The 81,057-nt window shown below is 49.6% G+C and carries 89 protein-coding genes and 1 tRNA gene; 20 read left to right on the top strand and 70 right to left on the bottom strand.

Annotated elements, in window-relative coordinates; all coding sequences use genetic code 11:
- The first annotated feature begins 658 nt into the window (after positions 1-658).
- A complete protein-coding gene (ychF, locus tag OFAG_RS02855; protein ID WP_005878870.1) occupies positions 659-1,750 on the top strand; it encodes a redox-regulated ATPase YchF in 1,092 nt (363 codons plus the stop codon).
- Positions 1,751-1,804: 54 nt separating this feature from the next.
- Here ychF and OFAG_RS13210 read toward each other — a convergent pair whose 3' ends face one another.
- The 5 genes from OFAG_RS13210 to OFAG_RS02835 form a co-directional block, all read right to left on the bottom strand.
- Positions 1,805-2,059, bottom strand: coding sequence for a YfhL family 4Fe-4S dicluster ferredoxin (locus tag OFAG_RS13210; protein ID WP_005878867.1), 255 nt, complete (start codon positions 2,057-2,059; stop codon positions 1,805-1,807).
- 42 nt (positions 2,060-2,101) lie between these two features.
- The gene (coaD, locus tag OFAG_RS02850; RefSeq protein ID WP_005878865.1) at positions 2,102-2,599 is read right to left on the bottom strand and encodes a pantetheine-phosphate adenylyltransferase; all 498 of its coding nucleotides are present in this window, start codon (positions 2,597-2,599) and stop codon (positions 2,102-2,104) included.
- Between the two features lie 50 nt (positions 2,600-2,649).
- A complete protein-coding gene (gene rsmD / locus OFAG_RS02845; protein ID WP_005878863.1) occupies positions 2,650-3,285 on the bottom strand; it encodes a 16S rRNA (guanine(966)-N(2))-methyltransferase RsmD in 636 nt (211 codons plus the stop codon).
- Positions 3,286-3,325: 40 nt separating this feature from the next.
- Positions 3,326-4,594: a M16 family metallopeptidase gene (locus tag OFAG_RS02840; protein ID WP_005878862.1), complete on the bottom strand. Its 1,269-nt coding sequence runs from the start codon at positions 4,592-4,594 to the stop codon at positions 3,326-3,328.
- Positions 4,595-4,716: 122 nt separating this feature from the next.
- Positions 4,717-6,063: a M16 family metallopeptidase gene (locus tag OFAG_RS02835; protein ID WP_005878861.1), complete on the bottom strand. Its 1,347-nt coding sequence runs from the start codon at positions 6,061-6,063 to the stop codon at positions 4,717-4,719.
- Between the two features lie 76 nt (positions 6,064-6,139).
- On the opposite strand from OFAG_RS02835, the gene ftsY reads away from it, so the two are divergent.
- The 4 genes from ftsY (at position 6,140) to rpoH (ending at position 9,930) form a co-directional block, all read left to right on the top strand.
- Positions 6,140-7,204, top strand: coding sequence for a signal recognition particle-docking protein FtsY (ftsY, locus tag OFAG_RS02830; RefSeq protein ID WP_005878860.1), 1,065 nt, complete (start codon positions 6,140-6,142; stop codon positions 7,202-7,204).
- 11 nt (positions 7,205-7,215) lie between these two features.
- Complete coding sequence (locus OFAG_RS02825; RefSeq protein WP_005878859.1) at positions 7,216-7,896, top strand: cell division ATP-binding protein FtsE; 681 nt, start codon at positions 7,216-7,218, stop codon at positions 7,894-7,896.
- On the top strand, positions 7,893-8,822 hold the full coding sequence (locus tag OFAG_RS02820) for a cell division protein FtsX (RefSeq protein ID WP_005878858.1): 930 nt from the start codon (positions 7,893-7,895) through the stop codon (positions 8,820-8,822). The genes OFAG_RS02825 and OFAG_RS02820 overlap by 4 nt, the downstream gene beginning before the upstream one ends.
- Positions 8,823-9,030: 208 nt before the next feature.
- A complete protein-coding gene (gene rpoH, locus OFAG_RS02815; protein WP_005878857.1) occupies positions 9,031-9,930 on the top strand; it encodes an RNA polymerase sigma factor RpoH in 900 nt (299 codons plus the stop codon).
- A 31-nt stretch (positions 9,931-9,961) separates the two neighbouring features.
- On the opposite strand, the gene OFAG_RS02810 is transcribed toward rpoH, so the two are convergent.
- Complete coding sequence (locus OFAG_RS02810) at positions 9,962-10,783, bottom strand: methyltransferase domain-containing protein (RefSeq protein WP_040719341.1); 822 nt, start codon at positions 10,781-10,783, stop codon at positions 9,962-9,964.
- Between the two features lie 270 nt (positions 10,784-11,053).
- On the opposite strand from OFAG_RS02810, the gene OFAG_RS02805 reads away from it, so the two are divergent.
- Together OFAG_RS02805 and trmL are read left to right on the top strand one after the other, a co-directional pair.
- Positions 11,054-11,653 (top strand): ComF family protein, encoded by a 600-nt coding sequence (locus tag OFAG_RS02805; protein ID WP_005878855.1) that lies wholly within the window; start codon positions 11,054-11,056, stop codon positions 11,651-11,653.
- A gap of 1 nt (position 11,654) precedes the next feature.
- Positions 11,655-12,125, top strand: a complete 471-nt coding sequence (trmL, locus tag OFAG_RS02800; protein ID WP_005878854.1) for a tRNA (uridine(34)/cytosine(34)/5-carboxymethylaminomethyluridine(34)-2'-O)-methyltransferase TrmL — start codon at positions 11,655-11,657, stop codon at positions 12,123-12,125.
- 54 nt (positions 12,126-12,179) lie between these two features.
- Here the strand turns inward: trmL and dnaJ are convergent, their stop codons facing one another.
- The 5 genes from dnaJ to OFAG_RS02775 form a co-directional block, all read right to left on the bottom strand.
- Positions 12,180-13,319 carry a molecular chaperone DnaJ gene (gene dnaJ / locus OFAG_RS02795; protein WP_005878853.1) on the bottom strand — a complete coding sequence of 380 codons (1,140 nt, stop codon included), beginning with the start codon at positions 13,317-13,319 and terminating at the stop codon, positions 12,180-12,182.
- A gap of 181 nt (positions 13,320-13,500) precedes the next feature.
- The gene (gene dnaK / locus OFAG_RS02790; protein WP_005878852.1) at positions 13,501-15,459 is read right to left on the bottom strand and encodes a molecular chaperone DnaK; all 1,959 of its coding nucleotides are present in this window, start codon (positions 15,457-15,459) and stop codon (positions 13,501-13,503) included.
- A gap of 132 nt (positions 15,460-15,591) precedes the next feature.
- Positions 15,592-16,152, bottom strand: coding sequence for a nucleotide exchange factor GrpE (gene grpE / locus OFAG_RS02785; protein WP_005878851.1), 561 nt, complete (start codon positions 16,150-16,152; stop codon positions 15,592-15,594).
- 119 nt (positions 16,153-16,271) lie between these two features.
- A complete protein-coding gene (gene recN / locus OFAG_RS02780; protein ID WP_005878849.1) occupies positions 16,272-17,924 on the bottom strand; it encodes a DNA repair protein RecN in 1,653 nt (550 codons plus the stop codon).
- Positions 17,925-17,997: 73 nt separating this feature from the next.
- Positions 17,998-18,888, bottom strand: a complete 891-nt coding sequence (locus OFAG_RS02775; RefSeq protein ID WP_005878848.1) for an NAD kinase — start codon at positions 18,886-18,888, stop codon at positions 17,998-18,000.
- Between the two features lie 344 nt (positions 18,889-19,232).
- Between OFAG_RS02775 and hrcA the strand changes: the two genes are divergently transcribed.
- Complete coding sequence (gene hrcA / locus OFAG_RS02770) at positions 19,233-20,276, top strand: heat-inducible transcriptional repressor HrcA (RefSeq protein ID WP_005878847.1); 1,044 nt, start codon at positions 19,233-19,235, stop codon at positions 20,274-20,276.
- Here the strand turns inward: hrcA and pyrF are convergent.
- On the bottom strand, positions 20,260-21,090 hold the full coding sequence (gene pyrF / locus OFAG_RS02765) for an orotidine-5'-phosphate decarboxylase (protein ID WP_020994774.1): 831 nt from the start codon (positions 21,088-21,090) through the stop codon (positions 20,260-20,262). The two genes, hrcA and pyrF, sit on opposite strands and share 17 nt — an antisense overlap.
- A gap of 58 nt (positions 21,091-21,148) precedes the next feature.
- Here pyrF and OFAG_RS02760 point away from each other — a divergent pair, with 58 nt between their 5' ends.
- From OFAG_RS02760 to OFAG_RS02745, 4 genes are all read left to right on the top strand, one after another.
- Positions 21,149-22,042 carry a DMT family transporter gene (locus tag OFAG_RS02760; RefSeq protein WP_005878844.1) on the top strand — a complete coding sequence of 298 codons (894 nt, stop codon included), beginning with the start codon at positions 21,149-21,151 and terminating at the stop codon, positions 22,040-22,042.
- A gap of 67 nt (positions 22,043-22,109) precedes the next feature.
- The gene (locus OFAG_RS02755; protein WP_005878843.1) at positions 22,110-22,703 is read left to right on the top strand and encodes a LemA family protein; all 594 of its coding nucleotides are present in this window, start codon (positions 22,110-22,112) and stop codon (positions 22,701-22,703) included.
- Between the two features lie 9 nt (positions 22,704-22,712).
- Positions 22,713-23,510, top strand: coding sequence for a TPM domain-containing protein (locus OFAG_RS02750; RefSeq protein ID WP_005878842.1), 798 nt, complete (start codon positions 22,713-22,715; stop codon positions 23,508-23,510).
- Positions 23,511-24,011: a TPM domain-containing protein gene (locus OFAG_RS02745; protein ID WP_005878841.1), complete on the top strand. Its 501-nt coding sequence runs from the start codon at positions 23,511-23,513 to the stop codon at positions 24,009-24,011.
- Positions 24,012-24,071: 60 nt separating this feature from the next.
- On the opposite strand, the gene OFAG_RS02740 is transcribed toward OFAG_RS02745, so the two are convergent.
- The 10 genes from OFAG_RS02740 to ilvD form a co-directional block, all read right to left on the bottom strand.
- Positions 24,072-25,682: a sensor domain-containing diguanylate cyclase gene (locus tag OFAG_RS02740; RefSeq protein WP_005878840.1), complete on the bottom strand. Its 1,611-nt coding sequence runs from the start codon at positions 25,680-25,682 to the stop codon at positions 24,072-24,074.
- Positions 25,683-25,966: 284 nt separating this feature from the next.
- Positions 25,967-28,141: a sodium-translocating pyrophosphatase gene (locus OFAG_RS02735; protein ID WP_005878839.1), complete on the bottom strand. Its 2,175-nt coding sequence runs from the start codon at positions 28,139-28,141 to the stop codon at positions 25,967-25,969.
- Between the two features lie 71 nt (positions 28,142-28,212).
- Positions 28,213-28,869 carry an adenylate kinase gene (gene adk / locus OFAG_RS02730; RefSeq protein WP_005878838.1) on the bottom strand — a complete coding sequence of 219 codons (657 nt, stop codon included), beginning with the start codon at positions 28,867-28,869 and terminating at the stop codon, positions 28,213-28,215.
- 143 nt (positions 28,870-29,012) lie between these two features.
- Complete coding sequence (gene kdsB, locus OFAG_RS02725; protein WP_005878837.1) at positions 29,013-29,777, bottom strand: 3-deoxy-manno-octulosonate cytidylyltransferase; 765 nt, start codon at positions 29,775-29,777, stop codon at positions 29,013-29,015.
- A 28-nt stretch (positions 29,778-29,805) separates the two neighbouring features.
- The gene (locus OFAG_RS02720) at positions 29,806-29,991 is read right to left on the bottom strand and encodes a Trm112 family protein (protein ID WP_005878836.1); all 186 of its coding nucleotides are present in this window, start codon (positions 29,989-29,991) and stop codon (positions 29,806-29,808) included.
- Entirely contained in the window at positions 29,972-30,973 is a 1,002-nt protein-coding gene (gene lpxK, locus OFAG_RS02715) for a tetraacyldisaccharide 4'-kinase (RefSeq protein ID WP_051346990.1), read from the bottom strand. Before lpxK ends, OFAG_RS02720 begins: the two co-directional genes overlap by 20 nt.
- 79 nt (positions 30,974-31,052) lie before the next feature.
- Positions 31,053-31,478 carry an ExbD/TolR family protein gene (locus tag OFAG_RS02710; protein WP_020994772.1) on the bottom strand — a complete coding sequence of 142 codons (426 nt, stop codon included), beginning with the start codon at positions 31,476-31,478 and terminating at the stop codon, positions 31,053-31,055.
- A 15-nt stretch (positions 31,479-31,493) separates the two neighbouring features.
- Positions 31,494-32,102, bottom strand: a complete 609-nt coding sequence (locus OFAG_RS02705; protein ID WP_005878831.1) for a MotA/TolQ/ExbB proton channel family protein — start codon at positions 32,100-32,102, stop codon at positions 31,494-31,496.
- Between the two features lie 80 nt (positions 32,103-32,182).
- Positions 32,183-33,580, bottom strand: a complete 1,398-nt coding sequence (argH, locus tag OFAG_RS02700; RefSeq protein WP_005878830.1) for an argininosuccinate lyase — start codon at positions 33,578-33,580, stop codon at positions 32,183-32,185.
- A 135-nt stretch (positions 33,581-33,715) separates the two neighbouring features.
- Positions 33,716-35,563: a dihydroxy-acid dehydratase gene (ilvD, locus tag OFAG_RS02695; protein WP_020994771.1), complete on the bottom strand. Its 1,848-nt coding sequence runs from the start codon at positions 35,561-35,563 to the stop codon at positions 33,716-33,718.
- A 204-nt stretch (positions 35,564-35,767) separates the two neighbouring features.
- On the opposite strand from ilvD, the gene lgt reads away from it, so the two are divergent.
- Entirely contained in the window at positions 35,768-36,580 is an 813-nt protein-coding gene (gene lgt, locus OFAG_RS02690; RefSeq protein ID WP_005878828.1) for a prolipoprotein diacylglyceryl transferase, read from the top strand.
- 14 nt (positions 36,581-36,594) lie between these two features.
- Here lgt and recX read toward each other — a convergent pair whose 3' ends face one another.
- Both recX and recA read right to left on the bottom strand, forming a co-directional pair.
- Positions 36,595-37,041: a recombination regulator RecX gene (gene recX / locus OFAG_RS02685; protein ID WP_005878827.1), complete on the bottom strand. Its 447-nt coding sequence runs from the start codon at positions 37,039-37,041 to the stop codon at positions 36,595-36,597.
- Between the two features lie 49 nt (positions 37,042-37,090).
- Positions 37,091-38,152 carry a recombinase RecA gene (gene recA, locus OFAG_RS02680; RefSeq protein ID WP_005878826.1) on the bottom strand — a complete coding sequence of 354 codons (1,062 nt, stop codon included), beginning with the start codon at positions 38,150-38,152 and terminating at the stop codon, positions 37,091-37,093.
- A 244-nt stretch (positions 38,153-38,396) separates the two neighbouring features.
- On the opposite strand from recA, the gene OFAG_RS02675 reads away from it, so the two are divergent.
- Both OFAG_RS02675 and xseA read left to right on the top strand, forming a co-directional pair.
- Positions 38,397-38,978, top strand: coding sequence for a DUF2889 domain-containing protein (locus OFAG_RS02675; RefSeq protein WP_005878825.1), 582 nt, complete (start codon positions 38,397-38,399; stop codon positions 38,976-38,978).
- Between the two features lie 177 nt (positions 38,979-39,155).
- Entirely contained in the window at positions 39,156-40,535 is a 1,380-nt protein-coding gene (gene xseA, locus OFAG_RS02670; protein ID WP_005878824.1) for an exodeoxyribonuclease VII large subunit, read from the top strand.
- A 4-nt stretch (positions 40,536-40,539) separates the two neighbouring features.
- On the opposite strand, the gene OFAG_RS02665 is transcribed toward xseA, so the two are convergent.
- Together OFAG_RS02665 and aroKB are read right to left on the bottom strand one after the other, a co-directional pair.
- A complete protein-coding gene (locus tag OFAG_RS02665) occupies positions 40,540-41,688 on the bottom strand; it encodes a deoxyguanosinetriphosphate triphosphohydrolase (protein WP_040719337.1) in 1,149 nt (382 codons plus the stop codon).
- Between the two features lie 25 nt (positions 41,689-41,713).
- Complete coding sequence (gene aroKB / locus OFAG_RS02660; RefSeq protein WP_005878822.1) at positions 41,714-43,393, bottom strand: bifunctional shikimate kinase/3-dehydroquinate synthase AroKB; 1,680 nt, start codon at positions 43,391-43,393, stop codon at positions 41,714-41,716.
- A gap of 183 nt (positions 43,394-43,576) precedes the next feature.
- Here aroKB and OFAG_RS02655 point away from each other — a divergent pair, with 183 nt between their 5' ends.
- From OFAG_RS02655 to OFAG_RS02640, 5 genes are all read left to right on the top strand, one after another.
- Positions 43,577-45,931 carry a penicillin-binding protein 1A gene (locus OFAG_RS02655; RefSeq protein ID WP_020994769.1) on the top strand — a complete coding sequence of 785 codons (2,355 nt, stop codon included), beginning with the start codon at positions 43,577-43,579 and terminating at the stop codon, positions 45,929-45,931.
- Between the two features lie 123 nt (positions 45,932-46,054).
- Positions 46,055-46,288: an LPS translocon maturation chaperone LptM gene (gene lptM, locus OFAG_RS14515; protein ID WP_390621831.1), complete on the top strand. Its 234-nt coding sequence runs from the start codon at positions 46,055-46,057 to the stop codon at positions 46,286-46,288.
- Positions 46,289-46,293: 5 nt separating this feature from the next.
- Positions 46,294-47,589, top strand: coding sequence for a diaminopimelate decarboxylase (gene lysA / locus OFAG_RS02650; RefSeq protein WP_005878818.1), 1,296 nt, complete (start codon positions 46,294-46,296; stop codon positions 47,587-47,589).
- A gap of 60 nt (positions 47,590-47,649) precedes the next feature.
- Positions 47,650-48,330, top strand: a complete 681-nt coding sequence (gene yihA, locus OFAG_RS02645) for a ribosome biogenesis GTP-binding protein YihA/YsxC (protein WP_020994767.1) — start codon at positions 47,650-47,652, stop codon at positions 48,328-48,330.
- 45 nt (positions 48,331-48,375) lie between these two features.
- On the top strand, positions 48,376-49,002 hold the full coding sequence (locus OFAG_RS02640; protein ID WP_005878816.1) for a diacylglycerol/polyprenol kinase family protein: 627 nt from the start codon (positions 48,376-48,378) through the stop codon (positions 49,000-49,002).
- 6 nt (positions 49,003-49,008) lie between these two features.
- Here OFAG_RS02640 and cutA read toward each other — a convergent pair whose 3' ends face one another.
- The 44 genes from cutA to OFAG_RS02425 all read right to left on the bottom strand — a co-directional run.
- Complete coding sequence (gene cutA / locus OFAG_RS02635) at positions 49,009-49,326, bottom strand: divalent-cation tolerance protein CutA (protein WP_005878815.1); 318 nt, start codon at positions 49,324-49,326, stop codon at positions 49,009-49,011.
- Positions 49,327-49,440: 114 nt separating this feature from the next.
- Positions 49,441-49,830: a 50S ribosomal protein L17 gene (rplQ, locus tag OFAG_RS02630; protein ID WP_005878814.1), complete on the bottom strand. Its 390-nt coding sequence runs from the start codon at positions 49,828-49,830 to the stop codon at positions 49,441-49,443.
- A 76-nt stretch (positions 49,831-49,906) separates the two neighbouring features.
- Positions 49,907-50,884, bottom strand: coding sequence for a DNA-directed RNA polymerase subunit alpha (locus OFAG_RS02625; protein WP_005878813.1), 978 nt, complete (start codon positions 50,882-50,884; stop codon positions 49,907-49,909).
- Positions 50,885-50,950: 66 nt separating this feature from the next.
- On the bottom strand, positions 50,951-51,574 hold the full coding sequence (rpsD, locus tag OFAG_RS02620) for a 30S ribosomal protein S4 (RefSeq protein ID WP_005878812.1): 624 nt from the start codon (positions 51,572-51,574) through the stop codon (positions 50,951-50,953).
- Positions 51,575-51,663: 89 nt separating this feature from the next.
- Complete coding sequence (rpsK, locus tag OFAG_RS02615; protein WP_005878811.1) at positions 51,664-52,065, bottom strand: 30S ribosomal protein S11; 402 nt, start codon at positions 52,063-52,065, stop codon at positions 51,664-51,666.
- A gap of 45 nt (positions 52,066-52,110) precedes the next feature.
- Positions 52,111-52,476, bottom strand: coding sequence for a 30S ribosomal protein S13 (rpsM, locus tag OFAG_RS02610; protein ID WP_005878810.1), 366 nt, complete (start codon positions 52,474-52,476; stop codon positions 52,111-52,113).
- Between the two features lie 25 nt (positions 52,477-52,501).
- Complete coding sequence (gene rpmJ / locus OFAG_RS13205) at positions 52,502-52,615, bottom strand: 50S ribosomal protein L36 (protein WP_081442209.1); 114 nt, start codon at positions 52,613-52,615, stop codon at positions 52,502-52,504.
- Between the two features lie 34 nt (positions 52,616-52,649).
- Positions 52,650-52,868 (bottom strand): translation initiation factor IF-1, encoded by a 219-nt coding sequence (gene infA, locus OFAG_RS02605; protein ID WP_005878809.1) that lies wholly within the window; start codon positions 52,866-52,868, stop codon positions 52,650-52,652.
- Between the two features lie 24 nt (positions 52,869-52,892).
- Complete coding sequence (gene secY, locus OFAG_RS02600; protein ID WP_005878808.1) at positions 52,893-54,227, bottom strand: preprotein translocase subunit SecY; 1,335 nt, start codon at positions 54,225-54,227, stop codon at positions 52,893-52,895.
- A gap of 26 nt (positions 54,228-54,253) precedes the next feature.
- Positions 54,254-54,685, bottom strand: a complete 432-nt coding sequence (gene rplO, locus OFAG_RS02595; protein WP_005878807.1) for a 50S ribosomal protein L15 — start codon at positions 54,683-54,685, stop codon at positions 54,254-54,256.
- A 24-nt stretch (positions 54,686-54,709) separates the two neighbouring features.
- The gene (rpmD, locus tag OFAG_RS13200; RefSeq protein WP_005878806.1) at positions 54,710-54,889 is read right to left on the bottom strand and encodes a 50S ribosomal protein L30; all 180 of its coding nucleotides are present in this window, start codon (positions 54,887-54,889) and stop codon (positions 54,710-54,712) included.
- Positions 54,890-54,900: 11 nt separating this feature from the next.
- Positions 54,901-55,419 (bottom strand): 30S ribosomal protein S5, encoded by a 519-nt coding sequence (rpsE, locus tag OFAG_RS02590; protein WP_005878805.1) that lies wholly within the window; start codon positions 55,417-55,419, stop codon positions 54,901-54,903.
- A 10-nt stretch (positions 55,420-55,429) separates the two neighbouring features.
- On the bottom strand, positions 55,430-55,786 hold the full coding sequence (gene rplR / locus OFAG_RS02585; RefSeq protein ID WP_005878804.1) for a 50S ribosomal protein L18: 357 nt from the start codon (positions 55,784-55,786) through the stop codon (positions 55,430-55,432).
- Positions 55,787-55,798: 12 nt separating this feature from the next.
- Complete coding sequence (rplF, locus tag OFAG_RS02580) at positions 55,799-56,332, bottom strand: 50S ribosomal protein L6 (RefSeq protein ID WP_005878803.1); 534 nt, start codon at positions 56,330-56,332, stop codon at positions 55,799-55,801.
- Positions 56,333-56,342: 10 nt separating this feature from the next.
- The gene (gene rpsH / locus OFAG_RS02575) at positions 56,343-56,738 is read right to left on the bottom strand and encodes a 30S ribosomal protein S8 (protein WP_005878802.1); all 396 of its coding nucleotides are present in this window, start codon (positions 56,736-56,738) and stop codon (positions 56,343-56,345) included.
- 14 nt (positions 56,739-56,752) lie between these two features.
- The gene (gene rpsN / locus OFAG_RS02570; RefSeq protein WP_005878801.1) at positions 56,753-57,058 is read right to left on the bottom strand and encodes a 30S ribosomal protein S14; all 306 of its coding nucleotides are present in this window, start codon (positions 57,056-57,058) and stop codon (positions 56,753-56,755) included.
- A 7-nt stretch (positions 57,059-57,065) separates the two neighbouring features.
- The gene (gene rplE, locus OFAG_RS02565) at positions 57,066-57,605 is read right to left on the bottom strand and encodes a 50S ribosomal protein L5 (RefSeq protein ID WP_005878800.1); all 540 of its coding nucleotides are present in this window, start codon (positions 57,603-57,605) and stop codon (positions 57,066-57,068) included.
- Positions 57,606-57,607: 2 nt separating this feature from the next.
- Positions 57,608-57,922: a 50S ribosomal protein L24 gene (gene rplX / locus OFAG_RS02560; RefSeq protein ID WP_005878799.1), complete on the bottom strand. Its 315-nt coding sequence runs from the start codon at positions 57,920-57,922 to the stop codon at positions 57,608-57,610.
- 11 nt (positions 57,923-57,933) lie between these two features.
- Positions 57,934-58,302 (bottom strand): 50S ribosomal protein L14, encoded by a 369-nt coding sequence (gene rplN, locus OFAG_RS02555; protein WP_005878798.1) that lies wholly within the window; start codon positions 58,300-58,302, stop codon positions 57,934-57,936.
- Positions 58,303-58,481: 179 nt separating this feature from the next.
- On the bottom strand, positions 58,482-58,754 hold the full coding sequence (gene rpsQ / locus OFAG_RS02550) for a 30S ribosomal protein S17 (RefSeq protein ID WP_005878797.1): 273 nt from the start codon (positions 58,752-58,754) through the stop codon (positions 58,482-58,484).
- A complete protein-coding gene (rpmC, locus tag OFAG_RS02545; protein ID WP_005878796.1) occupies positions 58,754-58,945 on the bottom strand; it encodes a 50S ribosomal protein L29 in 192 nt (63 codons plus the stop codon). The genes rpsQ and rpmC overlap by 1 nt, the downstream gene beginning before the upstream one ends.
- Before the next feature lie 11 nt (positions 58,946-58,956).
- The gene (gene rplP / locus OFAG_RS02540) at positions 58,957-59,376 is read right to left on the bottom strand and encodes a 50S ribosomal protein L16 (RefSeq protein WP_005878795.1); all 420 of its coding nucleotides are present in this window, start codon (positions 59,374-59,376) and stop codon (positions 58,957-58,959) included.
- Positions 59,377-59,378: 2 nt separating this feature from the next.
- Entirely contained in the window at positions 59,379-60,227 is an 849-nt protein-coding gene (gene rpsC, locus OFAG_RS02535; protein ID WP_005878794.1) for a 30S ribosomal protein S3, read from the bottom strand.
- Positions 60,228-60,237: 10 nt separating this feature from the next.
- Positions 60,238-60,570, bottom strand: a complete 333-nt coding sequence (rplV, locus tag OFAG_RS02530; RefSeq protein WP_005878793.1) for a 50S ribosomal protein L22 — start codon at positions 60,568-60,570, stop codon at positions 60,238-60,240.
- Between the two features lie 5 nt (positions 60,571-60,575).
- The gene (rpsS, locus tag OFAG_RS02525; RefSeq protein WP_005878792.1) at positions 60,576-60,851 is read right to left on the bottom strand and encodes a 30S ribosomal protein S19; all 276 of its coding nucleotides are present in this window, start codon (positions 60,849-60,851) and stop codon (positions 60,576-60,578) included.
- Between the two features lie 10 nt (positions 60,852-60,861).
- Positions 60,862-61,689 carry a 50S ribosomal protein L2 gene (gene rplB / locus OFAG_RS02520; protein ID WP_005878791.1) on the bottom strand — a complete coding sequence of 276 codons (828 nt, stop codon included), beginning with the start codon at positions 61,687-61,689 and terminating at the stop codon, positions 60,862-60,864.
- The gene (gene rplW / locus OFAG_RS02515) at positions 61,689-62,006 is read right to left on the bottom strand and encodes a 50S ribosomal protein L23 (protein WP_005878790.1); all 318 of its coding nucleotides are present in this window, start codon (positions 62,004-62,006) and stop codon (positions 61,689-61,691) included. The genes rplB and rplW overlap by 1 nt, the downstream gene beginning before the upstream one ends.
- Positions 62,003-62,623, bottom strand: coding sequence for a 50S ribosomal protein L4 (gene rplD / locus OFAG_RS02510; protein ID WP_005878789.1), 621 nt, complete (start codon positions 62,621-62,623; stop codon positions 62,003-62,005). Before rplD ends, rplW begins: the two co-directional genes overlap by 4 nt.
- Before the next feature lie 3 nt (positions 62,624-62,626).
- Positions 62,627-63,295, bottom strand: coding sequence for a 50S ribosomal protein L3 (gene rplC, locus OFAG_RS02505; protein WP_005878788.1), 669 nt, complete (start codon positions 63,293-63,295; stop codon positions 62,627-62,629).
- Between the two features lie 134 nt (positions 63,296-63,429).
- On the bottom strand, positions 63,430-63,741 hold the full coding sequence (rpsJ, locus tag OFAG_RS02500; protein WP_005878787.1) for a 30S ribosomal protein S10: 312 nt from the start codon (positions 63,739-63,741) through the stop codon (positions 63,430-63,432).
- A gap of 76 nt (positions 63,742-63,817) precedes the next feature.
- Entirely contained in the window at positions 63,818-65,008 is a 1,191-nt protein-coding gene (gene tuf, locus OFAG_RS02495; RefSeq protein ID WP_005879073.1) for an elongation factor Tu, read from the bottom strand.
- A 58-nt stretch (positions 65,009-65,066) separates the two neighbouring features.
- Positions 65,067-67,172 carry an elongation factor G gene (gene fusA / locus OFAG_RS02490; protein WP_005878786.1) on the bottom strand — a complete coding sequence of 702 codons (2,106 nt, stop codon included), beginning with the start codon at positions 67,170-67,172 and terminating at the stop codon, positions 65,067-65,069.
- A 133-nt stretch (positions 67,173-67,305) separates the two neighbouring features.
- Entirely contained in the window at positions 67,306-67,776 is a 471-nt protein-coding gene (rpsG, locus tag OFAG_RS02485; RefSeq protein WP_005878785.1) for a 30S ribosomal protein S7, read from the bottom strand.
- An 88-nt stretch (positions 67,777-67,864) separates the two neighbouring features.
- Entirely contained in the window at positions 67,865-68,248 is a 384-nt protein-coding gene (gene rpsL / locus OFAG_RS02480; protein ID WP_005878784.1) for a 30S ribosomal protein S12, read from the bottom strand.
- A gap of 292 nt (positions 68,249-68,540) precedes the next feature.
- Positions 68,541-72,764, bottom strand: coding sequence for a DNA-directed RNA polymerase subunit beta' (gene rpoC / locus OFAG_RS02470; RefSeq protein ID WP_005878783.1), 4,224 nt, complete (start codon positions 72,762-72,764; stop codon positions 68,541-68,543).
- 91 nt (positions 72,765-72,855) lie between these two features.
- Complete coding sequence (rpoB, locus tag OFAG_RS02465) at positions 72,856-76,962, bottom strand: DNA-directed RNA polymerase subunit beta (protein ID WP_005878782.1); 4,107 nt, start codon at positions 76,960-76,962, stop codon at positions 72,856-72,858.
- A 207-nt stretch (positions 76,963-77,169) separates the two neighbouring features.
- Positions 77,170-77,550 (bottom strand): 50S ribosomal protein L7/L12, encoded by a 381-nt coding sequence (gene rplL / locus OFAG_RS02460; protein WP_005878781.1) that lies wholly within the window; start codon positions 77,548-77,550, stop codon positions 77,170-77,172.
- 87 nt (positions 77,551-77,637) lie between these two features.
- Entirely contained in the window at positions 77,638-78,141 is a 504-nt protein-coding gene (gene rplJ / locus OFAG_RS02455) for a 50S ribosomal protein L10 (protein WP_187138767.1), read from the bottom strand.
- A gap of 260 nt (positions 78,142-78,401) precedes the next feature.
- Positions 78,402-79,097 carry a 50S ribosomal protein L1 gene (rplA, locus tag OFAG_RS02450; protein ID WP_005878779.1) on the bottom strand — a complete coding sequence of 232 codons (696 nt, stop codon included), beginning with the start codon at positions 79,095-79,097 and terminating at the stop codon, positions 78,402-78,404.
- The gene (gene rplK, locus OFAG_RS02445) at positions 79,098-79,529 is read right to left on the bottom strand and encodes a 50S ribosomal protein L11 (RefSeq protein ID WP_005878778.1); all 432 of its coding nucleotides are present in this window, start codon (positions 79,527-79,529) and stop codon (positions 79,098-79,100) included. It abuts the gene before it with no gap.
- Between the two features lie 95 nt (positions 79,530-79,624).
- Positions 79,625-80,212: a transcription termination/antitermination protein NusG gene (gene nusG / locus OFAG_RS02440; RefSeq protein WP_005878776.1), complete on the bottom strand. Its 588-nt coding sequence runs from the start codon at positions 80,210-80,212 to the stop codon at positions 79,625-79,627.
- Complete coding sequence (gene secE / locus OFAG_RS02435) at positions 80,212-80,595, bottom strand: preprotein translocase subunit SecE (protein ID WP_005878775.1); 384 nt, start codon at positions 80,593-80,595, stop codon at positions 80,212-80,214. The genes nusG and secE overlap by 1 nt, the downstream gene beginning before the upstream one ends.
- 28 nt (positions 80,596-80,623) lie before the next feature.
- Positions 80,624-80,699 (bottom strand) — tRNA-Trp (locus OFAG_RS02430).
- Between the two features lie 77 nt (positions 80,700-80,776).
- A partial coding sequence (locus OFAG_RS02425; RefSeq protein ID WP_020994762.1) for an EF-Tu C-terminal domain-related protein occupies positions 80,777-81,057 on the bottom strand: 281 nt, incomplete at its 5' end.

Below are 81,057 nucleotides of genomic sequence, written 5' to 3'. Positions count from 1 at the left end.
CTGACAAGGTTCTTCTTTCGAAGTCCTTACTTTCTCTTGCGAACGTTTGTTTCTTTTTTACCTCTCAACAAACGTCCACACTTATCATCTGTTCTTTTTTAAAGATCGCTTCGTCTTACCACCCCTCCACTCTCCGATAAAGCGTTTTGTTTATCATCAGCAGAGAAACGAAATTATGTACCTCTTTTTATCACCTGTCAAGCCTTTTTTTGATTTATTTTACAAAACCTCCAAAAAACCTGACCTCTCCTCTCCTCTAACAGCTACCTACAAACCACCGTAAAGCAGAGAAACAAAATTATCTACCCCTATCACTCAACATGTCAAGACCCCTCCCCTCACATCCTATCCCCTCCCGTTGCTTTCTCGCACGCCCCCCCTATTTCCCCTACCCTTTAAACTTTCCACATCCCCTACACTACCATGTTCTCTATCCCGTCGGAGGCTACTACACTCCTGCTTCAGCATCCCCGGTGAATAGGCCTCTTTTCCACGTTAAACGGGTATTGGGATTTCCAGCGTAACTGCCCGTATCGGTATATCGTTACAGAAAATATGCAGACATTGACATCAAATGGAAAATTGATAAAGTGTTCGCCAGGCCTTTATTCATCGTGAAAGTCCTCTATTTTTCCAGACATTTTCAGAAAGTATCTTCATGAGTTTGAAATGCGGCATCGTCGGTTTGCCAAACGTCGGCAAATCTACTCTTTTCAATGCACTAACCAAAGCGGGCATCCCCGCCGAGAATTATCCATTCTGTACTATTGAACCCAACGTCGGGATCGTCGAAGTTCCCGATCCCAGACTGAACGAACTGGCCGCTATTGTAAAACCGGAAAGAATCCTGCCGGCCGTTGTCGAGTTCGTGGATATTGCCGGTCTTGTTGCGGGTGCCTCTAAAGGAGAAGGACTGGGCAACCAGTTTCTGGCACACATTCGGGAAACGGATGCTATCGTACAGGTCGTTCGCTGTTTTCAGAACGATAACGTCGTCCATGTGGCCGGCAAGGTTGATCCGTTAAGCGACATAGCCGTTATTCAGACTGAACTGGCACTGGCGGACCTGAATACAGTAGAAAAAGTCATTCAGCGTGAAATCAAAAAGGCCGGCTCGGGCAATAAGGAATCGGCCCGTCTGTGCGATTTGCTGGAAAAAGTAGCCGCCCATTTGAACAAGGCCGAACCTGTCCGCTCTATGGGGCTGGATAAAGAGCAAATGGAACTGCTCCGTCCCCTTTGCCTGATAACAGCCAAACCGACGATGTACGTCGCCAATGTGTCCGATGACGGGTTTACCAACAATCCTCTTCTTGATCAGCTGAAACACTACGCCGTCTCGCAAAACGCCCCTATTGTAACGATCTGTGCCGCTATTGAATCCGAAATCGTTGAATTGCCTGAAGAAGATCGTGCAGAGTTTCTTTCGGATATGGGCATGGAAGAACCCGGACTTAACCGTCTTATTCGCGCGGCTTTCAAGCTCTTAGGATTGCAGACTTATTTTACCGCAGGGGTCAAGGAAGTCCGCGCCTGGACAATTCATGCCGGCGATACGGCACCCAAGGCGGCCGGTGTTATTCATACCGATTTCGAACGCGGTTTTATTCGCGCCCAAACCATATCGTTCGAAGATTACATTGCATACAAGGGAGAAACAGGTGCCAAGGAAGCCGGCAAAATGCGTGCCGAGGGAAAAGACTACATCGTAAAAGACGGAGACGTGCTGAATTTCCTCTTCAATGTATAAAACAATCAGAAATCACAGCTATGTGAAAAACGGCTGTCTAAGACAGCCGTTTTTTTATGCCTTGCTTTCGCTCAGACGAATAAACTTTTCCATTAACTGAAGCGATGTTTCGACAAAATCGGGGTGATTGACGATGCAGTCCATCGGGCATACCTGCTTGCATTGGGGTTCCTCATAATGACCAACACATTCAGTGCATTTATTGACATCTATTTCGCATACTTTCCTTCCCAAAGTAATAGCTTCATTGGGACATTCCGGAACGCATATATCGCAGCAAATACAGTCTTTCGTAATTAATAACGCCATCTGTTCCTCAAACGACCTCCAGCCACATTCCGATCGGCCGGTTTATTCTTTTTTTTCCCTGATTTCAGTGACTTTTTTTCTGAGCCATTTTTCGACTGAAGGAAAAACGAATTTTGAAACGTCACCGCCAAGGAAAGCGATTTCGCGAACGATTGAACCCGAAATAAACTGGTACTGGTCTGAAGGCGTCATGAAAAGCGTTTCAGCTTCCGGCATCAGATAACGGTTCATTCCTGCCATTTGAAATTCATACTCGAAATCGGAAACGGCCCGCAAACCGCGAATAATAACGCTGGCATTGTGTTCCCTGACAAAATCTTTCAGCAATCCCGTAAAACTTTCCACTCTGACATTCGGGTAATGCTCCAGCACCTCTTTTGCAATGGCCATCCGCTCTTCCATAGAAAAAAAAGGCTTTTTCGTCCGGCTATCCGCTACACCGACAATCAGCTCATCAAACAGGCCTGAGGCACGACGAACCAGATCTTCATGCCCCCGCGTCAACGGATCAAATGTTCCAGGATAAACAGCAATAACCATTTTTTACTCTTTCAGAATTGCAACACCCGTATATTACCTCAAGATATGCATCATGCCTTCATTTCAAGCAGATGATAACAGACCTGTCCGGCCTTGCCGGCGCGGATGATTTGTAAATTCAACACATCGCCAGGCACCCACAAGCGCAGTGTTTCAGGAGTCACTTTCTTATCTGCTTCAATGTAAATCAGCCCGCTTTTTGTTAATAAATTGATACATTGGGGTAAAACAAGCGACAGAAAATCTTTCTGAAAGGGAGGATCAAGAAATATCAGATCAAACCGCTTGCCCGCACGAGCGAACTCCCCTGCGATCTTAACGGCATCTGCAGGAAGAACCGTGATCTGCCCGGCGCCCAGTTTTTCCTTGACAAGCTGTAAGCGGGAACAGGCTTTTTTGTCTTCCTCAACCATTGTCACTTTGGAAATGCCTCTGCTGGCAGCCTCAAAACCGAGAGCCCCTGTTCCCGCAAACAGATCCAGACAACTCATTTGTCCGAAAGCGCTTCCGCGCAAATGCGTTAACCAGTTAAACAATGTCTCCCGAACGCGGTCAGGAGTCGGGCGCAAACCGGCTACATCAGGAACGGCAAGTGGAGTCCGTTTCCACAAACCGCCTGTAATACGGATTTTATGGCTTGCTGACCCGGCAGAAGAAAGTTTTCGTTCGTTTTTATCGCGGATCATCGTAACAAAACTCCAGAATCATTTTAACCAGGCAGATGTGTCAATTCCCAACAATGACTGTAACCATTTTCTCTGTCGAGAGTTTCCGGTTCATGGCCGCTTTTACATCCTCCGCCGTTACCCGTTTGACATTTGCTGTCCATGTATCGAGATAATTGAGCGGCAACCGATAGTAACCGATCAGGGAAATCAATTCCAGAACCTTGCGATTGTTATCCATTTGCATGGCAAAGCTGTTTACCAGATGGTCTTTCGCCGACTGCAGTTCTGCCGCTGTCGGTCCTTCTTTCAAAAACGTATCCAGCGTTGAATGGGTCACTTTCAAGGCGTCATCGGCCTGTTTTTTTTCCGTTTGCAAACCGACGATAAAAGGCCCTTCCTGCAACATAGGCTGAAACTTGCTGTACACACTGTAGGACAATCCTCTTTTTTCCCGGATTTCCTGCATGAGGCGGGAAGAAAAACCGCCACCTCCCAAAATGTAATTGCCGACAGTCAAAGCGAAAAAATCGGTGTCACCCCGTCTGACGGCAGGCATACCGAGCAAAACGTGCGCCTGTGTCGCGGGATGGGAAACAGCTTCAGTTTTCCCGAAAGTTGTTTTAACGATAGGAAGCGCCGGCAATTCCTGATGTGATATGGGCAAATCCCGGCTGATTTCCGCCGCGATTTCTCTGGCGCGTTCTTTGTCAATATCACCGACAATACTGATAACGGCACGATTGGCAACATAATGCGTTTTATGAAAACTGACCAGATCATCACGCGTAATTGAAACAACCGATTCCGGTGAGGGGCTTTTTCCATATGGATGATCGTGGTAAATATCCTGTTTGAAAGTTTTCACGGCAATCGCTTCAGGACGCGTCATTTCCTCCTTGATAGAGGCGACAAGCCGCATCTTGTCACGTTCGAGCAGTTCCTCTGGAAAAGATGGCGTCGCCAGAAGCCGCGACATCAATTCTATGGCTTTTTTGGATTCAGCCTGATCCGACAATACCCGCAATGTATAACCTGCCCGATCCATGGTGATTTTACTGCTGCGCAAAGCGCCTGTATCAGCAAAGGTATCGAGTATTTTCGATTCGCTGACGCCATCGCCGTATATCGGTAAAATCCCCTTGTCCAGCGATCCGTTTGTCAAGACGGCGAGACCGTTTTTTCCTTCAGGATCACGCCGTGATCCGGCATCAAATTCAACACTGATATCCAGGACAGGAATGGCATGCGTTTCGACAAACAGCACTTTTGAACCGTTTTCCGTCATCCATTGCTGAATCGGCAAAGCTGCCAGAGCAGGACTGCCCATGCACAAACTGAAGAACACGCCGAGAAAAAGGAAACAGCTGGACTTTCTTACTCCGACTCTCTGAAGAATTCTTCTTTTTATCCCAAGCGATAACATATTCATCATCCATTCCACGCGAAAATTCATTCAACCGCTTTATCCGGCAAAGCGACCGGAACCAGAGTAGCGACCGTCAAGGAATCGTCCGAAAAATATTTCCGGGCTACCTGTTGAACCTGTTCGGGCGTAACCGCTTTCAGTTTTTCAATAATCCGGTCAATCTGTTTTTGTCCAATGCCGTTCATCTCGAAAACCCCGATTTCCATCGCCTGTCCGAACATGGAGTCTCTCTTGTAAATCTGGGAAGAAATCAGTTGCATTTTCACCCTTTCCAATTCCTGCGGCGAAATACCGTTTTTCGCAATCTCTGAAATTTCCCGCTTCAAACGTTTTTCCAACTCCTCGACAGAAATGCCGCGCGTCGGTGTTCCTTCCAGCACGAAAAGAGCTGGGCCGCGTGAAAGAGCGGAATAATCCGCTCCGACCGATACTGCCATCTGTTCCTGGCGTACCAGCGAAGCAGAAAGACGTGCATTGTCATAACCATCCAGCACAGTTGCCAGCACATCGAGGGCGTAAACATCCTCATCCTTTTCCACATCCCTCAATGCCGGAACCTTGTATGCCAAAACGACCAGCGGATTTTCTGCAGGCGCTGAAACCGCTACACGCTTTACACCCCGCTGCACGGGTTCCACCTGAGGCTTGGCAGAAGCGATTTTCTTCGGTCTGATTTTCCCAAAATATTTCTCGGCCATTTTCCTGACATTGCGGGCGTCTACATCCCCCACAACAACCATTGTCGCGTTATTCGGCGCATACCATTTTTCATACCAGTTTCTGGCATCGTCAACCGTCATATTCTGCAAATCGTTCATCCAGCCTATGACCGGCCAGTGATATGGATGAGCGACGAATGCTGCGGCGCGCAAAGCCTCATCGACTCGCCCTTCCGGCTGATCATCTGTTCGCCAGCGCCGCTCTTCCATTACGACCCTGATTTCTTTCTGGAAGTCCTTTTCCTTGAATTGCAGATTGCTCATGCGATCGGCTTCCATTTCCATCACTTTTTCAAGACTGTCTCGTGGAATCTGCTGAAAATAAGCCGTGTAATCCGTGTTGGTAAAAGCATTGTCTTTGCCACCCAGTTTGGCTACTGTTTTACTCAGGCTGCCTTCCGGGTATTTCGGTGTTCCCTTGAACATCATGTGTTCAAGAACATGCGCGACGCCAGTCGTTCCATTCGTTTCATCCATTGATCCCGCGCGATACCAGACCATATGCACCGCAACCGGTGCACGATGATCTTCCTTGACGACGACTTTCATTCCATTTTCAAGATAGAACTCTTTCGCCGGTTCGGCATGCAGTCCGTTTTGTACCCAGAACAGGACAAACATCAGACCAAAGAGGATTTTTCGAATTTTCATATTTCCAGCTCTGCTAAAATGATAACTTCAATAGGCTTTTGAATTTGCTCCCGACTTCAGCTTACTATGGATTCCCATGTTTAGTTTTTTCAAAAAGAAAACCGGTACCCTAAAGACAGAAGAAGAAATCAGCAAACCGGTTTTGCCGGACGAATCCGCTGATATAGCCGACTCTCCGGAACTTTCCGAACAGGTTGCTGCCAATATAGAGACTTCCCCTACACTTGCCAAGCCGGAAGAGGAAAAAAAACAGTCGTGGCTGAGTCGCCTCAAAGCAGGACTGGCCAAAACATCGGCCAATCTGAACATATTCGGTGGAACCACGATTGATGAAGAACTGTTTGAAGAACTTGAAACGGCATTGATCGTTTCAGATGTCGGGCTTCCGGCTACCGAATATCTTCTCGATTCGCTTAGAAAAAAAGTAAAAGAAGAACGATTGACGCACCCGGCGGAAATTAAAACCGAACTGGCAAAACTTTTGACCGATTTGTTGATTCCGCTGCAAAAAAGCCTTGAAATTGGTCGCCATACCCCATTAATCGTCATGATGGCAGGCGTAAACGGCGCCGGAAAAACAACCACTATCGGCAAACTGGCAAAGCACCTGCAAAACAACGATCAAACCGTTTTGCTGGCGGCTGGCGACACTTTTCGTGCCGCGGCAAGGGAACAGCTTGCCGTCTGGGGCGACCGTAACAAAATTACCGTTATCGCGCAGGAATCCGGCGATCCGGCCGCTGTCGCTTTCGATGCCGTTCAATCCGCCAAGGCGAAAGGCATCAATGTTGTCATGGTCGATACAGCCGGCCGTTTGCCTACCCAGTTACATCTGATGGAAGAACTCAGGAAAGTGAAACGGGTCATCGGCAAAGGCATGGAAGAAGCACCTCACGAAATAATACTGGTCATAGATGGCAACACTGGCCAGAATGCTCTGGCGCAAGTCAAGGCATTCGATGAAGCATTGGGTCTCACAGGACTCATTGTTACCAAACTTGATGGAACACCCAAGGGGGGCATTCTGGCAGCGATTGCAAAAAACCATCCGGTACCTGTTTATTTTATCGGTGTGGGAGAAAAGATCGACGATTTGCAGCCGTTTGTCGCTGAAGAATTTTCCAATGCATTGCTGAGCTAGAAATGAATGCCATGATTCAGTTTCAAAACGTGTCCAAGTGTTATCCCGACAATATTGTCGCTGTACAGGACATCAATTTGACTATTGAACAAGGCGAATTCGTTTTTCTAGCCGGCCCTTCCGGAGCCGGAAAATCGACTTTGCTGAAAATGATTGCCGCCATCGAACGGCCGGATACAGGAACATTGCAGGTCAACGGACAGGAAATCGGACAGATCAAATCTGCCGGGATTCCTTTTTTGAGGCGTAATCTCGGACTGATCCTCCAGCAGCAAAGCCTGTTGCGCGACAGGACTATCCTGGAAAACGTTATGTTGCCTCTGTTCGTAACGGGAACGCCAAAATCTGAAGCAGAATCCCGTGCGCTGGCCGCACTGGAAAAAGTCGGTTTGCCGGATCGTGCCTTTTCGCTACCTCCTTCCCTGTCAGAAGGTGAACAGCAACGGGTTGCTGTGGCACGCGCCATTGTCAACAGACCTCAAATCATTCTTGCCGATGAACCGACCGCCAATCTTGACCGTGCCAATGCAAGCAGAGTGCTTGAAGCGCTCACTTTTTTCCAGTCAGCTGGCGTAACATGTATTATCGCTACCCACGACGAACAGCTTTTCACAAAAGCCGACCGTATCGTTTTTCTTGATCGCGGCAGGCTAAGGCATACTGCTTCCTCTGCGAAGGGTAAACAAGCATGAATATCTGGTTCAGACACCACATCACGGCAATCCGTCATGCCCTTGCCCAGTTTCTCCGCTCTCCCGGACACTTTTTTTTCAATATTCTTGTCTTGTCCATGACACTGGCACTGCCATTTGGAGGCCTTACCCTTCTCGATAATGTCCAGTCTGTCACCGAGCAGTTGTCCGTTTCTCCGGAAATCAGCCTCTTCATAAAACAGGATACCAGTCGTGAAAATGCCGTGGCGCTGGAAACATCAATCGACAAAATATTGCATGATGCCGGTCAGAAAGCCGAAATCGTTTTCATCTCCCGGGAAACTGCGCTTGATTCGCTTCAGAAAAAAACGGGACTGAATGACATCGTGGATTCGCTCGGGCGAAATCCGCTGCCCGACTCCTATGTTGTCCGTCTTTCCGAGAATACATCCAATACGGTGCTTTCGGCGCAAATGGAAGCGGTTGCCGCCCAGTTACAAAAACTTCCTGTCGTGGACAAGGTCCAGATCGATTCCGCCTGGACAAAACGGCTGGCCGCACTTCTTGGTGTCCTGAGAATGGGACTCCTTTTCCTGGCCGTCGTTTTAAGTGTCGTGGTCATCGTCGTTACTTTCAACACTATCCGTTTGCAAGTTCTGATGCACCTGGATGAAATCACCCTTGCCTGGCATGTTGGAGCGAGCAGGGCTTACATTCGCCGTCCTTTTTATTACATGGGAATATTCCTGGGGCTTTTTTCAGGCTGTTTTGCCCTCCTGTTGATTGATTTGAGCCTTTATCCATTCAATTCAGCCATCCATGAATTGACCCGACTTTACGGTTCGGATTTTCAGTTGACACCCCTGGATCCTCTTCTATCGGTTATTTTGCTACTTGCAAGCGCAACTCTGGGTTGGTTGGGCGCGCTTCTGTCGGTAAACAGACAACTGAGAAAAATTTATTGACTGTTCCATAAAAGCCGCTCCCTCTTCACGCACGCGCGAATCCAGTGATATTAAACAAATATCTATTTTTTATTTGTCCTAGTATAAAAGCCTTCCACTGAATTCTGCTTTTTGCTGTAAACCGAACATTATTAGCACTCTCTTCAGAAGAGTGCTAAAATAATACCTATTAATAAATTCCACATTAAGTGAATACCAAGGAGAAAGAATGAACGCAAAGTCCGCACAAACATCGTTTATGCCGGTCAGCAGTCATGCTTTGGCTCCAGCTTTTACCGGTTCGCTTGGCAATATCGAAGCATATATCGCTGAAGTCAACCGCTTGCCGATACTGACACTGGAACAGGAAACTGATCTTGCCTTGCGTTACCGCGAACGCAACGATCTTTCCGCAGCACAGGAACTTGTCTTGTCCCATTTGCGTCTGGTTGTATCCATTGCGCGCAATTATCTTGGGTACGGTCTTCCTCATGCCGACCTGATACAGGAAGGCAATATCGGTCTGATGAAGGCAGTAAAACGCTTTGATCCGGGCATGGGCGTGCGCCTGGTATCATATGCCATCCACTGGATCAAGGCTGAAATCCATGAATACATTCTCAGAAACTGGAGAATGGTAAAAATAGCGACGACCAAAGCACAACGCAAGCTGTTTTTCAATTTGCGCAGCCATAAAAACGGACTGGACTCCATGACAAGAGCACAAATCCGTTCTCTTGCAGAAAAGCTGAATGTCAAGGACGAAGAAGTCGCCGAAATGGAAACGCGACTGAACGGTCACGATATTGCGCTGGAAACACAGCACGACGACGATGACGATAATTTCGCACCGATCGCTTATTTGTCTTCTGAACAAACGGAACCGGCTTCTATTCTGGAAGCCAGACAAAACGACCGTATGCAGTCAGAAGGATTAGCCGAAGCGCTCGCAAAACTCGACCCGCGTTCCCGTCGTATTGTCGAAGCGCGATGGTTGAACAGCGACGACGGCAACAGCGCAACACTGCATGCTCTCGCAGCGGAATTCGGTGTTTCGGCCGAAAGAATCCGCCAAATCGAAGCGGCCGCTCTGAAAAAAATGAAAAATACGTTGACCGCTTACAGTTAAAAGGTGCTTCACGCACCTTTTAACTTTCCCTTCACCTGAAAATGCTGACGATTTTTTCTTCGCCCATCCACTGCGCTTCCTTGAACGCATGCGCGTAGATTACTTCGAACCGGAGCACCAGAGCACCATTATGTGTGCGTCGGGCATTCAGATTTTCCAGCAATTTTTCATGCTGGCGCTTGCCAGATAAACCCTTTGGACGGTCAGCAAGAGGATTACCCCCCAGGGCACGCACATCGGCCAGCAATTTTTCGGCACTTGTATAGGTGACATCAATCCATTCCCGTTCAAGAACAGGCGCGGAAAAACCGGCGGCAACCAGCCGATTTCCGATATCGTGCATACTGTTGAACGGAAGCACATGCGAATAGCGATCGATCCCGGCAAAAGATTTCCGTAAATCCTCAAGGGTCTGTGAACCGAAACAGGAAAAAATCAGCAAGCCATCCGGACCCAACGCCCGTTCCCATTCGCCGAAAACCCCTGTAATGTCTTCATGCCAGTGCAAAGCCAGATTGGACCAGATCATATCGAAAGTGGAACGTCCAAAAGGAAGCAAACCGAAATCTCCGCAAACATTATCCACTTTGCCATTCGTCTGTTTGCCAGCGTAAACCAGCATTTCCAGGGAAGCGTCTATTCCCACAACCTGCGCTACAGGAAAACGGTCGGAAAGAAATACCAGATCGCAGCCATCGCCGCATCCCCCGTCCAGTATCCGGATCGGGTTGATCTTCATGACAGCCAGCCGTTCCCGCATTCGATTGGCTACCTCGCGCGTCAAAAAACGGGAATTTTCCGCTTTGGCATGATTTTCAAACAAAGACCGGACTCTCCGCAATTCAATAGGCATACAATTCTCTTGTTTGGAAAACAATGAAATTGCCAGTGTAACGAAATGACGCTGAATTGCATTGACGTAAAAACAGATTCGACAAACAGAACAAAACCAAGTATGAATTTCAATCTTTCCCACTGTTTTGCCGTTTTAACCGGTCTCCTTGGAAAAACCGCTCATCCCTGCGCATTATGTTATTCGCCCGGTTCAAATGGAATTTGTGATCGGTGTCGCCAACACTATTTGCACGATCAATCGCTACGCTGTCATTGTTGTGGGAACAGCTTGCCTCATTCTGCGCCTGATCCAAACTTTCTCCTTTGTGGAGAGTGTCTCGAGCATACTCCCTCCTTTGACGAGACCGTTGTCGCCGTCAATTACGAGCCTCCGCTTGATCAACTGGTGCACTTGCTTAAATTCCAATACCGGCTGGCATTGGCTCCTTTAATGGGAAAACTGATCTATCAGGCTACTGTAAAATCCGGCAGATCCTCCGGTTTGCGCCCTGACTTCATTATTGCGGTACCCCTCGGTAAAACCCGTCTCATTGAACGCGGTTTTAACCAATCCCATGAAATTGCGAAAAAACTTGCCAAACTGATGAAAATCCCGCTTCTGTCTGATCTGGTCTATCGAAACCGGGAAACAGAAAAACAATCGACCGTTTCGTTTCAGGAAAGAAAAAAGAACGTCCATAACGCTTTCGACCTTGCTGAAACTGGCCGCTTTTCCATAAAGGAAAAACATATCGGAATCGTTGATGATGTCATGACGACCGGACACACACTTGAAGAAATTGCCCGTTTGCTGAAAAAATCGGGAGCGAAGCGGGTCACCAATTTCGTTTTCGCACGAACGCTCCCGAAAACATTACAGGAGAATTGAAGTGTTCCATGTTGTACTGGTTGAACCGGAAATACCGCCGAATACCGGCAACATCATCCGTCTGTGCGCCAATACAGGCGCACAACTGCACCTGATCGAACCACTGGGTTTTCCTCTGGACGATGCAAAAATGCGCCGGGCCGGCCTCGACTATCACGAGTTCGCGAAGATAAAAGTCTATTCCAGCTGGTCTGACTTCCTTCAGAAAATGTCGCCAGACCCTTCCCGTATGTTTGCCCTGACCACGCATGGGAGCCCCTGTTTTTCAAAAACATCTTTCCACGCAGGAGACCTGTTTGTTTTCGGGTCGGAAACCAAGGGCTTGTCGTTAGAAATACATCGTTTTTTTCCGGAAGGCCACCAGATCCGGCTTCCGATGCGGCCTCATAACCGAAGCCTGAATCTGTCCAACAGCGTTGCCATCGTCGTCTATGAAGCTTGGCGGCAGAACGGATTTGCCGGTGGCATATAAATTAAAAGCCCGGTTTTGGCGAGCAACCAAAACCGGGCCTTGAAAAAAAGCCACTTAACGGAACAAACCTTTCACCTTATCCATCCAGGCTTTTGCCTGAGGAGTGTGTCTGGCGCCGCCGTCAACGATCAGTTTGTCGAATTCGCGCATCAATTCTTTTTCCCGGTCAGTCAAATTGACAGGCGTTTCGATTTTCACGTGGCAAAACAGATCGCCGGGCTGTGCAGACCGAACGCCCTTGATTCCTTTTCCTCTCAGCCGGAATGTCTTGCCGGTTTGCGTGCCCGCAGGAACGTTGAAAGCGACACGATTGTTCAACGTCGGCACTTCGATTTCCCCGCCCAGTGCGGCAATGCCGAAAGAGATGGGAATTTCACAATGCAAATCGTCGCCTTCCCGTCTGAAAACCGGATTCGGCAAAATGCGAATCTCGACATACAAATCGCCAGGGGGCCCCCCGTTCTGACCTGGTTCACCGTTTCCGGCAGAGCGTATCCGCATGCCATCGTCGATACCGGCTGGTATCTTGACTTCAAGCGTTTTGTTACGCCTGATTTTTCCTGCCCCATGACATGTCGGACACGGTTCCTTGATCATCTTGCCAGTGCCGTGACAGGTCGGACAGGGTTGCTGAAGACTGAAAAATCCCTGCTGCATTCTGACCTGCCCCTGACCGTTACAGGTTGTACAAGTCATTGGCGAAGTTCCCGGTTTCGCCCCTGAACCATGGCAGGTTTCACAATTATCCCACGAGGGAACCCGAATGGTTTTGGTACTGCCTTTAGCCGCTTCTTCAAGCGTGATATCCAGATTGTAACGAAGATCTGCTCCCCGATACATCTGTGGGCCAGCGCTTCTCTGCCCTCTTCCGCCACCCCCAAAAATGTCGCCAAAAATATCACCGAAAGCATCAGCGAAATCGGCGCCGCCGGGAGCGCCACCCGGGTGCCCTCCCATATTCATGTTGGGATCAACACCGGCATGACCGAACCTGTCATACGCTTCGCGCTTGTGTTCGTCCGACAGAACTTCGTACGCTTCCTTGACTTCCTTGAACTTGTCTTCAGCTGTTTTGCTATCGGGATTGCGATCAGGATGATACTTCATCGCCAGCTTGCGATAAGCCTTCTTGATTTCATCATCCGAGGCGTTTTTGGCAACCCCTAAAACATCGTAAAAATCTCGCTTTGCCATCTTGTCCACGTTATAAAAAGCGATTCAGCATAATCAGAATGTGCTAAATACCATTATCGTTACCCAAAAGGATCAGGCTGGCATCCGTTGAACATGTCTGAAACGGTCAAACAGAACGCCGAGCAGAAGATCCGTCTGGAACCGATCATTTCTGCCCGGCGAACAAAGACCCGAAAACCAATCAGTCTTTGTCTTTGACTTCCTTGAAGTCTGCATCGACGACATCGTCACCCAGTTCCGGTTCCGGATCCGCACCAGCGCCAGCACCGGCCGCTCCTGCTCCGGACGCACCGGCAGCGGCTCCTGCCTGCGCCTGCTGATCGGCATAAATTGCCTCGCCCAGTTTCTGCGCCACAGTCGTCAAGGCGCCCATCTTCGAATCGATTGCGGCCTTGTCGTCACCTTTCAGGACTTCTTCAAGATCCTTGATGGCATTTTCAATCGTTTCCTTGGTTGCCGAATCCACTTTGTCGCCGTGCTCTTCAAGCGATTTGCGCGTTGTATGAACCAGTGCATCGCCCTGATTGCGCGCTTCGGTCAGTTCGCGGATCTTGTGATCTTCCGCCGCATTCAATTCCGCGTCTTTGATCATACGCTGAATTTCGTCTTCCGAAAGACCTGAATTGGCCTTGATGGTAATCGTGTTTTCCTTGCCGGTTGCCTTGTCTTTGGCGCTGACATGCAAAATACCATTGGCATCGATGTCGAAGGTCACTTCGATTTGCGGCATACCGCGCGGTGCTGCCGGAATACCTTCCAGATTGAACTCGCCAAGAGCCTTGTTGCCGGCAGCCATTTCGCGTTCACCCTGATAAACCTTGATGGTAACCGCAGGCTGATTGTCTTCAGCTGTCGAGAATATCTGGCTGAACTTGGTTGGAATCGTCGTGTTCTTCTGGATCATTTTGGTCATGACCCCACCCAGTGTTTCAATACCCAGCGACAAGGGAGTCACATCCAGAAGCAACAGATCCTTGCGATCGCCAGAAAGAACCGAACCCTGCAATGCAGCACCCACCGCTACAGCCTCATCAGGATTGATATCCTTGCGGGGTTCCTTGCCGAAAAACGCCTTCACTTTTTCCTGAACAGCTGGCATACGGGTCATACCGCCAACCAGAATGACATCGTCGATATCCGAAACGCTCAAGCCCGCATCCTTCAGCGCGATACGACAAGGCTCAATCGTCTTGTCAATCAGACCTTCAGCAAGCGATTCCAGTTTTGCACGAGTCAGTTTCATATTCAGATGAACCGGAGCGCCGTTGGCCATTGCAATATACGGTTCATTGATTTCAGTCTGTTGTGAAGAAGAGAGTTCGATTTTGGCTCTTTCCGCCGACGCCTTGATCCGTTGCAATGCAATAGGATCTTTTTTCAGATCGATACCATTGATCTTTTTAAATTCGTCAATAATGAAATCGATAATGCGCTGATCGAAATCTTCACCGCCCAGGAAAGTATCGCCATTGGTGGACAACACTTCGAATTGCTTGTCGCCATCCAGATCGGCAATTTCAATAATCGAAATATCGAAAGTACCGCCACCCAGATCGTAAACGGCAATTTTCTTGTCTCCCTTGCCGGCCTTGTCCAGACCGAAAGCCAGTGCAGCTGCCGTCGGTTCGTTAATGATCCGTTTGACATCCAATCCGGCAATACGGCCCGCATCCTTGGTTGCCTGACGCTGTGCATCGTTAAAATAGGCTGGAACGGTAATAACGGCCTCGGTGACTTCTTCGCCAAGATAATCTTCGGCCGTTTTCTTCATCTTGCGCAATACTTCGGCGGAAACCTGCGGCGGCGCCAGTTTTTTGTCGTTAAGAACGGAAACCCATGCATCGCCATTGTCAGCCTTGATAATGGAAAAAGGCATAATAGGGATATCCCGCTGAACCTCAGGATCGTCGAATTTCCGGCCGATCAGGCGCTTGATGGCATAAAGCGTATTTTTCGGATTGGTGACGGCCTGGCGCTTGGCCGGAGCGCCCACCAGAATTTCGCCATCATCGAGATAAGCGATGATGGACGGAGTTGTACGGGCACCTTCCGAATTTTCAACCACTCTGGGCTGTCCGCCTTCGATAACGGCAACACAGGAATTCGTCGTTCCCAGGTCAATACCGATGATTTTTGACATATTGTTATCCTTTCAATACCTTAATTTTTTTGGAATCGGAAATGAAACATCCAAGCGACTGTCCGTTTCAATACTTTTGTTTGATCATTCCAATCCGTTACTGTTCCTCAGATAGGGATATTTTTTGAAATTTCAAGACTTCTTTGGAGCGGCCACGATAACCACAGCAGGTCTTAACAAACGGTCTGCAAGGGTATAGCCTTTTTGCAAAACGGAGACGACCGTATTGGGTTCCTGATCCGCCTCGACCATGGAAATAGCCTGATGTTTCATGGGATCGAGTTTTTCTCCCGGTTCGGGAACGATCTCGAAAATCCTGTTCTGTTCAAAAACCTGATTCAACTGCCGAAGTGTCGCATCAACCCCTTCCTTGATGGAATCCACTGACGGAACATCGGTTTTCATGGCCATTTCAAGACTGTCCTTGACAGCGACCATTGACTGGGCAAAATTTTCGATGGCAAATTTATGAGCCTTTGCAATGTCTTCCTGAGCACGTCTCCGGATATTTTCACCTTCAGCCTTGGCACGCAAAAAAGCATCCTGCATTTCAGCAGCCTGTTTTTCAGCCTTCGCCAGTTTCGTTTCCAGCGAATCTTCTCTCCCTTCTTGAGTCTCGACAGGTTCATCAGACATCTTTTGTTCATCTGGCGTCGTTTCCAGATTTTCGTTTTCCGGGTTCTGGTTTTGCACAGTTTCCTCCACGTGGATAATTCTCGATCAATACAGGATGGGGATGATCCATATAATTTCAAGCCTCGGAAATAAAATATTTCCCTTTACTGAGAATCATCAAGGAACAGCGAAAAGCTTTACCGCTTCAGCATTTCGCGGGCATGATTCAATGTCGCTTCCGTTATTTCAACCCCACCCAGCATTCGTGCAATTTCAACGACCCGTTCCCTGTCATCAAGTGCTTTAATACGGGAAACCGGATGGCTGATATGATCGACACGGGTTTTACTGACGTGAAAATGCTGCGTCGCCTGACTGGCGACCTGCGGCAAATGAGTGACACACAAAACCTGATGTTCTTTCCCAAGCCGTTTCAGCAATTGGCCGACAACTTCCGCCACTGCCCCGCCTACACCGGAATCGACTTCGTCGAATATCAAAGTCGGCGTAGCAGTCGCTCGCGATGCAATGACAGAAATGGCAAGAGAAATACGGGCAAGTTCGCCTCCCGATGCGACTTTCGCCAAAGGCCGCAAATTTGTCCCTGCATGCCCTGCAACCAGAAACTCCACCTGATCCGTACCATAAGCACGCGCGTCCCCGGCATTGATCTCGACGGCAAAACGCCCTCCGGACATATGCAGGTCTTCCATAACAGCGGTAACAGCGTCGCCCAGTTCTTTTCCAGCCTGCCGGCGTTTTGAAGAAATACTTTTTGCCAGACTGAAATACTCATCCCTTGCGTGAATTTCCTGTTTCCGCAATTCCGCAAGACTGGACGATTTTTCATATCGCAACAACAGATTTTTCCTGTTTTCCAGTTCTTCAGGCAGTGATTCCGGCTGAATCTTGAATTGACGCGCTGCCGAATGAAGCGCTTCAAGACGTTTCTCAACCGTTTGAAGCAGCGCCGGATCGAGATCGGTACGCGACAGGTAATCCCTGAGCCCGTAAGCCGCTTCCTGAAGCTGGATTCGTGCCGATTCGAGCAACTCGACAATCGGCGCCAGTTTGTCGTCGATATCGGCCAGTCTGGACAACTTTTGCACCAGAACGCCCAGTCTGGACAACACAGGAGAATCGGATTCGGACAGCTCGTTCAGTGTTTCGCCCGCCCCTTCGATCAGACTGGCAGCATGTGAAAGCCGGTCATAATCGTTATTGACCAATTCCCACTCTCCTGCTTTCGGCCCCAGTCTTTCGAGTTCGCCGACCTGCCATTCGAGACGTTCTTTTTCCGCCTGCCTCTTTTCCGAATCCGTTTCGGCTTCATGAATTTTCACAAGCAGTGACTGCCAAACCTTGTAAAGTGCGGCGAGTTTCTCCACATCTTGCTCCAGGCCGGCATGCCTGTCCAGCAGATTGCGCTGTTCATCCGCCTTCAGTAACGACTGATGCGCGTTTTGTCCATGAATATCGATCAGCAATGCAGCCAGCTCACGCATCTGCGAAGTCGTCACGGAAACGCCATTGACAAATCCTCTCGACCGTCCCGAACAGTCTATCGTTCTGCGCATGAGCACGCTGTCTTCCTCGCATTCGATGTCATTGGTTCGCAGCCATTCGACAATGGCATCGCTAACGGAAAATTCGGCGCATATATCTGCCTTGCCGGCACCTTCGCGGATCATACCCGAATCACCGCGCCCGCCCAGTGTCAAATGCAGGGCATCAATCAGAATGGATTTGCCAGCTCCGGTTTCACCTGTCAATGCCGAGAATCCGGACGCGAAATCCAGCTCAAGCGAATCGACAATGACAAAATCGTGTACCGTCAGAGTACGAAGCATGGCAATCTCGTGAAGAAATTCAGATCAGGTTCAAAAGCATACATCGATTATCAGAACGCTTTCCCGAAAAAACTCAATCGACTTTTTCGCGCCGTGAAATCTCGTTCCAGTGCAATTTGTTACGGAGCGTATCGTAGTAACTCCATCCCATCGGATGAAGGAAAGTGATCGTATCGGCCGAACGCTTGATAAAAATCCTGTCTGAAATTCTCAGGCTTGCAAAAGATTGCGAATCGAAATTGATACTGGGCTGGTTCGCTTCAACCACCTCAACAACAATTTCACTGGTATCGGGAATTACAATCGGTCTGTTGGACAAGGTATGAGGCGCAATCGAAACAAGAACGATCCCACCCAGATTCGGATGCAGCATGGGACCGCCCGCAGACAGGGAATAAGCGGTCGATCCCGTAGGTGTTGAAATAATCAGCCCATCGGAACGTTGCTGATACATGAAGTGGCCATCCACATGCACCCGCAAATCGATCATCCCCGATCCGCCGCCACGCGAAATAACGATATCGTTGAACGCGATCGAATGATGAATCGTTTCCCCGGATCGGATAATAGACCCCTCAATGAGGAAACGCTGTTCGGAAACATATTTGCCCTTCAGCATCTTGTCCAGAACCAGAAGCATCCGGTTCAGTGGAATATCCGCCATAAAGCCGAGATGGCCATGATTGATCCCGATCAGTGGAACACTGTAAGGCGCCAATTGCCGTGCAATGCCCAACATAGTTCCGTCACCGCCAATGACAATGGCGGCTTCAGCCTGCGCACCGATCTCTTCCAGATTCATCGAGGTAATACCCGGAAGCGAGATATTGGACGCTGTTTCGGATTCATATACTACAGTGTGGCCAGCTTCAACCAGAAAGCTGGCGACCTTTTCCATCGACTGGATAATACTGCTGATATACACCCTGGAGACGAGTGCGAAAATTTTCTTTTTAGTCTGCATTTTTATCTGAGGATGAGCTGCTAACGTTTTCAGATTACACCAAAAAATCCGATCTGAAACACAAAATTATTGTCAAACCAACAGTCCGGGCCATGAAACTGTCATTTTCATCCCGTATCAGCATACAGGAAGGCTGAAAGTAGAGGCTTTCCCACCTGATTTTACACTGTAATAAAAGCGGAATTGAAAATGCTGCGCCATTATTTACAAACAAAACGGAATGGAAAATATGTTCTATCCTATATAGTTCAATTTAAATCCGGTTATATTCCTTTCAAAGGGCGGACAAGACCAATATTGCTTTAAAATATCCGGATTAATTCGAAGAATTGCCAATCTGAAAAATGCCACTGGAACCGCGTGCCCAAACTCTTTTGAAAACCCTGGTTGAACGGTACATTGCCGAAGGTCAACCTGTCGGTTCGCGTGTTTTATCCAAACTGTCGAAGCTGGACTTGTCGCCTGCCACGATCCGCAATATTATGGCCGATTTGGAGGAAATGGGCTTTGTCGCCAGCCCCCATACTTCTGCCGGGAGAATACCGACACCGCGGGGATTCAGGGTCTTCGTCGATACCCTGCTGACCGTCCAGCCCGTCAGTGAAAATTCCATCGAATCCAGTCTGCAGTTAAGCACGCAAGTGGGACAACCTCAGAAAATTATCTCCAATGCGGCGCAAATGCTGTCTTCGCTAACCCAGTTCGCCGGCGTCGTGCTCGCTCCCCAACATGAATCCGCCTTTTCTCAAATCGAGTTTCTGCGTTTGTCCGAAAAGCGTATTCTGCTGGTTATCGTCACGCCGAATGGCGATGTCCAGAATCGCCTGTTACTGACTGAAGCGGATTATACGCCGGCCCAGTTAAACGAAGCCGCCAATTACATCAATCGTCACTACAGTGGGTTGAGCTTTAATGAAATCCGCCTTCGCCTGCAAAACGAATTGAGAGAAATACACAGCGATCTGACCAAACTGATGCAAACCGCTATCGAAGCGGGTGACGAAACCATCACAGGCAGTACTGAAGACGTTGTCATCGCCGGCGAGAACAATCTCTTAAATGTCCATGACTTTACTTACGATCTCAATTCACTGCGAAAATTATTCGCCATGTTCGAGCAAAAAACGGAATTGATGCAGTTACTGGACATTTCAAGCAAAGCAAGCGGAATACAGATCTATATCGGCGGCGATTCCCAACTCGTTCCCATGGACGACATGAGCGTTGTCACCGCTCCCTATCAAGTCAATGGGAAAATTGTCGGTACGCTGGGCGTTATCGGACCGACCCGCATGGCTTACCAGAAAATTATCCCTATTGTCGACATTACTGCCCGCCTGCTTTCAAACGCGTTAAGCCATGCGCGTTCCATCAGCGATAACGATTGATTTCATCGCGCGTCTTGATAGCGGCACGCCGGGAAATAGCTGGAAAATTCTCGTTTTCATCGATTCCCGCATAAAGGATCGCACGGGAAGAATTGATCATCATACCGCGTCCATCGGCTGTCTTGCCGGCAGTAACGGTCGCTTCGACATTTCCTCCCTGCGCACCGATTCCGGGGATCAGTAACGGCATATGTCCGATAATGGCCCTGACCTCGGCTATCTCATGTGGAAAGGTTGCACCGACGACCATGGCGCATTGACCGTGAGTATTCCATTTTTCCGCTACCAGATGGGCAACATGCTGATACAAGGGAATGGTTTTTCCGGATTCGTTGACCTTCAGAAACTGGAGATCGGAACCGCCTGGATTGGACGTACGGGCGAGAATAATGGCGCCACGGTCCCGGTATTCGAGATAAGGCTGCACAGAATCGAAGCCCATGTAAGGACTCAGGGTTACCGCGTCGGCGTTATACCGTTCGAAAGCTTCCCGCGCATACTGTTGCGCTGTTGCACCGATATCGCCCCGTTTCGCATCCAGAATCAATGGTATAGCGGGATACTGCTCGCGGATGTAGGAACAAATCGCCTCCAGCTGATCTTCGGCACGGGCGGCGTGAAAATAAGCGATTTGCGGTTTGAAGGCACAGACCAGATCCGCTGTGGCATCGACAACACTCTTGCAAAAGGTGTAAATTGCATCGGACTTGCCACGGAGACAGGCTGGAAAACGATGGATATCCGGATCGAGCCCGACGCATAAAAGCGAATTGCTTTTTTCCCAGGCGCCCGATAATTTTTCAATAAATGTCACAGTCAAATCTCCGTCAATAAAATGTCCATAATGTAACCTTTCATATTATCGCCCAGCTATGTCCCGCTTATCCAGAAAAGAATGGTTTCTCCTCGTATTTCTTACTGTCTGCTGGGGACTGAACTGGCCGATCATGAAATTCGGCGTAACCGGTTTTCCTCCCGTTACTTTCCGGGCACTGGGCATGATTGGAGCGCTTCCGGTTCTGTACCTTTTCGCACGGATGAAACACGAATCGCTGTCTATTCCTTCCGGGCAACTTTTGCCACTGATAAGACTTGCTGTGCCTAACGTGCTGATCTGGAACATGATGATCATACTTGGCGTCAGAATGCTTTCATCCGGCCGTGCAGCCATTCTCGGTTACACCATGCCCGTCTGGGCCGTACTGGCAGGATATCTTATATATCACGAAAAATTGAATCGTGTGGCATGCATGGGAATTATCTGTGCAGCGACAGGCGCACTGTTACTCTTGTCCGGTGAGTTTTCCGCCCTCTCGGGAAAACCGCTCGGCAGCATACTGGTACTGATCGGTGCAGCAAGCTGGGGATACGGAACAGTTGAAATGAAAAGAACCGTCATTCCCATGCCTTCCATTGCGATGACATTCTGGCTTATCGCCCTTAGCGCTTTGGCGCTGACGGTTTATTCGTTTATTTTCGAATCGGCCAACTGGTACGTTCCCGCCGATCCGCTGGAATGGGCGGCATTTGCATACAATGGCATTCTGGTATTCGGATTCGCCAATATCATCTGGATCCAAATGGCGCGCAAATTGCCGCCGGTCGCATCCAGCCTGTCCGTTATGATGATTCCGGTTGTTGGCGTCTTTTCCGGAGCCTGGTTGCTGGGAGAAATACCCAGATGGCAGGACTACGTTGCCATGATCCTCATTCTGATGTCCATGAGCACTGTACTGCTGAAGCCCTCATTGAACAAAGAAACTTGATTTCGCCGAAAAAGCAATCGGATAAACTATGCTATATCAATAAAAACAGCTATTCCCAAACCACATCATGAAAAACATTGCAAAAACTTTCCTGATGATTGTAGCCATACTTTCGCTCAGTGCATGTAGCTATAATCAGTTCCAGTCCAAAGACGAAGCGGTCAATGCGGCCTGGGCCGAAGTGCTCAACCAGTATCAGCGACGCGCCGATCTTATTCCAAACCTGGTCAATACCGTCAAAGGTTATACACAACATGAAAATGACACGCTGCTGTCCGTTACGCGGGCCCGTGCAGCGGCAACCAGTTTCCAGATCACGCCTGAAGTATTGAACAACCCGGAAGCTTTCAGGAAATTCCAGCAATTGCAAGGCGAACTGAGTTCAGCCTTGTCCAGACTGATGGCCATTTCGGAAAATTATCCCAATCTGAAAGCGGATACCAGTTTCAGGGATCTGCAAGCCCAGCTGGAAGGCACGGAAAACCGGATAGCCGTCGCGCGCCAGCGATATATCCAGGCTGTCGCCGATTACAATGTGCTGGTTCGTCGTTTTCCTTCGAATCTGACTGCTAAAATGTTCGGTTACACCGTTAAACCGTCCTTTACTGTAGACAACGAAAAAGCCGTTTCGACAGCGCCAGCGGTCAATTTCGGAAAATAAGAGAACGACATGGGCACTTCAACCCGTTTTGAGTGGCGTCATTTCCTTGTGGCATGCCTGTTTCTGTTCCTGTTAATGGAGGGACATGCCCAGAACATCAAACCGGTTCCCGAACTGAACGCCCATGTCTCAGATGAAATCAATCTGCTTTCTCCCTCCCAGCGCCAGTCGCTGGAAAACTATCTGGCGGATTATGAAAACAGGACCGGCAATCAGATCGCCGTACTGTTGACAGACAATACCGCTCCGGAAACGATCGAACAGTACAGTATCCGGGTTGCCGATGAATGGAAACTGGGACGTCAGGGAGTCGATGACGGTGTACTGCTTATCGTCGCGAAGAACAATCCGCCCGGCTTAAGACGTCTCCGTATCGAAGCCGGAAGAGGTGTTCAGGGCGTTTTGACGGATATGCGCTCCAAACAAATTCTGCAAGACGTCATTGCCCCGTATTTCAGGCAGAACAATTTCTACAAGGGCCTGACTGCCGGCATAACAGCCATTACGTCGACGCTGGACAAGGAAACTTTTCCGGAAAACACACAGGAAAAACAGGAAGAAAAAGCGGCCTCATGGTCGCCTTTTCTGATTCTCATTCTTTTCTTCGTTATTGTCCTTATCCGCTCCCGTTCCGCACGCCGCTTCGGGAAACACGGGCACTGGGGAGCATCGGGCATCATCCTGGGAGGCGGTTTGCACGACCGTTTCCGCGACCATGACGACTTCGGATCCGGAGGGTTTTCCGGAGGCGGCTTTTCCGGAGGAGGCGGCGGATTCGATGGCGGCGGCGCTTCAGGAGACTGGTAAATGAACACGTTTCAAAGATTGTTCCATCACCTGGCAACCCCTTCTTTCGTTGCGCGGCGCGCCTTTTCATCGGCAACGCTCACAGAAATCGAAAACATCATCGCTACGGGAGAAAAAATGCACCGTGCCGAAATCAGGGTCATCATCGAAACCGCACTGTCTTTTTCCGAAATCATTAAAAAGAAACTGTCCCGAACCCGGGCTCTTGAATTATTCGGCCTCTACAAAATCTGGAATACTGAAGAAAACACGGGCATGCTCATTTATATCAATCTTGCCGACCGTAAAGTGGAAATTGTCACGGACAGAGGAATCAATGAAAAAGTACCTCCTGTGAAATGGCAAACCATCTGCACAAGCATGACGCAACAATTCCGGGAAAAGCATTTTCACGACGGCATCGCCACCGCGTTAAAAGAGATAAACGGAATATTGCAGACGCACTTTCCGTGTAAAAACAAAAGAACCAACACCTTGCCCGATTCTCCGCTTATTCTCTGAACCGGCGTGTGGCAAAACCATGGCATTTCTTCACAGGGTAACGCATCCAAAACCGAAACTCTACCGTCCACGCCTGTCGATCACATCCTTTAACATATCGGAATAAAGACAATACCGGGCTTTTCCGCTACGCTTTGCCGAAAGAAGCGCGATATCGCTTTGCTTGATCAACTGATCTATCGGCAAACTTTGGTCTAAAGTATAGGCAATACCGATACTGGCGGATAACTCGCCCATGGCATCTGTTCCATCGAAAACCTTTTGCAAACGTCGCAGAATCCATGCCGCTTTTTCTTCCAGTCCTGTTTCACTACATTTACCAAGAACGGCAATCAGAAATTCATCTCCGCCGATACGGCAAATCATGTCTTCCGGACAACAGGTTTTCAGATTATCACTTACAATTTTCAATGCATCGTCGCCAACCTGATGACCGAACCTGTCATTGATCAGCTTGAAATTGTCCATATCGACATATAGCAAACTGATTTGGGGTTTCCAGCGGTTTTCCTCAATTTTTTCATAGAAAAAACGCCGGTTATACAGCCCCGTCAGCGCATCCGTATTGGCGCTCAGCAGAATACGCTGTTCAAAAGACCGTTCCTTGGTTACGTCCCGGCAAACGAACAGTTTTCCGATAAAACTGTCGAAAACATCGACAATAGGCTCTTCGCTGATTTCGACAATCCGCTCGATCCCGCTATTGGCCAGTCTGATCTCCAGTTTTCCGGAGTCGTTCGTTTTCGGATTTTTAATAATGGCCTTTCTCCACTCGTTGAAGTCCTTTCCGATAATCTCCTCTGGTTCTATCTGAAAATATTCCTCGAATCTCCTGTTGATATCGGTTACGACTCCCTTGTGGTCATATACCATAATGGCAAACGGCATACTGCGGAGAATAATCTTCAGTTCGACCATCATATTGCCCAGATCGGTCACGTCATGCGCAATACCGACTGTTCCCATCAGTTCGCCATCCTCATCGAACAGGGGCGACTTGTACGTTTTGAACTGACGCATACCTAACCTGCTTTTGACTTTTTCATCGAAAACGCAGGTTTCCCGCGATTGCAAAACAACTTCTTCCGATTCCAGACAGATGTATTCGCCGACAGCGTAATCTTCCGGTTCTATATCCCAGATATAATAATGTCCGCGCCCCTGAATATCTTTTTTCGTTTTGCCTACCGCATTGCAAAAAGCGTTGTTTACCTTGAGATGAGCTCCCCGGGTATCCTTGTACCAAACCAGATCGGGAATACTGTCAATCGTCGTATTCAGATAACATTGTGTCAAAAAATGCTCTTTCCGCAGCTTGATCTGCGAAAGAACCTGTTTCAAGCGGAATTCCACCAGATTCGGCGATAAAGGCTTGCTCCAGACATCGCTACAGGCATTAAGTTCATCAGTTGACAACCCTGCGGTTTCCGGAATTTCGCCACAAAATATTAAAACGGCACTCTTTTTGCAGTATGTCCTGATACGGCAGAGATCATACGGCAGCTTTGTATCGAGAACAATCAGATCGCCTTTTCGGGCTTCTCCCGCATCGAATTCGGCAAACACAGCCGGATCGTATTCAAAATTTTCCGGCGGTTCGATTTGCTGCAGTTGCTGCAACCAGCTATCATCGCGACTGAAAATCCTAATGGCAAGTTTGCAGTAATACATACTCCCCCCGTAATACAGCGACAAAGCTGTTCATCAACACTCAATCCGATGCGACATGCCACCAACAAATCATCAGAAAATTCCGACAGGGAAATCCGGTAATGGATTAAAGGAGTGGGCCAAATTCCTTATGCCACCGGTTTTCGCGATTTCCTTTCACAGGATAACATTTCCCAAAAACAACTATTCAAAATAAAATCCGAAAACCGTCACCAGCAGGCCAGATAAGCTATAAGCACAACAAAAAGGCAGCTTTCGCTGCCTTTTTTCAAAAAATGAACCACTTATTTCGCTTTTTCTGTCCCGTTTTTAACGGCATTGCAATCGTTCTCGATCACAATTACAGTGGGAGGCTTGATTGCGTCCGAAGCGGCCGGCGCCACGACTGGAACCGGTTTTTCCACAGGAGCGACATACCCGGCCGTTATCGGCAACAGGGGAACAACCAGTAATGCCACGATATTGATAATCTTGATCAATGGATTGACCGCAGGACCGGCCGTATCCTTGTAAGGATCCCCGACTGTATCGCCCGTCACCGCAGCCTTGTGCGCGTCCGATCCTTTCCCGCCGAAGTGGCCGTCTTCGATGTATTTCTTGGCATTGTCCCATGCCCCGCCACCGGTCGTCATGGAAACCGCAACGAACAACCCGGTCACAATCGTCCCCATCAGAACACCTCCCAAGGCTGCAGGGCCAAGCAACAGACCGACAAGAATGGGCACAATGACAGGCAGCAAAGAGGGCAGAATCATTTCCTTGATCGCTGCGGACGTCAGCATATCGACAGCCTTGTCGTACTGGGGCTTTGCCGTACCGTCCATGATGCCGACAATTTCCCGGAACTGGCGGCGAACCTCCAAAACAACAGCGCCGGCAGCCCGACCGACTGCTTCCATGGCCATGGCGCTAAACAGATAAGGAATAAGCCCCCCGATAATCAGACCGATGATGACGCGGGGATTCGACAAATCAAACGCTGTCGTCAGTCCGATCGAATCGAGAGCGTGGGTGTAATCCGCAAACAGCACGAGCGCCGCCAGACCGGCTGAACCAATGGCATACCCCTTCGTCACCGCTTTCGTCGTATTGCCGACAGCATCAAGCGGATCGGTCACAGCGCGAACAGAATCGGGCATTCCCGCCATTTCAGCGATACCGCCTGCATTATCTGTAATGGGGCCATACGCATCCAGAGCGACAACGATACCGGCCATTGAAAGCATGGAAGTCGCTGCGATAGCCACTCCATACAACCCCCCGCAGAACTGGTAAGTGATGTAAATGGCGGCGCAAACAGCCAGCACCGGATAAGCCGTCGATTTCATCGAAATGCCCAGACCCGCAATGATATTGGTACCGTGTCCCGTTGTCGATGCTTCGGCGATATGTTTGACCGGTTTGAAATCGGTGCCTGTATAGTACTCGGTGATATAAACCATCAATCCCGTCAGAACGATACCGACGACCGAAGCGCCTATCATCTGGTAACGCATGCTTTCAGGCATAATCCACCAGGTTACGCCGATGAAACCGATCAGCGAAAGAATGGCCGACCACCATAGCCCTTTATACAACGCCGACATCACTTTCTTGTTCGGGTCCGCCTTGACCATCTGGCAGCCGATAATGGAACCGATAATGGAAACCCCACCGAGTAACAGTGGGTAAACAATGGCTTCTGTCATGGCCTGAGTCACGAGCAAGGCCCCCAGCAGCATGGTGGCAATCAGGGTCACAACATACGTTTCGAACAGATCGGCTGCCATACCGGCACAATCCCCGACATTGTCGCCGACATTATCCGCAATAACCGCAGGATTGCGTGGATCATCTTCCGGAATACCGGCTTCCACCTTGCCGACCAGATCGGCGCCAACATCCGCGCCTTTCGTAAAAATCCCGCCGCCAAGACGGGCAAAAATGGAAATAAGGGAAGCGCCGAAAGCAAGCCCGACCAAAGGTTTTATCAAGTCGTGCTGGGAAAGTTCATTGGCCGAAGGCAAATAAGTCAGGACAATATAAAAGACCGAAACACCCAGGAGTCCCAGCCCGGCGACCAGCATGCCGGTAATGGCGCCGCCTCTGAAAGCGACATTCAATGCACTCTGCATGCCATTTACTGCGGCCTGTGCCGTACGGACATTGGCCCTGACCGACACGTTCATCCCGATAAAACCGCAGGCGCCGGAAAGGACGGCACCAACCAGGAAACCGATAGCAGTCGCATAACCCAGCCCCGGCATGAAGGCGATGATGATAAACAAAATAAACCCGACAATACCGATTGTCCGGTACTGTCGTGCCAGATAGGCCGCAGCGCCTTGCTGAATCGCATGGGCAATTTCCTGCATGCGTTCATTTCCGGCATCTTTCGACAAAATCCAGCTTCGTGTTACCAGACCGTATATAACAGCAAGCACTCCACATGCAACAGCAAACCACAAACCTGCAGTCATAGCGACTCCTTTTGTTAGAGAGGGTATTTACTTCAATTCAATAAAGAGTGTCGATTGCCGGCACACCAATTTCAACTTTTCAGTGCCCCTACAATTCCTGCCCGGATTTCTTCAATCGAGCCCACTCCGGAAAGTTTCCGATACTGTGGGGCGCCCGGTTCACCGGAGGCAGCCCATTTACCGTAATAATCCACGAGCACTTCCGTCTGATCGTGGTATACGGCCAGTCTTTTCTTGACGGTTTCTTCCTTGTCGTCATCGCGAGTGATCAGATCTTCACCGGTCAAATCGTCTTTTCCTGCCACCTTGGGAGGATAAAATTCAACATGGTAAGTCCGTCCCGAACCCGGATGCACCCGCCTGCCGCTCATGCGCGCCACAATAATTTCATCGGGCACATCGATTTCAACGACATAATCGATTGCAATACCGGCTTCCTTCATCGCTTCAGCCTGACCGATCGTACGCGGAAAACCGTCGAAAAGGTATCCCTTTTCACAATCCGGCTGTTTCAGGCGATCCCTGACCAGATTGATAATCAATTCGTCCGAAACCAGTCCACCGGACTCCATCACCTTTTTGGCTTCGAGACCAAGCGGCGTACCGGCAGCGACAGCTGCACGCAACATGTCGCCGGTTGAAATCTGTGGAATACCGTACTGTTCACGAATGAAAGCTGCCTGAGTGCCTTTGCCGGCCCCCGGCGCTCCTAACAAAATGAGACGCATTACCAAATTCCTAAAGAGTGTAAAAAAACGACGACACGATCGGTTTGCCCATCCGCACAGAGCGTTATCACTGGTCAATATATATCATGCCGCCTTTAAAATCCCTAGATTCTACCTTGGAATTCAAACAATTTCGACAGTTCTCAATTCTGTGTGTTGCAATTAAAAAAATGGCGCACGCGTTCCAGATCCGCTGCCGTATCCACACCTGCTTCAGGAATTTCTTCCGTTATGTGAACAGCAATGGAATAACCGTGCCAGAGAACTCTTAACTGTTCCAAAGACTCGACCTGTTCTATTGGAGACACTTCCAGTGAAGAATACGTTTTCAGGAAATCGTTGCGAAAAGCATACAGACCGACGTGACGCAACGCCATAAAGGACTCGGGAAACGCTTTTTCGTCCCTGGCATACCCGTCCCGATACCACGGTACAGGAGCGCGGGAGAAATAAAGCGCTCGGCCGAGACGATCCAGAACAACTTTGACATAGTTGGGATTGAAAATGTCTTCGGGCCGTTCCATCCGGTGCGCAGCCGTTGCCATGGGGACTTCCTCCGACACCAGCGAAGCCGTAGCCGCAATCAGTTCCGGATCGATTAAAGGCTCATCTCCCTGCACATTCACCACCGTATCGAATGGCGCCCAATCCATTTTTTCAGCAACCTCGGCAATACGATCTGTTCCGGAAGGATGATCCTTTCTCGTCATCAGCGCCGGTATTCCAAAAACCGCACAGGCATCGACAATGGACTGATCATCTGTTGCGACAACAACGTCGCGTGCGCCGGATCGCCTTGCACGCTCGGCCACACGCACGATCATGGGTTTGCCCTGAATATCCGCAAGCGGTTTTTCAGGCAACCTTGTCGAAGCGAGTCGTGCCGGTATAACCACATAAAAAGACATAATTAAATTGACTGTACTTAAAAGATGACTAACGCGCTTCTTCGGGCACGGTTTCCAGTGAACGTGCCTGATCCACCCACATAATGGGAATTCCGTCCCTGATCGGATAAGCCAGCCTGTCGGCACCGCAAATCAGTTCCTGCCTTTCCCTGTCGTATTTCAACGGCCCCTTGCACAAGGGACACACCAGTATTTCAAGCAATTTTGCATTCACGACATTTCTCCACGATCCGCAGTTCCAGCGCATTATTATCGATTTCGACTGTGGCGGGAACCACCCAGAGCCGCTTATCCTTCATAAATTCTTCAATTTGGACGCATTTGACCGCATCTTTTTCCGTAATGAGGATAACATCGGCATCCACATTTCTGAAAGGATTGGATGAATAATCGAAATGATCCGGCAGCGATATTTCGGAAAACGACAAGCCGGTTGCCCGCAAACTCGCAAAAAAACGTGTGGGATTGCCGATCCCTGCCGCTGCAGCAATTTTTCCCTGCATATATTTCAGTTTCAGGCGGCAGCTCCGATTGGCCAGTTGTTCCGCCACATCATTTTTCAACCGCATCAAATGCAGGTCCGGCACAAAAATGGGATTGCCCGGCGAAGGATAGTTCCTTCCGTTGACAACCGTAAAATCGGCTTTCCTTGACAACGGCTCTCTCAAGGGACCAGCCGGCAGCATCCACCGGTTGCCTCCGCCACGGCCGTCAAAGAGCATGATCTCCACATCGCGATGAAGGGCATAGTGCTGCATTCCGTCATCTGATACAACAACATCGACTTCAGGATGATTCCGTAGAAGAAACTCCCCCGCCTTGACCCTTTTTCTGCAAACAACCAGAGGACACTGTGTTTTCAGAGCAATCAGCAAGGGTTCATCACCGACTTTCGACGATTCCGACAAAGACGATACTTCAACCGGTTCATTATTGGAAACGCCATAGCCTCTGGAAATAACGCCGGGATGAAAACCGGCTTTCTTCAGAATTTCCACCAGCCAGATCACCAATGGTGTCTTTCCCGTTCCTCCGACAAAGATATTTCCGACAACAATAACCGGTACCGGCAATTGCGCTGATTTCAGCCACCCTCTCCAGTAAGCATACCGCCGTATTGTCACAACCAGACGAAACAAAAGGGATAACGGCCACAGAAACCTGGCGGCAATACCCCGTTTCATCCAGATGTTCATCCAGATATTCGAATAGTTGATAATCGACTTGCTCAACGAATTCCCTTTTGCTGGCAGCGGATGCCTGAAAGACCGGTGATTATTCGGGCTTGACCGTCGCAAACGTCAATCTGTCCAGACCGGCCAGTCTGGCCGCCTCAAGCACATTGATGATATTCTGGTGACGTGCATCCCCGTCCGCTGAAACAACGACAACAGGCTCCTTTTCATTCGCTGTTTCCACAACCCGCTTCCGCAATTCCGACGCGAGTTGTTCCGGATTTTCATAACGGACAGTTTCATTGTTTATCGCAATATTGCCCGTTGCATCCACCGTAACCGTCAATTCCTGCACACGTTCCGGAACATTTTCGGCAATCGCCGTCGGCAAAGTAATCTGCAATTCGGAATATTTGCTGTAAGTCGTGGTGACCATCAAAAAGATCAGAATGACCAGCAACACATCGATAAAAGGGATCAGATTGATTTCAGGCGTTTCATGGTTTTTTCCTTTCCGAAAATTCATGACCCTTCCTTTCAATCAGGATCGGCGGGAATTACAGATGGCGTCAACCAGCCGGGCCGACTGGCGCTCCATCTCGATCAAGAAACTGGTGACCAATGCCCTGAAATGACGGTAAAAAATCAGCGTCGGCATCGCGATCAGCAACCCGAAGCCGGTGTTATACAAGGCGACGGAAATGCCGTGAGCCAGCTGAGCCGGATTCGTTCCAGTCGCACTTTGCGAACCGAAAATCTCGATCATGCCGACTACCGTTCCGAAAAGCCCCATCAATGGTGCCAGAGTGGCAATCGTTCCGATGGTTGTCAAAAAACGTTCCATCTGCAATGCGACGCTGCGTCCCGTTTCCTCCATTGCCTCCCGCATGTTGTCCCGAGAGACATCGGAATGCTGAAGACCTGTGGCCAGCACGGCCCCCAAAGGAGAATTTCCTTCCAGCCACGCGATTGTCTTATTATCAATCCGGCCTTCCCGATAATCCCGAATAGTCTGTTCAAGAAGCCCGGCAGGCAAAATACGGCTGCGTCTCAAATACCAGAGACGTTCGATAATCAATGCCAGCGCAATAACCGAGGCTATCAGCAACAACCAGATGGGCCATCCGGCCGCTTGAATAATATAAAACACAAAAGCCTCCAAACGAATACGTTTTCATGCCTTGCCCAAAAGAGTAAAAACCAACCGTTCTGCGGTTTTTACCTTTCCATTCATCCTTCAAGCCGTGATTTCAGACTGGCAATAGCATTTTTCACCTGTTCGGGAGCCGTACCGCCGACATGGTTTCGAGCGCTTACGGACCCTTCCAGAGTCAGGATTTCCAGCACATCCACATCGATAAGGCCAGAAAAGGCCTTCATCTGTTCCAGCGTCAGTTCACTCAGGTCGCATCCTTTTTCAACGCAAAAGCGCACCGCTTTGGCAACGACTTCATGCGCATCCCGGAACGGCAAGCCCTTTTTAACCAGATAATCAGCCAGATCCGTTGCCGTTGCATATCCCTGAAGGGCAGCCTGCCGCATCATTTCAGGCTTCACAGTAACAGCGCCGACCATGTCGGCAAAAATGCGCAAGGTATCGGTTACCGTATCGACAGTATCAAACAAGGGTTCCTTGTCTTCCTGATTGTCCTTGTTGTATGCCAGCGGCTGTCCTTTCATCAGGGTGAGCAAGCCGACCAGATGGCCGTTGACACGACCGGTCTTTCCTCTGGCCAGCTCGGGAACATCCGGATTTTTCTTCTGAGGCATAATCGACGATCCGGTACAGAAACGGTCGGCAATATCGATAAAACCGACTCTCGGACTCATCCAGATAATCAGCTCTTCCGACATTCTGGAAATATGCGTCATGATCAAAGCGGAACAGGCACAAAATTCAATGGCAAAATCCCGGTCGGAAACGGCATCCAGCGAATTGCGGCAAACGTCTTCAAACCCGAGCGTCTTTGCGACCCGTTCGCGATCGATAGGAAAAGTCGTTCCCGCCAACGCGGCAGCTCCCAAAGGCAAACGATTCACGCGTTTGCGGCAGTCTCTCAATCGTTCGATATCGCGGTAAAACATTTCCGCATAAGCAAGCAGATGGTGCCCGAACGTTACCGGCTGGGCCACCTGCATATGTGTGAAGCCCGGAAGAATCGTACTGTGGTGGCGCTCCGCAAGATCGATCAGCGCATTACACAAACGGCGCAACAGGTGAGCGATATCGTCAATGGCCGAGCGCAAATACAAACGGATATCCGTTGCCACCTGATCATTTCTTGAGCGCCCGGTATGCAAGCGTTTTCCGGCATCGCCAATCAGATCGGTCAGTCGGCGCTCGATATTCATGTGGACATCTTCCAGAGCGATTTGCCAGTTGAATTTGCCGGTTCTGATTTCGTCCAGGACTTGCGCCAGTCCACGCTGGATATCGGCATAATCCTGTTCACTCAGAACCTTTTGGGCGCACAACATTTCTGCATGGGCAAGCGAGCCCTGGATATCGAATTCGGCCAGTCTTTTATCAAATGTGACCGATGCGGTATAACGCTGCACCAATTCATCGACCGGTTCCGAGAAACGGCCGGACCAGACGTCGTTTTTAGTAGAAGATTGTTCACTCATAATAAAATCCAGTTGAATAGGCAGGATTATAGAACAAGCTGCACAAAACCACGAACGAACATACCCAATTAAGCCTCAAATAAAAAATCCCCGCTCTCTCGGCAGGGATTTTCGTTAAAAATATCAGCGTGCTTATCAGGAAATATCTCTCACTGCACCCCGATCGGCAGAAGTCGCCATGGCGGCATACATCTGCAGCGCTTTGGAAACCTTGCGCTCCCGATGAACCGGTTTCCAGGCATTGACACCTTTCGCTTCCATCCTGTCACGACGTTGTTTCAACTCCTCATTGGTCACTTTCAAATGAATGCGTCGGGCTGGAATATCGATTTCGATTTCGTCACCTTCCTCGATCAGTCCGATAGCGCCGCCGGATGCCGCCTCGGGAGAAGCGTGACCGATTACCAGTCCGGACGAGCCGCCTGAAAAACGGCCGTCGGTAAACAGCGCGCAGGAAGTCCCCAACCCTTTCGATTTGATATAAGACGTCGGATAAAGCATTTCCTGCATGCCCGGGCCACCCTTTGGCCCTTCATAACGAACGATGATAACGTCTCCCGGATGAATCCGGTCACCCAGAATCGCCTCGACAGTGTCTTCCTGACTTTCAAAAATCCTGGCTTTGCCGGTAAATTGCATAATGCTGGCATCAACGCCAGCTGTTTTCACGATACAGCCATTTTCCGCAATATTGCCGTAAAGCACGGCAAGACCGCCATCCTGCGTATAGGCATGCGCCTTGTCACGGATACAGCCGGAAACACGATCCAGATCGAGCTCGGCATAACGCGCACTCTGGGAAAACGCTTCCTGTGTCCTGACACCGCCCGGAGCCGCTTGGTACAGAACCCGGACATTTTCATCCTGCGTTGTCATGACATCGTACTGGCTGATCGCATCGCCCAGCGTCTTGCTGTAAACCGTCGGCGTATCCGGATTGATCAGTCCGGCACGATTCAACTCAGCCATAATTCCCAGAATACCGCCTGCCCGATGAACATCTTCCACATAGTAATCATGCGTAGCAGGAGAAACCTTGCAAAGGCATGGCACATGACGTGATACCCGATCGATATCCGCCATGACAAACGGCACCTCCCCTTCGTTGGCGGCTGCCAGCAAATGCAACACGGTATTGGTCGAGCCACCCATAGCCACATCCAGCGCCATGGCATTTTCCAGCGCCGTCTTGGTGACGATGCTTCTCGGCAAAACCGTTATATCGTTCTGTTCGTAATAACGTTTCGTGATGTCCACAATCAAGCGGCCCGCTTTCAGAAACAGTTCCTTGCGGTCTGCATGGGTTGCCAACAGCGTCCCGTTTCCCGGAAGCGCCATACCGAGCGCTTCCATCAGACAGTTCATCGAATTGGCCGTAAACATGCCTGAACACGAGCCGCAGGTAGGACAGGCCGATCTTTCATAATCCATCACGAGTTCATCGCTATTGTTGGGGTTGCCTGCCTGGATCATGGCATCGATCAAATCTACCTTGACCACTTTCTGGCCTTGCGTAACCCCTATGAGTTTTCCCGCTTCCATCGGGCCGCCCGAAACAAAAATAGTCGGGATGTTCAGTCTGAGAGAAGCCATCAGCATTCCGGGGGTAATTTTGTCGCAGTTGGAAATGCAAACCATGGCGTCGGCGCAATGCGCATTTACCATATATTCGACAGAATCGGCAATCAGTTCCCGTGAAGGCAGGGAATAAAGCATGCCGCCGTGTCCCATCGCGATACCGTCATCGACCGCAATCGTGTTGAATTCCTTGGCAATTCCGCCAGATGCCTCGATTTCGTGCGCAACCAGCTGACCGAGGTCTTTAAGATGTACATGACCCGGCACAAACTGCGTGAACGAATTGACGACAGCGATAATCGGCTTGTCAAAATCACCGTCTTTTACACCGGTTGCGCGCCACAAAGCACGGGCACCGGCCATATTCCGGCCATGCGTTGAAGTCCGGGAACGATATTGAGGCATTTGTAAATCTCCCATCTGTTTTTGCAATAACGGAATATTTTGACATGAAAACCAAAAGGACACATCTTTCTTGATATGGCTTTAGGGATTAATGTGCCGAACTTGCGCTTATTTGTAAATAAGCATGCCAAAGCGACTAACATGTGACAAAATTCATCCCTTACAGAAAAGAACGAATCGGCAGGCTTGCCGGTTCCTTAAATCATGTTAGTTCACCCTTTACCGAATCCAGTCGCATTTTCCATAGGCCCCCTTGCCGTACACTGGTATGGTCTCATGTACCTGCTGGCTTTTGTTCTTTTCCTCGTTCTGGGAAGAATACGGCTCAGGCAGCCTCATATCATGCACGAAGGCTGGACGAAAAAAAACCTGGATGACATGCTATTTTATGGCGTACTGGGCGTCATTATCGGTGGCCGACTCGGCGAGGTTCTTTTCTACAATCCCTCCTATTTTTTCTCCCATCCATCGCAGATATTTGCCGTCTGGCATGGCGGCATGTCCTATCATGGAGGAGCAATAGGGGTGGGTATTGCTGCGTACCTCTGGTGCCGGAAATACCACAAAAACATCCTCTCCACCCTTGACCTCATCGCGCCACTTGTCCCGCTCGGTTATGCAGCTGGCCGCATAGGCAACTTCATCAATGCCGAGCTGCCGGGAAGAATTGCCGATCCCTCTCTGCCCTGGGCCATGATCTGGCCGAATATCGACATGCTTCCGCGTCATCCGTCACCGATCTATCAGGCGCTTATCGACGGTTTACTGATATTTGTTCTTCTGTGGATATATGCCAGAAAGGAACGTCCACACGGCGCGGTCATTGCCATGTATCTCTTTTTATATGGATTAGCCCGCTTTTTTACGGAATATTTCCGCGTCCCCGATTATGAAGTTTCCTTTTTCGGCATAACGATCTCTGCGGGACAAATGTTGTCCTTGCCCATGATCATCGCAGGTTTGCTGTGCCTCTATCTGAGTTATCGTTTTGCCAGAAAAAGCCGGTGGATTAGTTGAAACAAGGGAGTACTCTAGCTCTCTTCATCCCGATTCATCACCTGCCTGATGATGTCAGCGGAAAAACCTCTGTATTGCAAAAAATGGATTTGTCTGGCTTTTTCCTGCATATCTGACGGCTTGCGTCCGAATTTTTTTTGCCACACACGTCTGGCTCTTTCAAATTCGTCAATTTGCATTTCCGCTTGGGCATGACGTAATGCTGACTCGTCGACACCATACGCCTCCAACTCCCGCAGAATGCGTACGCTTCCATAACGCGCAGACTGCCGCCTGACATAGGTGTCGACGAACCGCTCTTCCGAAAGAAACCCCTGTTCCTGCAACCACTGCAGTAACGTATCGAGATCATCGTCGCTGCCTGCATGGGGAGCCAGTTTCCGCGCCAGTTCTTTCGGACTGTATTCCCGAATGGAAAGATAGCGTAACGCACGCGTCTTCAAAGTCGTTTTTTGCTTCATATACCCAAAGGCTCAATCAGACGTTTGCCATAAAAACGCGTGCATTCCGTTATTTAACATTTTCTGTTTCTTCGGTTTCTTCAGGCACAGGAGGCAGTTCCCGAACGCCATAAGCAGCACGCACCTTGTTCTCGATTTCACGGGCCAGTTTGGGATGAGCACGCAAATAATTGCGTGCATTGTCTTTGCCTTGCCCTATCCGCTCCCCATTGTAGCTATACCAGGAACCGGCTTTTTCAACGATCTTTGCATCCGCGCCCAAATCCAGGATTTCGCCTTCGCGGGATGTTCCTTCTCCGTAAAGAATATCGAAATAGGCTTCCTTAAACGGAGGCGCCGTCTTGTTTTTGACGACCTTGACCCGTGTTTCACTGCCGATAACTTCGTCACTTGACTTGATGGAACCGGTACGGCGAATATCCAGCCGAACCGAAGAATAGAATTTCAGCGCATTCCCCCCTGTCGTGGTTTCCGGATTGCCGAACATGACGCCGATTTTCATTCGTATCTGATTGATGAAAATGACCGATGTATTGGTTTTATTGATGCTGCCCGTCAGTTTGCGCAATGCCTGCGACATCAGTCTGGCCTGCAAGCCCGGCAGGGAATCGCCCATATCGCCCTCGATTTCCGCCTTGGGCGTCAATGCAGCTACTGAATCGATAACAATAAGATCGACTGCGCCGGAACGAACGAGTGCATCTGTAATTTCAAGAGCCTGCTCTCCGGTATCGGGTTGCGAAATCAGCAAATCCTGAAGATGAACCCCCAGTTTCTGCGCATAGCCAACATCCAGCGCATGTTCTGCATCGATAAAGGCGCAGGTACCACCCAGCTTCTGCATCTCGGCAATTACCTGCAGCGTCAGGGTCGTTTTGCCTGAAGATTCAGGACCGTAAATCTCAATGACGCGCCCCCTCGGCAATCCGCCCACACCCAATGCGATGTCCAGTCCAAGAGAACCTGTCGATACAACGGGAATTTCTTCAACCACAACCCCTGGAGCCATTCGCATAACAGAACCTTTGCCGAATTGCTTTTCAATCTGCGCAAGAGCGATAGCCAATGCCTTGTTTTTTTCCGGATTGGATGCAGTTTTATTATCGTCCATAGTATTCTTTCACTTTAAAAAGCCTACAGAAAATTCAAAATTGTTTTGCTGTATATATTAACAGTAATTTTACCAAAAAAATGCATTGTTTACCGATAATAATCAAAATTTAGTATAGTCCCGTCTTCTTTTAATCGGCAGGGTTTTCCACTATAATAAGGTAATCATCATATTTCTGGCGGTTGTTTGATTTCACGAATGCTGGCAACTGTTTTTCCTTAGCGTTAGCTCTTTACAACTACCTATGCCACTTCCACCTCCCACAACTCCGCGTGTTTTGAAACACACCCGAACTGTTCAGGTTCAGTTTTTTTACCGAAACGACGAGTTATGGGATATTGATGCCCGGTTTACCGATGTCAAAACTCATGAATTACTGCTGACATCGATTGTCATTCCCGCCAAACGCCCCTTGCACGATCTCCTGTTAAGATTGACTATCAATGCCCAGGGCACTATTGTTGATGCGCACGTGGCATTTGACGAAGTCCCGTTCGAAGGATACTGTGAAAATATTCATTCGCGCTACAAGCAGTTGATCGGTTTAAATGTGTTACACCATTTCCGTCATGAAATGAAAGACCGGTTTACCGGCATCAACGGCTGTACTCACATGAACGAACTGGCTGAGGCCGTCCCTTCCGTTGCCATGCAGGTTTTCGTTTTCGGCGAAGAAGAAGCCCGCGTTAAAGCGGCATTTCAAAAAGCCAGTGACAAACCGTTTCACCTGGACCAATGTCATTGCATGGATACTACGGGCCCTGCCGTTGAAAAGTTCTATCCTGTCTGGTCCATCAAACCGGAACAAAAACAAGAGACTGATTGAAGGCGACACCAACAGTTGCATACCAATCCGGAATTGTTTTCCCGGCTATGGAAAAGCATGCGAACAAATCCGTGAATTACACAGCAGGCCATCAAAAATCTCTTTAAAATTCACCGTTCACTGTATTGAAGATTTCCTTTACAGTATCGAAGCATCAGTTATGTCTGTTTATCCCTTGTGAAAATACAAAAAAAACCTTCTCCATCCGTCCTGTTTGCCACAGGTAACGCTTCCTCAACGGTACTGACAGTTACCGAATTGAATAATACGGTAGCTGAAATACTCGAATGCAGTTTTCCCTTAGTGTGGATAGCGGGTGAAATTTCCAATTTTACCAGGGCCGCTTCAGGACACTGGTACTTCACTCTCAAAGACAAAATGGCACAGGTAAGAGCCATCATGTTCAAGGGACGCACTCAATCAGTGGACTTTTTTCCCAAAGAAGGCGACAAGGTGGAAGTACGTGCAACCGTGTCGCTTTACACGGCACGTGGCGATTTCCAGTTGAACGTCGAAGCGATCCGGCATGCCGGAAGCGGCAATTTATACGAAGCGTTTCTCCATCTGAAATCGAAACTTGAAGAAGAAGGCCTCTTTTCAGGCGAACGAAAACGGCCCATCCCTGCTTTTGCCAGGACAATAGGCATCGTGACAAGCCCGCAAGCCGCTGCATTACGCGATGTATTGACCACATTGGGCAGAAGAGCTCCCCATATCCGACTGGTTTTGTACCCCGTACCCGTCCAGGGCGACGGTGCGGCAGAAAAGATTGCGCGGATGCTGACAGTTGCCTCTGACCGTGCCGAGTGTGACGTTCTGCTGATCTGCCGCGGTGGAGGCAGTATTGAAGATTTGTGGAGTTTTAATGAAGAGATTGTTGCTCGCGCCATTGCGGCCTGCGCAATACCCACTGTCTCCGGTATTGGCCATGAAACGGATTTTACCATTGCAGATTTTGTCTCCGATCTTCGTGCCCCGACTCCGACAGCTGCTGCTGAAGTGGCAACACGGACACATCGTGACTGGATGGACGCCATCGGAATACACGCCGGTAAATTACAGTACATAATAAAACGGCTTTTGCACAATGCCATGCAAACGGCTGACAATCTGGCAAAAAGACTGATCAGTCCGGCAACTCACACCGAACGCGAACGCATCAAACTCAACGCACTTACGGCCAGACTGAAGCACGTCAGCAGCAATCTGCTTGTCGCTTCCCGTTATGAACTCTCCCATTTGAACACTTGCCTCAAATCGCGATTGCCTGATACTGTGCAACTACGTACTGATCTGGCAAATCAGTCAAAACAATTATCACAAGGAATGAGCTCTCTGCTGGCACATCGGCGTCAGTCAACGTTTTTACTGGATTCGCAACTCGAATTGCTCAGTCCGGAACGGACGCTGGAACGTGGCTATGCCATTATGACGGACACACGCGGGCAGATCATCCGTTCTCCCGAACAGTTACCTGTCAGAAAACCGGTTTCCGTACAGCTTGCGAAGGGAAGCGCGAAAATCAGCATCGAATCGGTTCAGCCCGATCTCAAATGACAACTCAGACTTCTTCTATTTCAAACAGCATGCGATACTGTCGCATGGCATACCGATCCGTCATTCCGGCAATGTAATCGGCTATTTTCCGGGCTCTGTCCTGTTCATGATGACTAGCCGACCTGTGTTCCGGAGCCAGCAATTGCGGTTCAGCCATAAATATGGAAAAAAGACGCTGGACAATACGACGCGCTTTGCTACTCATCCGGTTAACCCGGTAATGACGATACAGGTTTTCGAAAAGAAATTTTTTCAGCGAGCTGGACTGCTCGGCCATTTTATCGGAAAAAGCGATCAACGGTATAGCCAGGCGGACATCATCAGCTGACTTGGGATTGACTTCCTGAATTCGTTTTAGTGAAGTTTCTGTCAAATCGACAATCAGCGCCCCGATCATTCTACGGACAGTTTCGTGAATAGCCCGCCGTTCAGTAATACCGGGCATTGCCGACTGAACATCTTTCCAATACTGCGCAAACAGGTCCACGTCTTTCAATTGTCCAATCGTAATCAGACCGGAACGCAAACCGTCATCCACGTCATGATTGTTATAAGCGATTTCATCTGCGACGTTGGCCAACTGTGCTTCCAGCGACGGTTGACGGTTTTCAAGAAACCGCTGACCAATATCGCCCAGCTTTTTGGCATCCTCAACGGAACAATGTTTCAGAATACCTTCCCGGGTTTCATAAGTCAGATTCAGACCATCAAACGATCCGTATCGCTCTTCCAGCAGATCGACTACCCGCAAACTCTGCAGATTATGCTCGAAACCTCCATAATCCTGCATACAGACGTTCAATGCCTCCTGCCCCGCATGACCGAACGGCGTGTGCCCCAGATCGTGCGCCAGCGAAATCGCTTCAGTCAAATCTTCATTCAATGACAGATTGCGCGCAACCGAACGGGCAATTTGCGCCACCTCGATACTATGTGTCAAACGGGTACGGAAAAGATCGCCTTCATGATTGATGAAAACCTGGGTCTTGTATTCCAGACGTCTGAAAGCGCCTGAATGAACAATCCTGTCCCGATCGCGCTGATATTCTGTACGTGCAACATCCAACGGTTCGGAATAACGACGACCGCGCGAAACGGAAGGATCGGAAGCATAAACAGCCAACCCTGGAGAACTCACCGTATTCCTCCTCATTTCCTTCCCTATACGAAAACTTCAATCAATTTGAAGCGACACATTCTTTTAAAGTGGCCAGCAACATGTCTTCGGGCACTTTTGCAACTACTGCCTTACCGAGTGCTTTCAGCAAAACAAACTGGATTTCTCCTCCGATATTCTTTTTGTCAACCTGCATCAGCTCAATCCAGCGTTCTGCGCCCAATGCAGGCGCGACAACCGGCAACCCTGCTTTTTTCACCAGCATCCGGATCCGGTTTCCAAAACTTTCATCAAGCCATCCCATACGCGCCGACAAATCGGCAGCCATTACCATGCCGCAACCGACAGCTTCACCGTGCAGCCACTGGCCATATCCCAACCCCGCCTCAATAGCATGTCCGAAAGTATGGCCGAAATTGAGAATCGCTCTCAAGCCGGTACTTTCGCGCTCATCCTGACGCACGATATCGGCCTTGATTTCGCACGAACGGCGTATCGCATAAACCAGCGCTTCGTCCTCCCGATTTAGCAGTTTTTCGATATTCTTTTCGAGCCACTCAAAAAATCCGGCATCAATGATGGCACCATATTTGATCACCTCGGCCAGACCGGCAATCAATTCCTTGTCAGGCAGGGTATTTAACGTTGACGTATCGGCAATTACCGCCTCAGGCTGATAAAAAGCGCCGATCATGTTCTTGCCGAGCGGATGATTGATTCCCGTTTTTCCGCCGACGGAAGAATCCACTTCCGCCAGTAGTGTCGTAGGGACTTGAACGAAAGGTACGCCTCTCATGAAACTGGCTGCCGCATACCCCGTCATATCGCCGATCACTCCACCGCCCAGAGCGACCAATGTCGTTTTGCGGTCGCATTTGTGCTCCATCAGGAAATCGAAAACCTTCATAAGACTTTCCCAGTTTTTTTCCTGTTCGCCATCCGGCAATACCAGCGATATGACCTGTTTTCCCGCTTCATTCAAAGAACGCGTCAGGCTCTCCAGATAAAGCGGTGCAACGACCGTATTGGTAATGATGGCGATTCGGTTGCCCTGCACAGTTCGCGCAAGCAACTTGACGTCTTTAAGCAGTCCCGTTCCGATTTCAATAGGATAACTGCGTTCTCCGAGATCAACTTTAAGATGGGTATTTTTGGAATTCATCGTTGGATTGTCTTTCCTGATGCGGTTTGGGGAACGCCTTTTCTGTTTTTCCCCGACCTTTCTTTTCTGGAAACCGGCCAGTTGAGTCAAAATCGACTGAACCATGGCATGCACATTCGGACGTCCGGTATCGACAATAATATCAGCCACTTCCCTGTAGAACGGTTCACGCTGTTTTGCCAGTTCCTCAAGTTTCTTTCTCCGGTTTTCCGTCTGCAGCAAAGGACGGCTTTTATCATGCATCGTTCTTTGCAGAATATTGTTCACGCTGGCACGCAAATAAATGACCGTACCCCGGGATTTGAGATGCTTCCGGTTATCGGGATGGACAACGGCCCCTCCTCCTGTTGCCAACACCACACCGGTCTGGCCGGTCAGATCCTTGATAGTTTCAACTTCACGACGTCTGAAACTTTCTTCGCCTTCGATTTCAAAAATCCATGAAATCGTCGCTCCTGTCCGTGCCTCGATTTCATGATCCGAATCCACGAATCTCAACCCCAGCCGCTTCGCCAGCAGACGGCCAACGGTTGTTTTGCCCGATCCCATCAGGCCGACCAGAAAAATATTTTCTTGCATAAAAAATAAATGACGTTGCTGTATTGCCGAATATATCAGATATGAACGTTTCCCATTCCTTTCAGGCCGCAATTCTTCCCCGAAAGGCGCGGTTTTCGCTATGAAACAGTTGTTTACACATTTAAGTGCTAAGATGAACAGTTTAAAGGATAATGCGCGTATTGCCTTTTTTTGCCGAATAGCATGTTTAACAAAAACCGGAATCCCGATGCTCCAAACGCAGCAAAACCCGCCAGAAAGCTGCTTACCCGTATTGCCCTCAGTTGTGCGGCACTCGGCGTCAGTGTAGCTCTAATCGGAGCTCTTATCGTCATACTGGCGATGACTCTGATATACCCGAAATTGCCTCCAATGGATCAGCTGACGGATTATCATCCCAAAATGCCGCTCCGGATTTACACGGCAGATCGTGTCCTGATGGGAGAATTCGGCGAAGAACGGCGCAATCTCGTCCGGATCAGCCAAATCCCGGATATCATGAAAAAAGCCGTTCTTGCTATTGAAGACGACCGGTTTTACCAGCACAGCGGCGTCGATTATATCGGCATCCTTCGCGCCGCCTTGCACAATCTTGTGAGCCGCAGCAGACAGGGCGCCTCGACCATTACCCAACAGGTGGCAAGAAATTTCTTCCTGACCAGCGAACAAACCTTCAAACGAAAACTCTATGAAGTCCTGCTGGCCTGGAAAATAGAAAAAACGCTGACCAAAGACCAGATATTCGAAATTTACCTGAACCAGATTTATCTGGGACAACGGGCTTTCGGTTTCGCTTCGGCTGCACAAGTGTACTTCGGCAAACCTTTGCAGGACATTACGCTGGCGGAAGCAGCCATGCTGGCCGGATTGCCGAAAGCGCCGTCCGCCAACAATCCGATCACCAATCCGACCCGCGCCAAACAGCGGCAACAATACATCCTGCTCCGGATGAAGCAGCTCGGCTATATCACCGATCAGGAATATGAAACGGCAAAAAATGAAGAAATCAAGGTAAAAAGCAGCCGGAACGAGTTCAACGTCCACGCACAGTATGTCGCTGAAATGGTTCGTATGATGGTTTACGACCAGTACAAGGACGAAACATATACCCGCGGTCTGAATGTTTATACCACAATCACCCAGAAAGATCAGGAAGCGGCCTATCAGGCTGTGCGACGTGGCGTGATGGACTATGACAGACGCCACGGTTATCGAGGTCCGGAAGGACACATGGTCATTCCGGCATCAAAAGAAGCCTTTGCCGACGCGATCGAAGACGAACTGGCCCGTTATCCCGACAGCGATGGCATTTCAAGCGCTGTCGTTCTGGAAGCGTCCCCAAGACTCGTCCGCGCCGTTTTATCGTCAGGTAACGAGATCTCCATTTCCGGTAGCGGCCTGAGCTTTGCCGCATCCGCTCTCGCTTCCAGTGCAAGCGGTAACAAACAGATCAAACGCGGTTCGATTATCCGTATCGCACAAGATGCTTCCGGGAACTGGAACATTGTTCAAATGCCGCAAATCGAGGCAGCCTTCGTTTCCCTCAATCCGAACGATGGCGCAATCAAGTCTCTGATAGGCGGTTTCGATTTCACGCAAAAAAAGTTCAATCATGTCACACAGGCCTGGCGCCAGCCCGGATCCTCTTTCAAACCCTTTATTTATTCCGCCTCGCTGGAAAAGAATTTTGCGCCTGCCAGCATCATCAATGATTCTCCCATGTCATTTTCCGGACAGCCTGGCGGCCAAAACTGGAATCCGAAAAATTTCGATTCGCGCTATGAAGGCCCGATGACCATGCGTCGCGGACTGATGAAGTCTAAAAACATGATCTCGATCCAGATTCTGAATCAGATCGGGGCACCGTATGGCCAAGAATACATCACACGGTTTGGCTTCGACGCCGACAAGAATCCGCCGTATCTCACGCTGGCCCTGGGTGCGGGTTCTGTCACGCCATTGCAAATGGCAGTTGCCTATTCGGTTTTTGCCAATGGCGGCTATAAAATCAAACCGTACATCATTTCATACATTGCCGATTCCGATGGAAAAATCCTTTCTCAGGCACGTCCGGAAAGAGCCGGTGATGAAAATACCCGCGTTATCGACGCGCGTAATGCGTTCATTATGGACAGTTTGTTGAAAGACGTCGTCCGAGGAGGAACAGCCGCAAGAGCGAATATCCTGAACCGTCCCGATCTGGCTGGCAAAACAGGAACAACCAATGATTCCTATGACGCCTGGTTCGCCGGTTATCAACCCAGCCTGGTTGCAGTAGCATGGCTCGGTTTCGACCAGCCCCGCAATATGGGTGGACGGGAAACCGGCAGCGGACTGGCATTGCCAGTCTGGATCAGTTACATGCAAAAAGCGCTTTCAGGCACGCCTGTCGAACTTCGATCACCACCGGCTGGCGTCATTTTTGAAAACGGCGATTATTATTACGCCGAAGTACCGCCCGGCAAAATCGCGACCAATGTCGGTGTAGGGCAAAAAGAGTATGAAAAAATGTACGAATCAGAAAACAGCCACCTCAAAGACGAAATTTTTGCTGACTGATCATTGAAAAATTTTCGCCCGTCGAATGTCAGCTGTGGATTGAAGGTCATATCGACATTCGATCAGTTCCTTGTGACATGTTACACTGCGCAATCAATAGTACAGTCTTTCAATAACCGGGGAATGCAAATGCGACTTTTCCGACTGGCGAAATGGAGTTTCTCCTTGTTGTCCGCCATTTTCTTTTGTATGAATCTGTGTGCCTGTGGCCAGAAGGGACCGCTGATACTGCCTCCCTCGGATACGACGCCGAGGCCGGTAACACCACAGACTTTCCCTGAACCTGAAACCGATGAACCCGAGTCGGAAAGAGCGCCTCTGGGCATTCTTCCCGGCAGCTTGCCGACATTACCTTGAATACGATGAAAACAGCAGCCCAACATTTCATTTATCAAAACGATGTATTGACTGTCGATGGCGTACCGCTTGACAAACTGGCCGCCCAATTCGGAACACCGCTTTACGTTTATTCCAAAACAGCGCTGATTGAGCATTTCCATCAATATGCCGATACTTGCAAACGGCATGAAACAGATGATATTCACTCTCTGGTTTGCTATTCGGTCAAATCCAATTCCAACCTGGCGATCCTGAATATTCTGGGCCGGGAAGGCGCCGGTTTCGATATCGTATCGGGTGGCGAACTTTTGCGTGTTATCGCTGCCGGCTGTGACCCTAGGAAAGTGATCTTCTCCGGCGTCGGCAAGACAACAGAAGAAATAAGCCTTGCCTTGAAACACGATATTCTCTGCTTTAATGTCGAATCTTTTGCCGAATTGCAGCGAATCAATCGCATCGCGTCGGAAATGGGCAAAAAAGCCAGAATTTCTTTCCGCGTCAATCCTGATGTCGATCCAAAGACTCATCCTTATATCTCGACCGGGCTGAAAGAAAACAAATTCGGCATTCCATTTGAGGAAGCCCTGTCCTGCTATGAGCAAGCTTCAAAAATGACCCATATCGATGTTACCGGAATCGACTGCCACATTGGCTCCCAATTGCTGGACGACTCCCCTCTTCTTGAAGCGCTGGATAAACTGATCGGCCTTTACGACCAACTGGCACAAAGAAACATCGAACTGCAACATATCGATATCGGCGGTGGTATTGGGATTACGTATGACAATGAAGAACCGGTTGCCGTTCCAGAGTACCTTTCCAGGCTCTTTCGGAAAATAGGGGAATGGAAAAATGCCAACTATCCCGGCAAACCGCTTGCCATAATGTTCGAACCGGGACGTTCCATCTCCGGCAATGCCGGCTTGCTGCTCACGCAAGTCCAATATCTGAAAACCAATTCGGACAAACATTTCGCTATCGTCGACGCGGCTATGAACGATCTGATGAGGCCGTCCCTTTACGAAGCATGGCATACAGTTTTACCGGTCGTGAAAAGAAACGGTTCCGCTTTGACTTACGACGTCGTAGGACCTGTCTGCGAATCGGGAGACTGGCTGGCACGCCAGAGAAAACTTTCCATCGAAGCGGACGATTACCTCGCGGTCATGAGTGCCGGCGCATACGGTATGGCCATGGCTTCCAACTATAATACCCGGGGCCGTGCAGCGGAAGTTCTTGTCGATAATGGACAGGTACATCTGATTCGGCAAAGAGAACGCGCGGAAGAACTTTACGCTCTCGAAACCATCGTATCTTAATATACCGGGAACCGTTAATCTATCGGTATGGTGCACGAATTCCCTTTATCCGGAGACCACATGTCCAAACTCTGGCAGGCGCGCTTTTTCAGAACGGCAAATCATTTACGGGACTTGCCCCGGTTAAACGTGCCTGAAATCGCTTTTGTCGGCAGATCCAATGCAGGCAAATCGTCGGCCATCAATACTTTGTGCAATCAGAAAAATCTTGCCTATGCGTCGAGAACGCCGGGCCGTACCCAGCATATCAATTTCTTTTCGATAGGAGGAGCCCATGTGGCCCAGCACAGGCACGATCCTGTCGATGAAAACAAAGTTGAACTTTTTCTGGTGGATTTGCCTGGATACGGATACGCACAAATATCGGGTACCGCCAAAGAACATTGGCAGAAACTCCTGAGCGATTATCTGATAACTCGCCCGCAATTAAGTGGTCTGATCCTCGTCATGGATTCAAGACATCCTTTTCAGCCGCTGGATGTCAGTTTGCTGGAATGGTTTGCCGTGACCGGAAAGCCAATCCACTGTCTGCTGACCAAAGCGGACAAACTGAACCGCCGCGAATCCAGCGAAGCCCTTAAACAAGTGGATACCATTCTCAGGAGTTACATTGATGAAAATGGACATCCTTTTCCTTTTTCTGCCCAACTCTTTTCTTCAACAAAACGAACAGGTCTGAAAGAAGCGACTGCTTTTATTCTGAATCTGGCCGGCCAACCGGAAAATACCGACCCTGTCTAAGCAGCACGCCGCAATCTGCCACTTAAAACATGATAACCGTTTCAAATGACCAGACAGATTTCATACGGGCATGAAGTTCTCCGCAAGATCATTCACTTGAGCTCGCTCTGGATGGTTGTTTCTATCGGCCTTTTCCCTGCTTGCTTCAACATCGCTTTATTCGCTTTACTGCTATTTTCGATTATTTTCATCGAATACGGCAATCACAGGCAGTGGCGTTTCTTTACCCTGACTTACGGCAGCCTTTTTAACAGGATATTGCGCGAAAAGGAAACACAGGCACGATTTCGGTTAAGCGGTGCTCCCTACGTTATTGCAGCGGCATTGATGGTTACGGTTCTCTTTCCCAAAGTTATTGCAATGACCGCTCTTTCCATCATGCTTATTGGCGATACGTGTGCTGCCCTGGTGGGCCGCAAGCTGGGCAGACATAAAATCAACATGGGGACAAAAAGCATTGAAGGCAGCCTGGCCTTCTGGCTGTTTTCTGCCAGTGTTCTTCTCTTTTTTTATCTGAACTTTTCGCAATCACCCCTTTTTCTGATCTTTGGGCTGATAGGGGTAACTGTGGCGACCTTTGCCGAGATATTTGAAAACCGGATCCATCTGGACGACAATTTTTCCATTCCCCTGGTAGTCGGCATTTTTCTGTCTTTTTCCTCCTGGCTCTAGCACTCCTTAACAAGTTCCCTGCCTGATCCATTCCAGGTAAGGCTCGAGACCATCCAGAACGGGTACAGAAACAATTTCAGGCAATTCATAAGGATGAAGCGATAAAATCAGTTCTTCTACGTCCTTATACTTTTCGCGAACTGTTTTGATCGTCAAATTCAGCTCGTCAGCTTCTTCGATCCTGCCATCCCATCGGTAAACCGAATGTACTGCAGAACCCCAGCTGACACAGGCAGCCAGCTTTTTCTCGACAATGGTTTTTCCGATTGTGCTGGCCGTACCCGCGTCCGGGACTGTACAAAAAATAAAAATCTGTTCTTTCATTCCCTCTTCTCCGACACGTAAATATACTTCACATTGTAGCCGGAGAAACCTCTGCCGTTCCGTAACAAAAAAGGCCGGATTTCTCCGGCCTTCATAATGGGATACGTGCCCGCTTTACTTGGCATTCGCTTCCGTTTTCTCTTCTTCCGGTCTGTCCATCAGTTCAACATAAGCCATAGGAGCGTTGTCGCCTGCCCGGAAGCCCATCTTCAGAATGCGAAGATAACCACCGTTACGATTGGCAAATCGCGGTCCCAGTTCATTGAACAGTTTCACCACAATTTCCCGATCGCGCAGCCTGTTAAAGGCCAGCCGCTTGTTTGCCACGGTATCGGTTTTGCCCAAGGTGATAATCGGTTCGACAACACGACGCAATTCCTTGGCTTTCGGCAGAGTCGTCTTGATCGCTTCATGACGCAACAGAGAGACTGTCATATTGCGAAGCATTGCAAGACGATGAGACGATGTACGGTTCAGTTTTCTCAAACCATGACGATGACGCATGATAGTTTCCTTATAAATCTTGTCAATCCGGCTCTTCTATCAGTCAAAACTGCGGGCCGGTAATGTCGTTAAAAAATTATTTTTCGAATCCTGCAGGCGGCCAGTTGTCCAGACGCATTCCCAGGGTCAACCCGCGGGAAGCCAGTACTTCCTTGATTTCATTCAAAGACTTGCGGCCCAGATTCGGCGTTTTCAGCAACTCGTTTTCACTACGCTGGATAAGATCGCCAATGTAGTTGATGTTTTCTGCTTTCAGACAATTTGCCGAACGGACTGTCAACTCCAGATCATCAACCGGACGCAGCAAAATAGGATCGACTGCCGGGACCTGCGTCAATGCTTCAGAAGTCGTTTCCGTTCCTTCGAGCGCAGCGAATACGCTTAACTGATCGACCAGAATACGGGCAGACTGGCGAATGGCTTCTTCAGCCGTAATGACGCCATTGGTTTCGATATTGATAATCAGCTTGTCCAGATCGGTACGTTGTTCCACGCGGGCGGATTCAACTGCGTAAGACACACGGCGGACAGGCGAAAAAGAGGCATCCAGAATAATGCGCCCGATAGTCTTGTTCGCATCTTCGGAAAGTCTTCTCACATTCCCCGGCACGTATCCTCGACCTTTTTCAACCTTGATCTGCATATCAAGTTTGCCGTTATCCGCCAGGTTGGCAATGACATGATCAGGGTTGATAATTTCCACGTCATGCGGCAATTCAATATCGGCGGCGGTGACGATACCTGGCCCCGATTTTTTCAGGGTCAGCGTAATGACATCGCGATTGTGTAACTTGAAGACGACCCCTTTCAGGTTCAGGAGAAGATCGACAACATCTTCCTGAACGCCGTCCAGAGTCGAATACTCGTGAACGACACCGGCAATGGTCACTTCTGTGGGCGCATAACCGGTCATGGAAGACAGAAGCACACGTCTTAACGCATTACCGAGCGTGTGTCCATAACCGCGCTCGAACGGTTCCATCTCAACAATGGAACGACCGCCGCCTAGCGATTCGACGTTGATAATGCGCGGTTTGAGAAAATTGTTTTGCATAGTATGTCCTTTTCAATACCCTTGGCTCGTTACACCAATAAGGCTGATGGCACTGGTAATGCGGAATTAACGTGAATACAATTCGATGATCAGCGATTCATTGACATCGTTTGCAAATTCGCTGCGATCCGGAACGCGTTTGAAAACGCCTTCCATTTTTTTTGAATCTACCGAAACCCAGTCGGCAAGACCGATCTGTTCGGCCAGAGACAGAGATTCGACAATACGGTTCTGTTTTTTGGCTTTTTCGCGGATCGTAATAACATCTTCCGGTTTGACCAGATAAGACGGGATATTAACGACCTTGCCATTGACCATCAGCGCCTGATGGCTGACAAGTTGGCGGCTTTCAGCACGGGTAGAACCGAATCCCATACGATAAACGACATTGTCGAGACGGCTTTCCAAGAGTTGCATCAGGTTATCACCCGTATTGCCCTTTCTGCGTTCCGCCTCAGCGAAATAACGGCGGAACTGTTTTTCCAGAATGCCGTACATGCGCTTGACTTTTTGTTTTTCACGTAACTGATTACCGTAATCAGAAGTACGCGCACCCGATTTCATGCCGTGCTGGCCGGGTTTGACATCCAGTTTGCATTTTGAATCAAGAGAACGTCTCGCGCTCTTGAGAAATAAGTCGGTGCCTTCACGACGGGAAAGCTTAGCTTTTGGTCCGATATAACGTGCCACAATATTTCCTTTTATCCGTTAATTGACGCCTCAAATCAGGCGCAAGTCATACCACATGCGGTATAACAGTGGTCTTCATTTTCTGCAAATCAAATACGACGACGTTTTGGGGGACGACAGCCATTATGTGGAATCGGCGTAATGTCCTGGATCTGCGTAATGCGAATGCCCAAACCGTTCAGAGCGCGGACAGCGGATTCGCGACCCGGTCCCGGCCCCTTGATTTTGACTTCCAGATTCTTGATGCCATATTCGATCGCCACTTTTCCGGCAGCTTCTGCGGCTACCTGTGCGGCAAATGGAGTGGATTTGCGCGAGCCTTTGAAACCTGCGCCCCCCGATGTTGCCCAAGTCAACGCATTGCCCTGGCGGTCAGTAATGGTAATGATGGTATTGTTAAAAGAAGCATGCACATGTGCAACACCTTCTGCAATGTTTCTCTTCACCTTCTTGCGCACGCGAGCTGCTGCACTATTCGATGCTTTTGCCATAAAATTTCCTCGATCCGTCTACTATTCAAACAACCTGTGTTTGCATTATTTCTTCAATGATTGAGCGGCCTTACGTGGACCTTTTCTGGTTCGCGCATTTGTACGTGTACGTTGGCCCCTGACAGGCAAGCCCCTGCGATGACGCAAACCACGATAACAACCCAAATCCATCAATCGCTTGATGCTCATGGAAACTTCGCGACGCAAATCGCCTTCGATAACGAACTTATCGATTTCTTCGCGGAGTTTTTCAAGTTCGCTGTCATCCAGATCCTTGACTTTCTTGGTAGGGGCGACTCCGGTTGCTGCGCAGATATCCTCTGCACGCGGTCGTCCAATACCGTAGATAGCCGTCAGGCCAATGACAATGTGTTGATGGTTGGGAATATTTACCCCTGCAATACGTGCCATTCGTTCTGTCCTAAATTGACGTTAATTAACCTTGTCTTTGTTTGTGGCGTGCTTCGGTACAAATAACTCGTACCACGCCCTTTCTTTTAATGATTTTGCAGTTGCGGCAGATCCGCTTGACTGATGCCTGAACCTTCATTTTTACCCTCTTTTTAACAAAATATTGAATTCAGCTATTTTGTTCTGAAAACAATACGAGCCCGACTTAAATCATAAGGAGTCAACTCGACCGTTACCTTGTCACCGGGAAGAATACGAATGTAATTCATACGCATCTTTCCCGATATGTGCCCAAGAACCATATGTCCATTTTCCAGCTTCACGCGAAAAGTCGCATTAGGCAAGTTATCGACAATCTCGCCCTGCATCTGGATAACGTCATCTTTAGCCATAAAATAAATGTCTTTTATGTGATATTAACGCGGTAAACTGTTGCTCTTGAAATTTGCCTTCTTTAGCAGAGAATCATATTGCTGCGACATAATGTAATTCTGGATCTGAGCCATGAAATCCATCGTCACCACAACGATAATCAGCAGGGAAGTACCGCCAAAGTAAAATGGAACTTGCCAACGCGCCACCAGAAATTCTGGCAGTAAACAGATTAATGTAACATAAATCGCACCAGCAAGTGTCAATCTCATTAAAATTTTATCGATATATTTTGCCGTTTGTTCACCAGGACGGATACCGGGAATAAAAGCGCCGCTTTTTTTCAGGTTATCCGCCGTTTCACGGCTATTGAATACCAGCGCCGTATAGAAAAAACAGAAAAATATAATCGCTGCAGCATACAGAATCGCATGAACCGGTTCACCGGGAGCCAGAGAAGCGGATAAATCTTTCAGAAAACGAATGAAAACATTATCCGACTCGGCACCGGTAGCGAACCACCCGGCAATGGTAGCGGGAAACAAAATGATTGATGAAGCAAAAATCGGAGGAATAACGCCTGCCATATTCACTTTCAACGGCAAAAAACTGCTTTGTCCGCCATAGATCTTGTTACCCACCTGACGCTTGGCATAATTGACAAGTATCCTGCGCTGTCCGCTCTCGATAAAAACCACCAGGAAAGTAACGATAGCAACAATGACACAGATAATCAGCGCAGTCAGCGTATTCATCGAACCGGTACGTACCAGCTCTACAAGGCCTCCAATCGCATTCGGCAATCCTGCGGCAATACCTGCAAAAATGATCATGGAAATGCCGTTACCCAAACCTCTTTCCGTTATCTGTTCACCCAGCCACATCAGGAACATGGTTCCGGTAACCAGTGTGACAACCGCAGTGAACCGGAAAGCGAGACCCGGATCGATAACCAGACCGGGTTGCGATTCAAGCGCAACAGCAATCCCAAGCCCCTGGAAAGCGGCAAGCACAAGCGTTCCATAACGCGTATATTGCGTCATCTTTCTTCTGCCTGCTTCTCCTTCCTTTTTCAAGGCATCAATTTGCGGGGAAACAATTCCCAGCATCTGCATGATAATGGAGGCCGAGATATAGGGCATGATACCCAAGGCGAAAACCGTAAACCGTGAAAGCGCGCCACCCGAGAACATGTTGAACATGCCGAGAATACCTCCCTGGTTTTGCCTGAACAGCAATGCCAGCTGTTCAGAATCAATACCAGGGACAGGAATGTGAGCACCAATACGGAATACAACCAATGCCCCAAGCAAAAACAACAGACGTCGCCAAGGGAAACCTGCCGTAGCGTTTTTTGCTGAACTAGATGTCGTTGCCAACTGGATACCTCTGTATATGTGTTACTTTAAGCGACTTTTCCGCCTTTGCTTTCAATAGCAGCTCTGGCGCCTTTGGTAACAACAAGGCCATTCAGATTGACGCTACGATTGATTTCCCCGGAAAGAATAACGCGAACATTCTTAACCAGTCCCGAAACGATACCAGCCTGCTTCAATACCAGCAGATCAATGTCCTCCACACCCAGTTTATCAAGATCGGACAAACGGACTTCGGCACGGGTCAAGGCTGCCGGAGATTTAAAGCCGCGTTTGGGCAAGCGGCGCTGCAAAGGCATCTGGCCGCCTTCAAAACCGATTTTGTGAAAACCGCCCGCTCTTGATTTCTGGCCTTTGTGACCACGGCCAGCTGTTTTGCCCAAACCGCTACCGATACCGCGTCCAACTCTACGTTTTGCCTGTTTTGCGCCAAAAGCAGGTTGCAAATTATTCAAGTTCATAATTTATCCTGTTAGCAGTCTCAATCAAGCAACTACTTGAACGAGATACGATACTTTTTTAATCATTCCGCGAATTGCAGGGGTATCCTGCAAAGTGGAGACGGAATTCAATCGACGAAGCCCAAGCCCACGAACCGTATCGCGGTGCGATTTCCGGGTTCCGATCAGACTTCTGACCAATTTCACTGTAATTTGATTAGACATTACCGGTCACCTTACCCAACAATTTCTTCCACTGATTTGCCGCGTTTTGCAGCGACATCAGCGGGAGTGTTCATCGAAGCCAGCGCATTCAACGTCGCTCTGACCATATTGTATGGATTGCTCGAACCAAAGGACTTGGCCACTACGTTGGTAACTCCCATTACGTCGAAAATGGCGCGCATTGCACCGCCTGCGATAACGCCGGTACCTTGCTTTGCCGGGTTCAGCATCACTTTGGAAGCGCCATGCTTGCCGATGATCGTATGCTGCAAAGTACCGTCTTTCAACGTCACCTTGATCATGTTACGACGCGCTTCTTCCATCGCTTTCTGAACCGCAATAGGAACCTCTTTCGACTTCCCCTTACCCATGCCGATACGGCCATCGCCGTCACCGACAACCGTCAAGGCAGCGAAACCCATAATGCGACCGCCCTTGACGACTTTGGTTACCCGGTTGATTGCGATCATTTTTTCGCGCAATCCATCATCCGGCCGATCACCTTGTGTCTTTTGTTGCATTTTTGCCATGGTTATATCCTTAGAACTTCAGACCTGCTTCACGAGCAGCTTCAGCCAATGCTTTGACACGGCCGTGATAACGAAAACCGGAACGATCAAAGGCAACCTCTGTAATTCCAGCCTGCAATGCCTTTTCGGCTACCCTCTTACCGACAAGTGAAGCAGCCGCTACATTGCCGCCGCTTTTGCCCGCCAGTTCCTGGCGAATATCGGCTTCCAGCGTAGAAGAAGAAGCCAGAATCCGCGCATCCGGTCCAATAACATTCGCATAAATATGCAAATTGGTACGATGCACCGACAAGCGAGTTGCTTTCAAAACAGCAATTTTGGCTCGAGTCTGACGTCCGCGGCGCAAACGTGATTGTTTCTTGTTCATCAATCGCCCCTATTACTTCTTCTTAGTTTCTTTGATCTTAACGACTTCGTCCACATAACGAACACCCTTGCCTTTATAAGGTTCAGGTCTACGATATGCGCGCACATCAGCCGCTACCTGCCCAACCAAGTGTTTGTCCATGCCTTTGATCACGATTTCCGTCTGCGAAGGCGTTTCACACTTGACGCCAGCCGGCATGACATGAACGACCGGATGGGAAAAACCAAGAGACATATTCAATTTATCGCCCTGTGCCTGTGCACGAAAGCCGACGCCAACCAGGTTCAACCGTTTTTCAAAGCCTTTGCTGACGCCCTGAACCATATTGTTGAGCAAGGCGCGGGTAGTTCCCCACATGGCAACCGCCTCACGGCTGTCGTTGGCCGCTTCCACTTTCAACGTTTTATCTTCCTGTTTGACGACAACCAGATCGCTCAACGTTCTGCTCATGGAACCCAGGGGCCCCTTTACAGTGATTTGATTGTCTGCAATTGCCGCAGTCGTGCCTTCAGGAATAACAATCGGCATTTTTCCAACTCTAGACATGCTTCACTCCTTAGGCCACATAGCAAAGAACTTCGCCACCGACGCCCGTAGCTCTCGCCTTACGATCCGTCATGACACCCTTTGGCGTAGAAACGATAGCCACACCCAATCCGTTCATCACGCTGGGCAACTCGTCACGCCCTTTGTAAATGCGAAGACCGGGCCGCGAAACACGTTCCAGTCGCTCGATAACAGGACGGCCAACATAATATTTCAGTGCGATATTCAGTTGCGATTTACCTTTTTCTTCCTTGACATCGAAGGAATCGATATAGCCTTCGTCTTTCAAGACCGTAGCGATTGCCACTTTGACTTTGGAAGAGGGCATAGCAACAGAACTCTTCTTAACTTGCTGCGCATTTCGGATGCGAGTCAGCATATCTGCGATAGGATCGCTCATACTCATAACAATTCCTCCTGCTACCAGCTAGCTTTGGTGATTCCCGGAATTTCACCATTCATGGCAAATTCCCTCAGTTTGGTACGACCCAAACCGAATTTACGGTACGTGCCGCGCGGCCTGCCGGTCAAGGCGCAACGATTGCGCTGACGGGTCGGATTGGCGTTGCGAGGCAACGATTGCAACTTCAGACGAGCCTCAAAACGCTCTTCTTCGGATTTGCTCTGGTCGTCGATAATAGCTTTCAACTCGGCGCGTTTGCCTGCATATTTCTTAACAAGCACAGCGCGTTTCAATTCACGATTTATTAATGCCAGTTTTGCCATGGCTATCTCAATTTCTAAACGGAAATTTAAATGCGGAAAGAAGTGCTTTGGACTCCTCATCGGTCTTAGCGGTTGTCGTGATACTGATGTTCAGTCCACGCAAAGCGTCAATCTTGTCATACTCAACTTCAGGGAATATGATCTGCTCTCTAATACCCAGATTATAGTTACCCCTGCCGTCAAAAGAACGACCATTGATGCCTCGAAAATCGCGCACACGCGGCAAAGCAATCGTAACCAGCCGGTCGAGAAACTCATACATTCTTGCGCCACGCAAAGTCACCATACAACCAATCGGATACCCTTCGCGGATCTTGAAACCCGCAATAGATTTGCGCGCTTTCGTCACCACCGGCTTTTGACCGGCGATTTTTGCCAGGTCGCTAGTGGCATGATCAATCACTTTTTTGTCCGCAACCGCTTCCGACAACCCCATATTCAAGGTAATTTTGGTAATGCGCGGAACTTCCATCGCAGATTTGTAGGAAAATTTTGCCATCAAATCGGGAACAATTTTTTCCTTATATAATTCCTGTAGACGCGCCATAATTATTTAGCCCCAACAACTTCACCATTCGATTTAAAGACACGGACTTTTTTGCCATCCACTTCTTTAAAGCCCACGCGATCAGCCTTACCGGTTTTTGCATTGAACAATGCAACATTGGAAACATGAATAGGCATCAGCTTGTCGACGATACCGCCTGTAGCGCCTGTCATGGGATTCGGCTTGGTTGTTTTCTTGGCGACGTTCACACCCCCAACAACAACGCGATCCTCCATACATTGCTGAACAGTACCGCGCTTGCCCTTGTCTTTGCCAACCAGAACAATCACTTCATCGCCTTTACGTATTTTATTCATAAAGCCCCCCCTTACAATACTTCCGGCGCAAGTGAAACGATTTTCATAAATCTTTCCGTACGCAACTCACGAGTTACCGGCCCAAAAATACGGGTGCCGATCGGCTCCAGTTTATTATTGAGCAACACTGCCGCGCCTTCATCGAATTTGATCAGCGAACCATCCTGGCGGCGGACACCCTTTGCGGTGCGCACGACGACAGCATTGTAAATTTCACCTTTTTTAACCCTTCCACGCGGAGCAGCACTTTTGACCGTTACTTTAATGATGTCACCGATCTGTGCATAACGACGCTTGGAACCACCAAGCACCTTGATGCAAAGAACCTCTCTGGCACCGGTATTATCGGCCACTTTTAAACGACTTTCAGTCTGAATCATAATTTTCTTTCCCAACTTAATTCGCCATTCACTTCGGCGATCAGTCTTGGTCCCGCCAGACGCAAATCTGCGCCTGATTAGGTGTACATGATATAAAAGAACTTCGCATCAGCCCCATCAGTAGCGGAATGATGCGAAGTCACGCATTATTGCATTATCGCGAAGCAAATGCAATCTTTTTATACAATTTGGGCGACCTGGATAACTTTGGTGAGAACCCAAGACTTGTTTTTAGAAATTGGACGACCTTCCTGAATTTCAACGGTATCGCCAATTTTTGCCTGATTGGCTTCGTCATGCGCCAGATATTTTTTGGAACGACGAACAATTTTTCCGTATAACGGATGTTTCACCCGACGTTCGATCAAAACGGAAACCGTTTTGTCCATCTTGTCCGACACAACCTTGCCAATCAGAGTGCGTTTTAACGCGGACTTTTCCTGATCGTTCATTATGCTTTACCCTTAGAATTCATGACAGTCTTTACCCGAGCGATATCTCTTCTCACTTTTTTCAGCTGCGAAGTATTGGTCAATTGCTGGGTCGCCAGTTGCATGCGCAGACCAAATTGAGCTTTCAGAAGATCGTTCAGCTCAGTCTTCAATTCAGCCTGATCCTTGGAACGCAGTTCGGATGCTTTCATATTTACTCCTATTATTGGCCAAGCTGACGGACAACGAATACCGTCGGCAATGGCAATTTGGCAGCAGCCAGACGGAACGCTTCACGAGCCAGCGCCTCATCCACTCCGTCCATTTCATAAAGAACCTTGCCCGGCCTGATTTCGGCAACATAGTACTCCGGGTTGCCTTTACCACTCCCCATACGGACTTCAGCCGGTTTTTCCGAAATAGGCTTGTCCGGGAAAACGCGAATCCAGATTCGGCCGCCTCTCCTGATATGACGCGTCATGGCGCGACGAGCCGCTTCGATTTGGCGAGCTGTAATACGGCCTCTTCCAACCGCTTTCAGACCGAAGTCGCCAAACGATACCTTGGTACCTCTTTCATGCGAAATACCGGTATTGCGACCTTTCTGCTCTTTTCTATATTTTCTACGAGATGGTTGCAACATAATTATTCTCCTGCTGTTTCAACCGGCGAGTTTTCAGTCGCTGTTGCAGCATTTTCAGGTTTTCTGGCACGAACCCGTTTTGCTCCGGTGGAAGGCGTCTCGGATGCTCCAGCACTCTCAGATTTTCTGACACGCTGTCTGCCCGGACGGCCATCTTCACGACGTGCGCCACGACGTTTCTTGTCTTCCTCATTAGGCGTTTCAATCTTCGGAGCTTCACCATTTTCCAGACGATCGCCCTTGTAGACCCACACTTTAACGCCGATGATGCCATAGGTTGTCTGCGCTTCGGAAAAACCGTAATCGATATCGGCACGCAGGGTATGCAGAGGAACACGACCTTCACGATACCATTCGGTACGGGCAATTTCGATGCCGTTCAGACGACCCGAAGACATGATCTTGATACCGACAGCGCCAAGACGCATGGCGTTCTGCATGGCACGTCTCATCGCGCGACGGAACATAATGCGTTTTTCAAGCTGCTGGGTAATGGAATCGGCAATCAGCTGCGCATGAATTTCCGGCTTGCGAACTTCTTCAATATTCACGTGCACCGGCACGCCCATGATTCTGGACAGGTCCGACTTCAGTACCTCGATATCCTCGCCTTTTTTGCCGATAACGACACCCGGCCGCGAGCTGTAAATGGTAAAACGTGCATTTTTGGCCGGACGTTCGATAACGACCTGACCCACAGAAGCGTTTTTCAGTTTTTTCTTCAGATAAGCACGCGCCTTCAGATCTTCATTCAGCATACCGGCAAAATTGGTATTGCCGGCATACCAGCGAGAAGACCAGTTACGTGCAACTGCCAGACGGAAACCGGTTGGATGTATCTTTTGTCCCATCGTGACCCCCTTAATTACCGACAGTCACGTAAATGTGACATGTTTGTTTAGAAATACGGTCACCCCGTCCTTTTGCACGAGCCGAGTAACGTTTCATAAAAGTTCCCCTTTCGACATAAATCGAGGAAACTTTCAGTTCATCAATGTCTGCGCCATCATTGTGTTCGGCATTGGCAATCGCCGATTCCAGCACCTGCTTGATAATGACAGCACCTTTTTTCGGTGTAAACGACAGAATATCGAGCGCCTGATCAACTTTTTTACCACGAATCAAATCGGCAATCAGACGACCTTTTTGCGCTGATAAATGCACACCACGAAGAGAAGCTTTTGTTTCCATCATTGGTCCTATTTCTTAGCTTTTTTATCGGCGGCATGACCCTTGAACGTTCTGGTCAATGCAAACTCGCCCAACTTGTGACCAACCATATTTTCGGAAATATAAACGGGGACATGCTGTTTGCCGTTATGAACGGCAATCGTCAACCCGATAAAATCCGGCATAATTGTTGACCGACGAGACCAAGTCTTAATTGGCCGTTTATCCTTGGATGCCTGCGCCGCTTCTACCTTGGCAATCAAGTGAGCATCGCAGAAAGGCCCTTTTTTCAACGAACGTGTCATATGCTACCCCTTATTTCTTGTTGCGGCGCGAAACGATCATTGAAGTCGTACGCTTGTTACTACGCGTTTTCAGACCCTTGGTCTTCTGACCCCAAGGCGTTACTGGATGACGCCCGCCGGATGTTCTGCCTTCACCGCCACCATGCGGATGGTCGACCGGATTCATGACAACACCACGTACGGTTGGACGTACGCCACGCCAGCGCATTGCACCCGCTTTACCCAATTTACGCAGATTCTGTTCTGCATTGCCCACTTCACCGACCGTTGCCCGGCATTCAATATGTACGCGACGAACTTCTCCGGAACGCAAACGAATCTGAGCGTAAGATCCTTCCCGCGCCATCAGAACGACCGCAGCACCGGCCGTACGAGCCATTTGCGCCCCCTTGCCAGGTAACATTTCGATGCAGTGCAAGGTCGTACCGACAGGAATATTGCGCAGAGGCAAACAGTTACCTGCCCTGATCGGCGCTTCGGAACCGTTCATGACCTGGTCTCCGACAGACAATCCTTTCGGCGCAATAATGTAACGGCGCTCACCATCCGCATAACAAACCAGCGCGATATTGGCGGTACGGTTCGGATCGTATTCAATTCGCTCTACCTTGGCGGCAATACCATCCTTGTTACGTACAAAGTCAATCACACGGTAGTGCTGCTTGTGCCCGCCACCAAGGTGACGGGTCGTGATACGGCCGTTATTGTTACGGCCCGCACTCTTGGATTTCTTTTCAACCAGACCGGCAAACGGACGACCTTTGTAAAGATCCGGATTGACCAGTTTGACCATTCCCCGGCGAGCAGGAGAAGTCGGTTTGACTTTAACGAGAGCCATTATTTAGCCTCCTCAGTAAAATGAATTTCCTGACCAGGCTTCAGGCAAACGTATGCCAGTTTCTGATGCTTCTTGCGCCCCATGCCATTACGGGAGCGTTTCTGCTTGCCCAAACGATTCAATACCTGTACAGATTCAACCTCAACTTTGAACAGATTTTCAACCGCTGCCTTGATTTCCGGTTTGGTGGCATCTTTCAGCACACGGAAAATGACTTGTTCGTTTTTTTCTGCCACAAAAGTCGCTTTTTCCGAAATAACCGGAGCCAGCAGTACTTTCATCAGGCGTTCTTCACTAATTTTCATGACTGCACTCATGCCAGCATCTCCTCAATCTTGCCAAGAGCTGCCTTGGTAATCAGCACATCTTTGAAATGCACCAGAGAAACAGGGTCTGCCTGATGTGGCTCAACCACTAACACATTCGGCAAATTGCGCGATGCCAGATACAGGTTTTCATCGAATACGTCGGTAATAACGAGCACTGAATTGAAACCGAACCCTTTCAGTTTCTGAGCGAGCATCTTGGTTTTCGGCGCATCAATTGCCAGTCCTTCAATAACCGTCAACCTGTCTTCGCGCGCCAGCTGAGACAGAATGGAACACACGCCTGCGCGGTACATTTTCTTGTTGACTTTATGCGAAAAGTTTTCATCCGGCGTATTCGGGAACGCACGGCCGCCTCCGCGCCACAACGGAGAGGAGGACATACCTGCACGCGCACGCCCCGTCCCCTTCTGGCGCCACGGTTTCTTGGTCGTGTGCGCTACCGTTTCACGGCTTTTCTGCTGGCGATCACCCGTTCTCGCATTCGCCTGAAAAGCGACAACGATCTGGTGAATCAACGCTTCATTGTATTCACGGCCAAATATGGTATCTGGCGCCTCGACCTTACCAACGGCCTGATCACTTCCGTTTAGGAGCTTCAATTCCATCTGTTATGCCCCCTTGCTAACTTTGGTTTTTACAGCAGGACAAACGACAACCTGCGCATTCTTGGCGCCAGGAACAGCACCTTTGACCAGCAACAGATTACGTTCGGCATCAATACGGGCAATTTCCAGATTCTGAACGGTCCTGGTTTCATCACCCATATGCCCCGTCATCTTCTTGCCCGGAAATACACGACCCGGATCCTGGTTCATACCGATAGAACCAGGCACATTGTGCGAGAGAGAATTACCGTGCGTAGCACGACCGGATCCGAAATTGTGGCGCTTGATGGTACCGGCATAACCTTTACCGATCGAAACACCCTGAACATCAATTTTCTGACCGACTTCAAACAGGGTAACAGGAACAACATCACCCGCTTTCATTTCGGCAGCTTTGGTTGCGTCCACTCTGAATTCGCGCAATACTGTACCTGCTTCGACACCTGCTTTCGCATAGTGACCGGCAGCAGCTTTATTGACGCGGGAAGGACGGCGTTTGCCGAATGCAACCTGAACAGCGGCATAACCGTCTGTCTCGGTCGTCTTGACTTGCGTAACGCGGTTGTCCGATACATCTACCACGGTAACGGGAATGGAATCCCCCTCATCCGTAAATATACGCATCATCCCAACCTTACGCCCGATAAGGCCTAGGCTCATTTTTATCTCCATTCCTGCCTACGATTGGGCAGGGCTGTTTATCATCTTCTAAAAACAAGAGCAAAAACAATCTCTTGACATGTTTAAGCGGCGCATTATATCCCGCATGCGCCGTTTGCACAACCGCTTGTTATCACCAAAGGCAATTATTGCAGTTTAATTTCAACATCTACACCCGCAGGCAAATCCAGCTTCATCAATGCATCCACCGTTTTGTCAGTCGGATCGATAATATCCATCAAACGCTGATGCGTCCTGATTTCGAACTGATCGCGGGAAGTTTTGTTGACATGCGGCGAACGCAGAATATCGAAACGCTGGATTCGGGTAGGCAAAGGCACAGGTCCCTTTACGACAGCGCCTGTCCGTTTCGCGGTATCAATAATTTCCTGTGCGGATTGGTCAATCAGTTTGTAGTCGAACGCTTTGAGGCGAATGCGAATTTTTTGGTTTTGCATAATATCTTTCCAAAGAACGAGCTGCGAATGGGACATCCATTCGCAGCATTTGATTTATCTTGCTACTTTACCGAAATTACTCGATGATTTTAGAGACGACGCCGGCGCCGACGGTTCTGCCGCCTTCACGGATCGCAAATCTCAAGCCTTCTTCCATGGCGATCGGGCTGATCAGCTTCACGTTGATGCTGACATTGTCTCCCGGCATGACCATTTCTTTGTCTTTCGGCAGTTCGATGGCTCCGGTGACGTCTGTCGTACGGAAGTAGAATTGCGGACGGTAGTTGTTAAAGAACGGGGTGTGACGCCCTCCTTCTTCTTTGGAGAGTACGTAGACTTCTCCCGAGAATTGGGTGTGCGGTTTGATGGTACCCGGTTTGGCCAGCACTTGCCCACGTTCGACTTCTTCACGCTTGGTACCACGCAGCAAAACGCCGATGTTGTCGCCCGCCTGTCCCTGGTCGAGCAGCTTTCTGAACATTTCAACGCCGGTGCAGGTGGTTTTGGCTGTTTCCTTAATGCCGACGATTTCGATTTCTTCGCCAACTTTGATGATGCCTCTTTCCACTCTTCCGGTGACGACGGTGCCGCGCCCGGAGATGGAGAAGACGTCTTCTACCGGCATCAGGAAGGTTCCGTCAACAGCACGTTCCGGGGTCGGAATGTAGCTGTCCAGAGCGTCTGCCAGGGCCATGATGGCGGCTTCACCCAGTTCACCCGCATCGCCTTCGAGCGCCAGTTTGGCCGATCCCTTGATGATGGGAATGTCGTCTCCCGGGAATTCGTAGCGGGACAGCAGTTCACGCACTTCCATTTCGACGAGTTCCAGGAGTTCGGCGTCGTCTACCATGTCGCATTTGTTCAAAAAGACGATGATGTAGGGCACGCCTACCTGACGGGCCAGCAGGATGTGTTCGCGGGTCTGAGGCATCGGACCGTCTGCCGCCGAGACAACCAGGATGGCTCCGTCCATCTGGGCGGCTCCGGTGATCATGTTTTTGATGTAGTCGGCGTGGCCCGGGCAGTCTACGTGGGCGTAGTGCCGGTTGGCGGTTTCGTATTCAACGTGCGCGGTGTTGATGGTGATCCCACGCGCTTTTTCTTCCGGCGCCGCGTCAATCTGGTCGTAGCCTTTGGCTTCCCCACCAAATTTCTTGGACAATACGGTCGCTATCGCCGCCGTCAGGGTGGTCTTGCCATGGTCCACGTGACCAATTGTTCCTACGTTTACGTGCGGCTTCGTCCGCTCATACTTGCTCTTTGCCATTTCAATTTTCCTTCAAAAAGAACGATTTATTAAATGTTTAGCTCAATTGGCAATTAAATCACTTTGCACGCGAGCTGACAATTGCTTCGATAATATTTTTTGGTGCTTCTGCGTAATGCTTGAATTCCATGGTATAAGTCGCACGTCCCTGCGTTGCCGAACGCAAGGCGGTTGCATAACCGAACATTTCGGACAGAGGCACTTCAGCCTTGATGACTTTACCGCCACCGCCAGCCATATCGTCCATACCTTGAACCATACCACGTCGTGAAGACAAATCGCCCATAACGGTACCGGCATAGTCCTCCGGCGTTTCCACTTCAACCGCCATCATCGGTTCCAGAATAACCGGATCCGCTTTTCGGCAACCGTCCTTGAACGCCATGGAACCAGCCATGCGGAATGCGTTTTCATTCGAATCGACATCATGGTAAGAACCAAAGAACAGGGTGACCTTGACGTCAACAACCGGATAACCGGCCATGACGCCGGAGTTCAGGGAATCGCGAATACCCTTTTCAACAGCAGGAATGAATTCACGTGGAACAACACCGCCTTTAATAGCGTCCACAAATTCAAAGCCTTTACCCGGTTCCTGTGGCTCGATTTTCAGAACAACGTGACCGTACTGACCGCGACCTCCCGACTGTTTGACGAATTTGCCTTCGATTTCATCGCAGGTCTTGCGAACAGTTTCACGGTAGGCAACCTGAGGTTTACCGATTGTGGCCTCAACACCAAATTCCCGGCGCATGCGATCAACGATAATATCCAGATGCAACTCACCCATACCGGCAATAATGGTCTGACCTGATTCTTCATCGGTATAAACACGGAAAGAGGGATCTTCCTGTGCCAGCCGGTTCAGCGCCAAGGCCATTTTTTCCTGATCCTGTTTCGTCTTGGGTTCAACCGCCTCGGAAATAACCGGTTCCGGGAATTCCATTTTTTCCAACGTAATCGGAGCACTCGGATCACACAGCGTTTCCCCGGTCGTGGCCTCTTTCAAGCCAACAGCCGCCGCAATATCGCCAGCCATCACTTCCTTGATTTCTTCACGCTGGTTAGCATGCATCTGCAACAGGCGACCGATTCTCTCCTTCTTGTTCTTGATTGGATTTAAAACCGTGTCTCCGGATTTGACAACTCCCGAATAAACGCGGAAGAAAATCAGCTGGCCAACAAATGGATCGGTCATGATCTTGAAAGCCAGCGCAGAGAATTTTTCCTCATCAGCCGCTTTACGGGTAATGACATTGTCATTTTCATCGGTACCTTCAACAGCAGGAATATCCACAGGCGAAGGCAAGTACTCGATCACCGCATCCAGCATAGCTTGCACGCCCTTGTTCTTGAAGGCGGAACCGCACATCATCGGCACAATTTCACCGGCAATCGTTCTCTGGCGAAGCGCCTTCTTGATATCTTCTTCGGACAAATCGCCATCGTTCAGATATTTGTCCATCAGCTCTTCACTGGATTCCGCAGCCACTTCAACCAGTTTTTCACGCCATTCCCGAGCCTGATCCATCAATTCGGCAGGAACGTCACGGTATTCAAACTTGGTCCCCTGGGATGCCTCATCCCAGTAAATTCCCTTCATTTTGATTAGATCGACAACTCCTTCAAAATTGTCTTCGGCGCCGATAGGAATCTGAAGCGGAATCGGGTTGGCTTTCAGACGGGAACGCATCTGATCGTGCACCTTGAAAAAGTTTGCGCCAGTACGATCCATCTTGTTAACGAAAGCCAGACGAGGCACCTTGTATTTGTTGGCCTGACGCCAGACCGTTTCCGACTGTGGCTGGACACCACCGACAGCACAATAAACCATGCAGGCACCATCCAGAACACGCATTGAACGTTCAACCTCGATAGTAAAGTCAACGTGCCCCGGAGTATCAATAATATTGATGCGATGATTCGGGAAATTGTTGGCCATTCCGTTCCAGAAACAGGTCGTTGCCGCAGAAGTAATGGTAATCCCACGTTCCTGCTCCTGCTCCATCCAGTCCATGGTAGCGGCGCCATCATGAACTTCACCCAACTTGTGATTAACGCCAGTGTAAAAAAGAATACGTTCCGTCGTCGTCGTTTTGCCTGCATCAATATGAGCAGAAATACCAATGTTACGATAACGTTCGATCGGTGTCTTGCGAGCCATAATCAATCCTAAAACTTTTTAATAAACAAAACCGAGCGACATTACTTCAGTAAATGCGCCCGGCTTGCCAGATATTTTCCACGAGCGACCGCCTAGAAAAACACTGCCTGACAGTCACCCACTCATTCTTTTGCTAGAAACGGAAATGCGAGAAAGCCTTGTTGGCTTCCGCCATCCGATGAACTTCATCGCGTTTTCTCATGGCGCCACCGCGACCTTCAGCCGCTTCCATCAATTCCCCAGCCAAGCGCTGCGGCATGGATTTTTCACTGCGCTTTGCAGCCGCTTCACGCAACCAGCGCATGGATAATGCCATACGACGAACAGGACGCACCTCAACAGGCACCTGATAATTGGCGCCCCCAACACGACGGGATTTTACTTCCACCAATGGTTTGCAGTTGTTAACCGCCTGCATAAAAATTTCCAGAGGATCCTTTCCAGCTTTGCTTTCGATAATTTCAAAAGCGCCGTAAATAATGTTTTCAGCAACGGATTTTTTTCCGGAAAGCATCAACACATTGACGAACTTTGCGACATCTACATTGCCGAACTTCGGATCCGGCAAAATCTCGCGCTTGGGCACTTCACGACGACGAGGCATTTCTTTTCCTTTCTTTCTTCAGCTGAGTGTGAACACTCACGGCGGCCCTCATGACACGCCACTTACTCGGCCACCCGGCCGACCAAAATTATTTGCTTGCAGCTTTCGCGCGTTTTGCACCGTATTTGGAACGAGCCTGTTTCCGATCCTTGACGCCCTGGGTGTCAAGAGAACCGCGAACCATATGATAACGAACACCAGGCAAATCCTTGACACGACCACCACGCAGCAAAACAACACTGTGTTCCTGCAGATTGTGACCTTCACCCCCAATATAGGAAATGACTTCAAAACCATTCGTCAGTCTTACCTTGGCTACTTTTCTCAAAGCGGAGTTAGGTTTTTTTGGTGTCGTGGTATAGACACGGGTACATACGCCACGCTTTTGCGGACAATTTTCCAACGCAGGCGACTTGCTTTTCGTTTTGACAGTCACGCGAGGTTGGCGAATCAGTTGATTGATGGTTGGCATCGATTTAATCCAACTAAATAAAATTACAGACAATCCCGGCCATCCAGAACAACCGGGGACTCTATGGAAAAACTATCACCACAGGATGAGTACCGGAACAACAATCGCATTTCCATCATTATTCCAACAGGCACTAAAGACCGTGGATTCTAAACCGTCTCCTTGGCAAAGTCAATTACTTCAAGGACATACAAATACAAGCCGCATCAAAAACAACAAAGACTTTTTGTAAACGACCCAAAAAAGCGGCATTCCGGTATTTCCCCGGAATGCCGCTTTTATTTTTCAGGACTTACTCCTGTTCAGGATTTTCAATGACAACATCGGAAACGCTTTGTTCCTGTTGCATCTGTTCAGAACGCTGTAGTGCAGCACGTTCTTCCTGTTCCCAGACAGACTTCTGTTTACGGGCACGATGCATTGCCAATCCGGTACCTGCCGGAATCAGACGACCAACAATCACGTTTTCTTTCAAGCCTCTCAGACTGTCTTTTTTGCCCATAATGGCCGCTTCGGTCAATACACGCGTCGTTTCCTGGAAAGAAGCCGCGGAAATGAACGAATCTGTTGACAACGACGCTTTCGTAATACCCAGCAGTACGTTTTCATAGGTGGCGGGTCTCTTGCCTTCAGCGATGACACGATCGTTTTCATCCAGCAGTTCGGAACGTTCGACCTGTTCACCCGGGATGTAGCAGGTATCGCCTGCATCCACCACGTTTACCCGGCGCAACATCTGACGGACAATGACTTCAATGTGCTTGTCGTTGATCTTCACACCCTGCAGGCGGTAAACATCCTGAACTTCATCGACGATATAACGGGCCAGCGCTTCGATTCCCAGAAGGCGAAGAATATCCTGGGGATCGGCCGGACCGTCAACGATCATTTCGCCTTTATTGACCACCTGACCGTCATGGACCAGCACCTGTTTGTCCTTCCCAATCAGGAATTCATGACGGTTACCGTCCATATCGGTAATTTCAAGACGCTGTTTGCCCTTGGTTTCCTTGCCGAAGGCCACGGTACCCGTGACTTCCGCCAGCATGCCGGCATCTTTTGGAGACCGCGCTTCGAACAATTCCGCCACACGCGGCAAACCGCCGGTAATATCACGGGTCTTCTGCGATTCTGTCGGAATACGGGCAAGCACTTCACCGACCGATACTTTCTGGCCATCCTGAACCATCAGAAGCGCACCGACCTGGAAACTGATCGTTACAGCATGTTCCGTACCGGCGATCTTGACTTCTTCTCCATTTTCATTCAGCAGCTTGACCTGGGGACGAGCTGATTTGGTAGCGGTACCGCGACGTTTCGGATCGATAACGACGAGTGTGGACAAACCGGTCACTTCATCGACCTGTCGTGCCACGGTAACGCCTTCTTCAACATTTTCGAAACGGATCGTACCGGCATATTCTGTAATGATCGGACGGGTCATTGGATCCCATGTCGCCAGAACCTTGCCGGCTTTGACAGGTAAACTGTCATTTACAAGCAATGTCGCGCCATATGGCACCTTGTGCCGTTCGCGTTCGCGACCGACATCATCGGTAATCGTGATTTCACCTGAACGGGAAATGACAATCTGGTCTCCCTTGTCGTTGGTAACATAACGCATCGTCGACGTAAAGTGGATGGTACCGTTGGAACGGGCTTCCACACTTGAGGCAACAGCGGAACGCGACGCAGCGCCACCGATATGGAAAGTCCGCATGGTCAACTGGGTTCCCGGTTCACCGATGGACTGGGCAGCGATCACACCCACGGCTTCGCCGGCATTGACCAGCGAACCACGGCCAAGATCGCGGCCATAACATTTCGCACACATGCCATAACGGGTTTCGCAGGTCAGCGGAGTACGGACTTTGACCTCATCGATACCCAGCCGCTCGATCTCTTCGATCTTGTCTTCATCAAGAAGCGTACCTGCTTCATACAGCACTTCACGTGACTCGGGATTGATAATGTCATTTGCACTGACGCGCCCCAGAATGCGGTCACCAAGTGCTTCAACCACTTCGCCCCCCTCGATCAGTGCTTTCATGACAACGCCTTCATGCGTGCCGCAATCGTCTTCGATAACAACCAGATCCTGGGTGACATCCACCAGACGGCGGGTCAGATAACCCGAATTCGCCGTTTTCAGTGCCGTATCGGCCAATCCCTTACGTGCCCCATGCGTCGAGATAAAGTACTGAAGAACATTCAGGCCCTCACGGAAATTGGCAGTAATCGGCGTTTCGATAATCGAACCGTCCGGTTTTGCCATCAGGCCACGCATGCCTGCCAGCTGACGAATCTGCGCTGCGGAACCCCGTGCTCCCGAGTCTGCCATCATGTAAATGGAATTGAACGATTCCTGGGTTCCGGCTGATCCATCGCGTTTGACAACTTCTTCAACCTTCAGCTGATCCATCATCGCCTTGCCGACGCTGTCGCCAGTCTTGCCCCAGATATCGACCACCTTGTTGTAACGTTCACCGGATGTCACCAGACCGGAGGCATACTGCTGTTCGATCTGTTTGACTTCCTGTTCGGCAGCGGAAATCAACTCGACTTTCTGCTTCGGCACCAGCATGTCGTTGATACAAATAGATATGCCCGCCTTGGTTGCCAGCCGGAAACCGGCTTGCATCAGATGATCCGCAAACACAACCGTTGCACGCAATCCGCATTTTCTGAAGGAAGTATTGATAAGACGGGAAATCTCCTTTTTCTTCAATGGCGTATTCAGGACGGAAAAAGGCAACCCCTCAGGCAGAATTTCAGACAAGAGTGTGCGCCCGACCGTTGTCTCATAGCGAACAAGCTTTTTAACCGTTTCGCCACTGATCGGATCCTTGACGTAATCCGGCAAACGGACGGTAATACGGGTCGCCAGTTCAACTTCCTTATTGTCATAAGCACGCTGCACTTCGGCAATATCAGCAAACAGCATCCCTTCGCCCTTGCCGTTGATTTTTTCACGGGTTGCGTAATACAGGCCCAGCACCATATCCTGGGAAGGCACAATGGACGGTTCACCGTTGGATGGGAACAGGACATTGTTGGAAGCAAGCATCAGCGTCCGGGCTTCCAGTTGCGCTTCAATCGACAACGGGACGTGAACTGCCATCTGGTCACCGTCGAAGTCAGCATTGAACGCTGCGCAAACCAGCGGGTGCAGCTGAATGGCCTTGCCTTCAATCAGAACCGGTTCGAATGCCTGGATGCCCAATCTGTGCAAGGTAGGTGCACGATTCAGCATGACAGGATGCTCCCGAATGACTTCTTCCAGAATATCCCAGACAACGGGTTCCTGAAGTTCGACCAGACGTTTGGCTGCCTTGATGGTCGTGGCCAACCCCATCAGTTCCAGTTTGTTGAAAATGAAAGGCTTGAACAGTTCCAGAGCCATCAGTTTCGGCAAACCGCACTGGTGCAACTTCAGCTGCGGGCCGACAGTAATGACGGAGCGGCCGGAATAATCGACCCGCTTACCCAACAGATTCTGGCGGAAGCGACCACCTTTGCCCTTGATCATTTCGGCCAGTGATTTCAGGGGCCGTTTGTTGGCCCCGGTCATTGCCTTGCCGCGACGGCCGTTATCCAGCAGGGAATCGACCGCTTCCTGAAGCATTCGTTTTTCGTTACGGGTAATGATTTCCGGCGCGCGCAATTCCAAAAGCCGTTTCAGACGGTTGTTTCTGTTGATGACGCGACGATACAGATCATTCAGATCGGAAGTGGCAAACCGCCCTCCGTCCAATGGAACCAGTGGACGAAGTTCAGGCGGGAGTACCGGCAGAACTTCCATAATCATCCACTCCGGTTTGATGCCGGAACGCTGGAAAGCTTCCAGGACTTTCAGTCTCTTGGCATATTTCTTGATTTTGGCCTCGGACTTGGAATCCTTGAGCTCGTTGCGCAGCACTTCCGCTTCTCGGTCGATATCGATCGAACGCAACAGTTCTCGAATACCTTCCGCTCCCATGGAGGCAGAAAACTCATCACCGAATTCCTCGTATTTCGCCGCATAATCGTCTTCCGACATGATCTGGCACTTCTTCAATGGCGTCATGCCCGGATCGGTAACAACATACGCTTCGAAATACAAAACGCGCTCGATATCGCGCAATGTCATATCCAGCACCATACCCAGACGGGACGGCAAGGATTTCAAAAACCATATGTGCGCTGCCGGCGATGCAAGTTCGATATGCCCCATCCGTTCGCGGCGGACTTTGGCAAGCGTGACTTCCACGCCGCATTTTTCACAGATAACACCCCGATGCTTCAAACGCTTGTATTTGCCACACAAGCATTCGTAGTCCTTGATCGGTCCAAAAATTTTCGCGCAGAACAGGCCGTCGCGTTCCGGCTTGAAAGTGCGGTAATTGATCGTTTCCGGTTTTTTGACTTCTCCGTAAGACCATGATCTGATTTTATCAGGTGATGCCAGACCAATTTTGATGGCATCGAATTGTTCATCTTGCTGAACTTGCTTGAATAGATCGAGCAGTGCTTTCATATTTCACTCCAATTGGGTGAGAAACTACGGCCAAAAATTCTTTACCGGACGAGGTGGCCACGCGCCCCGTCCGGATTCAAACGCTTTGTGCCTAGTTACGTTCCAGATCGATATCGATACCCAGAGAACGTATTTCCTTCACGAGCACGTTAAAGGATTCCGGCATGCCGGCATCAATGACGTGATCGCCCTTGACCAGATTTTCGTAAACCTTGGTCCGTCCGGCGACGTCGTCGGATTTTACGGTCAGCATTTCCTGCAATACATAAGAAGCGCCGTACGCTTCGAGAGCCCAGACTTCCATTTCGCCGAAACGCTGGCCACCGAATTGTGCCTTGCCGCCCAGAGGCTGCTGCGTCACCAGCGAATACGGGCCTGTCGAACGCGCATGCATCTTGTCGTCAACCAGATGGTGCAACTTCAACATATGCTTGTATCCGACCGTTACCGGCCGTTCGAACGGTTCGCCGGTACGACCGTCATACAGGGTCACCTGATTTTTCATTTCGGTCATACCCAGTTTCCGGGCAATATCGTCCGGATACGCCAAATCGAGCATACGACGGATCTCATCTTCTTCTGCGCCATCGAAAACAGGAGTAGCGAAAGGCACACCATCTTTCAGGTTTTCCGCCAACGTCAACACTTCAGTTTCTGACAGGTCGTCCAGATCTTCCGGTTTTCCACTGCTCAGATAAATCTGTTTGAGGAATGCCCGAATTTCTTCCACCTTCTGTTTGGCCTGCAACATTTCACCGATACGCAAACCCAAGCCTTTTGAAGCCCATCCCAGATGGGTTTCCAGAATCTGGCCGATATTCATACGTGACGGCACACCCAGCGGGTTCAGAACGATATCGGCCGGCGTACCATCCGCCATGTACGGCATGTCCTCAATCGGCACAATTTTGGAGACAACCCCTTTGTTACCGTGACGTCCGGCCATCTTGTCACCGGGCTGCAAACGACGTTTGACAGCAAGATAAACCTTAACCATTTTCTGGACACCGGGCTGCAATTCATCACCCTGCGTCAGCTTCTTGCGTTTTTCTTCAAAGGCCAGATCGAACTGATGACGTTTTTCCTCGATCGAGTCCTTGATCGCTTCCAGTGACATTGCCGTGTCTTCATCCGCCGGACGGATATCGAACCAGTGATATCTTTCCAGATCGGCCAGATATTCCTGCGTGATTTCAGCACCGCGCGCCAGCTTTTTGGGGCCTCCGTTGACCTTCTTGCCAATCAGGAGTTTACTCAAACGCTGGAATGCATCGCCTTCCACAATACGCATCTGGTCATTCAAATCGATACGGTAACGTTTCAATTCATCGTCGATAATTTGTTGCGCACGTTTGTCGCGAACCAGACCTTCACGCGTGAACACCTGAACGTCGATAACCGTACCGACCATACCTGAGGGCACACGCAAAGAAGTGTCCTTCACATCGGAAGCTTTTTCCCCGAAAATGGCACGCAACAGCTTTTCTTCCGGAGTCAGCTGCGTTTCGCCGCGCGGCGTCACTTTACCGACCAGAACATCACCTGCCTCGACTTCCGCACCGATATAAACGATACCGGATTCATCCAGACGGGCCAGCTGGTTTTCGGCCAAATTGGAAATATCGCGTGTGATTTCTTCAGGGCCCAGCTTCGTATCGCGGGCGACAACCGACAATTCCTCAATGTGAATGGAGGTATAACGGTCATCCTCGACCACTTTTTCGGAGATCAGGATGGAATCTTCATAATTCAACCCATTCCATGGCGTAAAGGCTACCAATAGATTCTGTCCCAATGCCAGCTCGCCCAGATCCGTTGAAGCGCCGTCCGCAATGACATCGCCCTTCGCGATCCGGTCGCCTACCTTGACGATAGGCCTCTGGTTGATATTCGTATTCTGATTGGAACGCGTATATTTGATCAGATTGTAAATGTCGACACCGACTTCACCTGCTTTCGCTTCCTCGTCGTTCACGCGAACCACGACACGTCCGGCATCGATATAATCAACAACGCCGCCTCTTAAAGCCTGCACTGTGGTCCCGGAGTCAACCGCAACGGTACGTTCAATACCGGTACCGACCAATGCTTTCTGCGGCCTCAGGCACGGAACAGCCTGACGCTGCATGTTGGCGCCCATCAATGCCCGGTTCGCATCGTCGTGCTCCAGAAACGGAATCAGGGATGCCGCAACCGAAACGATCTGGCCCGGTGCAACGTCCATATACTGAACCCGTTCCGGCGATACCAGAATGGTTTCGCCGGCTTCACGCGCAGAAACCAGCTCGTCTATCAATGCCCCGTTTTCATCAATCTTGCTGTTTGCCTGAGCGATGATATAACGGCCTTCCTCGATAGCGGACAGATACTCGATCTGATCCGTTACATGGCTGTCGATAACCTTCCGATAAGGCGTTTCCAGAAAACCGTACTCGTTCAGACGCGCATACAATGCCAGGGAATTGATCAGACCGATATTCGGACCTTCAGGCGTTTCAATCGGGCAGACACGGCCATAATGAGTCGGATGCACGTCACGGACTTCAAAACCGGCGCGTTCACGCGTCAACCCGCCTGGGCCCAATGCTGACACACGGCGTTTGTGCGTAATTTCCGACAGCGGATTGGTCTGGTCCATAAATTGCGAAAGCTGCGACGAACCGAAAAACTCACGGATCGCAGCTGAAATCGGCTTGGAATTGATCAGATCATGCGGCATCAGATTATCGGCCTCAGCCTGCCCAAGCCGTTCTTTTACAGCACGTTCCACTCTGACCAGCCCGGCACGGAACTGATTCTCGGCCAATTCGCCCACACAACGCACACGACGGTTCCCAAGATGGTCGATATCGTCGATTTCGCCACGGCCGTTCCGGAGCTCGACCAGAATTTTGATCACCGAAAGGATGTCGTCATTCGAAAGCGTCATCGGACCGGTCAGTTCATCGCGACCGACACGGCTGTTGAATTTCATCCGCCCGACGGCAGACAGATCATAACGTTCTTCATTGTAGAAAAGACCGTTGAACAAGGCTTCTACCGATTCTTCAGTCGGCGGTTCGCCCGGACGCATCATACGGTAAATGGCAATTCTTGCAGCCATCTGATCAACTGTTTCATCAATACGCAGTGTCTGCGAAATGTAAGCGCCCTGATCCAGATCGTTGGTATAAAGCGTCTGGATCTCTTCAATTCCCGCTTCACGCAAACGAGCCATGACGTCTTCCGTAATTTCGTCATTGGCGCGTGCGACAACCTCACCGGTATCCGGATCGACAATGTTTTTGGCTAATGCCCTGCCATACAAAAAATCTTCCGGAACGGAAATGCGCTTGATACCTGCCGCTTCGATATCGCGGATATTTCTTGCATTGATCCGCTTGTCCTTTTCGACCAGCACTTTCCCTTCCCTGTCGAGAATGTCGAAACGCGCGATCTCGCCACGCATGCGCGATGGAACGAATTCCATTTCAGCACCTTCCGCACGCAACAGGAAATCGTCGAAAACAAAGAAATTCTCCAGAATTTCTTCAGACGACATGCCAATTGCTTTCAGCAGAATAGTGACCGGCATTTTGCGGCGGCGGTCGATACGGAAAAAGAGAATGTCTTTGGGATCGAATTCAAAATCAAGCCAGGATCCACGGTAAGGAATAATCCTTGCCGAGAAAAGAAGCTTGCCGGACGAATGCGTCTTCCCCTTGTCGTGTTCGAAAAAGACACCGGGAGAACGATGCAGCTGCGAAACGATTACCCGCTCTGTGCCGTTGATCACGAAAGAACCCGTCGTCGTCATCAGGGGCAACTCGCCCATATAGACTTCCTGTTCTTTCATTTCTTTTACAACCGGTTTCGTCGGCGATTCCTTGTCGAGAATAACCAGCCTGACCTTGGCGCGCAAAGGCGACGCCAGCGTCAGTCCGCGCTGCTGGCATTCCTTGACATCAAAAGGAGGATCGCCCAAAGTATAGGAAATAAATTCAAGCCTTGCGAAACCATTGTGCGATACGATCGGAAAAATCGATGTAAACGCAGACTGCAAGCCTTCATTTTTACGTTTTAAAGGCGGCACATCAGCTTGCAGAAACTTTTCATAGGATTCAAGCTGTGTCGCCAGCAAAAAAGGAACTTGGTGAACATTATCGCGCTTTGCAAACGATTTGCGGATGCGCTTCTTCTCAGTAAATGAGTAGTGCATGGACACTCCATGAGTGGCTGAAGGATGGAAAATTCAGTTTTATGCTCTGGCCGATACCACGGAAAACATAAAACTCAAGCCTCCACTTCAATGTATTTAAGCGACAAACAACCTACTTCAGGAAACACAATTGAGTCAAAGCCGAATCGCCCCTGAAGCGATTCAGCAATGACTCGGATACCGCTAAAGCATTCGACAAGAGCGAAATTATTTGATTTCGACTTTGGCGCCTGCGTCTTCCAGTTTCTTCTTGGCTTCTTCAGCATCAGCCTTGCTGACACCTTCCTTGACCGGCTTCGGTGCGGAATCAACCATGTCCTTGGCTTCTTTCAGGCCCAGACCGGTAATTTCACGAACCGCCTTGATAACAGCAACCTTGTTGGCGCCAAATTCAGCCAGAACGACAGTAAATTCAGTTTGTTCTTCAGCAGCGGCGCCACCGGCAGCAGCACCGCCAGCAGGACCGGCGACAGCCATAGCGGCAGCGGAAACACCAAATTTTTCTTCGAATGCCTTGACCAGGTCATTCAGCTCCATAACGGACATCGCGCCAACGGCTTCCAGGATGTCTTCTTTACTCATTGCCATTTAAAACTCCTAATTCTTTATTAAATACGATAATTGGTACTAACGACCGGCGAATTGCCGTCTACACAAACAAACAGATCCGTTTGCTCAGGCAGCTTCCGCCTCTTTCTTCGTCGCCAGCGCAGCCAGTCCACGGGCAAAGCCCGAAACAGGTGCCAACATAACGCCCATAAGCTGAGAGAGCAGCACTTCACGACTCGGAATGCTTGCCAGCGCAACAACACCGGCTTTATCGAGCGTCTTGCCTGCATAACTGCCGCCTCTGATAACAAGCGCATCGTTACGTTTTGCAAAGTCCTGTACGACTTTGGCAGCGGCAACGGCATCCTTCGATATGGAATACACCAAAGGACCTGTCATTTCAGAAGCGAGGTCGGCAAATGCTGTTCCTTCAACAGCGCGACGTGCCAGCGTGTTTTTCAACACGCGCATGTACACACCGTTTTCACGTGCAGCAGCACGCAATTGCGTCATGTCACCAACCTGGATACCACGATATTCGGCCAAAACAATCGTCTGCGCTTCAGCGATCTGAGCACTGACTTCTGCTACTACAGCCTTCTTGTCATTCAGATTGAGACCCACGGTCAACCTCCAAAAATGATATCCGTCCAAATTGCAAACTGTCGGATATCGGTTCGAACACGGTGTCCAAAGTTAGGAGTTCACTACTGGCAATCAGCTTTGAAACTGCAAAACTAGTTGGGTTCACCATCTACGCTGGGTAGCGATTTTTAACAATTGACAAACCAGACATCAATTGCCCAGCGGTCTTTGATTGTCCACGCCGACAACCTCGCCGGCATGGCCCAAAGTCATGCCCTGCAAAAACAGGGTCTATTATTATACACTTAAGCGGCAATCGATGCTTGATCGACGCGAACCCCGGCACCCATTGTCGAGGAAATCGAGACTTTGCGGATATAAGTGCCTTTACTGCTAACCGGCTTGGCCTTGTTCAAGGCCTCCATTAATGCAACCAGATTCGATTTCAGCTCAGCATCGGAAAACGATTTGCGCCCGATAGTTGCATGAATGATACCCGCACGATCCGTTCTGTACTGAACCTGGCCAGCCTTGGCATTTCTGACAGCGGTAGCAACGTCAGGGGTAACCGTACCCACCTTCGGATTCGGCATCAAACCGCGCGGCCCAAGAATCTGGCCCAACGCACCGACAATGCGCATCGTGTCCGGAGAAGCGATAACCACATCAAAAGGTATATCGCCACCCTTGATTTGTGCCGCCAGTTCCTCCATTCCGACAATATCGGCACCGGCAGCTTTTGCCTGTTCCGCCTTTTCGCCCGATGCAAACACAGCCACACGAACTGTCTTGCCTGTACCGGCCGGCAACACAACCGAGCCACGAACAACCTGATCGGACTTTTTGGGATCAACGCCCAACTGAACCGCAACGTCAATGGATTCGTTGAATTTTGCAGTAGCAAATTCCTTCAACAGTGCCAATGCCGCATCAAGCGAATAGACTTTGCTGCGATCGACTTTTTCCTGAAAAGCGCGCACTCTTTTAGAAGCTTTAGCCATTTATACGCCCTCCACAGTAATACCCATTGACCTGGCCGAACCGGCAATCGTCTTGACAGCGGCTTCCATATCGGCAGCGGTCAAATCCGGTTTTTTCATCGTGGCGATTTCTTCAGCCTGAGCTCTGGTAATCGAACCGACTTTTTCGGTATTGGGTTTTTGAGAACCTTTTTCAATGCCGGCAGCTTTCTTGATCAGGAAAGTAGCCGGAGGCGTTTTCATCGCAAACGTAAACGACTTGTCTGCGTAAGCGGTAATAACGACAGGAATAGGCATACCCGGCTCAAAACTTTGGGTCTGAGCGTTAAAGGCCTTGCAGAATTCCATGATATTCAGACCACGCTGACCAAGAGCCGGTCCGATAGGAGGAGAAGGATTGGCTTTACCAGCTGGAACTTGCAACTTGATAAAACCGGCGATTTTCTTTGCCATTTTTTTACTTTCAAGGTTAGTGAGTCATAACGCCCGCCCACCTGGAACAGGCTCCTCTGCCGGATCCGAAATCAGCGCTCCGGCCTGCGCACAAATCAAACTTTCTCAACCTGACCGAACTCAAGCTCGACAGGAGTCGAACGACCGAAAATGGTAACCGAAACCCTCAATCGGGACTTTTCGTAATTCACTTCCTCGACATTGCCATTGAAATCGGCAAATGGGCCTTCCTTGATACGCACCAGCTCGCCGACTTCATAAGATATTTTCGGACGAGGCTTGTCAACCCCTTCCTGCATCTGTTGCAACAGTTTGTCCATTTCCCGAGCCGGAACAGGCGTCGGTTTGTTGGACTTGCCACCGACAAAACCGGTCACCTTGCCGGTATCCTTTACCAGATGCCAGGTATCGTCCGTCATTTCCATTTCAATCAGGACATAACCCGGAAAAAACCGGCGCTCCGTAACGGATTTCTGACCGCTTTTGACCTCAACGACCTCTTCTGTGGGAACCAGTATCTGCCCAAACTTGTCGGCCATACCCATCCGGTCTATTCTTTCCAGAAGGGAACGACGCACGCTCTTTTCCATTCCGGAATAGACATGAACGACATACCAGCGCATCTTTTCGGACGCACCGGCTTTTTTTTCTTTGCTAGCCTGCTCCTGGCTCTTTTCGCTCATTATCTTTTCCAGCCAAGTATGATGTTGTACAAAACAAACTCCAGAACTTTGTCAGCCCCCCAAAGAAATGCAGCCATTAAAAGGACAAAGCCAAAAACAATACCTGTAAGCCGGATGGCATCGTTACGGGCAGGCCATACCACTTTCTTTGTTTCACGCACCGATTCTCTGGCAAATACCACAAAATCGCGCCCCGAAGAAGAAAACCAGGCAAAACAGGCACCGACCACAAGTCCCGCGACCAATACGCCAATACGCGTCAAAGAGGACTGACCAGCAAGGAAATAAAAACCAAAAATACCTGCCAAAATTGAGGCAACAGCACAGGCAACCTTTACTTTATCGCCCAGGCCTCCCCCGGCTTGCACAGGTTGGTTAGACATAAACTTTACTTTCAGTGATGGATTCGGGTGGCAGGGGAAGAGGGCCTCGAACCCCCGACCTTCGGTTTTGGAGACCGACGCTCTGCCAATTGAGCTATTCCCCTACTTCTACAGCCAGATACTAAATCTGCTCAACCAGTTACCCTCTCCTTGCAAAGAGAGGGCAACAAAATAGACAAACTTACTCGATGATTTTAGAGACGACGCCGGCGCCGACGGTTCTGCCGCCTTCACGGATCGCAAATCTCAAGCCTTCTTCCATGGCGATCGGGCTGATCAGCTTCACGTTGATGCTGACATTGTCTCCCGGCATGACCATTTCTTTGTCTTTCGGCAGTTCGATGGCTCCGGTGACGTCTGTCGTACGGAAGTAGAATTGCGGACGGTAGTTGTTAAAGAACGGGGTGTGACGCCCTCCTTCTTCTTTGGAGAGTACGTAGACTTCTCCCGAGAATTGGGTGT

The organism is Oxalobacter paraformigenes, assembly GCF_000158475.2.
GTDB lineage: Bacteria > Pseudomonadota > Gammaproteobacteria > Burkholderiales > Burkholderiaceae_D > Oxalobacter > Oxalobacter paraformigenes.
This window is presented reverse-complemented; position numbering and strand designations above follow the sequence as displayed.

What these genes read in the sequence shown, in the direction of transcription:
- ychF (WP_005878870.1), top strand. Translation starts at nt 659, where the DNA reads ATGAGTTTGAAATGCGGCATCGTCGGTTTGCCAAACGTCGGCAAATCT.
- OFAG_RS13210 (WP_005878867.1), bottom strand. Translation starts at nt 2,059, where the DNA reads ATGGCGTTATTAATTACGAAAGACTGTATTTGCTGCGATATATGCGTT.
- coaD (WP_005878865.1), bottom strand. Translation starts at nt 2,599, where the DNA reads ATGGTTATTGCTGTTTATCCTGGAACATTTGATCCGTTGACGCGGGGG.
- rsmD (WP_005878863.1), bottom strand. Translation starts at nt 3,285, where the DNA reads ATGATCCGCGATAAAAACGAACGAAAACTTTCTTCTGCCGGGTCAGCA.
- OFAG_RS02840 (WP_005878862.1), bottom strand. Translation starts at nt 4,594, where the DNA reads ATGGGCAGTCCTGCTCTGGCAGCTTTGCCGATTCAGCAATGGATGACG.
- OFAG_RS02835 (WP_005878861.1), bottom strand. Translation starts at nt 6,063, where the DNA reads ATGAAAATTCGAAAAATCCTCTTTGGTCTGATGTTTGTCCTGTTCTGG.
- ftsY (WP_005878860.1), top strand. Translation starts at nt 6,140, where the DNA reads ATGTTTAGTTTTTTCAAAAAGAAAACCGGTACCCTAAAGACAGAAGAA.
- OFAG_RS02825 (WP_005878859.1), top strand. Translation starts at nt 7,216, where the DNA reads ATGATTCAGTTTCAAAACGTGTCCAAGTGTTATCCCGACAATATTGTC.
- OFAG_RS02820 (WP_005878858.1), top strand. Translation starts at nt 7,893, where the DNA reads ATGAATATCTGGTTCAGACACCACATCACGGCAATCCGTCATGCCCTT.
- rpoH (WP_005878857.1), top strand. Translation starts at nt 9,031, where the DNA reads ATGAACGCAAAGTCCGCACAAACATCGTTTATGCCGGTCAGCAGTCAT.
- OFAG_RS02810 (WP_040719341.1), bottom strand. Translation starts at nt 10,783, where the DNA reads ATGCCTATTGAATTGCGGAGAGTCCGGTCTTTGTTTGAAAATCATGCC.
- dnaJ (WP_005878853.1), bottom strand. Translation starts at nt 13,319, where the DNA reads ATGGCAAAGCGAGATTTTTACGATGTTTTAGGGGTTGCCAAAAACGCC.
- dnaK (WP_005878852.1), bottom strand. Translation starts at nt 15,459, where the DNA reads ATGTCAAAAATCATCGGTATTGACCTGGGAACGACGAATTCCTGTGTT.
- recN (WP_005878849.1), bottom strand. Translation starts at nt 17,924, where the DNA reads ATGCTTCGTACTCTGACGGTACACGATTTTGTCATTGTCGATTCGCTT.
- OFAG_RS02775 (WP_005878848.1), bottom strand. Translation starts at nt 18,888, where the DNA reads ATGCAGACTAAAAAGAAAATTTTCGCACTCGTCTCCAGGGTGTATATC.
- hrcA (WP_005878847.1), top strand. Translation starts at nt 19,233, where the DNA reads ATGCCACTGGAACCGCGTGCCCAAACTCTTTTGAAAACCCTGGTTGAA.
- OFAG_RS02760 (WP_005878844.1), top strand. Translation starts at nt 21,149, where the DNA reads ATGTCCCGCTTATCCAGAAAAGAATGGTTTCTCCTCGTATTTCTTACT.
- OFAG_RS02755 (WP_005878843.1), top strand. Translation starts at nt 22,110, where the DNA reads ATGAAAAACATTGCAAAAACTTTCCTGATGATTGTAGCCATACTTTCG.
- OFAG_RS02750 (WP_005878842.1), top strand. Translation starts at nt 22,713, where the DNA reads ATGGGCACTTCAACCCGTTTTGAGTGGCGTCATTTCCTTGTGGCATGC.
- OFAG_RS02745 (WP_005878841.1), top strand. Translation starts at nt 23,511, where the DNA reads ATGAACACGTTTCAAAGATTGTTCCATCACCTGGCAACCCCTTCTTTC.
- OFAG_RS02740 (WP_005878840.1), bottom strand. Translation starts at nt 25,682, where the DNA reads ATGTATTACTGCAAACTTGCCATTAGGATTTTCAGTCGCGATGATAGC.
- OFAG_RS02735 (WP_005878839.1), bottom strand. Translation starts at nt 28,141, where the DNA reads ATGACTGCAGGTTTGTGGTTTGCTGTTGCATGTGGAGTGCTTGCTGTT.
- adk (WP_005878838.1), bottom strand. Translation starts at nt 28,869, where the DNA reads ATGCGTCTCATTTTGTTAGGAGCGCCGGGGGCCGGCAAAGGCACTCAG.
- kdsB (WP_005878837.1), bottom strand. Translation starts at nt 29,777, where the DNA reads ATGTCTTTTTATGTGGTTATACCGGCACGACTCGCTTCGACAAGGTTG.
- lpxK (WP_051346990.1), bottom strand. Translation starts at nt 30,973, where the DNA reads ATGAACATCTGGATGAAACGGGGTATTGCCGCCAGGTTTCTGTGGCCG.
- OFAG_RS02710 (WP_020994772.1), bottom strand. Translation starts at nt 31,478, where the DNA reads ATGAATTTTCGGAAAGGAAAAAACCATGAAACGCCTGAAATCAATCTG.
- argH (WP_005878830.1), bottom strand. Translation starts at nt 33,580, where the DNA reads ATGAGTGAACAATCTTCTACTAAAAACGACGTCTGGTCCGGCCGTTTC.
- ilvD (WP_020994771.1), bottom strand. Translation starts at nt 35,563, where the DNA reads ATGCCTCAATATCGTTCCCGGACTTCAACGCATGGCCGGAATATGGCC.
- lgt (WP_005878828.1), top strand. Translation starts at nt 35,768, where the DNA reads ATGTTAGTTCACCCTTTACCGAATCCAGTCGCATTTTCCATAGGCCCC.
- recX (WP_005878827.1), bottom strand. Translation starts at nt 37,041, where the DNA reads ATGAAGCAAAAAACGACTTTGAAGACGCGTGCGTTACGCTATCTTTCC.
- recA (WP_005878826.1), bottom strand. Translation starts at nt 38,152, where the DNA reads ATGGACGATAATAAAACTGCATCCAATCCGGAAAAAAACAAGGCATTG.
- OFAG_RS02675 (WP_005878825.1), top strand. Translation starts at nt 38,397, where the DNA reads ATGCCACTTCCACCTCCCACAACTCCGCGTGTTTTGAAACACACCCGA.
- OFAG_RS02665 (WP_040719337.1), bottom strand. Translation starts at nt 41,688, where the DNA reads ATGAGGAGGAATACGGTGAGTTCTCCAGGGTTGGCTGTTTATGCTTCC.
- aroKB (WP_005878822.1), bottom strand. Translation starts at nt 43,393, where the DNA reads ATGCAAGAAAATATTTTTCTGGTCGGCCTGATGGGATCGGGCAAAACA.
- OFAG_RS02655 (WP_020994769.1), top strand. Translation starts at nt 43,577, where the DNA reads ATGTTTAACAAAAACCGGAATCCCGATGCTCCAAACGCAGCAAAACCC.
- lptM (WP_390621831.1), top strand. Translation starts at nt 46,055, where the DNA reads ATGCAAATGCGACTTTTCCGACTGGCGAAATGGAGTTTCTCCTTGTTG.
- lysA (WP_005878818.1), top strand. Translation starts at nt 46,294, where the DNA reads ATGAAAACAGCAGCCCAACATTTCATTTATCAAAACGATGTATTGACT.
- yihA (WP_020994767.1), top strand. Translation starts at nt 47,650, where the DNA reads ATGTCCAAACTCTGGCAGGCGCGCTTTTTCAGAACGGCAAATCATTTA.
- OFAG_RS02640 (WP_005878816.1), top strand. Translation starts at nt 48,376, where the DNA reads ATGACCAGACAGATTTCATACGGGCATGAAGTTCTCCGCAAGATCATT.
- cutA (WP_005878815.1), bottom strand. Translation starts at nt 49,326, where the DNA reads ATGAAAGAACAGATTTTTATTTTTTGTACAGTCCCGGACGCGGGTACG.
- rplQ (WP_005878814.1), bottom strand. Translation starts at nt 49,830, where the DNA reads ATGCGTCATCGTCATGGTTTGAGAAAACTGAACCGTACATCGTCTCAT.
- OFAG_RS02625 (WP_005878813.1), bottom strand. Translation starts at nt 50,884, where the DNA reads ATGCAAAACAATTTTCTCAAACCGCGCATTATCAACGTCGAATCGCTA.
- rpsK (WP_005878811.1), bottom strand. Translation starts at nt 52,065, where the DNA reads ATGGCAAAAGCATCGAATAGTGCAGCAGCTCGCGTGCGCAAGAAGGTG.
- rpsM (WP_005878810.1), bottom strand. Translation starts at nt 52,476, where the DNA reads ATGGCACGTATTGCAGGGGTAAATATTCCCAACCATCAACACATTGTC.
- rpmJ (WP_081442209.1), bottom strand. Translation starts at nt 52,615, where the DNA reads ATGAAGGTTCAGGCATCAGTCAAGCGGATCTGCCGCAACTGCAAAATC.
- infA (WP_005878809.1), bottom strand. Translation starts at nt 52,868, where the DNA reads ATGGCTAAAGATGACGTTATCCAGATGCAGGGCGAGATTGTCGATAAC.
- rplO (WP_005878807.1), bottom strand. Translation starts at nt 54,685, where the DNA reads ATGAACTTGAATAATTTGCAACCTGCTTTTGGCGCAAAACAGGCAAAA.
- rpmD (WP_005878806.1), bottom strand. Translation starts at nt 54,889, where the DNA reads ATGTCTAATCAAATTACAGTGAAATTGGTCAGAAGTCTGATCGGAACC.
- rpsE (WP_005878805.1), bottom strand. Translation starts at nt 55,419, where the DNA reads ATGGCAAAAATGCAACAAAAGACACAAGGTGATCGGCCGGATGATGGA.
- rplR (WP_005878804.1), bottom strand. Translation starts at nt 55,786, where the DNA reads ATGAACAAGAAACAATCACGTTTGCGCCGCGGACGTCAGACTCGAGCC.
- rplF (WP_005878803.1), bottom strand. Translation starts at nt 56,332, where the DNA reads ATGTCTAGAGTTGGAAAAATGCCGATTGTTATTCCTGAAGGCACGACT.
- rpsH (WP_005878802.1), bottom strand. Translation starts at nt 56,738, where the DNA reads ATGAGTATGAGCGATCCTATCGCAGATATGCTGACTCGCATCCGAAAT.
- rpsN (WP_005878801.1), bottom strand. Translation starts at nt 57,058, where the DNA reads ATGGCAAAACTGGCATTAATAAATCGTGAATTGAAACGCGCTGTGCTT.
- rplE (WP_005878800.1), bottom strand. Translation starts at nt 57,605, where the DNA reads ATGGCGCGTCTACAGGAATTATATAAGGAAAAAATTGTTCCCGATTTG.
- rplX (WP_005878799.1), bottom strand. Translation starts at nt 57,922, where the DNA reads ATGAATAAAATACGTAAAGGCGATGAAGTGATTGTTCTGGTTGGCAAA.
- rplN (WP_005878798.1), bottom strand. Translation starts at nt 58,302, where the DNA reads ATGATTCAGACTGAAAGTCGTTTAAAAGTGGCCGATAATACCGGTGCC.
- rpsQ (WP_005878797.1), bottom strand. Translation starts at nt 58,754, where the DNA reads ATGAACGATCAGGAAAAGTCCGCGTTAAAACGCACTCTGATTGGCAAG.
- rpmC (WP_005878796.1), bottom strand. Translation starts at nt 58,945, where the DNA reads ATGAAAGCATCCGAACTGCGTTCCAAGGATCAGGCTGAATTGAAGACT.
- rplP (WP_005878795.1), bottom strand. Translation starts at nt 59,376, where the DNA reads ATGTTGCAACCATCTCGTAGAAAATATAGAAAAGAGCAGAAAGGTCGC.
- rpsC (WP_005878794.1), bottom strand. Translation starts at nt 60,227, where the DNA reads ATGGGACAAAAGATACATCCAACCGGTTTCCGTCTGGCAGTTGCACGT.
- rplV (WP_005878793.1), bottom strand. Translation starts at nt 60,570, where the DNA reads ATGATGGAAACAAAAGCTTCTCTTCGTGGTGTGCATTTATCAGCGCAA.
- rpsS (WP_005878792.1), bottom strand. Translation starts at nt 60,851, where the DNA reads ATGACACGTTCGTTGAAAAAAGGGCCTTTCTGCGATGCTCACTTGATT.
- rplB (WP_005878791.1), bottom strand. Translation starts at nt 61,689, where the DNA reads ATGGCTCTCGTTAAAGTCAAACCGACTTCTCCTGCTCGCCGGGGAATG.
- rplW (WP_005878790.1), bottom strand. Translation starts at nt 62,006, where the DNA reads ATGAGTGCAGTCATGAAAATTAGTGAAGAACGCCTGATGAAAGTACTG.
- rplD (WP_005878789.1), bottom strand. Translation starts at nt 62,623, where the DNA reads ATGGAATTGAAGCTCCTAAACGGAAGTGATCAGGCCGTTGGTAAGGTC.
- rplC (WP_005878788.1), bottom strand. Translation starts at nt 63,295, where the DNA reads ATGGAGATAAAAATGAGCCTAGGCCTTATCGGGCGTAAGGTTGGGATG.
- rpsJ (WP_005878787.1), bottom strand. Translation starts at nt 63,741, where the DNA reads ATGCAAAACCAAAAAATTCGCATTCGCCTCAAAGCGTTCGACTACAAA.
- tuf (WP_005879073.1), bottom strand. Translation starts at nt 65,008, where the DNA reads ATGGCAAAGAGCAAGTATGAGCGGACGAAGCCGCACGTAAACGTAGGA.
- fusA (WP_005878786.1), bottom strand. Translation starts at nt 67,172, where the DNA reads ATGGCTCGCAAGACACCGATCGAACGTTATCGTAACATTGGTATTTCT.
- rpsG (WP_005878785.1), bottom strand. Translation starts at nt 67,776, where the DNA reads ATGCCTCGTCGTCGTGAAGTGCCCAAGCGCGAGATTTTGCCGGATCCG.
- rpsL (WP_005878784.1), bottom strand. Translation starts at nt 68,248, where the DNA reads ATGCCAACCATCAATCAACTGATTCGCCAACCTCGCGTGACTGTCAAA.
- rpoC (WP_005878783.1), bottom strand. Translation starts at nt 72,764, where the DNA reads ATGAAAGCACTGCTCGATCTATTCAAGCAAGTTCAGCAAGATGAACAA.
- rpoB (WP_005878782.1), bottom strand. Translation starts at nt 76,962, where the DNA reads ATGCACTACTCATTTACTGAGAAGAAGCGCATCCGCAAATCGTTTGCA.
- rplL (WP_005878781.1), bottom strand. Translation starts at nt 77,550, where the DNA reads ATGGCAATGAGTAAAGAAGACATCCTGGAAGCCGTTGGCGCGATGTCC.
- rplA (WP_005878779.1), bottom strand. Translation starts at nt 79,097, where the DNA reads ATGGCTAAAGCTTCTAAAAGAGTGCGCGCTTTTCAGGAAAAAGTCGAT.
- rplK (WP_005878778.1), bottom strand. Translation starts at nt 79,529, where the DNA reads ATGGCAAAGAAAATCGCCGGTTTTATCAAGTTGCAAGTTCCAGCTGGT.
- nusG (WP_005878776.1), bottom strand. Translation starts at nt 80,212, where the DNA reads ATGAGCGAAAAGAGCCAGGAGCAGGCTAGCAAAGAAAAAAAAGCCGGT.
- secE (WP_005878775.1), bottom strand. Translation starts at nt 80,595, where the DNA reads ATGTCTAACCAACCTGTGCAAGCCGGGGGAGGCCTGGGCGATAAAGTA.